107 protein-coding genes, 1 pseudogene and 1 riboswitch (2 of these 109 running past the window's edge) are annotated in these 114,898 nt (G+C 61.7%); of the genes and pseudogenes, 65 read left to right on the top strand and 43 right to left on the bottom strand.

Annotation, left to right across the window (positions count from 1 at the left end):
• Positions 1–935, top strand: partial view of a monovalent cation:proton antiporter-2 (CPA2) family protein gene (locus O6760_RS00795; RefSeq protein WP_269583593.1) — the 3' portion only. Its footprint begins 856 nt before the window's first position; the window shows 935 of its 1,791 coding nt (coding positions 857–1,791); the start codon falls outside the window, past its left edge; its stop codon occupies positions 933–935.
• 74 nt (positions 936–1,009) lie between these two features.
• Here the strand turns inward: O6760_RS00795 and O6760_RS00790 are convergent, their stop codons facing one another.
• Positions 1,010–1,558: an invasion associated locus B family protein gene (locus tag O6760_RS00790; RefSeq protein WP_269586193.1), complete on the bottom strand. Its 549-nt coding sequence runs from the start codon at positions 1,556–1,558 to the stop codon at positions 1,010–1,012.
• Positions 1,559–2,100: 542 nt separating this feature from the next.
• Here O6760_RS00790 and coxB point away from each other — a divergent pair.
• The 8 genes from coxB to O6760_RS00750 all read left to right on the top strand — a co-directional run bounded on the left by coxB (position 2,101) and on the right by O6760_RS00750 (position 8,736).
• Positions 2,101–3,003, top strand: coding sequence for a cytochrome c oxidase subunit II (gene coxB / locus O6760_RS00785; RefSeq protein WP_269586192.1), 903 nt, complete (start codon positions 2,101–2,103; stop codon positions 3,001–3,003).
• Between the two features lie 78 nt (positions 3,004–3,081).
• On the top strand, positions 3,082–4,677 hold the full coding sequence (ctaD, locus tag O6760_RS00780; RefSeq protein ID WP_269583592.1) for a cytochrome c oxidase subunit I: 1,596 nt from the start codon (positions 3,082–3,084) through the stop codon (positions 4,675–4,677).
• Positions 4,678–4,825: 148 nt separating this feature from the next.
• On the top strand, positions 4,826–5,767 hold the full coding sequence (locus O6760_RS00775) for a heme o synthase (RefSeq protein ID WP_269583591.1): 942 nt from the start codon (positions 4,826–4,828) through the stop codon (positions 5,765–5,767).
• On the top strand, positions 5,767–5,928 hold the full coding sequence (locus O6760_RS00770; RefSeq protein ID WP_269583590.1) for a hypothetical protein: 162 nt from the start codon (positions 5,767–5,769) through the stop codon (positions 5,926–5,928). Before O6760_RS00775 ends, O6760_RS00770 begins: the two co-directional genes overlap by 1 nt.
• Before the next feature lie 11 nt (positions 5,929–5,939).
• Positions 5,940–6,545 (top strand): cytochrome c oxidase assembly protein, encoded by a 606-nt coding sequence (locus O6760_RS00765; RefSeq protein ID WP_269583589.1) that lies wholly within the window; start codon positions 5,940–5,942, stop codon positions 6,543–6,545.
• Positions 6,546–6,596: 51 nt separating this feature from the next.
• Entirely contained in the window at positions 6,597–7,469 is an 873-nt protein-coding gene (locus O6760_RS00760) for a cytochrome c oxidase subunit 3 (RefSeq protein WP_269583588.1), read from the top strand.
• 83 nt (positions 7,470–7,552) lie between these two features.
• Positions 7,553–7,954: a DUF983 domain-containing protein gene (locus O6760_RS00755; RefSeq protein WP_269583587.1), complete on the top strand. Its 402-nt coding sequence runs from the start codon at positions 7,553–7,555 to the stop codon at positions 7,952–7,954.
• A gap of 35 nt (positions 7,955–7,989) precedes the next feature.
• On the top strand, positions 7,990–8,736 hold the full coding sequence (locus O6760_RS00750; RefSeq protein WP_269583586.1) for an SURF1 family protein: 747 nt from the start codon (positions 7,990–7,992) through the stop codon (positions 8,734–8,736).
• 89 nt (positions 8,737–8,825) lie between these two features.
• Here the strand turns inward: O6760_RS00750 and O6760_RS00745 are convergent, their stop codons facing one another.
• A complete protein-coding gene (locus O6760_RS00745) occupies positions 8,826–9,314 on the bottom strand; it encodes a peroxiredoxin (RefSeq protein ID WP_269583585.1) in 489 nt (162 codons plus the stop codon).
• Between the two features lie 124 nt (positions 9,315–9,438).
• Complete coding sequence (locus O6760_RS00740) at positions 9,439–10,260, bottom strand: protein-disulfide reductase DsbD domain-containing protein (RefSeq protein WP_269583584.1); 822 nt, start codon at positions 10,258–10,260, stop codon at positions 9,439–9,441.
• Between the two features lie 184 nt (positions 10,261–10,444).
• Between O6760_RS00740 and O6760_RS00735 the strand changes: the two genes are divergently transcribed.
• From O6760_RS00735 to O6760_RS00715, 5 genes are all read left to right on the top strand, one after another.
• Positions 10,445–11,041: a YqgE/AlgH family protein gene (locus O6760_RS00735; RefSeq protein WP_269583583.1), complete on the top strand. Its 597-nt coding sequence runs from the start codon at positions 10,445–10,447 to the stop codon at positions 11,039–11,041.
• 204 nt (positions 11,042–11,245) lie between these two features.
• A complete protein-coding gene (gene thrC, locus O6760_RS00730) occupies positions 11,246–12,652 on the top strand; it encodes a threonine synthase (RefSeq protein WP_269583582.1) in 1,407 nt (468 codons plus the stop codon).
• Between the two features lie 4 nt (positions 12,653–12,656).
• Positions 12,657–13,946, top strand: a complete 1,290-nt coding sequence (locus tag O6760_RS00725) for a M16 family metallopeptidase (RefSeq protein ID WP_269583581.1) — start codon at positions 12,657–12,659, stop codon at positions 13,944–13,946.
• Between the two features lie 49 nt (positions 13,947–13,995).
• A complete protein-coding gene (locus tag O6760_RS00720; RefSeq protein ID WP_269583580.1) occupies positions 13,996–14,634 on the top strand; it encodes a GNAT family N-acetyltransferase in 639 nt (212 codons plus the stop codon).
• Positions 14,635–14,665: 31 nt separating this feature from the next.
• Positions 14,666–17,578 (top strand): EAL domain-containing protein, encoded by a 2,913-nt coding sequence (locus tag O6760_RS00715; protein ID WP_269583579.1) that lies wholly within the window; start codon positions 14,666–14,668, stop codon positions 17,576–17,578.
• A gap of 720 nt (positions 17,579–18,298) precedes the next feature.
• Here the strand turns inward: O6760_RS00715 and O6760_RS00710 are convergent.
• From O6760_RS00710 to ispH, 4 genes are all read right to left on the bottom strand, one after another.
• Positions 18,299–19,198, bottom strand: a complete 900-nt coding sequence (locus O6760_RS00710) for a diacylglycerol/lipid kinase family protein (protein ID WP_269583578.1) — start codon at positions 19,196–19,198, stop codon at positions 18,299–18,301.
• 62 nt (positions 19,199–19,260) lie between these two features.
• Positions 19,261–19,713, bottom strand: a complete 453-nt coding sequence (gene rnhA / locus O6760_RS00705) for a ribonuclease HI (RefSeq protein ID WP_269583577.1) — start codon at positions 19,711–19,713, stop codon at positions 19,261–19,263.
• Complete coding sequence (gene thrB / locus O6760_RS00700; RefSeq protein ID WP_269583576.1) at positions 19,710–20,675, bottom strand: homoserine kinase; 966 nt, start codon at positions 20,673–20,675, stop codon at positions 19,710–19,712. Before thrB ends, rnhA begins: the two co-directional genes overlap by 4 nt.
• Positions 20,676–20,679: 4 nt before the next feature.
• Positions 20,680–21,678, bottom strand: a complete 999-nt coding sequence (gene ispH, locus O6760_RS00695) for a 4-hydroxy-3-methylbut-2-enyl diphosphate reductase (RefSeq protein WP_269583575.1) — start codon at positions 21,676–21,678, stop codon at positions 20,680–20,682.
• A 207-nt stretch (positions 21,679–21,885) separates the two neighbouring features.
• On the opposite strand from ispH, the gene O6760_RS00690 reads away from it, so the two are divergent.
• From O6760_RS00690 to gcvPB, 6 genes are all read left to right on the top strand, one after another.
• The gene (locus O6760_RS00690; RefSeq protein ID WP_269583574.1) at positions 21,886–22,470 is read left to right on the top strand and encodes a hypothetical protein; all 585 of its coding nucleotides are present in this window, start codon (positions 21,886–21,888) and stop codon (positions 22,468–22,470) included.
• 186 nt (positions 22,471–22,656) lie between these two features.
• A riboswitch (glycine riboswitch) is annotated at positions 22,657–22,749 on the top strand.
• A 182-nt stretch (positions 22,750–22,931) separates the two neighbouring features.
• Positions 22,932–24,083 carry a glycine cleavage system aminomethyltransferase GcvT gene (gene gcvT, locus O6760_RS00685; RefSeq protein ID WP_269583573.1) on the top strand — a complete coding sequence of 384 codons (1,152 nt, stop codon included), beginning with the start codon at positions 22,932–22,934 and terminating at the stop codon, positions 24,081–24,083.
• Between the two features lie 27 nt (positions 24,084–24,110).
• Positions 24,111–24,482 (top strand): glycine cleavage system protein GcvH, encoded by a 372-nt coding sequence (gene gcvH / locus O6760_RS00680; protein ID WP_269583572.1) that lies wholly within the window; start codon positions 24,111–24,113, stop codon positions 24,480–24,482.
• 3 nt (positions 24,483–24,485) lie between these two features.
• Positions 24,486–24,971 carry an OsmC family protein gene (locus O6760_RS00675; RefSeq protein ID WP_269583571.1) on the top strand — a complete coding sequence of 162 codons (486 nt, stop codon included), beginning with the start codon at positions 24,486–24,488 and terminating at the stop codon, positions 24,969–24,971.
• A gap of 253 nt (positions 24,972–25,224) precedes the next feature.
• Positions 25,225–26,571, top strand: coding sequence for an aminomethyl-transferring glycine dehydrogenase subunit GcvPA (gcvPA, locus tag O6760_RS00670; RefSeq protein ID WP_269583570.1), 1,347 nt, complete (start codon positions 25,225–25,227; stop codon positions 26,569–26,571).
• Positions 26,568–28,160: an aminomethyl-transferring glycine dehydrogenase subunit GcvPB gene (gene gcvPB, locus O6760_RS00665; protein ID WP_269583569.1), complete on the top strand. Its 1,593-nt coding sequence runs from the start codon at positions 26,568–26,570 to the stop codon at positions 28,158–28,160. Before gcvPA ends, gcvPB begins: the two co-directional genes overlap by 4 nt.
• 69 nt (positions 28,161–28,229) lie before the next feature.
• Here gcvPB and O6760_RS00660 read toward each other — a convergent pair whose 3' ends face one another.
• Positions 28,230–29,045 (bottom strand): class I SAM-dependent methyltransferase, encoded by an 816-nt coding sequence (locus O6760_RS00660; protein WP_269583568.1) that lies wholly within the window; start codon positions 29,043–29,045, stop codon positions 28,230–28,232.
• Positions 29,046–29,202: 157 nt separating this feature from the next.
• Here O6760_RS00660 and O6760_RS00655 point away from each other — a divergent pair, with 157 nt between their 5' ends.
• Positions 29,203–29,670, top strand: a complete 468-nt coding sequence (locus tag O6760_RS00655) for a MarR family winged helix-turn-helix transcriptional regulator (protein WP_269583567.1) — start codon at positions 29,203–29,205, stop codon at positions 29,668–29,670.
• A gap of 47 nt (positions 29,671–29,717) precedes the next feature.
• A complete protein-coding gene (locus tag O6760_RS00650) occupies positions 29,718–30,362 on the top strand; it encodes a cysteine hydrolase family protein (RefSeq protein ID WP_269583566.1) in 645 nt (214 codons plus the stop codon).
• 33 nt (positions 30,363–30,395) lie between these two features.
• On the opposite strand, the gene O6760_RS00645 is transcribed toward O6760_RS00650, so the two are convergent.
• Positions 30,396–31,103, bottom strand: coding sequence for a glutathione S-transferase family protein (locus O6760_RS00645; protein WP_269583565.1), 708 nt, complete (start codon positions 31,101–31,103; stop codon positions 30,396–30,398).
• A 94-nt stretch (positions 31,104–31,197) separates the two neighbouring features.
• On the opposite strand from O6760_RS00645, the gene O6760_RS00640 reads away from it, so the two are divergent.
• From O6760_RS00640 to tyrS, 3 genes are all read left to right on the top strand, one after another.
• The gene (locus O6760_RS00640) at positions 31,198–31,659 is read left to right on the top strand and encodes a MarR family winged helix-turn-helix transcriptional regulator (protein ID WP_269583564.1); all 462 of its coding nucleotides are present in this window, start codon (positions 31,198–31,200) and stop codon (positions 31,657–31,659) included.
• Between the two features lie 77 nt (positions 31,660–31,736).
• Positions 31,737–32,321, top strand: coding sequence for a hemerythrin domain-containing protein (locus tag O6760_RS00635; protein WP_269583563.1), 585 nt, complete (start codon positions 31,737–31,739; stop codon positions 32,319–32,321).
• Positions 32,322–32,830: 509 nt separating this feature from the next.
• Entirely contained in the window at positions 32,831–34,108 is a 1,278-nt protein-coding gene (tyrS, locus tag O6760_RS00630) for a tyrosine--tRNA ligase (RefSeq protein WP_269583562.1), read from the top strand.
• A 5-nt stretch (positions 34,109–34,113) separates the two neighbouring features.
• Here tyrS and O6760_RS00625 read toward each other — a convergent pair whose 3' ends face one another.
• The 5 genes from O6760_RS00625 to O6760_RS00605 form a co-directional block, all read right to left on the bottom strand.
• Complete coding sequence (locus O6760_RS00625; protein ID WP_269583561.1) at positions 34,114–34,710, bottom strand: DUF4166 domain-containing protein; 597 nt, start codon at positions 34,708–34,710, stop codon at positions 34,114–34,116.
• A gap of 223 nt (positions 34,711–34,933) precedes the next feature.
• A complete protein-coding gene (locus O6760_RS00620) occupies positions 34,934–36,316 on the bottom strand; it encodes an amidase family protein (RefSeq protein WP_269583560.1) in 1,383 nt (460 codons plus the stop codon).
• A 4-nt stretch (positions 36,317–36,320) separates the two neighbouring features.
• Positions 36,321–37,319, bottom strand: coding sequence for a taurine ABC transporter substrate-binding protein (locus O6760_RS00615; protein WP_269583559.1), 999 nt, complete (start codon positions 37,317–37,319; stop codon positions 36,321–36,323).
• Between the two features lie 70 nt (positions 37,320–37,389).
• A complete protein-coding gene (locus O6760_RS00610; RefSeq protein WP_269583558.1) occupies positions 37,390–38,208 on the bottom strand; it encodes an ABC transporter permease subunit in 819 nt (272 codons plus the stop codon).
• On the bottom strand, positions 38,205–39,494 hold the full coding sequence (locus O6760_RS00605) for a M20 family metallopeptidase (protein ID WP_269583557.1): 1,290 nt from the start codon (positions 39,492–39,494) through the stop codon (positions 38,205–38,207). Before O6760_RS00605 ends, O6760_RS00610 begins: the two co-directional genes overlap by 4 nt.
• Positions 39,495–39,616: 122 nt before the next feature.
• On the opposite strand from O6760_RS00605, the gene O6760_RS00600 reads away from it, so the two are divergent.
• Complete coding sequence (locus O6760_RS00600; protein ID WP_269583556.1) at positions 39,617–40,519, top strand: LysR family transcriptional regulator; 903 nt, start codon at positions 39,617–39,619, stop codon at positions 40,517–40,519.
• A gap of 86 nt (positions 40,520–40,605) precedes the next feature.
• On the opposite strand, the gene O6760_RS00595 is transcribed toward O6760_RS00600, so the two are convergent.
• From O6760_RS00595 to O6760_RS00585, 3 genes are read right to left on the bottom strand one after another with little or no spacing between them, the layout of a single operon-like run.
• Positions 40,606–40,824 (bottom strand): tautomerase family protein, encoded by a 219-nt coding sequence (locus O6760_RS00595; protein WP_269583555.1) that lies wholly within the window; start codon positions 40,822–40,824, stop codon positions 40,606–40,608.
• 1 nt (position 40,825) lies between these two features.
• Positions 40,826–41,212 (bottom strand): nuclear transport factor 2 family protein, encoded by a 387-nt coding sequence (locus tag O6760_RS00590; protein ID WP_269583554.1) that lies wholly within the window; start codon positions 41,210–41,212, stop codon positions 40,826–40,828.
• Positions 41,209–41,823 (bottom strand): glutathione binding-like protein, encoded by a 615-nt coding sequence (locus O6760_RS00585; RefSeq protein ID WP_269583553.1) that lies wholly within the window; start codon positions 41,821–41,823, stop codon positions 41,209–41,211. Before O6760_RS00585 ends, O6760_RS00590 begins: the two co-directional genes overlap by 4 nt.
• A 475-nt stretch (positions 41,824–42,298) precedes the next feature.
• On the opposite strand from O6760_RS00585, the gene O6760_RS00580 reads away from it, so the two are divergent.
• From O6760_RS00580 to O6760_RS00570, 3 genes are all read left to right on the top strand, one after another.
• Positions 42,299–42,679 carry a winged helix-turn-helix transcriptional regulator gene (locus tag O6760_RS00580; RefSeq protein WP_269583552.1) on the top strand — a complete coding sequence of 127 codons (381 nt, stop codon included), beginning with the start codon at positions 42,299–42,301 and terminating at the stop codon, positions 42,677–42,679.
• A gap of 18 nt (positions 42,680–42,697) precedes the next feature.
• A complete protein-coding gene (locus O6760_RS00575; protein ID WP_269583551.1) occupies positions 42,698–43,414 on the top strand; it encodes an alpha/beta fold hydrolase in 717 nt (238 codons plus the stop codon).
• Positions 43,415–43,552: 138 nt separating this feature from the next.
• Positions 43,553–43,909: a hypothetical protein gene (locus tag O6760_RS00570; RefSeq protein WP_269583550.1), complete on the top strand. Its 357-nt coding sequence runs from the start codon at positions 43,553–43,555 to the stop codon at positions 43,907–43,909.
• Positions 43,910–43,990: 81 nt separating this feature from the next.
• On the opposite strand, the gene O6760_RS00565 is transcribed toward O6760_RS00570, so the two are convergent.
• The 3 genes from O6760_RS00565 to O6760_RS00555 all read right to left on the bottom strand — a co-directional run bounded on the left by O6760_RS00565 (position 43,991) and on the right by O6760_RS00555 (position 48,475).
• Positions 43,991–45,160: an IS4 family transposase gene (locus O6760_RS00565; protein WP_269583549.1), complete on the bottom strand. Its 1,170-nt coding sequence runs from the start codon at positions 45,158–45,160 to the stop codon at positions 43,991–43,993.
• 450 nt (positions 45,161–45,610) lie between these two features.
• Positions 45,611–47,131: an aldehyde dehydrogenase gene (adh, locus tag O6760_RS00560; RefSeq protein ID WP_269583548.1), complete on the bottom strand. Its 1,521-nt coding sequence runs from the start codon at positions 47,129–47,131 to the stop codon at positions 45,611–45,613.
• Positions 47,132–47,530: 399 nt separating this feature from the next.
• A complete protein-coding gene (locus tag O6760_RS00555; RefSeq protein ID WP_269583547.1) occupies positions 47,531–48,475 on the bottom strand; it encodes a helix-turn-helix domain-containing protein in 945 nt (314 codons plus the stop codon).
• Positions 48,476–48,844: 369 nt separating this feature from the next.
• Between O6760_RS00555 and O6760_RS00550 the strand changes: the two genes are divergently transcribed.
• The gene (locus tag O6760_RS00550; RefSeq protein WP_269583546.1) at positions 48,845–49,396 is read left to right on the top strand and encodes a heme NO-binding domain-containing protein; all 552 of its coding nucleotides are present in this window, start codon (positions 48,845–48,847) and stop codon (positions 49,394–49,396) included.
• Positions 49,397–49,427: 31 nt separating this feature from the next.
• Complete coding sequence (locus O6760_RS00545) at positions 49,428–51,236, top strand: putative bifunctional diguanylate cyclase/phosphodiesterase (RefSeq protein ID WP_269583545.1); 1,809 nt, start codon at positions 49,428–49,430, stop codon at positions 51,234–51,236.
• A 136-nt stretch (positions 51,237–51,372) separates the two neighbouring features.
• Here the strand turns inward: O6760_RS00545 and O6760_RS00540 are convergent, their stop codons facing one another.
• The 4 genes from O6760_RS00540 to O6760_RS00525 form a co-directional block, all read right to left on the bottom strand.
• Positions 51,373–52,512, bottom strand: coding sequence for a site-specific DNA-methyltransferase (locus O6760_RS00540; protein WP_269583544.1), 1,140 nt, complete (start codon positions 52,510–52,512; stop codon positions 51,373–51,375).
• 131 nt (positions 52,513–52,643) lie between these two features.
• The gene (locus O6760_RS00535; RefSeq protein WP_269583543.1) at positions 52,644–53,330 is read right to left on the bottom strand and encodes a DNA-3-methyladenine glycosylase I; all 687 of its coding nucleotides are present in this window, start codon (positions 53,328–53,330) and stop codon (positions 52,644–52,646) included.
• An 81-nt stretch (positions 53,331–53,411) separates the two neighbouring features.
• Entirely contained in the window at positions 53,412–54,218 is an 807-nt protein-coding gene (locus O6760_RS00530; protein ID WP_269583542.1) for an amino acid ABC transporter permease, read from the bottom strand.
• Positions 54,219–54,335: 117 nt separating this feature from the next.
• Entirely contained in the window at positions 54,336–55,136 is an 801-nt protein-coding gene (locus O6760_RS00525; RefSeq protein ID WP_442969842.1) for a transporter substrate-binding domain-containing protein, read from the bottom strand.
• Between the two features lie 196 nt (positions 55,137–55,332).
• Here O6760_RS00525 and O6760_RS00520 point away from each other — a divergent pair, with 196 nt between their 5' ends.
• Positions 55,333–56,844, top strand: a complete 1,512-nt coding sequence (locus tag O6760_RS00520) for an AMP nucleosidase (RefSeq protein ID WP_269583541.1) — start codon at positions 55,333–55,335, stop codon at positions 56,842–56,844.
• A 56-nt stretch (positions 56,845–56,900) separates the two neighbouring features.
• Here O6760_RS00520 and bfr read toward each other — a convergent pair whose 3' ends face one another.
• From bfr to mutY, 4 genes are all read right to left on the bottom strand, one after another.
• Positions 56,901–57,386, bottom strand: coding sequence for a bacterioferritin (gene bfr / locus O6760_RS00515; RefSeq protein ID WP_269583540.1), 486 nt, complete (start codon positions 57,384–57,386; stop codon positions 56,901–56,903).
• 280 nt (positions 57,387–57,666) lie between these two features.
• Positions 57,667–58,146 (bottom strand): fasciclin domain-containing protein, encoded by a 480-nt coding sequence (locus O6760_RS00510; protein ID WP_269583539.1) that lies wholly within the window; start codon positions 58,144–58,146, stop codon positions 57,667–57,669.
• 224 nt (positions 58,147–58,370) lie between these two features.
• A complete protein-coding gene (locus O6760_RS00505) occupies positions 58,371–58,919 on the bottom strand; it encodes a 2OG-Fe(II) oxygenase (RefSeq protein ID WP_269583538.1) in 549 nt (182 codons plus the stop codon).
• Between the two features lie 89 nt (positions 58,920–59,008).
• Positions 59,009–60,082 carry an A/G-specific adenine glycosylase gene (gene mutY / locus O6760_RS00500; RefSeq protein WP_269583537.1) on the bottom strand — a complete coding sequence of 358 codons (1,074 nt, stop codon included), beginning with the start codon at positions 60,080–60,082 and terminating at the stop codon, positions 59,009–59,011.
• Positions 60,083–60,306: 224 nt separating this feature from the next.
• On the opposite strand from mutY, the gene O6760_RS00495 reads away from it, so the two are divergent.
• From O6760_RS00495 to O6760_RS00460, 8 genes are all read left to right on the top strand, one after another.
• Entirely contained in the window at positions 60,307–60,816 is a 510-nt protein-coding gene (locus O6760_RS00495) for a DUF721 domain-containing protein (RefSeq protein WP_269583536.1), read from the top strand.
• A gap of 272 nt (positions 60,817–61,088) precedes the next feature.
• Entirely contained in the window at positions 61,089–61,724 is a 636-nt protein-coding gene (locus O6760_RS00490) for a thioredoxin domain-containing protein (RefSeq protein ID WP_269583535.1), read from the top strand.
• A gap of 81 nt (positions 61,725–61,805) precedes the next feature.
• Positions 61,806–65,264, top strand: a complete 3,459-nt coding sequence (gene smc, locus O6760_RS00485; protein WP_269583534.1) for a chromosome segregation protein SMC — start codon at positions 61,806–61,808, stop codon at positions 65,262–65,264.
• A 222-nt stretch (positions 65,265–65,486) separates the two neighbouring features.
• Positions 65,487–65,873 (top strand): AtpZ/AtpI family protein, encoded by a 387-nt coding sequence (locus tag O6760_RS00480; protein WP_269583533.1) that lies wholly within the window; start codon positions 65,487–65,489, stop codon positions 65,871–65,873.
• A gap of 54 nt (positions 65,874–65,927) precedes the next feature.
• Positions 65,928–66,677: a F0F1 ATP synthase subunit A gene (locus O6760_RS00475; RefSeq protein ID WP_269583532.1), complete on the top strand. Its 750-nt coding sequence runs from the start codon at positions 65,928–65,930 to the stop codon at positions 66,675–66,677.
• Positions 66,678–66,750: 73 nt separating this feature from the next.
• Entirely contained in the window at positions 66,751–66,975 is a 225-nt protein-coding gene (locus O6760_RS00470; protein ID WP_006935776.1) for a F0F1 ATP synthase subunit C, read from the top strand.
• Positions 66,976–67,058: 83 nt separating this feature from the next.
• Positions 67,059–67,610: a F0F1 ATP synthase subunit B gene (locus O6760_RS00465; RefSeq protein ID WP_269583531.1), complete on the top strand. Its 552-nt coding sequence runs from the start codon at positions 67,059–67,061 to the stop codon at positions 67,608–67,610.
• A 10-nt stretch (positions 67,611–67,620) separates the two neighbouring features.
• A complete protein-coding gene (locus O6760_RS00460) occupies positions 67,621–68,100 on the top strand; it encodes a F0F1 ATP synthase subunit B (protein WP_269583530.1) in 480 nt (159 codons plus the stop codon).
• 73 nt (positions 68,101–68,173) lie between these two features.
• On the opposite strand, the gene O6760_RS00455 is transcribed toward O6760_RS00460, so the two are convergent.
• From O6760_RS00455 to O6760_RS00435, 5 genes are all read right to left on the bottom strand, one after another.
• On the bottom strand, positions 68,174–68,695 hold the full coding sequence (locus tag O6760_RS00455) for a GNAT family N-acetyltransferase (RefSeq protein ID WP_269583529.1): 522 nt from the start codon (positions 68,693–68,695) through the stop codon (positions 68,174–68,176).
• Between the two features lie 60 nt (positions 68,696–68,755).
• A complete protein-coding gene (locus O6760_RS00450; RefSeq protein ID WP_269583528.1) occupies positions 68,756–69,412 on the bottom strand; it encodes a ribonuclease HII in 657 nt (218 codons plus the stop codon).
• A 44-nt stretch (positions 69,413–69,456) separates the two neighbouring features.
• Entirely contained in the window at positions 69,457–70,560 is a 1,104-nt protein-coding gene (locus O6760_RS00445; protein WP_269586389.1) for a PA0069 family radical SAM protein, read from the bottom strand.
• A gap of 153 nt (positions 70,561–70,713) precedes the next feature.
• On the bottom strand, positions 70,714–71,484 hold the full coding sequence (locus O6760_RS00440; protein ID WP_269583527.1) for a substrate-binding periplasmic protein: 771 nt from the start codon (positions 71,482–71,484) through the stop codon (positions 70,714–70,716).
• Positions 71,485–71,573: 89 nt separating this feature from the next.
• Positions 71,574–71,972, bottom strand: a complete 399-nt coding sequence (locus tag O6760_RS00435; RefSeq protein ID WP_269583526.1) for a hypothetical protein — start codon at positions 71,970–71,972, stop codon at positions 71,574–71,576.
• 15 nt (positions 71,973–71,987) lie between these two features.
• On the opposite strand from O6760_RS00435, the gene O6760_RS00430 reads away from it, so the two are divergent.
• A complete protein-coding gene (locus O6760_RS00430; RefSeq protein ID WP_269583525.1) occupies positions 71,988–72,683 on the top strand; it encodes a glycosyltransferase in 696 nt (231 codons plus the stop codon).
• A 10-nt stretch (positions 72,684–72,693) separates the two neighbouring features.
• Here O6760_RS00430 and O6760_RS00425 read toward each other — a convergent pair whose 3' ends face one another.
• A complete protein-coding gene (locus tag O6760_RS00425) occupies positions 72,694–73,194 on the bottom strand; it encodes a GNAT family N-acetyltransferase (RefSeq protein WP_269583524.1) in 501 nt (166 codons plus the stop codon).
• Positions 73,195–73,199: 5 nt separating this feature from the next.
• Entirely contained in the window at positions 73,200–73,757 is a 558-nt protein-coding gene (gene moaB, locus O6760_RS00420) for a molybdenum cofactor biosynthesis protein B (protein WP_269583523.1), read from the bottom strand.
• Positions 73,758–73,944: 187 nt separating this feature from the next.
• Between moaB and O6760_RS00415 the strand changes: the two genes are divergently transcribed.
• From O6760_RS00415 to O6760_RS00390, 6 genes are all read left to right on the top strand, one after another.
• On the top strand, positions 73,945–75,171 hold the full coding sequence (locus tag O6760_RS00415; protein WP_269583522.1) for an aminotransferase-like domain-containing protein: 1,227 nt from the start codon (positions 73,945–73,947) through the stop codon (positions 75,169–75,171).
• A gap of 39 nt (positions 75,172–75,210) precedes the next feature.
• The gene (locus O6760_RS00410; protein ID WP_269583521.1) at positions 75,211–75,855 is read left to right on the top strand and encodes a ceramidase domain-containing protein; all 645 of its coding nucleotides are present in this window, start codon (positions 75,211–75,213) and stop codon (positions 75,853–75,855) included.
• Between the two features lie 101 nt (positions 75,856–75,956).
• Positions 75,957–78,251 carry an NADP-dependent malic enzyme gene (locus tag O6760_RS00405; RefSeq protein WP_269583520.1) on the top strand — a complete coding sequence of 765 codons (2,295 nt, stop codon included), beginning with the start codon at positions 75,957–75,959 and terminating at the stop codon, positions 78,249–78,251.
• Between the two features lie 79 nt (positions 78,252–78,330).
• Complete coding sequence (locus tag O6760_RS00400) at positions 78,331–78,657, top strand: chorismate mutase (RefSeq protein ID WP_269583519.1); 327 nt, start codon at positions 78,331–78,333, stop codon at positions 78,655–78,657.
• Between the two features lie 92 nt (positions 78,658–78,749).
• Positions 78,750–79,862, top strand: coding sequence for a PQQ-dependent sugar dehydrogenase (locus O6760_RS00395; RefSeq protein ID WP_442969949.1), 1,113 nt, complete (start codon positions 78,750–78,752; stop codon positions 79,860–79,862).
• A gap of 339 nt (positions 79,863–80,201) precedes the next feature.
• Positions 80,202–81,518, top strand: a complete 1,317-nt coding sequence (locus O6760_RS00390; protein ID WP_269583517.1) for a DEAD/DEAH box helicase — start codon at positions 80,202–80,204, stop codon at positions 81,516–81,518.
• Positions 81,519–82,603: 1,085 nt separating this feature from the next.
• On the opposite strand, the gene O6760_RS00385 is transcribed toward O6760_RS00390, so the two are convergent.
• Positions 82,604–84,391, bottom strand: coding sequence for a methyl-accepting chemotaxis protein (locus tag O6760_RS00385; protein ID WP_269583516.1), 1,788 nt, complete (start codon positions 84,389–84,391; stop codon positions 82,604–82,606).
• A gap of 513 nt (positions 84,392–84,904) precedes the next feature.
• Positions 84,905–85,630, bottom strand: coding sequence for a substrate-binding periplasmic protein (locus O6760_RS00380; protein WP_269583515.1), 726 nt, complete (start codon positions 85,628–85,630; stop codon positions 84,905–84,907).
• A 447-nt stretch (positions 85,631–86,077) separates the two neighbouring features.
• Here O6760_RS00380 and O6760_RS00375 point away from each other — a divergent pair, with 447 nt between their 5' ends.
• Positions 86,078–87,232 (top strand): ROK family transcriptional regulator, encoded by a 1,155-nt coding sequence (locus tag O6760_RS00375; protein WP_269586388.1) that lies wholly within the window; start codon positions 86,078–86,080, stop codon positions 87,230–87,232.
• Between the two features lie 592 nt (positions 87,233–87,824).
• Here the strand turns inward: O6760_RS00375 and O6760_RS00370 are convergent.
• Together O6760_RS00370 and O6760_RS00365 are read right to left on the bottom strand one after the other, a co-directional pair.
• On the bottom strand, positions 87,825–88,253 hold the full coding sequence (locus O6760_RS00370) for a hypothetical protein (RefSeq protein WP_269583514.1): 429 nt from the start codon (positions 88,251–88,253) through the stop codon (positions 87,825–87,827).
• 10 nt (positions 88,254–88,263) lie between these two features.
• Complete coding sequence (locus O6760_RS00365) at positions 88,264–89,940, bottom strand: electron transfer flavoprotein-ubiquinone oxidoreductase (protein ID WP_269583513.1); 1,677 nt, start codon at positions 89,938–89,940, stop codon at positions 88,264–88,266.
• A gap of 407 nt (positions 89,941–90,347) precedes the next feature.
• Between O6760_RS00365 and O6760_RS00360 the strand changes: the two genes are divergently transcribed.
• From O6760_RS00360 to O6760_RS00340, 5 genes are all read left to right on the top strand, one after another.
• Positions 90,348–91,247, top strand: a complete 900-nt coding sequence (locus O6760_RS00360) for a uracil-DNA glycosylase (protein WP_269583512.1) — start codon at positions 90,348–90,350, stop codon at positions 91,245–91,247.
• Positions 91,248–91,502: 255 nt separating this feature from the next.
• Positions 91,503–92,126, top strand: coding sequence for a PilZ domain-containing protein (locus O6760_RS00355; protein ID WP_269583511.1), 624 nt, complete (start codon positions 91,503–91,505; stop codon positions 92,124–92,126).
• 148 nt (positions 92,127–92,274) lie between these two features.
• Positions 92,275–92,880: a PilZ domain-containing protein gene (locus O6760_RS00350; protein ID WP_269583510.1), complete on the top strand. Its 606-nt coding sequence runs from the start codon at positions 92,275–92,277 to the stop codon at positions 92,878–92,880.
• Positions 92,881–93,071: 191 nt separating this feature from the next.
• Entirely contained in the window at positions 93,072–93,929 is an 858-nt protein-coding gene (locus O6760_RS00345) for a S49 family peptidase (protein ID WP_269583509.1), read from the top strand.
• 46 nt (positions 93,930–93,975) lie between these two features.
• Positions 93,976–94,161, top strand: a complete 186-nt coding sequence (locus O6760_RS00340; protein ID WP_269583508.1) for a hypothetical protein — start codon at positions 93,976–93,978, stop codon at positions 94,159–94,161.
• A 49-nt stretch (positions 94,162–94,210) separates the two neighbouring features.
• Here O6760_RS00340 and O6760_RS00335 read toward each other — a convergent pair whose 3' ends face one another.
• Positions 94,211–95,602 (bottom strand): MATE family efflux transporter, encoded by a 1,392-nt coding sequence (locus O6760_RS00335; protein ID WP_269583507.1) that lies wholly within the window; start codon positions 95,600–95,602, stop codon positions 94,211–94,213.
• A gap of 558 nt (positions 95,603–96,160) precedes the next feature.
• Between O6760_RS00335 and O6760_RS00330 the strand changes: the two genes are divergently transcribed.
• From O6760_RS00330 to gltS, 4 genes are all read left to right on the top strand, one after another.
• Positions 96,161–97,102: a glycine--tRNA ligase subunit alpha gene (locus tag O6760_RS00330; protein WP_442969948.1), complete on the top strand. Its 942-nt coding sequence runs from the start codon at positions 96,161–96,163 to the stop codon at positions 97,100–97,102.
• A 156-nt stretch (positions 97,103–97,258) separates the two neighbouring features.
• Positions 97,259–97,813 (top strand): LemA family protein, encoded by a 555-nt coding sequence (locus tag O6760_RS00325; protein ID WP_269583505.1) that lies wholly within the window; start codon positions 97,259–97,261, stop codon positions 97,811–97,813.
• Between the two features lie 14 nt (positions 97,814–97,827).
• Positions 97,828–99,768: a DUF2207 domain-containing protein gene (locus tag O6760_RS00320; protein ID WP_269583504.1), complete on the top strand. Its 1,941-nt coding sequence runs from the start codon at positions 97,828–97,830 to the stop codon at positions 99,766–99,768.
• An 81-nt stretch (positions 99,769–99,849) separates the two neighbouring features.
• On the top strand, positions 99,850–101,070 hold the full coding sequence (gltS, locus tag O6760_RS00315; protein WP_269583503.1) for a sodium/glutamate symporter: 1,221 nt from the start codon (positions 99,850–99,852) through the stop codon (positions 101,068–101,070).
• Between the two features lie 22 nt (positions 101,071–101,092).
• Here the strand turns inward: gltS and O6760_RS00310 are convergent, their stop codons facing one another.
• Positions 101,093–102,499, bottom strand: a complete 1,407-nt coding sequence (locus tag O6760_RS00310; RefSeq protein ID WP_269583502.1) for a putative bifunctional diguanylate cyclase/phosphodiesterase — start codon at positions 102,497–102,499, stop codon at positions 101,093–101,095.
• 395 nt (positions 102,500–102,894) lie between these two features.
• Between O6760_RS00310 and glyS the strand changes: the two genes are divergently transcribed.
• A complete protein-coding gene (gene glyS, locus O6760_RS00305; RefSeq protein ID WP_269583501.1) occupies positions 102,895–104,982 on the top strand; it encodes a glycine--tRNA ligase subunit beta in 2,088 nt (695 codons plus the stop codon).
• 83 nt (positions 104,983–105,065) lie between these two features.
• Here the strand turns inward: glyS and O6760_RS00300 are convergent, their stop codons facing one another.
• The gene (locus tag O6760_RS00300; protein ID WP_269583500.1) at positions 105,066–106,301 is read right to left on the bottom strand and encodes an MFS transporter; all 1,236 of its coding nucleotides are present in this window, start codon (positions 106,299–106,301) and stop codon (positions 105,066–105,068) included.
• 376 nt (positions 106,302–106,677) lie between these two features.
• On the opposite strand from O6760_RS00300, the gene nadA reads away from it, so the two are divergent.
• The 4 genes and pseudogenes from nadA to O6760_RS00280 form a co-directional block, all read left to right on the top strand.
• Positions 106,678–107,760: a quinolinate synthase NadA gene (gene nadA, locus O6760_RS00295; protein WP_269583499.1), complete on the top strand. Its 1,083-nt coding sequence runs from the start codon at positions 106,678–106,680 to the stop codon at positions 107,758–107,760.
• Positions 107,761–107,859: 99 nt separating this feature from the next.
• Entirely contained in the window at positions 107,860–109,461 is a 1,602-nt protein-coding gene (locus tag O6760_RS00290) for an L-aspartate oxidase (RefSeq protein WP_269583498.1), read from the top strand.
• An 11-nt stretch (positions 109,462–109,472) separates the two neighbouring features.
• Positions 109,473–110,336: a carboxylating nicotinate-nucleotide diphosphorylase gene (gene nadC, locus O6760_RS00285; protein ID WP_269583497.1), complete on the top strand. Its 864-nt coding sequence runs from the start codon at positions 109,473–109,475 to the stop codon at positions 110,334–110,336.
• A 181-nt stretch (positions 110,337–110,517) separates the two neighbouring features.
• Positions 110,518–110,655 (top strand): annotated as a pseudogene (locus O6760_RS00280) (carboxylating nicotinate-nucleotide diphosphorylase); the annotation flags it as partial.
• A gap of 454 nt (positions 110,656–111,109) precedes the next feature.
• Here the strand turns inward: O6760_RS00280 and O6760_RS00275 are convergent.
• A complete protein-coding gene (locus tag O6760_RS00275) occupies positions 111,110–111,703 on the bottom strand; it encodes a HupE/UreJ family protein (RefSeq protein ID WP_269583496.1) in 594 nt (197 codons plus the stop codon).
• A 277-nt stretch (positions 111,704–111,980) separates the two neighbouring features.
• On the opposite strand from O6760_RS00275, the gene O6760_RS00270 reads away from it, so the two are divergent.
• The 3 genes from O6760_RS00270 to O6760_RS00260 all read left to right on the top strand — a co-directional run.
• Positions 111,981–113,009, top strand: a complete 1,029-nt coding sequence (locus tag O6760_RS00270) for a GlxA family transcriptional regulator (RefSeq protein WP_269583495.1) — start codon at positions 111,981–111,983, stop codon at positions 113,007–113,009.
• A gap of 123 nt (positions 113,010–113,132) precedes the next feature.
• Entirely contained in the window at positions 113,133–114,284 is a 1,152-nt protein-coding gene (locus tag O6760_RS00265; protein WP_269583494.1) for an ABC transporter substrate-binding protein, read from the top strand.
• A 73-nt stretch (positions 114,285–114,357) separates the two neighbouring features.
• Positions 114,358–114,898, top strand: partial view of a FecCD family ABC transporter permease gene (locus O6760_RS00260; RefSeq protein ID WP_269583493.1) — the 5' portion only. It continues 518 nt past the right edge of the window; the window shows 541 of its 1,059 coding nt (coding positions 1–541); its start codon is at positions 114,358–114,360; its stop codon lies beyond the right edge, outside the window.

The following is a 114,898-nucleotide window of genomic DNA, read 5'->3' as shown; positions in this document are numbered from 1 at the left end:
TGTCGCTCAACATCGCGCTGGTGATGGCTCACTGGATGTTCGTTGCCGCCGGCGTGGTGATCGTCATGGTGGTCAAGGGGGGCTTCCTGTGGGCCTTGTCCCGCGGAACGGGGTCGCCGAATTCCGACGCCATGCGTGTGGCGGTGACGCTTCCGCAAGGCGGCGAGTTTGCCTTCGTGCTGTTCACCGCGGCGATCAGCAACAGCCTTCTGAACTATTCGACGGCCAACCTGCTCAACGCCATCGTCATCCTGACCATGCTGCTGACCCCTCTTGCCTGTCTCGGACTGGACTGGCTGGCCGGCCGCGCCAAGGCCAGGGGCGTGGAAAACCCTTCCATCGAGACCTTCGAGGAAGCAACCCCGACCGTGCTTGTCATCGGCTTTGGCCGTTTCGGCATGGTGGTGGCGCAGATCCTGACATCCGAGGGGCTCGAGATCACCGCCATCGACAACCGGCCGGACCGAATCGAATACGCCCGCAAACAGGGCTACAAGGTCTATTACGGTGACGCGACGCGCGCCGACGTGCTCGCGGCGGCGGGAGCCGGAAAGGCGGCGCTCGTGGCCATGTGCATCGAAAACGACAAGGTGATGGGCAAGGCCATCGATCTGATCCGCGAAGGCTTTCCCGACGCACTGATCTTCTGCCGGGCAACGGACCGCGCCCATGTTCTGGACCTCACCAAGCGCGGTGTCGATTTCCAGATCCGCGAGACGTTCGAATCGAGTGTCGTTTTCGGCCGGGCGGCGCTGGAGGCGCTGGGCACGCCGCTTGCCCGGATCGACCAGATCGAGGAGGATGTCCGCTACCGGGACGAGGAGCGCCTGGCCGAGCAATTGACCCAGGGCATGTATGCCGGATCGGACAAGCTGCACAAGGTGACGCCGCGCCGGACGCATTCAAAAGACCGGGAGGATGCTCCGGCCGAGTAGGTAAATCCTCGGGTGGCAAGAAAAAAGGCGCCGGAACGGGCGCCTTTTCAGCTTAAAGCGTCTTTCAGAAACGGTCAGGGCAGGGCGTCGAAACCTGCCGAGAACCCGTTCAGCGAAATCGGAATGCCGATTCCTTCTTCCGGTGTCTGGAAGATGATGAAGGTCGCCTGGCCTCCGGATTGCAGCTTGGTGAGGAGGTCATCCTCCAGAATGACCTCGGCAATGCAGCCGTTGGGCAGGCAGCGGACAAATCCGGCGCGTCCGATATCGGCGTTGTCCACACGCAAGCCGAGGCCTGAGGGCAGCAGGACGCCCAGTGGTGCCAGCACCCGCAGGATGCGGGCCTGCTTGTCGGCCGTTTTCAGGACGATGACGGACAGGCCGACATTTTCACGGTCCGCGGCGGTGACATTCTGGATGAGTGCGCATTGTTCGCCGCTTGCGCCGGGAGGTGTGTCGCAGCGCATCTGCCAGTCACCATGGGCCGAACGCACCTCTCCCTGCGACAGGGCGGGCACGGTTCCCTGGGTAAGGGCACCCAGGACGATCCCGGTAACGGCCGCAGCTCTGGCAAGAAGCGATCCGGAGCGTCCGGTCAGGCAGGCTGAAAAGGACTGCAGCATTTGGGTTGACAAGAAAACCTCCAGTCAAACGTTGTCCGGTCCGCCAGGCCGGCAAAGTCGGCCTATACAGCGAATCAAGGTATGGATCCGGGCAGACATTGACGCATGACGGCGCGTGTTTCCAGTCCGGGCCGGACAAGATCCTCACGATTAGTTGCAATTCTTGTCGAAAATCCGCATGTCCTTGACCCTTGTCAAAAGGTTCCTGCCTGCCGGTGACTGTGAAAAGTTGGAAATTCCGTTGCAGCACGGCGTTTCTTGTGGTTTTTGTGCGGCTCGAAGGTGTCGGTGGGATGATGCGGCACATCGCCGCTCTGCCCGATGGTAGCCATCGCCCTTTATGTGAGTTTGTGGTTATAGTCCGGCATTCTCGTGACCCGGTCCACCGTCAGGACGCAGCAGATTTGGCTTGCGCAGCAGCAACAAGCCCGGTACTGCCGCACCGGATTGGCCCGGATCTGAGTCCGGATTTGATGCATTTGCCGCGACATGCGCGGCTGAGGGAAGGGAGCGCGGACGTGAAGGCAGTCTTCAAGCGTCTCATGACTATGGCCGGAATGGCGGCGACTTTGGCAGGAGCGTCGACGGCGGCCCTGGCGGCTGAGTCCGGCATGAAAGAATGGCAGCTCGGGTTTCAGGACTCCGTCACTGACGTGATGGACGACATCGCCTGGTTCAACGGTTTCACTCTTACGATCATCACCGTCATCACGTTGTTCGTGCTGGCGCTGCTCATCGTCTGCATGACCCGGTTCAGCGCCAAGTCGAATCCGGTACCGTCCCGGACGTCGCACAACACGCTGATCGAGGTGGTCTGGACAGTCGCGCCGATCCTGATCCTGGTCGTGATCGCGATCCCGTCCTTCCGTCTGCTATACAAGCAGCTCGACATTCCCGAATATGAAATGACCATCAAGGCCACCGGTTACCAGTGGTATTGGGGTTACGAATATACCGACGAGGGCATGGGCGATCTCTATTTCGACTCGCTCATGGTGCGTGAGGAGGACCGTCAGGAAGTCGCCGACAGCCGCGGTGTCACGCTGAACGAAGTACCGCGCCTTCTGGCCGTCGACTACGATCTGGTGATCCCGGTCGACACCACCGTGCGCCTGCAGGTGACCTCCGAGGACGTCATTCACTCCTTCGCGATGCCTTCGTTCGGTGTCAAGATCGATGCGATCCCGGGCCGTTTGAACGAGACCTGGTTCCACGCCCGCGAAGAAGGCGTCTACTATGGCCAGTGTTCGGAACTGTGCGGCAAGGACCATGCGTTCATGCCGATCGCCGTCCGTGTCGTTTCCAAGGACCAGTTCCAGACCTGGGTCACCGCGGCCCAGGAAGACCTGGATACGGCGAACGAACAACTCTACGCGTCCCTGGCGACTGCGAAGAAGGTTGCCGCGACCGGCAAGCTGGAACAGATTTCAGTCGCCGCGAAATAACGCGGCGGCGAGCCTGATTGGCGATTGCGCGCGATGACACGCAGCGCCGCTGAAAGAGATTGAAAGAGGGAGCCCCAAATGGCTGCGACCGAAGCACATGCGGCACATGACCATCCGACAGGATGGCGCCGGTGGGTCTATTCGACCAACCACAAAGATATCGGCCTGATGTATCTGATCTTTGCGATTGTCGCCGGGATCATCGGCGGCGCGCTCAGCGTCGCCATGCGGATGGAACTCATGGAACCGGGGATGCAGTACTTCGGCGACCCGCATCTGTTCAACGTGTTCACGACCGCCCACGGTCTGATCATGATCTTCTTCATGGTCATGCCGGCCATGATCGGGGGATATGCCAACTTCTTCGTGCCGATCATGATCGGTGCGCCGGACATGGCGTTCCCGCGGATGAACAACATCTCCTTCTGGCTGCTGCCGCCGGCCTTCGCGCTGCTGCTGCTGTCGCTCTTCGTCGAAGGACCTCCGGGCGGCAACGGCGTCGGTGGTGGCTGGACCATCTATCCGCCGCTGTCCACCTCCGGCCAGCCCGGTCCGGCCATGGATCTGGCGATCCTGTCCCTGCACATTGCAGGTGCCTCGTCGATCCTCGGCGCCATCAACTTCATCACGACCATCTTCAACATGCGCGCGCCTGGCATGACCATGCACAAGATGCCGCTGTTCGCGTGGTCCGTGCTGATCACCGCGTTCCTGCTGCTGCTGTCCCTGCCGGTTCTGGCAGGCGCCATCACCATGCTGCTGACGGACCGCAACTTCGGCACCACGTTCTTCAACCCGGCCGGGGGCGGCGACCCGATCCTGTTCCAGCACCTGTTCTGGTTCTTCGGTCACCCGGAAGTGTACATCCTGATCCTGCCGGGCTTCGGCATCATCAGCCACATCATTTCCACCTTCTCCCGCAAGCCGATCTTCGGTTACCTGGGCATGGCCTACGCCATGGTCGCCATCGGCGTCGTCGGCTTCATCGTGTGGGCACACCACATGTACACGGTCGGCATGTCCTCCGAGACCCAAGCCTACTTCGTGGCGGCCACCATGGTGATCGCGGTTCCCACCGGGGTTAAGATCTTCTCGTGGATCGCGACCATGTGGGGCGGTTCCATCGAGTTCAAGACCCCGATGGTCTGGGCAATCGGCTTCATCTTCCTGTTCACCGTCGGCGGTGTGACGGGTGTGCAGCTGGCCAATGCCGGTCTCGACCGCTCGTTCCACGACACCTATTACGTGGTGGCGCACTTCCATTACGTGCTGTCGCTGGGTGCCGTGTTCGCGATCTTCGCAGCCTGGTACTACTGGTTCCCGAAGATGTTCGGCTACATGTACAACGAGACCATCGGCAAGGCCCATTTCTGGATCACCTTCGTCGGCGTGAACCTCGTGTTCTTCCCGCAGCACTTCCTGGGGCTGAACGGCATGCCGCGCCGCTATGTCGACTACCCGGACGCGCTGGCCGGCTGGAACTTCGTCTCCTCGATCGGTTCGTACATTTCCGCATTCGCGGTCCTGGTGTTCCTCTTCGGTATCTTCGAAGCGTTCTCCAAGAAACGTGCCGTCGGAAACAACCCGTGGGGTGAAGGCGCAACGACGCTGGAGTGGACCCTGACGTCCCCGCCGCCGTTCCACCAGTTCGAAACGCTGCCGCGCATCAAGTAAGTGCGCGGCGGGAAGCCCAGCTTCCCGGACAAATTCAGCCCCGCGCCGGTTCACGGCGCGGGGCAGCCATTACAAAGCCCGCCGGGCGGACCACGCCCGACATCCGGTGCAAGGCCGGAGCGGAAACAAGAATTCGAAGGACGCGCCCATGTCGCTCGTTGAGCGCCAGGATACATTAGGTCAGGACACCGCCGTCTGGGATGGCGGAATGGGATCCGTGAGCGACTACGTGGCGCTCCTGAAGCCCCGTGTCATGTCCCTGGTGATCTTCACCGCCTTTGTCGGCCTGATGCTGGCACCGGGATCGGTGCATCCGGTGCTCGGCGCGGTCGCGATCCTGTGCATTGCCATCGGTGCCGGTGCGTCCGGTGCCTTGAACATGTGGTACGACGCCGACATCGACGAAGTCATGTCGCGTACGCAGAAGCGGCCGATTCCGGCCGGAAAGATCACCCGCGACGAGGCGCTTGCCTTCGGCATCACGCTGTCGATCGGATCCGTGGTGACGCTTGGCCTGCTGGTCAACTGGTTTGCCGGGGCCTTCCTGGCCTTCACGATCTTCTTCTACGTGTTCGTCTACACGATGTGGCTGAAGCGTTCGACACCGCAGAACATCGTTATCGGCGGTGCCGCCGGGGCCTTCCCACCGATGATCGGCTGGGCGTCGGTCACCGGTTCTGTGAGCCTTGAAAGCTTCGTGCTGTTCCTGATCATCTTCATGTGGACGCCGCCCCATTTCTGGGCCCTGGCGCTGGTGAAGAACCGCGACTACACCGCGGCCAAAATCCCGATGCTGCCGGTGGTGGCCGGCGAGACCAGCACACGCCATCATATCCTTGCCTATTCCGTCCTGCTCGCGCCGGTCGGTGTCGCACCTTACCTTCTCGGCTTCGCAGGCCCGGTCTACGGCATTGCGGCAACGGGTCTGAGCCTGACTTTCGTGGCGCTGGCTGCCGACGTCTGGCGCAAGCGTGAAGGCGATGCGGCCAAGGCGGCCTGCTGGCGCCTGTTCAAGTTCTCCATCTTCTATCTGTTCATGCTGTTCGCCCTTCTGCTCGGTGAAAGCCTCGTCGCGGGGGTGCTGGCGTGATGGCGGAAGAGGACAAGGGCGTGATGCTCTCGGACGAACAGAAGAAGAAGCGCCGCTCGCGGTCGATCGCGATCGCGCTTGTGCTGGCCGCACTGGTCGTTCTGTTCTACGTGGTCACCATCATCAAGCTCGGACCGGGCGTGATGGACCGGGCGCTGTGAGGACGACCGGCATGCGCGATACCGATACCAGCAAGGCTCTGTCCCGCCGCAACCGCAAATTCGCGGTCGCGTGTGTCGGCGTTTTTGCCATGATGGTCGGTGCGTCCTACGCCGCGGTGCCTTTGTACAATCTCTTTTGCCGGGTGACCGGTTTCGGCGGCACCACACAGGTGGCCGAGGCGGCCAGCGACGTGGTGATCGACCGGAAGATCACCATACGCTTCGACGGCAACGTCAACCACACGCTGCCGTGGGACTTCAAGCCGATGCAGCGGTCCGTCACCCTGAGAATGGGCGAGACGGCGCAACTGGCCTACGTGGCCACCAATACCGGCAACGCGGCCACCGTGGGCACGTCGACCTTCAATGTGTCGCCGCCGACCGCCGGCGCCTATTTCAACAAGCTGGACTGCTTCTGCTTCACCGAGCAGGCGCTGGAAAGCGGTGAAACCGTAGAAATGCCGGTCGTCTTCTTCGTCGACCCGGAAATGGACAAGGATCCCGAACTGAAGTCGGTGAAGGAAATCACTTTGTCCTATACATTCTTCCCGGTAGAACAACCGGAACGTCCTGTTGCAGCCAAGGCCGGTGCGGCCGAGGCTGAAACGAACCTGTGAGCGATTTGCGCGGCAACGTGCATGATATGACTGTCTTTGGGGAGCTTGCCGATGGCTGAGGCACATACCAATAACCACGACTACCACCTGGTGGATCCGAGCCCGTGGCCGTTCATCGCGTCCATTGGCGCGTTCATCATGGCACTCGGTGCGATCGGCTTCATGAAATACGCGCAGGGCACGGAATTCGTGCTCCTGGGCATGAACCTGACCGGCTGGGGCCTGTTCGCGATCGGTCTGCTGATCGTTCTCTATGTGATGTTCGGCTGGTGGCGCGACACCGTGCGCGAATCCCAGGCAGGCCATCACACCCGGGTCGTGTCCCTTCACCTGCGCTACGGCATGCTGCTGTTCATCGCCTCCGAGGTGATGTTCTTCGTTGCCTGGTTCTGGGCCTATTTCGATGCGTCGCTCTTCACCGGCGAAGCCATCCAGTTTGCCCGCGTCGAGGCAACCGGGGGGCACTGGCCGCCGTCCGGTATCGAGACCTTCGATCCCTGGCACCTGCCGCTGCTGAACACGCTGATCCTTCTGTGCTCAGGCACCACGGTCACCTGGGCGCACCACGCATTGCTGCACAACGACCGGGAAGGTCTGAAATGGGGCCTCACCCTGACGGTGATCCTCGGCGTTCTGTTCACGATCTGCCAGGCCTACGAATATGCCCACGCGGCCTTCGAATTCGGTGGCAACATCTACGGCGCGACCTTCTTCATGGCGACCGGCTTCCACGGGTTCCACGTGATCGTCGGCACCATTTTCCTGGCGGTCTGCCTGATCCGCGCGCTGATGGGGCAGTTCACTCCGGAAAAGCATTTCGGCTTTGAGGCTGCTGCCTGGTACTGGCACTTCGTCGACGTCGTCTGGCTGTTCCTGTTCGTCTCCATCTATATCTGGGGCGCTGGCACACCGGCCGCTCACTAGGCCTGGGCCGAACCGGCATTGACAACGCCCGATCCGGTCCCCGGATCGGGCGTTTTCGTTTCACTGAGCACTCGAGGCTGCATATGGAAGACAAGGCACATTTTCCTCCGGTGAACCCGGTCTCAGCCGGGCTGTCGGGCAAATGTCCGCGATGCGGTCAGGGCAACCTGTTTGACGGGTTCCTGAGTGTGAAAAAATCCTGCATGTCCTGCGGCCTGGACTTTTCCTTCGCCGACAGCGGCGACGGCCCGGCAGTCTTCGTGATCATGCTGGTCGGCTTCGTCATCGTCGGGCTGGTGCTGTTCGTTGAACTGTCCTTCCAGCCGCCGATATGGCTGCACATGGTCCTGTGGCTGCCGTTGACGGTCATACTGGCCGGTGCGGTTCTGAGGCCGCTCAAGGGCCTGATGATCGCGCTGCAGTTCCGGCATCAGGCCGAGGAGGGCCGCCTGGATGACGGCGCCGGTTCCAGCGACGACAATTGACCCCTAACGGACAAGATACGCCCGTCATGGCGCCCATGCGCAAACTACTCGTTCCCACGCTGGCAGCAATTGCCGCGCTTGTCGTTCTGCTCAATCTCGGCTTCTGGCAACTTGATCGCCTGGCCTGGAAGGAGCATCTCATCGAGCAGGTAAGGGCGGGTGTCGCCAGCCAGCCGGTTCCGGCACCGGGGCCCGGGGACTGGTCGGCACTCACCGAGGAGGCGGATTACCGGCATGTCAGTCTGAACGGCCACTTCCTGGAGGGAGCGGTGTTCTATTACATTGCCCTTGAAAAGCCCGTTGGCCGCGTGGGCGGGCCGGGCTTGATGGTTTATGCCCCGTTTGAAACGGATGACGGCTGGGTGGTCCTGGTCAATCGCGGCTTTGTTCCGCAAGGACTGGACCCGGCCGAACGCGAGGCCATTACGACACCGCCGGAAGGTGACTGGCGGTTGACGGGCCTGCTTCGGCTGAGCGAGAAGCCGAACTGGACCACGCCCAAGCCGGACCCGAATGACAGGATCTGGTTCGCGCGCGACACGCATGCAATGGCCGAGCTTCTGGGCGTCTCGGAAAGGTCCGTAGCCCCCTACAGCATTGATCTCGACGCCGAGTTCACGCCAACTTCGGGCTTGCCCCAGGCCGGCGAGACCATTGTCCGGTTCAAGAACGATCACCTGGGCTATGCACTTACCTGGTTCGGCCTGGCGGCCACCTTGATCGGTGTTTACCTGACCTATGCAGCGAGCATCCTCTGGCCGCGCAGGAAGGGCGATGGGTAGAGGTCCCGGTTCCGGGTGAAAAAACTTGTGCCGTGTCATGAAAAAGGGCCCTTTCGGACCCTTCAGCATTTTCGGTCTGCTGGCGATGGTCAGCCAAGCGCTTCCAGGATCGCGGCGGCACCGGTCTTGGTGGCTTCGCCCGGGGTTTCTTCGACTGCCAGGAAAGTGACCTCGCCATCCTTGGCAATCAGCGCGAACCGCTGCGAGCGCAGGTGGCCGAAAATCGGCGCCGGTCCGAGGCCGAGCCCGGCCGCCTCAACGAACTTGGCGGCGGTGTCGGACAGGAAGGTGATGCTGTCACCGGCGCTGGAGGCTTTCTTCCAGGCGTCCATCACGAACACGTCGTTGACGGACACGACGGCGATCGTGTCCACACCCTTGTTCTTCAGCGTCTCCGCGTGTTCGACAAAGCCGGGCAGGTGGTTCATGTGGCAGGTCGGGGTAAAGGCACCGGGAACGCCGAACAGCACCACGGTCTTGCCGGAGGTGAGGTCCGCGACCGTCATCTCGCCGGGACCGTCCGCGGTCATGATATTGAAAGTGGCCTCCGGAAGGCGATCTCCAACCTTAAGTGTCATAGCAACTGTCCCTTGTGTGACCGGCTGCGAAACGGAGCAGCCCGCTGCACAGATAGGGCGTTTGAACGCACGCGTCGAGTGTGATTGCCGCAAAAGCGGTTCGGATGTCGGGCCCGTGGCCTTGCTATTGCGTCCAGCTGGAAGGGATCGGTTCCAGATGCTCGATCGCCTCGCTGCCCGCGGTCAGGACAAGGCGCAGCGTGGTGTCGGTGTCCGTCGTTGAAAGTCCCTTGGTGGACAGGGTCCAGGCCGCCTTGCCCGTTGGGCGGCTCGCCGGTTTGGGCAGGGCTATGTAGGATCCGTCGGGCCCCGCCGCAAAGAGATCCGCCTCCGCGGCTCCGCCGACATCTGCCTCGATAACCAGCGCGTCACCGGTTTCGCCCATCGTGACGGACCGGATCCGCAAGCCGTCCTTGCCGGCCTGTGTGGGGACATTGTCCAGGTCCCGCCGGATCAGCCGTTCGGCAAGTGTGTCCTCGCTTGCGGAAGGGGTCAGTTCGAGCGTCAGCGCCGCATCGCCCGGGACGCAGATATCACTGCAGATGCCGAAAAACAGGTCAAGGGAGAGAGACACCGCCTTGGCGGGATCTTCCGGTGTGACCTTGAGGGGCAGAACGATGCCGTCATGATAGACGATCGATTCCGAAAAGCCGTCGTTGTAACGCTCCGGGACAGGGTAAAGCACGTCCAGAGACCGGACGTTCGTGCTGCCTTCGGTGGCGATCTGTGGCGGTATGCCCGCCTCACCCGGATAGCGCCAGTAGGTGTGCCAGCCCGGCTCCAGCATGAACTCAAGGCCTGCCAGATACTGCCCGTCGTCGATCGGTCCGGACGTGATCAGGCGCACGGCACCTCCATGGACTTCGGTCCAGTCGGTCGTCTCCGCGAGACCGGGAGCGGGCAGAAGCGGAAGAAGCACGGCGAAAAGAGCGGATAGGCGTTTCATGGTCTTTTAGCTACACCAGTTTCGGGCCAGCGTCATCGGTCACAAGACGTCCGGCGGGTCATATCCTCGTGACGGTCTTGTGAGCTCCACGGAGGGCAGGTCGCGCAAACAGACATTAACAAAGCCGGGCAAAGAGGCTATGCTTTCCCGGAGGCGGTGGGCGTCAACCAGGTACGAGGTACGCATGGACGGAACCGAAGCAACAGACACCCTCGAAGGTCAGTTTCTGATTGCGATGCCGAGCATGGCGGACAGCCGGTTCGAACATTCCGTGATATACATGTGTTCACATTCCGAGCAGGGCGCCATGGGGCTGGTGGTCAACCAGGTCGCCCGGCATCTATCCCTCGAGGAACTGCTTATCCAGCTTGATATCCTCAACGACGAGAGCGCGATCCGCCTGCCGCCGAAAATCCGGGACATGAACGTTCACAAGGGCGGACCGGTGGAGGTCGAGCGGGGCTTCGTCCTGCACAGCGACGATTTCATGCTCAACCAGTCCACGCTGACGATCGACAACGGCATCTGCCTGACGGCGACACTCGAAATCCTGCGCGCGCTCGCGCAGGGCGCCGGTCCGAACCAGGCAATGCTCGCACTTGGCTATGCCGGTTGGGGCCCCGGACAGCTGGAAACCGAAATCCAGTCCAATGGCTGGCTGACGGCCGAAGCAGATCCGGACATTCTTTTCGACCCGGATTCCGGCAGCAAGTGGCACCGTGCGCTCGGTTCGCTCGGTATTGATCCGGCCATGCTGTTTTCCGACGCCGGACACGCCTGAGGGCGGGAGCGCCGGCTCTTCTCCGGTCCTCCATGGTCATCATTTTAGCCAAAAGCGACTTGCGCTTGATTGTTCTGGCGCGTAAGTCGCATGAATGGCATGGTTTGTTTCAAATCTGCCGGGTTTCAAGTAGTCTGAATGTCCGGCTCAAAGGGCAGGGGACGGCAAGCGTCCCGCAACGATGACAAAAAGGAAAGTTGCGCGGTGAAATATATCAGCACGCGTGGGGAAGCTCCGGTTCTGGATTTTTCAGATGTCCTGCTGCAGGGGCTCGCACGCGATGGCGGTCTTTATCTTCCTGAAACCTGGCCGCAATTCGATGCGGCGACCATAGCCTCTTTCGCCGGCAAGCCTTATCAGGATGTCGCCCTTGAAGTCATCCGGCCGTTCGTGGGCGAGGCCATTGCCGAAGATGTTCTCAAGGCGATGATCGACGAGGCCTATGCCGGCTTCCGGCACCCGGCGGTGACGCCGCTGGTGCAGACAGGCTCGAACACCTTCATTCTGGAATTGTTCCACGGCCCGACGCTGGCGTTCAAGGATGTCGCCATGCAGCTGCTTGGCCGCATGATGGATCATGTCCTGAGCGAGCGCGGCCTGCGCGCGACCATTGTCGGCGCGACCTCCGGCGACACGGGCGGCGCCGCGATCGAGGCGTTCCGGGGCCGCGACCGGACCGATATCTTTATCCTGTTCCCGGACGGGCGCGTGTCGAACGTGCAACGTCGCCAGATGACGACGCCGGTGGAAGACAACGTCCATGCCCTGGCCCTGACCGGCAACTTCGACGATTGCCAGGCGATCGTGAAGGGCATGTTCAATCATTTCGCCTTCCGTGACCGGGTAATGCTGTCCGGCGTCAACTCGATCAACTGGGCGCGGATCCTGGCGCAAATCGTCTATTATTTCGTCGCCGGTGCCGCACTCGGTGCACCGCACCGGAAGGTCTCCTTCACGGTGCCGACCGGCAATTTCGGCGATATCTTTGCCGGATATGCGGCCATGCAGATGGGCCTGCCGGTGGAAAAACTCATCGTCGCGACCAATGTCAACGACATCCTGGCGCGCACGCTCGAGACGGGCCGCTATGAAAAGCGTGGCGTGACACCGACGATCTCCCCGTCCATGGATATCCAGGTCTCGTCCAACTTCGAACGGCTTCTGGCCGAAGTCAGCGGCCGCGACGGAGATGCCGTGCGGCGCATGATGAACCAGCTTGGCCAGTCGGGCAGTTTCACCATCGAGGCGGAGCCGCTGGAAGCGATGCGCGCGGTGTTCGGCGCCGGCCGCTGTGACGAGGCGGAAACGGCCGCGACAATTGCCGAAACCTGGCAGGAGGCAGGCTACCTCCTTGACCCGCACACCGCGATCGGTGTGCATGTCGCCAAGGCCCACGAGGACGGAACGGTGCCCATGGTGGTACTTGGCACCGCCCATCCTGCCAAATTCCCGGATGCTGTTGAAAAAGCTGCCGGCGTTCGCCCGGATCTTCCGGAAAACCTGAAAAAAATGATGACTGCGGAGGAGCGCCAGCAGGTTCTGGCGGCTGAGCAGGGCGTGGTGGAGCAGTTCATCGAAGAACACGCCCGGGCCGTCACCGCTGGGGTGTAGCTATATGAATGTAAAAACAACTGTGCTCGAAAATGGCATGACGGTCGTGACCGACCAGATGCCGCATCTCAAGACGGCGGCGCTCGGCGTCTGGGTCCGCACCGGGTCACGGGCGGAAACGGTGCACCAGAACGGCATCACCCATCTCCTGGAACACATGGCCTTCAAGGGCACCAAGACGAGAACGGCGCGGGGGATCGCCGAGGAGATCGAGGCGGTCGGCGGGGAGCTCAATGCCTCCACCAGCATTGAACACACCAATTATTACGCCCGCATCCTTGCGGAAGATGCGCCGCTGGCGGTCGATATCCTGGCCGACATTCTCCAGAACTCGACCTTCGACGCCCAGGAACTGGTGCGTGAGCAGCATGTGATCCTGCAGGAGATCGGCGCGGCCAACGATTCCCCCGATGACCAGGCATTCGACCTCTTTCAGGAAACGGCCTGGCCTGACCAGGCGATCGGAAGACCCATCCTGGGCACGCCGGAGACTGTTCAGGGCTTCAACCGCGATGCGCTGAACGCCTATCTCGGCGAACGCTACCGTGCTCCGGACATGGTCCTGTCGGCTGCCGGTGCGGTTGAACACGATGAACTTGTCGCGCTGGCGCGGGAAAAATTCGGCAGCTTCAACAGCGAACCGGCGGCGGCCGAGGCCGATGCCAGCTACCGTGGCGGTGAGACGCTGCGGCCCAAGGAACTCATGGAAGCGCAGGTGCTGATCGGTTTCGAGGGACGGCCGTACAAGTCCGAGGACTATTACGCCATCCAGATCCTCGCATCCATTCTGGGCGGCGGCATGTCCTCGCGGCTGTTCCAGGAAATCCGTGAGAAACACGGTCTGTGTTATGCGATCTACAGCTTCCACTGGGCCTTTTCCGACACAGGCCTGTTCGGGCTGCACGCCGCCACCAGCCAGGAAGACCTCGGCGCCCTGATGCCGATGATCGCCGACGAACTGGTGTCTGCTTCCCAGACCATCACCGATGACGAAGTGGCGCGCTCGCGTGCCCAGATCCGCGCCGGCCTCATGATGGCTCTGGAAAGTCCGGCAGCGCGTGCCGGCCAGATTGCGCGCCAGATTCTGGTGCACGGCCGTGTGCTTCTTCCGGACGAGATTTCGAGCAAGATCGAAGCGGTGACCGCTGCCGACATCCGGCGGGTTGCCCACGAAACCTTTGTCGGCACAGTGCCGACGTTGACCGCAATCGGTCCGGTTGACGGCATCATGAACACGAGCGAGCTCGCAGAAAGGCTCCAGCAGAGCCCGGTTCTGCGTGCGGCATCCATGTGAGGTCCGGTGCGCAGGCGTCGAACCTGAGGAACAAGGCGGAGAGCGGAGCATGGCGCTGCTACGTCCAGGAACATCACCTGATGCCGAACTGCTGATCGAGGCAGGCGGTTATTACCTGCGCCCGCCGATCATGTACGATTTCAAGCCCTGGTCGGTCCTGCGCGAGGAAAGCCGCAGGTTTCTCAAGCCCTGGGAACCGCTCTGGCCCTCCGACGACCTGACAAAGACGGGGTTTCGCAGGCGGCTGCGCCGTTACGCCAGGGACCGCAAGGAAGGCCGCAGCCTGTCGTTTCTCCTGTTCCGTGCAAGGACCGACGAGATACTCGGCGGCCTGACGCTCAGCAACATCCGCCGCGGTGTCAGCCAGACTGCGACACTTGGCTACTGGATGGGCGAGCGCCACGCGGGAAAAGGGCACATGTCGTCTGCCGTCGCCATGATCTTGCCGTTTTGTTTCGACGTTTTGAACCTTCATCGAATAGAAGCGGCCTGTTTGCCGACAAACATGCCGTCCATCCGTTTGCTCGAAAACGCCGGTTTCCAGAGGGAAGGCTACGCACGCAACTATCTGCTGATCAACGGCTCGTGGCAGGATCACCTGCTGTTTGCCTGCCTGGCGGAAGACCATGCGTCGCGGCCTTCAAAAGTGGCCCCGAGCGTTGAGGGTATCTTGAAAGAATTCTTGTGACATGCGCCTCAAACCGGTACTTGTTCGCCCCATGTCGATAATAAGACCGGATATTACCAGTAGCGTGTTGAAAAGCTTCGCCATTGCTTTGACGTTGATTGCGGTGTTGTTCGCGGCCCTGCCCGCGCGGGCGCTGGAACCGATCTCCGTGCCGATCGATATCGGCGCGCTCGATATCACCAACTCCATTGACCTGCACCGCGAGGCGGGAACCCGTTTGCAGGTGTCCACCGCGCCGGGGGCCGACGGCATCGTGCGCCGCATCGAGGTGCCTTCGCGCGACGGTTCGAACACCAACTGGGCGGTGTTCGCGCTCGCCAACACCAGCGACGAGCAGATCGACCGGCTGATCGTCGCGCCGAACTACAAGCTGGTCGGCTCCGACCTGTTCTGGCCGGACCTCGGATCATCACGCATCGCGGCGATCACACCCAGCCAGGGCATTGCGCCGGAACGGCAGAAAAGCCTGGAAGCCGATGTGTTCCTGGTGACGCTGGATCCAGGATCCATCGTCACCTTCGTCGCGGAAATGACGACACCGAACCTGCCGGAAATCCGGATCTGGGAGCCGGATGTCTATGAGGAAACCGTCAACGCCTACACCCTTTACCGCGGGATCATCCTGGGCATTTCAGGTCTTCTGGCCCTGTTCCTGACCATCCTGTTCGTGGTCAAGGGCACGGTCATGTTCCCGGCGACCGCGGCACTGGCATGGTCGGTGCTCGCCTATTTGTGCATCGACTTCGGCTTCTGGGGCATGGTCTTCAACCTGGAGGGCGGTGGCAGCCAGCTGGCGCGGGCCTGCGCGGAAGTGATGCTGGCGGCCAGCCTGATCATCTTCCTCTATGCCTATCTCAACCTGAACCGCTGGAACATCCATTACTCCCACCTGGCACTGACCACGCTGATCCTGATCCTGGGTCTTCTCGGGGTCGCCGTGTGGGATCCGTCCATTGCCGCCGGCGTCGCGCGCCTGGCACTGGCGGTGATCGGCCTTTTGGGCTTCGTCACCATTGCCGTCCTGGCCTTCCAGCATTACGACCGCGCCATCCTGCTGATCCCGACCTGGTGTCTCCTGATCGCCTGGCTCATCGGCGCGGCCATGACCGTGACCGGGTATCTTTCCAACGACATCGTCCAGCCGGCTCTTGGCGGCGGCCTGGTGTTGATCGTGCTGCTGATCGGCTTCACCGTGATGCAACATGCCTTTGCCGGCGGGGCGATCGCCCAGGGGCTGATCTCCGACATCGAGCGCAAGGCACTGGCCCTGACCGGTGCGGGCGACATCATCTGGGACTGGGACATCGACCGGGACCGCATCTACACCGGCAACGAGGTCGAGGATCTTCTCAACCTGAAGCGCGGCACGCTCGAGGGGCCGGCCCGCGACTGGCTGGACATTCTGCATCCCCAGGACCGGGACCGCTTCCGGGCTACGCTCGACGCGGTCATCGACCAGCGCCGCGGCAAGGTGGTGCAGACCTTCCGCCTGCGTTCCGAGGACGGCCACTTCCGCTGGTTCCGCCTGCGCGCCAGGCCGATCATCGGCTCGGACGGCGAGGTCATCCGCTGTGTCGGCACGCTGCTGGACGTCACCGAGGAGCGCACCGCCGAGGAACGGCTCCTGCACGATGCGGTGCATGACAACCTGACCGGGCTGCCCAACCGCGAACTGTTCGTCGACCGGCTGCGCACGAGTGTCGTCCGGGCCAAGGCGGAGGAAACCGGCAAGCCGACCGTGCTGGTGCTCAATCTCGACCGTTTCAAGCAGGTCAATGACAGCATCGGCCTCAGCGCCGGTGACAGCATCCTGCTGACGGTCGCGCGCCGTCTCGGCCGCCTGATCGGCCAGCAGGACACGCTCGGGCGCCTGTCCGGAGACCAGTATGGCCTGGTGCTCCTGTCCGAAAAGGAACCCGACCGGGTGGTCGCCCTGGCCGACGCGCTGCGCAAGGCGGTGCGCGCGCCGATCACCTTCGGCGACCGGGAAATCTTCCTGACCTGTTCCGTCGGCATCTCCTTCTTCGAGGGCGGCAAGCAGGGCGTCGAGGACATGCTCACCAATGCGGAGATTGCCCTCAACCACGCCAAGAGGCTCGGCGGCGACCGCCAGGAAGTGTTCCGGCCGATCCTGCGTCCGCTCGACAAGAACATTGTCGACCTGGAAGCGGATCTGCGCGAGGCGATCAAGAAGGAGACCCTCGGGGTGTTCTTCCAGCCGATCATCCGCCTGGAAGACCAGGGCGTCGCGGGTTTCGAGGTTCTCGCCCGCTGGAGCCATCCCAAGCGCGGCAAGATCTCGCCCTCCGAGTTCATTCCCGTGGCCGAACAGTCCGGACTGATCAACGAACTCGGCATGTACATGCTCGACAAGGGCGCGCAGCAGCTGGCGTTCTGGCAGCGTGAATTCCCGTCGCCGCGCCCCCTGTTCGCCTCCGTCAACCTGTCGTCGCGCCAGCTCCTGAAGCAGGACCTGATCAACGACGTGAAGGCGGTGCTGTCGCGGACGTCCGTCGAACCGGGCACCTTGAAGCTGGAACTGACCGAATCTCTCGTCATGTCCAACCCGGAATATTCCGCCAAGGTGCTGGAACGCCTGCGGGGACTGGGCGCCGGCCTGTCGCTGGATGATTTCGGCACCGGCCACTCCTCGCTGTCCTATCTGCAGCGCTTCCCCTTCGACACGATCAAGATCGACCAGTCCTTCGTGAAGCCGAACGGGACCTCCGCCCGGCCGGTCCTGCTGCGGACCATCGTCGCCATGGGGCACGACCTTGGCATGTCCGTCGTGGCCGAAGGCGCGGAGAGCGAGAACGACGCGCTGGAGCTTTACCAGCTCGGCTGCGAGTATGCCCAGGGCTTCTTCTTCGGCGAAGCCGTGTCCGCCAACGAGGCCACCAGGATCCTGCGCAAGATGCCGGCGGAGACCGCGGAGACGGCTTGATCTGGCAGGGTCAAGCCTGTCCGTGAATTTGCCGCTTCGGCTGTATCTCAAATAGCATACGAACGCTTCATCGTCATGCCATGGCTTGACCCACTGCTGTCCGGTTTAACGCGGCTCAGTTACAACAGGTCATTGATTCATTGTCGATATTTACGCTTCTCCTAGTCCAGGACACGCAGTGCCTTACCACTTGCACCCCTCTCCCCCCTGGAGGGGGAGATGTCCGGGAACCGGACAGAGGGGGGCGCAGCGGTTCCTCGTATTCGGAAAAGGCCTTGTATGCTGAGAGGTTGAGCCCCCCCTCTGTCTCCTTCCGGAGACATCTCCCCCTCCAGGGCAGGGCAATCGCATTTGACTGACGTCCTGTCCGCAGTCGCCAAATATACCTCTCCCACTGGGAGAGGTCGGACCGAAGGTCCGGGTGAGGGGACAGACTTTTCTGCAGGTCTCAGGCGTTTGTTCCCTCACCCCAACCCTCTCCCACAGGGAGAGGGAGCCATGCTCTGCCAAATGCGATTGCCCAGCCCTCCAGGGGGGAGAGGGGCGCAGATGGTAAAGCCCTGCGTGTCCCGGATCGGGAGAAGCATAAATATCGACAATGAAACAATGACCTGTTGAAACTGAGTGGCGTTAAACCGGACACCAGTGGAGCAAGCCCTGCAAGGACGGAGAGAGTGGTCTCGAGCCGGCACAACAAAATCCTGTGAGGCTGACTTTCCCCTATGGCACCAGCACCGGCACCGTCTTGTCGGTCTGGTGGATGTCCAATGGCGTCGCGCCGAAAGGATCGCCGTCGATCTGGGCGGCCACGGGCTCTTCCGCGGTGATCCGCGCGTTCCGAAAGGGCGTGACGGAAGCGCCGCGTGCCTTGTGGATCCGGCCGAAAAGCAGTGCGATGCCATAGCAGAAGGTCGACCAGGGGTCGTCCCGCTCCAGCACCAGCATGTGCAGTCCCGGTTCCGTCGCACCGCTCGGGCAAATTACGAAGGATCCGCCGTAGTGCCTGGCATTGCAGGCAACGGCAAGCTTGCCCGTTGAGCGGACGCCGTCGAGCTCGATGTCCAACCGGGGTGCCTTGCGCTTCAGTCCTTCCCGGATTGCGGTGACGACATAGGCGACCTTGCCCAGGCGCCGCTTCAGGGCCAGCGGCACGGCATGAACGATCTCGGCGTCGAGGCCGGTGGAAGCCATCAGCACGAACGGCCGGCCATTGGCGAGGCCGAAATGCAGCGGTCTGGTGTTGCCGCGGTGGATCATTTCGGCGATGGCCGCGGCCTCGCGCGGCAAGGCAAGCTCCAGGGCGAGCACGTTTGCCGTGCCGAACGGGATCACGGCGAGCTGCGGCGGTTCAGGATGATCCAGGAAACCGGTCAGGGCCTCGTTGATGGAGCCGTCCCCGCCCGCGACCACGATGGTCCTGACGGGCAGAAGCGGATCGGAGCAGATTTCGCCGATCTCGCCTGCATGGCGTGTCAGCCTGATTTCGGTCTTGTTGCCGAGGTCTTCCAGTCGCTTGCGGACATCGTCCAGGAAGTCCGCGTTGTACCCGCCCGATGTCGGGTTGGCCATGATGAGGACCTTGCCCGGTGAATCGGGAACGATCGTATGCGATGGCGCCACCGGGCCGGACCTCCTGGAATTTCTCAAGCGATGGCCTTTGCAGGTAAGACAGGTTTCAGGGGTTATTCGCCGCCCTTGTAAGGGGCCATGCCACCACGTGCCAGCTCATCCGCGCGCTCGTTGTCCGGATGCCCCGCATGCCCCTTGACCCAGTGCCAGTTGACATCGTGACGTTCCCGGGCTGCGTCGAGAGCCTGCCAGAGATCCGCGTTCTTGACCGGCTTGTTCTGTGCCGTCCGCCAGTTCTTTCGTTTCCAGCCGTGGAGCCATTCGCGGATGCCGCTGCGCACATAGGTGCTGTCGGTATAAAGATCGATGGCGCAGGGGCGCTTGAGCGCGTTCAGCGCCTCGATGGCAGCCGTCAGTTCCATGCGGTTGTTGGTGGTTTCCGCCTCGCCGCCCTTCAGCTCCTTCTCGTGGCCGCCGAAGCGCAGAATGGCGCCCCAGCCGCCCGGTCCAGGGTTTCCCGAACAGGCCCCGTCGGTATAGATCGTCACGCGGTTGCCGTCGCTCATCGTTCCAGTCCGTAGGCTTCTGCGGTTTCGACTTTCTGGTGAAACCGGAGCTTTTTCAGATATTCCATCGGGTCCTTGGGGGTTACCAGCGCGCCTTCCGGAACGCTGAGCCAGTCATAGAGCCGGGTCAGCAGGAACCGGAGCGCGGCGCCCCGGCACAAGGTCGGCAGGGCATCGAATTCCGACGGGCCGAGCGGGCGCACTGCGCTGTAGCCCTTCAGCAACGCCTTTGCCTTGGTCACGTTGAACGACAGGTCCAGTTCGAAGCACCATGCGTTCAGGCAGATGGCGATGTCATAGGCAAAGGCATCGTTGCACGCGAAATAGAAGTCGATCAGGCCCGAAAGTTCGTTGCCGAGGAAAAAAACGTTGTCCGGAAAGAGGTCGGCATGGATCACCCCGCTCGGCAGGTTCGCCGGCCAGACGGCCTCCAAATGCGACAGCTCCCGTTCGATCTCGGCGCCGAGGCCGGCCTGCACGGTGTCGCTGCGGTCTTCGCATTGCTGAAACAGCGGCCGCCAGCCGGTGACATCCAGGGCATTCTTGCGGAACCCGTCATAGTCGGCACCGTCAAGGTGCAGCTCGGCCATGGCCTTGCCGAGTTCGGCGCAGTGATCGGCCCGCGGGCGTTTGACCCACATGCCTTCCAGAAAGGTCACGAGCGCCGCCGGACGGCCCGCCAGCGTGCCGAGCAGCGCACCGCTGCGCGATTCCACCGGCGTCGGGCAGGACAGCCCTTTCCCGGCAAGATGTTGCAGTAAATTCAGGAAATAGGGCAGATCATCGGGGTTCACACGCTTTTCGTAAAGCGTCAGGATGAAGGACGCCTTGTCCGTGTGAACGAGAAAATTGCTGTTCTCGACACCTTCTGCGATGCCCTTGTAGGACAGCAGGCGCCCCACGTCATAGGTGTCGATGAAGGCACTCAGTTCCTCATCGCTCACTTCGGTATAAACTGCCATGCTTTTATCCGGTGGCTGCCTGGGACGGGCTGATCGTTTCCCGGAGTTCCCGCGGCAGGTTGAAGGCAATGGTTTCTTCGGCTGTGCGCAGGATTTCGACTGTGACGTCGAACCGTTCGGCGAAGGCGTCGATAATTTCCTCGACCAGGGTTTCGGGTGCCGAAGCGCCCGCTGTCAGGCCCAGGGCGCTCGTTCCTTCGAAGTCCCGCCAGTCGATTTCAGCCGCGCGCTGAAGCAGGACAGCCGTGCGGCAGCCGGCGCGCTCCGCGACCTCGCGCAAGCGCTGGGAATTGGAAGAGTTCGGCGCGCCGACCACGATCATGGCATCGACACGAGGGGCCACGTGTTTGACAGCCTCCTGCCGGTTGGTGGTGGCGTAGCAGATGTCTTCCTTGTGCGGCGCGACGATTTCGGGGAAGCGGTCCTGCAGGGCAGCCACGATTCCGGCCGTGTCGTCGACCGAGAGCGTGGTCTGGGTGATATAGGCCAGCGGCCGGTCCGACTTCGGCTGGAACCGGCGGGCATCGTCCTCTGTCTCGATCAGGGTGACGGTGCCTTCGGGGAGTTGCCCCATCGTGCCGATGACTTCCGGATGACCCGAATGGCCTATCAGCAGAACCTCGCGATCGCGCCGGAAATGGATTTCGGCTTCCTTGTGCACCTTGGAGACGAGCGGGCAGGTGGCGTCGAGATAGAACATCTTGCGCGACTGGGCATCGGCCGGAACGGATTTCGGCACGCCGTGGGCGGAAAAGATCACCGGCCGGTCGGAATGCTGTTCAGGCACTTCCTCCAGTTCCTCGACGAAAATGGCGCCCTTGGCCTTCAGGCCGTCCACAACGTACTTGTTGTGCACGATCTCGTGGCGCACATAGACGGGGCGGCCGTATTTTTCGAGCGCGAGTTCGACGATCTGGATCGCCCGTTCGACACCGGCGCAGAAGCCGCGGGGGGCGCACAGGTAAACGGTCAGCGGTGGTTTTGCATGTTCTGTTTCGGTCATGAGGTGCTTTCGACACTCCTGTCTGCGCGCAATAAGGGCTTGCGGGTCTGCCGTGTCAAGAGAGGTGCGGTGAAGTGCGCACCAATAATCTCCTTTGGCATGAAGCCGCAATGTGCCGGTTCAAGGTTTGCGCGCAACAAGTCTCGCCAAGCATTCCAGCACCTGCTATGAAGCCCGCCAACAAATATGCATGAATATGGACAGAATATGAGCAGTGCGAATCCCGCCGTCACCGGCAGAACCCTGAAGGCAATCGCGACCATCGGTCTCTTCGCGGCAGTTTTGGGCGGTTGCGGTGGCGGGGCGGACAGCGTTGCCGGGAAAATCATCTCCGGCGGCCAGGAACCGATAGAAATTTCGCCGGAAACATTTGCAGCGCCCGTTCCCTGTCCGCCGATGCAGCTGAAATCGAACACCCACCTGATCAGGAAATTTGTCCGCGGCAAGGACGACGATCCGCAGGGGCTGCTCTATCAGGCGACGATCAAGGACTGGGCGAACACCTGCACACAGGAACCGGACGGGTCCCGTCGCATCAAGATGGGTCTGTCGGGTGACGTGACCACGGGGCCCGCCTGGAAAGGCGGCGAGGTGGTTTTGCCGTTGCGGGTCGCCATTCTATCGGGCGAGAGCGGCGACAAGCCGCTTGCCTCCGAACTCCTGACCGTTCCGGTCACGGTCGGGGCCGGTGCGCCGAGTGAAACCTGGACGCTGATCGAGAACAAGTTCACCGTTCCGGCCGGCCGGAGCGCGAAGGTCGTGTTCGGCTTCGACGAGGGCCGGCGCCGATAGCGGCTGCCGCAAGACCCGCCGCTTTGGCTGCAGGCAACAGCGTTGCCTGGCAATCAGTCCGGTATCCAGGATCAGGGACCTGGGCAAAATCGCGTGGCCGCGATGTCGCATATTGACAAGACCATGTCCGGCTCGCACAATCGCGCCGCAATCGGGGTCGTCCCCCGGTTGGCGTGGCAACACGTTCATGTTTGTGCGGGAGAGGCCGGGTGAAAGCATCCCGGCGCCGAAGGAGCAACCGCCCCGGAAACTCTCAGGCTAAAGGACCGCACAGACTCAAACGCTCTGGAAAGCAGTGCTCCGCAGGGTTCCCGCGCGGACTGCTCACCGAAGGAGTAACCGGATGGTGCCACGGCGTCTGAAGGGAAATCTCTCAGGTACTCGGACAGAGGGGGTGCAGACAGACCAGGGCCCGGACGGGCCGGTTTGGGACTGCGCAACCCCGAACACGAGGACCGTACATGGCGGAACCCGTTGCAGAGACTGATCTGAAACAAACGCCTCTTCACGACCTTCATGTCGAACTTGGTGCCCGCATGGTGCCCTTCGCCGGTTATGCCATGCCGGTGCAGTACAAGGCCGGGATCATGGCCGAGCATCTGCAGACCCGCTCGAAGGCGGGCCTGTTCGACGTCTCCCACATGGGCCAGGCCTTTCTGGTCGGCCCGGACCATGAAACGACGGCACGGGCGCTCGAGGCCCTGACCCCCTCCAATTTTGTCGAACTCGGCCTTGGCCGGCAGCGCTACACCGTTCTTCTGAACGACGAGGGCGGCATCATCGACGACCTGATGGTGACCCGGTCGGTGTCCGAAGAGGATGATGGCCGCCTGATGCTGGTCGTCAATGCGGCGCGCAAGGATGTCGACTATGCGCATTTCCGGTCGAGACTGCCTGAAAATGTCCGCCTGGAAGTGGTTGAGGACCGCGCCCTGATCGCGGTTCAGGGGCCGGAGGCGGTCGCAGCGGTTGCCGCCCATGCGCCGAAGGCAGCCGACCTTGCCTTCATGTCGGCGGCCCCGATGGAATTCGACGGCATCGATTGCCATGTCGCCCGCGCCGGCTATACCGGCGAGGACGGCGTGGAAATGTCCGTACCGGCCGGGGCGGCGGAAGCGATCGCAAGAGCGCTGCTGGCGGACGAGCGGGTCGAGCCGATCGGGCTCGGCGCCCGTGACAGCCTGCGCCTCGAGGCGGGGCTGTGCCTTTATGGCCATGACATCGACGAGATGACCTCGCCGGTGGAAGGGGCCATCACCTTCTGCATGCAGAAACGCCGCCGCGAGGAAGGCGGTTTCCCGGGTGCGGAGAGGATCCAGCGCGAGCTGGCCGAGGGGCCGGGACGCGTCCGCGTCGGCCTGCGTTTGGACGGCAAGGCGCCGGCCCGCGAGGGGGCGGAAATCGCGCTGCCCGACGGCGCGGTTGTCGGCACGGTCACCTCGGGCGGTTTCGCGCCGACCGTCGGCGCGCCGATCGCCATGGGCTATGTGCCTGCCGAACATGCCGCAATCGGCACAGCGCTGGAGCTTGTCGTGCGCGGCCGGCGTCTTCCGGCAACCGTGGCCGAGATGCCCTTCGTGCCGAACCGCTATTACCGCAAACCCAAATCATAAAACATTCCAGAGAATGGACCTGAACACATGACAACCTATTATTCCAAGGACCACGAGTGGATTTCCGTCGATGGCGACGTCGCCACGATCGGCATCACCTCCTATGCCCAGGAACAGCTGGGCGACGTGGTCTATGTCGAGCTGCCGGAATCCGGCAAGACGCTGTCCCAGGGCGATGAGGCCGCTGTTGTGGAATCGGTCAAGGCCGCCAGTGAAGTCTATGCCCCGATCGACGGCGAAGTCGTCGAGGCGAATGATGCACTTGCGGACGAGCCGGCGAAGGTCAACGAGGATCCGGAAGGTGCGGCCTGGTTCCTGAAGCTGAAGGTCGGCAACACCGCTCAGCTGTCCGACCTGATGGACGAGGCTGCCTACAAGGCCTACGTGGAGACACTGTAATTCATGGCAGGGCACTACTACACCGCACAGGTAGAATGGGCATGTGACGGCGACTATGCCGGCAATGCCTATTCCCGCGGGCATATCTGGCGCTTTGACGGTGGCCTGGAAATCCCGGCAAGCGCCTCGCCCACTGTGGTGCCCCTGCCATATGCAGTCGAAGCCGCGGTCGATCCGGAAGAGGCTTTCGTCGCCGCGATCTCGTCCTGCCACATGATGTCCTTCCTGGACCTTGCGCGCCGGGCGAATTTCGTCGTGTCCAGCTACCGCGACAACGCACAGGGTGAATTGAGCCGTGTCGCGCGCGCCAAGATGGCCATTACGAAAGTGGTGCTGAAGCCGTCCATCACGCTTGTGGCGGCGGAAGAACCGGATCCGACCTGGCTGACCGACCTGCACGAAAAGGCGCATGAAGTCTGCTTCATCGCCAATTCGGTGAATTGCGAGATCGTGGTGGAGCCCGAACCGCTCCGCCTCGTCGCGCCTTGAAGCAAGCGGAGCGATAGGACCACGGGATGTCCCGTGTCATCCCGGACGACGCGAAGCGGAGATCCGGGGCCTGCTCGCCCATCAACCGGCCGCAGCGGTCGTCGCCTGGAAACGCGAACGCCGCCAGTCCCGGACCAAATGAACCGCTCTGCAAACGAGTGGGTCCCGGCTCTGCGCTGCGCTTGGCCGGGATGCCACCGGTGATAGTCCGGGACTCGTTTGCCAAGCACCTCAAACCCTTGGGAGCTGCCTGATGCGCTACCTGCCTTTGAACGATACCGACCGCAGCGACATGCTCGCACGGATCGGCGTCAACTCGATTGACGACCTGTTTGCGGACATTCCGGAAAATGTCCGCATGAAAGAGCTTCTGGACCTGCCGAAGCGCGCCAGCGAAATGGAAGTGGAACGCAAGCTCTCCGCCATGGCGGCGAAGAATACCTCGGCCGGGTCCGTGCCGTTCTTCGTCGGAGCGGGTGCCTACAAGCACCATGTGCCGGCCACGGTGGATCACCTGATCCAGCGGTCCGAATTCCTGACGTCCTACACGCCCTACCAGCCGGAAATCACGCAGGGCACGCTGCAGTACCTGTTCGAGTTCCAGACCCAGGTCGCGCGCCTGACCGCCATGGATGTCGCCAACGCCTCCATGTATGACGGCTCCACCGGCACCGGCGAGGCCGTCCTGATGGCCCACCGGGTCACCAAGCGCAACAAGGCGGTGCTGTCCGGCGGCCTGCACCCGCAGTACCGGGAAGTGGTCGAGGGCCTCTCCAACATGGCAGGCGACCGGGTCGTCAGCCTGCCGGCCGATCCGACCGGCACGGAAGACATCCTTTCCCAGATCGACGACGAGACTTCCTGCGTGGTGGTTCAGTCGCCGTCCTTCTACGGCCAGATGATCGACCTGAGGCCGATCGCCGAGAAGGCGCACCAGCACAAGGCGCTGCTGATCGCCGTCTTCACCGAAGTGGTGTCGCTTGGCCTGATCGAGCCTCCGGGAACACAAGGAGCGGACATTGTCGTCGGTGAAGGCCAATCTATCGGCAACGGCCTCAATTTCGGCGGGCCTTACGTGGGCCTCTTCGCCACCCGCCAGAAATATGTCCGCCAGATGCCGGGCCGTCTCTGCGGCGAGACCGTCGACGCGGAAGGCAAACGCGGTTACGTGCTCACCCTGTCGACGCGAGAGCAGCATATCCGCCGCGACAAGGCGACCTCGAACATCTGTACCAATTCCGGGCTCTGCTGCCTGGCCTTCACCATTCACATGTCGCTGCTGGGGCAGGCGGGCCTGACGAAACTCGCCCGCATCAACCACGGCAACGCGGTGAAGCTGAAGAAGCTTCTCGCCGGCGTGCCGGGTGTCGAGGTGCTGAATTCCGCCTATTTCAACGAGTTCACCATCGCCCTGCCGAAAGTGGCCGAGGACGTGGTCGAAGAGCTCGCGACACGCGGCATCCTGGCCGGCGTGCCGGTCTCGCGCCTGGAGCCGGGCAACAAGGACCTGGCCAACCTCCTGGTTGTCGCCTCGACCGAAGTGAACACAGACGAGGACCGCGCGGCCTTCGCAGGCGCGCTGAAGGAGGTGCTGGCATGAGCATGAACACGCAAGGCCGCCCGACCAAGCCGGGTGAAGCGGACGGGGCGTTCCATCCGAAAACCTTTACCGGCAACCGCGGTCTCGACATGGAAGAACCGCTGATCTTCGAATTCGGCTCGCTGGAAACCACCGGTGTCGATCTCGACGAGGACGACGGCGCCGAATTTGAACTCGGCGGTTTCGAGCGCACGGCCGAGATCGGCCTGGCGGGTCTCGCCGAACCGGAAGCCATGCGCCATTACGTGCGCCTGTCGCGCAACAACTACGCGATCGACAGCGGGCTCTATCCGCTCGGCTCGTGCACGATGAAGCACAATCCGCGGCTGAACGAGAAGATGGCCCGCCTTCCGGGCTTCGGCGACATCCACCCGCTGCAGCCGGTCTCTTCGGTGCCGGGCGCGCTGGAGCTGATCGACGAGCTGGCCCACTGGCTGATGGTCTCCACCCACATGTCCGCCGTTGCCATGAGCCCGAAAGCCGGTGCCCATGGCGAGCTTTGCGGCATGATGGCGATCAAGGCGGCGCATACGGCGGCCGGCCGCGATCCGAAGATCGTGCTGGTGCCGGAGAGCGCCCACGGCACCAACCCGGCAACGGCCGCGTTGCTCGGATACAAGGTGGTCAACATCGATGCCAAGGACGACGGCACTGTCGATCTTGGTGCGCTGAAGAGCACCATCGCCGAGCATGAGGGCAACATCGCCGGCATCATGCTGACCAACCCGAACACCTGCGGGCTGTTCGAGCGCGAGGTCAAGCAGATCGCCGACCTGATCCATGCCGCGGACGCGTATTTCTACTGCGACGGCGCCAACTTCAACGCCATCGTCGGCAAGGCCCGTCCGGGGGATCTTGGCGTCGACGCGATGCATATCAACCTGCACAAGACCTTCTCCACGCCCCATGGCGGCGGCGGTCCGGGCTCCGGTCCGGTGGTCCTGTCCGAGCGCCTGGCGCCCTATGCGCCGTTGCCGTTCATCCGCCGGACCAATGACGGTCTTGAGCTGGTCGAAACGGATGCGGCAACCCTGGACGGCGAGCAGCCCTTCGGCCGCATGACCGCCTTCCACGGCCAGATGGGCATGTATGTGCGTGCGCTGTCCTACATGATGAGCCACGGCTCGGACGGCCTGAAGCAAGCCTCCGAGGATGCGGTGCTGAATGCCAACTACGTGCGCGTCGGCCTGCAGGACCTGATGAGCCTGCCCTTCGGCGAGCGTCCCTGCATGCACGAGGTGCTGTTCGACGACAGCTTCCTCAAGGACACCGGCGTGACCACGCTCGACTTTGCCAAGGCGATGATCGACGAGGGTTATCACCCGATGACCATGTATTTCCCGCTGGTCGTTCACGGCGCCATGCTGATCGAGCCGACGGAATCGGAAAGCCGGGCCGCTCTCGACCTCATCGTCGCCACCATGCGCGACCTGGTCATGAGTGCCAAGCGCGGCGAGACCGACCGTTTCTCCGGCGCGCCGTATCTTGCCCCGCGCCGCCGCCTTGATGAAACCGGCGCGGCCCGCAAGCCGGTGCTCAAGTGGAGCGAACCGGAACCGGCGGAAGTCACTCCGGCAGCCGCCGAATAAGCGGTCTCGGCATTTGTCGTACAGGATTGGAAAGCCCCGGCTTCGGCCGGGGTTTTTGTTTGTGGTCCCTCAGGCCTGCGCCGTTACCACATTCGATACATGGGGAAAGCGGATGGCCTTGCCGTCGTAGCAGTCGCCGAGTTCGGCCAGGAAGTCGGTGAAACAGGCGCGCCGTTCCTCGTCGGAAAGCAGGGAGAGCTTGTCTCCCGTGTGCATGCCGCCCATCGCTCCCGCGGCATAGGCGTATCCGTCCGGGTGATGCAGCTGGAGGGATACGGTCTCCACACTGACCTCGCGAAATCCGGCCGCATCGAAATTTGCCCGAATTTCCTGCGGATCGGACAACTGGCAGATCGCGCGCACCGCTGCTCCGGCCTCCGGCCCGGCATGTTTTTCAAGCGCCGCCGACTGCGCCCGCAGCAAGGGATTCTCGGACAAATCGCGGGAGACACAGAAGGCCACGCGCGCACCCTCGGCAAGAACCCGGTGCAGTTCACGCAAGGCGCCGACACGATCGGGAAAGAACTGGAGCGCCTGCTGGCAATAGGCAAGATCGAACGTGTCGCCGGCAAAGGGGAGGTTGCCGGCATCGGCTTCGAACCATTCCGCCATGATCCCGGCTTCCCCCGCCTTTGCAGCCGCAACGGCGAGCATGCCGGCGCTCATGTCCACCCCGGCAAGTTTTGCGGGGACGACATCCTGCCGGGCGACCTCGCGTGTCACGGCACCGGTTCCGCAGGCGAGGTCCAGGATCCGGTCTCCCGCTGACGGCGGTTGCCGCCGCAGCATTTCCCTGGCCCAGGGCTGGAAGATCACCGGAACCATGACGCTGTCATAGCGCTCGGCGAAGGTTCCGTTCTGACGGTTGCTTTCATGCGTGGACATGGCTGTCTCCGATCCACAAACCTGAAGCACAGTATAGGCCAAGCCTTCGCAGTGGGCACATTGTCATGTTTGCCCGCCGGACCGAATGCGAAGCAAGTCGGTATATTGACAATCTAATTGTCATTATGACATACATATTGTCGAAAAGAGGTGCCGCTTGAGGAAATCTGTCGAGCTCTACGAGATCATCCGCCTGATCCGGCCGGTGCACCGGCGTCTGGCGCGGGCGGTGGAGGCGAAGCTGGAAGGAACCGGCATCACGGTCGGCATGCGCGCCGTCATGGAGGTGCTGGAGGAGGCGGGAGCGATGTCCGTGCCTGAAATAGGCCGCGTCCTGTTCCTTGCCCGTCAGCAGATCCAGCTGATCGTGAATGCGCTGGAGGAGGGTGAGCTTGTCGAACGCCGGCCGAACCCCGCCCACAAGCGTTCGGCGCTGTTCGTATTGAGCGAACAGGGAGCAACCGTGTTCGGCGAAATCCGCGCGAAGGAAAACGACGAGATAGATGCGGTCTGCGAGCTGTTCTCCGAAGAGGATCTCAACGCCGCCCAGAAGGTGCTTTGCACCATGCTCGATCATTTTGCCGCGTTCGAGGACGACCCGGACCGGCCCCAGTCCCTGGAATAACTCCCTGGAATAACTCCCAGGAACAACTCCCTGAATGGAGGCCTGCCATGACCGGACTATGGACTGCGATCGGACTGGGGGTGCTCTCCCTCGTGGCCTATATCATCCTGTCGCTCGGAAAACTGTCGAGGCCCACGAGAGGTATCTTGATCGACAGGGCGGTGCGGCCCGAAACGGCGCTGGTCGTGATCGACGTCCAGGAGGATTTCACCCGCAACACCGGCAGGCATGCCTTCGATCCGGAAAAACGCGACGCGGCGCTCGGTGCCATCTCGCGGGAAATCGAGACGAGCCGGGCTGCCGGTCACGAGGTCGCCTTCATCCGCAATGTGTTCCGGGACTGGCCGGTGGTCGTCGCCATGAAACTGACCGCGGGTGGTGTCGGAACGCCGGGCCGGGAGGGGCTCAAGTTCGACCGCACGCTCGACGTCGGCGACGCGCCGCAATTTGAAAAATCCATCGGCGACACGTTCAGCTGCCCGGATTTCGAGGCCTGGCTCGCGGAAAAACGCATCGGCCGTCTCATCCTGGTTGGCCTGGATAGCTGTTATTGCGTCCAGCTCACCGCCATGGGCGCGCTCGCCCGCGGCTATGCGGTCGAGATCCGCGAGGATGCGACGCTGACGACGCAGCCGGAGAAATGGGCCGGCCTGAAACAGGACCTCGAAACGGCCGGTGCCGCGCTCGCCTGAGAGCCTGGCCGCGACACCGATCCCGTTGAGGGCTTATGCCTGGACGGCGACGAGATCCTCACGTCGTTCGTGCTGTGCAAGCAGATGGCTCATCCAGCTGTTCCGGTTCCTGACGAAACCGCGCAGCAGATCCGGGTAATCGGCGGACACCGCGTTCTGCACGGAGCTGCGGGCGGCAAGCCGGCGCCGCCAGGTGGCGACCCTTTCAAGACCATCGAGGACGTCGAGCGCGACGAAGGTCTCGAACACGTCGAAATAGCGGAACACCGGCGCGAACGCCGCGTCCACAAGGGAAAAGGACGCACCGGCAAAGAACGGCCCTGCCGCGTCGATGACCGTGTCGAGATGCCGGAAACGGGCCTTCAGCGCGTCCGAGGCTGCCGTGAAACCGGTGTCGTCCCTGGCACTGTAAAGCGCGCCGATCCCGTTCAGGACCTGTGAGGCGAATTCGACATAGGCCCGGTGCCGGGCGCGGTCGACCGGATCCTCGGGATGCAGTTTCGGTGCGTATGTTTCGTCCAGGAATTCCACGATCGGCGCGGATTCGAACAGGTAGCGGTCTTCGCCGACCTTCAGCAGCGGCACCTTGCCGAGCGGCGAGGCGGCCCTGAACCAGTCCGGCTTGTCGGTGAGGTCGATCATGATCCGCTCGAACGGGACATCCTTTTCGGCAAGGGTGATGGCGGCGCGCTGCACATAGGGGCAGAGCGTGTGGCTGATCAGGGTGAGAGGTGTCGGCATGGGAGTCTCCTTTTCATGCAGCTGCATTCAAATAAATGCATTTGCATGAAAATTCAAGATTGATGCACCTGCATAAAGTTTCTAAGTCTTGGGCATGGACAAGAAACCCGAGACATCTGCCGATCCGATCGACGTCTGGGCGCGGCTTCAAAGGGCAAGCGGCGCCGTGCTGGCGCGGGTGGAAAGCCGTCTGAAGGTGGAGGGTTTTCCGCCTCTCGCCTGGTATGACATTCTTCTGGAGCTGCGGCGTGCGGACGGCCAGGCCTTGCGGCCGGTGGAGATCGAAAAGCGTATCCTGCTGGCGCAATACAACGTTTCGCGCCTGATCGATCGGCTGGTTGCCGCCGGTTACGTGGAAAAGCGCAGGAGCAAGGAGGACGGGCGCGGCGTGGTGATCTGCCTTCTGCCGGATGGCGCGGCGCTTCTGGACACCATGTGGCCGTGCTACCGGGACGCGGTGGAAACAGAGTTTGCCGCGCATCTAGAAACAGGCGACGCGGAAACGCTCTGGAAGATCCTTGGACACCTGTTGCCGGGAGACGGGCGTTCGCCTTGAGTGAACACACTGTTTCCGGCAACAGTGGGACCAAGTGCGTATAAGGGCGGAAACCAGGTGACCTGAAAAGGACAGTCATGAGCGACGGCACGCAACTTGATCAACGCACCGGCCTGCCCGAGGAATGGCTGTTTCTCCTGAAGGAGCACCCGCGCGAGGACTGGCCGGGTCATGGCAATCTCGGGCCGCTCACCGAATTCTGGCTGGCGCGCCACAACGGTTTCCGGCAACTGGGAAAGACGCTGGACGAGCTGCTGTCGGAATTCCGGGAGGATCGCATTCCGGTCGACCGCTTCGGCAGGCTGTTCGGGCCGCGCCTGCAACAGTTCCTGTCCGAGCTGCATCACCACCACATGATCGAGGACCACCACTACTTCCCGGTTTTCATGGCGGCGGAAAAACGTCTGGTCTCCGGTTTCGAGCTGCTGGAAGGGGATCACGAACTGATCCACCACCGGATCGAGGCCGCGGTGAAAAGCGCCAACAAGCTGTTTGGCCAGATGGGAACCCGGGACCGCGACGCTATCCGCCGGGCGGCGGACAATTTCGCCGGTGTCAGCGACACCCTGATCTCCGGCCTGATGCGCCATCTCGACGACGAGGAAGACCTGATCGTGCCGCTGATCCTGGATCGCAGCGAGCGCGAGCTGGGGCTGTCGTGAAGGAGCCCCTTTCTGGGTTGCCTCAAGTCTGGATCTGGCACATGCCGGGCCATACCCTCTGTGTCACCCCGGATAAGCGCAGCGCAGATCCGGGGCCCACTCGCAGGCCCATTTGCTGAAGCGGGAGATCTTAAGGGTGAGCTGCCGCAGAACAGGCACGCTCTGGAAATGAGTAGGCCCCGGGTCTCGCGTTGCTCGCCCGGGGCGACTGCGGAGTAATTGAAAGCTCTACATTTCTATTGGCTTTTGCCGTGAGGCTTTTCGGTCACTGGGTTCGTCGGTGCTGATCACCAAAAACACATCAGGCTTGACTCTTGTCCCCGTGTCGCGCACATAAGCTGCCATGACCAAGACGAGCGCATCCTTCGTGTATTTTTATTACGTCACCGACATACCGGCGGCTGCGTAGGATCTTGTTCACCCGATAGACACCTCAAAAGCCGCCGCGTCAGGCGGCTTTTTGGTTTCAGATCCAAGCTTCCTGGCGGGGGAAAACCAGGAAGCGAAAAATGACCAGACACATGATCGAAGCCGGGAAACCGGCCACCAAACTCCGATCCGAAGCGCTCGCCGTGCTTCTGGAGCGCGGGCTCGTGCACCAGTGCACCGATATCGAGGCTCTCGACGAAACCTTGTCGAAGGGGCCGATCACCGCCTACGCCGGGTTCGACGCCACGGCGGCCAGCCTCCATGTCGGCCATCTGATGCCTCTGATGACCATGCGCTGGCTGCAGAAGCTCGGCCACCGGCCCATTGTCGTGCTCGGCGGCGGCACCAGCCAGATCGGCGATCCAAGTTTCCGCAACGATGCGCGTCCGATGCTGGAAGAACGCCAGATCGCCGCCAACATTGCCACCATCCGCCGCTCCGTCGAACGGCTGGTGGACATGGAGGGCGAAGACGGCGCGCTGCTGGTCGACAATGCGGAGTGGCTGAACGAGTTCCGCTTCCTGGAATTCCTCCGCGATTATGGCTCCCAGTTCACCGTCAACCGGATGATGACCTTCGACAGCGTCAAGTCGCGCCTCGAGGCGCAGATGCCGCTGACGGTGCTGGAGTTCTGCTACATGATGCTGCAGGCCGTCGATTTCCTGGAACTCGCCAAGCGGCACGATTGTGCCCTTCAGGTCGGTGGCTCCGACCAGTGGGGCAACATCGTCAACGGGGTCGAACTTGGACGCCGCGACGGCCGCAAGCTGCACGGCCTGACCGTGCCGCTCCTGACCACCGCCAGCGGTGCCAAGATGGGCAAGACCGCCGCCGGCGCCGTCTGGCTGCATCCCGAGCACCTGTCGCCCTTCGGCTTCTGGCAGTTCTGGCGCAACACAGCCGATGCGGATGTGGCGAAGTTCCTGCGGCTCTTCACCGAACTGCCGATGAGCGAGATCGACCGTCTGGCGGAACTGGAAGGCGCGGAGCTGAACGAGGCCAAGAAGATCCTGGCCACCCAGGTGACCGCCATCGTGCATGGCCCGGAAGAAGCCCGCGCTGCCCTGCAGCAGGGCGATGCCCTGTTTTCCGGCGAGGGGGAGATCCTGGAGCCGACCCACTCGCTGCCGCTCGCGCGGCTGGCCGAAGGGCTCGGTCTTCTGGAGCTGGTTGTCGCCGTCGGGTTTGCCGGCTCCAACGGCGAGGCACGGCGTCTGGTGGAAGGCGGCGGTGTGCGTCTCAACAACGCCATCGTCGACGATCCGCGCCGCCGCATCGCCACCGGTGACCTGCAGGCAAACGACCGCCTGTCCGTCTCCGTCGGCCGCCGCCGCAAGGCACTGGTCGGGTTTGAGTAGGTCTCCTAGGATTCCTCTTCCAGCGCGACGGGTTCAAGCCAGCCCTCATAACCGAAGACCTTCCCGATCAGCGGGAAGGTCACTGCCACGGAAAAACGATAGCGTCCGTCACGCACGCGTTCGCGCCCGACCGCCTGGGGAGCGAGTGCGAGTGGTATGGGCAGGGGACCCAGAAACACCTTTTCCGGCGTCAGGTCGATGCCTTTGCCGGATGCGGACACACGCATCTTGAAAAGGAACGGCCCGAGCCGTTCTTCCATGCACGGGAAAGCCTCACCGCTGCCGGCCATCATGTCCGTCCGGAACGGCTGGCCGTCGAAGGATCGCGTCCAGCGTTCGCCGCCGTCGATCGGAGCGAAGCTGGTCTCCACGGCAACGCCTTGTCGGGATTCCGGCAGTTTCGCAACGCGGCAGATCAACCGGGCGCTCCAGCTTTGACCACGGCTGACATCCGCAGTGCCCCGTGCAATGCGGGCAAAACTGTGCATCTCCCGGATTTCCCGGGGCACCTGGTCGAAATCGGAACCGAGGATCGTTTGGTAGAGCGTGCGGGTCATGGGAAGGTGAGAGCTGGTAGGAATGACAATTCTCAGTGTGCGCACCGATCCTCCGGATACACAACCCTGAGAAGTTGACGGAGTTGAGCCACACCGCCAATATCCTTCAATCTCCCGGGCGCCTTCAATTGGCTTTCGTGCCGTCTGCATTGAAAGCCTTGGTGGGCTGGGATCTTGCCTGTCGCCAGGCAGGTGCGGTGCCCGTTCGAAATACAGTCACCAGTGTTACCGCTGGAGTTGCGGATACGCCCGGCCGCGGCAAGTCCGGTCAGCTCTCACTTGCGCTCATGAGATGAGGTTCCGCTGCATGACCACGCTGTTCCAGGCTCGCCGCGACCTGGATCATCGCGGGAACCCTTTCCGGCGGGCTGTACAGGGTTATGCCCCAGGGCACGCCGGCCTCGGAGTGTCCGAAGGGAACCGCTATGGCGGCCAGTCCCAGCGGATTTGCAAAATTCGTGAAGGTCCCGTTCCGGAAATTCGGTCCGAGCGGATCGTCTTCGCACATGGCCAGCGTGATGAAACTGCTCACCGTGGGGGTGATCATGACATCGAACTTCTTCCAGAAACCCGCCGTCTCTCCTTGTGTGTCCCTGATCCTGTAAAGCGCGCGATAGGCATCTGCGGCCGTGAATTTGCGGCTCGACTGCACGAGACTTGCCACGATCGGGTGGCAGGCGTCCGGTTGCGCGTCGATGAACGCGCCGACGGAGACATCCCGCTCGGCCAGCAGAGGGCCGAAGAACATCAGGTCGTTGAGCGCCTGGAACGGTGAAAGGTCGGCCGGTGTGACCGATGGAAACAGGGTTGATATCGCGTCACAGGCTTCCTGGAACAGCCCGAGGATCTCCGGCTCGCACAGGTTCCTGGCAAGATCCGGCTGCAGCACCGCCACGCGCGGCGTACCGTCATCGCTGCGCATGAAGTCCGTTGAATAGGGATCGAGGCCGTCCGGTCCGCGCACGGCGCCGTCGACCGTCAACGCATCCTCCAGCCCGTTGGTAAACACGCTCGGCGTGTCGAAGCTGCGGCAGGCGAAGACGAGACCGTGCCGGCTCCAGTCGCCGGGGGCCGGCTTGAAACCGACCAGGCCGTTGTAGCTGGCGGGTATCCGGCCGGATCCGCCGGTGTCCGTTCCGAAGGCAAAACTCACGACCCCGGTGGCAACCGAAACGGCCGCGCCCGAGGAGGAGCCTCCGGGAATATAGTCCGCGTTGAAGGGGTTTACGGGTATTCCGTATGGCGAGCGGACGCCGACAAGTCCCGTCGCGAACTGGTCGAGATTGGTCTTGCCGACATAGATCGCACCGGCAGCAAGCGCACGTTCGACGACGGTCGCGGAGTGCTCTGCACGATAGGCGAAGCCCGGACAGGCTGCCGTCGTCTCCTCGCCTTCGACATCGATGTTGTCCTTGACCGAGAAGGGGATCCCGTAAAGGGGAAGGTCCCTCCCGCTGTCCGCCAGGCCTTCCAGTTCACGTGCTCTTGCAATCAGCTTGTCTTTCGTGGTGGTCGAAATCCAGACCGCGCTCTGGTCGGCGTCGTCGAGACGGGACAGAATATGTTGCACAAGATCGGAAGGCGTGATCGTGCCCGCCTGATAGGCGCGCCGAAGCGCGCCCATGCGAAGGTCGAATGGTCCACTGGCCATGGTGTTACTCAACGGCCGCTTCAAGATACTCGGGATGCAGGAAGGCCTCGAAGGTCTCCCGCGACGGGGCCTCGGGCAACCGGTCCTGGCTGACCAGGAAGTCGGACGTCGCGACAAGCGTGTCGACGAAACCGCCCCTTGCTTCAGAGGTGCCGATATATTGCGCGGTCAGCTGCTTGTCGCAGGGAACCATTTCGGTGCCGCGCATCATCCGCGTCGCGTCGTCGAGGGAAAGCTCGAGCTCCTCGGCGATGATCTTCGCGGTTTCGGCCGGATTGTTGATCCAGTAGTCGATGCCTTCGCATTCGGCGGCCACGAATTTCTTCACGTAGTCCGGATAGGCTTCCGCGAACTCGTTCATCACCACGCCGACATCCCACGTCGGATAGCCGCGCTTTTCCATGATTCCGGAGGTCATGAAGATGTTGCCGCCATCCTTGACGGCCTTGTCGAGGTTGGGTTCCCAGAACCAGGCCGCATCCAGATCACCCCGTGACCAGGCAACCGCGATGTCGTTGGGGCGCAGGTCCAGGATATCCATCCCGGCCGGGTCGATGCCTTCGTCCGCGAGTGCCTGCAGGAGCAGGTAATGGGTTGTGGACCCGAACGGGGCGGCGATCTTCTTGCCTTCAAGGTCCTTGAACGACTTGATGCCGGCATCGGTGCGCACCACCATCGCCTCGACGAAATCGAGCATGTTCAGGACCATCGTGCCCTGGATGGGCAGGCCGCGTGCGACGCCGATCGCCGTCGGCGGGTTTCCGAGGCCGCCGAAATCGATCTGGTCTGCCGCAATCGCGCGCAGCATGTCTCCGCCGCCACCGACCTTGATATATTCGATTTCCACGTCCGGCATGTGCTTCGCGACCAGTCCGAGATTCTTGGTCACGAGCTGCGCATTGACGAGGTTCAGGTACCCGATCGTGACTTTTTCGGGCTTCTCCGCCGCGCTCGCGGCTGTCGAAAGGGCCAGTCCGGCGGCCAGGGCAAGCAAACGTTTCATGGTGTCAGTCTCCATACTTAGATTTGGCCAAGTTTCTTTCGTCGGCTTGGGTCTGGCCTCCGCCCAGCCGTTATTTCTTCACGACGTTCAGCCAGGGCATCAGGCGTGAGCCGATCGCGCGCATGGTCATGTCCAGGGCAACGCCCGTCAGTCCGAGCACGATCAGGCCCATGATCACGACGTCGCTGAGGAGGAATTTCGCCGCGTCCCAGATCATCCAGCCGACACCGGCGGTCGCGGCGACGATCTCGGCGGCAACCAGGACCGTGTAGACAAAACCGAGGGAAATCCGCATGCCGGCGAGGATCGTCGGCCCGGCCGCAGGCAGGTAGACATTCCACAGGAGGTCGATCTTGCTGGCGCCCAGTCCCCTGGCGGCACGGACATAAAGGGGGTCGATGTGCCAGATGGCCTGTGTGGTCGCGATGATGATGCCCGGCAGCCCGGCAAGAAACAGCAGGGCGAACTTGCTTTCCTCGCCGATGCCCAGCCACATCACCAGCAACGTGTAGAGACCGAGCGGCGGAAGCGGCCTGTAGAACTCGATGACCGGGTTCAGCAGTGCCCGGGCGTTGATGGAAACGCCCATGATGATGCCCAGGGGAATGCCGACGAGTACGGCGGCCGCGAACGCGGTCAGGATCCGCAACAGGCTGATGCCGACATGGGCCTGGAGCGTGTTGCCCTGATATCCCTTGGTTACGGCCTTGACGAAGGCGTTCCAGACGGCATCGGGAGCCGGCAGGAACAGCTTGTTGGCAAGGCCGGTCGCCGTCACGAAATACCAAAGGACGAACATCGCGGCGACGGTCAGCGCGGACAGCAGCGTGCTGCGCTGGAACAGGTACTGCCACAAGCTGTCGAGGATTTTGACGGACCATCGGGTCATCCCGTTGCCCCGAGCAATCTCAGGATGGTGACGGCATAAATGCGGGCGGCTTCCACGGACTTGGGAATGGAAATCCATTCATTGTCCGCCGCCCAGCCGTCTTCACCCGGTCCGAAGGTGATGGCGTTGATGCCGGCTTCCCGAAACCGGATCGTGTCGTTGAAGGCATTCTTGCGGTTCAGTCTCGGCGCTTCGCCGCGCATGTCCTGGTAAACGGACTTCAGGGTCCTGACCGGCTCCTCGGTCTCCTCGACCGGTTCCGTTCCGGCGACAAACAGCGAGCCCGGCACCTGCCGGACCTCCGCGGAAATGCCGTTGCCTCCCTGGAGCGAGGCATGTGCGACCGCCTGGATATCCGCCAGGACGCTTTCCATCGTCATGCCGGGAACGATGCCGACGACGGCGAGGGTGATGACGCACGTGTCCGGCGAAAACTGCATTTCTCCTTCCAGGCCACCACGGATGCGCACCACCGAGACGACCGGAGGCGTGTGGCCCATGAACCTGTGCGGGACATGCGTGAACGTCATCCTGGTCAGGTCGGCCAGCAGGCCGCCGGCTTCCACGATCGGGTTCGAAATGATGTCGGGGCGCCAGATATGGCCCTTGACCCCCTTCAGGACGATTTCCACGAGGCAATGTCCGGAATTGGCGGTCGAGATCGCCATGCCCCACGGGCCCTCCGGTCCGCCCCATGCGGTCGGCTCGGCGGTGATCGAATAATCCGGCCGGAGGCCCAGTTCCTCGGTGACGAAGATCGAACCGTCGGTGCCGTTGCGTTCCTCGTCGACGGTGAAGCAGGCGATCAGTTCACCGCAAAGCTCGGCATCGCTGTCCATGACCGCCTGCAGGGCCAGAAGAGCGCTTGCCATGTTGCCGCGCGTGTCCGACGTGCCGCGTGCATAAAGCAGATTGCCGTGGCGGGTCGCCTTGAACGGGTCGAAATCGGTCATGTCCCACTTGTGGGGCTCGACGACCGGATAGGTGTCCAGGTGGTCGTTGATCATCAGGCTGGGACCGTCCGGCCTGCCCGAATGGCGCCCGACGACATTTGGCCGGCCGTGCCGCTTGACCGGCATCTCGACGGAAAAACCCATTCCCATCAGCTGGCCGGCGACCATATGGGCAACGGCTTCCTCTTCGGCATGCGGCTGATCCGGATCCAGCGGGTTGCTGGATCTCGGCTGGCCGCACCGGATCAGATCCGTCGCGAGCCGAAGCCAGGAATCCTCGGTGATGCGATCGACGACCGACTGTTCAAATGCACTGAGTTCAACTGAAGTCATGGTCCCCGATTGCCGTTTTCTGTTCCGATAGGAAAAACGGTAATCGGTTTTAGTGTTGCGTTCTGCTGCTAAATTCGCTCGGATGTATGACGAAAAACGCAACACAAATCGGGATGCTCAAAGTGCGCAACCTCAAGGTTTATCGATATGTCGACACAATCGCGCGCACCGGTTCCATCCGCAAAGCCGCCGAACTGCTCGCAATCACGCCCTCGGCCCTCAACAGGCGCATCCTGGCGCTCGAGGAAGAGCTCGAGGTGCCCGTGTTCGAGCGCCTGGGACGGGGAGTGCGCCTGAGCACGGCCGGGGAACTGCTGATCGACATGTTCCGCAAGCAGCTCGCCGAAGCCGAGCTGACCAAGTCCCGGATCGCGGATCTGTCGGGATTGCGCCGGGGGCATGTGACCGTCACCTGCAGCCAGGCGGTCCTGCCATATTTCATGCCCGAGCAGATCCGGCGCTTTCAGAAGGACTTTCCGGATGTCACCTTCAGCATTCTCAACCGGGACGGCGAGGAGGCCGAACAATCGCTGCTGAACCACGCGGCCGACCTTGCCATCGTCTTCGAGCCCTTGAAACAAAGCGACTTCCAGACCCTCGTCGCCGTGCCCCAGCCGATTCATGCGGTGATGTCGTCCGACCACCCGCTGTCCGGCGAGACGAGCCTCAAATTCATCGATTGCCTTGCATATCCGCTGGCCTTGCCGACACGGACCTATGCCGTCCGGCAAATCCTCCAGATCTATTCCGACAGGCTCGCGGTCAAGCTGGAGCCGTCCGTGGAGGCCGAGAGCTATATTTTCCTGCGCAACTTCGTTGCCGGAAGCAGTGCGATCGCGTTTGAACTGCAAATCGGCGTGAAAGCCCTGTCGCTTCACAACAACACCACGGCAATTCCGCTGAAGGAAGCATCCGTTTCCTACGGGTCGCTTTATGTCGCGCAGCTCAAGGGCCGGACCCTCCCGGTCGCTTCGGCCCGGTTCGCGCAACAGATCGTGGAAGTGCTCGAGACCGAATGGGGCTGAAACAGCGCGGGTGAGCGCTTCGGCTTCTCCCGGGGCCTGAGTGTTCCCGGGGCGTGTGAGCCGGATTTCTCCGGCTCACATGTGGATCAGCGGCCGGAAGCCGCTGCCTGTCTTGCGCGGAACGTGTCCACGGGCAGGCCGCCGATGCCCCAGTTTTCCAGGGCGACCTCTTCGATCACGACGAAGGTGGTCATCGGATCCTTGCCGAGCACGTCGGCCAGCAGGTCGGTCGTGCCCTTGATCAACCTGGCTTTCTGGTCGGGTGTCACGCCTTCACGGGTGACCTGGATGTTCACGTAGGGCATGTCAGCTGCCTCCTTGTTCACGCGGTTTGATTTCAAAGATCTTGGACATGATCTGCCAGCGTCCCTGGTCCCGGACGAAGGTCAGGAAATCCGTGAAATCCTTGTCGCCGATCGAGCATCGGACACGGGCAAAGGCGGTGTTGGCCCCCGCAAGCTGGATCTCGTCGATCGCATCCTTTCGGGTCTCTCCGCGGGATGCCGGGGACTGGCGCGCGGCGACGACCGGCACGTAGTCCTCCATGGTGCGGTAGAGCAGAGGCGTTTCGTCCGCTGTGGCGTAGATCGCCTTTTCGTGGAACACGGACTGCAATAGCTGTGTGTCGCAATGATAGAGCGCGTCGAAATAGTCCGAGATCACGGCTTCCAGCGCGCCGATTGCGTTGCTCATGCCGCCAGCCCTTCCTCGGTGAGCGTCTTTTGGGTGGCCGGACGGGCACTGATCCGCGCGACATAGGTCTTCACGCGTGGCCAGCCTTCCAGGGAAACGCCGATGAAGTTGGTCCAGTTCAGGATCACGAACGCATAGGCGTCGGCGACCGAGAACGTGTCTCCCAGAAGATAGTCACCGCCTTTTTCAAGCAGCGCATCGAACTGGCCGAACTTGGCGTTCAGCTTGTCCAGATGTTCGGCTTTCTCGGCGTCGGAAAAGTCCTTGCCGGAGAAATACGGACTGAAGGCCTTGTGCAGTTCGGAGGAAAGGAAGCTCAGCAGTTCCAGCAGGCGGAACCGGTCGAGCGGCTGGCCGTCGCTGTTTGAGGCAATCCCAGGGAATTGTTCGCCCAGCCAGTGCAGGATGGCGACGTTTTCCGTCAGGACATCGCCATTGTCGAACTGGAGAGCCGGAACATAGCCGCGCGGATTGGTCGTCGAATAAGACGCGCCGGTCTCGGTCAGGCCGGCTCCGGTGTCGACCTTTTCAAGGCTGTAATCCGCACCGGCCTCGTTGAGCAGGATATGGGCGGCCATGGAACACGCGCCGGGTTTGTAGAACAGTTTCATCGGTAAGCTCCTTCGTGTGGTGTGATGCCCGGAAGGTGCTGATTGAAGTCACCATTGACAAGTAGGTTTCTATTGGTAACTTTCATTATCGGGTTACCGCCGGGATACCTGATGACCGCGATGAAACCGGGGAATGGGTGGTTGATGTGGCATTGTTCCTGGCGAACAAGGGGCCAGGGGAACGTTCAAGGGAAACTGACTTGGGACAAGTTTTCGAAGGCAGTTGCTCTCAACTCCGTGTCACCCCGGGCGACCGGAGGGAGACCCGGGCCCCACTCGTTGCCAGTGCTTTGGCAATTGGGAAATGCAGTGGGTCAGACATGATCTGCTTCAGCAAGGGGCACTGCGAGTAGGCCCCGGATCGCGCTGCGCTTGTCCGGGGTGACACCCAGATACAAACGTGCTGTCGTCCTGGTCGGCAAATGAGAGCCAACGCAAATGGGCGAAGCCAGGACCGAAAAAGAGAAACAGGAAAATGCCTCTCAAGATCCGCAAGAATCGAAGCCCTAAGCCGGTCGGGACCTGCAGCCTGACCCAGTGCATGCAGGTGATCGCGGGCGCCTGGGCACCGAACGTGATCTGGAGCCTGCGTGCGGGACCGCGTCGCTTCAACGAACTGAAGATCGACATTCCGCCGGTCTCCGGCAAGGTCCTGTCCGCCCGCCTGTCGGAGCTGGAACAGCGCGGTGTGCTGCTGCGTCATGTCCGCCCGACCTCGCCGCCCTCGGTCGAATATGAGCTGACCGATCTCGGCCACGACCTGATCCCGGCGCTGGAAGCGATCGTCGAAGTCGGCCACAAGCTGAAACAGCGGCGCGATTTCCAGCAGGCGGCCGGCGCGGAAGCCGCCGAATAGGCCGGACGGGGAGGGGCAATGCCGGGATCGAAATCCTTTGTGCTCGTGCATGGCGTCTGGCATGGAGGCTGGTGCTGGTCACGTGTCGCCGATATCCTGCGCGCGCGCGGTCACCGCGTCACCACGCCGACCCAGACCGGGCTCGGCGAACGCGCGCATCTGATCAACACCGACATCACCATCCAGACCTTTGTCGAGGACATCGTCCGACACCTGGACTGCGAGGATCTGAAAGAGGTCGTCCTGGTTGGCCACAGTTTCGGCGGCATTCCGGTCACCGGTGCCGCCGATGTCATTCCCGAACGGATCGGCAAGCTCGTCTATCTGGACGCGATCATGCTGGAGAGCGGCGAGACCTGGTTCGATCTTCTTCCCCCGGAGCTGGCCGCCGACCGCAAGGCGCTTGCCGAAACGTCGAGCGGCGGCCTCAGCCTGCCACCGGCGCCGCCGGAAAGCTTCGGTGTGACGAGGCCGGAGGACGTCGCCTTTCTGGAACCGCGCCTGACCCCGCATCCGTTCCGGACCTTCACGACCGCACTGGAACTGAAACATCCGCTCGGTAACGGCCTGCCGGTCCATTACATCCAGTGCACCGATCCGCCCTATCCACCTGCCAAGGTCGCGCTCAAACGCGCGCTTCGCCATGGCTGGCCCGTCTCGCAGATCGCCACCGGCCACGACGCCATGGTGACGGAACCCGAAGGGCTGGCGGATCTCCTGGAAGAGATTTCCTGACGGCGTCTCGTTGAACACTCCATCGGTAGTGATCAACTTGTTGCTGAGATCCGTGACTGACCGAATTGGACTCAAGAAAGCATTGAGCCGGTGGAGCTAAATACCTAGTGTTCTCCGAATTTTGGCGAGGTCATTGGTATGCATAAGTTTGATCTGAACGAAATCTATCGGGCAGAAGGCGACGAAACTACCGAAACACGGATCGGTGTAATCTATCACGCCCTTAGAAACAAAATTGGTAGTGGTTCAATCTCAACGCCAATCGCCAGATATTTTGTTTGGCGGCCAAATGACGTCGAAGGTTTCAACCCTCATTGGCGGATTGATTGCTATGCTATGAAGCACAAATTGTCCAGCGATCCGAAAATGTTAGCTAGACTTTTAACTGACAAATTGCGGGAAATCGGGCTTTGCGATTTACCAGTTTGGGTCAGTTGGCACGAAAGTACCGAGCTTGGCGGCGAGAAACTGGGTGACCTGTGGGAAGAAGACTAATCGGCGATTGCGGTCTATGCAGGTTCCTTGGTCCCCGCTTTCGCGCACAGCTGTCCGGGATTTTTGTCGTGCAGTCGGTTTTCATGCGAGTTGCAACTCCAGCTGGGGTTTTGGTGGTCTGAGGCGCGGAGGTCTTGGTTTGGGTTTTTGACGCGCGGAGAGGTCAAGGGGGTTGAAGAGGGCGACTTTCAATCGTGCCATGAGATCCTTGAGGGTGCCTTTGTGTGCCTTGGCACAGGTGTCCTTCAGCAGCCTGAGCAGGAGGAAGGCGATGAGGGCGACATAGAGCTGGATCCTGACGGCATTTTCGGAGCGTCCGAGGAAGGTCTTGATCTTGAGGTTCTGCTTGATCCACTTGAAGAACAGCTCGATCTGCCAGCGCTTCTTGTAGAGTTGGGCGATGTCCTCGGCCGAGCGCTCCATGTCGTTGGTGACCAGCCGCAGAGGCTCCTTGTTCTCGCGCTCGACCAGGATCTCGCGCAAAGTTGTGCCGAAGAGCGGGTTGTCCGCCCCGCCACGGGGCTTCTTGTGACCGACCTTGAGACTGTTGTCGGCGAGGATGGGGGCTTCGAGCTGGTCCGTGTTCGCGCTGACCTCGCGCCGGCGGGCGTTCTTCTTCAGGCGGGTGACGAAGATGGCACCGGCCTGATGGAGGCCAAACCACCAGGAATAGTCGGCAAACCCTTTGTCGAACACATAAGTCGCCCCCGGCGTGATGGTGATGGCGCGGGCAAGGGTCGTGTCACTGACCTTGGGCGAGGTCAGGTCGAAGCAGGTCGGATGCTTCGTCTCGGGGTCATAGTGAACGTAGAGCTTGAGGCCGCGCACCCGGCTGTCGGCCTCCGGCCAAGCGAAGCGGGCATCGCGCAGTGGGATCGGCGAGGCGTCTATCAGCTCGATCAGGCCCTTGCCTTCCTGGCGCAGCCTGCGGGTCACGTCGCTCATCAGGTGGCCGGCCAGATCGCGGAAGACCGCCGCCGGGCGGGCGGCGTTGGCGTCCGACAGCGTCGACTTGCCGGGAACTCTCAGCCCCAGGTGGTAGAGCGCCTCCGGCCGGGCCGCCAGGGCCTGCTCGATCTCGCGCAGGCTGGAAAGGCCGGCCAGTTGGGCGAACAGCAGGGCCTTGAGATGGCGCTGGCAGGTCCAGGCCCCGTCTCCCTCGCCAACACCGTGGTTGCCCTTGTGCTCGCTCACCACACGACGGTCGAGCGGTTCCAAAACGCGGTGAAAGGCGGTACGAATAAACGGCACGGCAGGCCTCCAAAAATCAAGTTTGGCGACAAGATTTTTGACCTCAATCGCAGGAAATGTCTGCCGTGCACTTTGACTCACCCCTAAAATCCCGGACAGCTGTGCGCTTTCGCGGGGATGACAAACGGCAGGAGCAGATCTTCCTTGATAAAAGGCCCACAGCGTCGGCAAGCGGAGTCGCAAGTATGTCCCGGCTCGCACCAAGCTTGGCCTGGATGACAATCAGAAGGGGTAGCGCTCTTCACCGTCATTGAAAAGGCGAGGTTCTGGGACGAGAGCGCACACCACAGTTGATGACGACGGATAATGCATATTGGAAAAAGGGCGGCCTCTTTCGAGACCGCCCTGGCACTGCCCGGGGTCAGATCGGGGACCAGGGGCAGCCGGGACCAGCCTGAGCTCATCGCAGGCACATGGAGGCAGCCAGGCTGGTCGCCGGAAGCGGGGCCTTTAGAAAAAGCCGAGCTTGTTCGGGTTGTAACTGACCAGCATGTTCTTGGTCTGCTGGTAGTGGTCGAGCATCATCTTGTGGGTCTCGCGGCCGATGCCGGACTGCTTGTAGCCGCCGAAGGCGGCGTGGGCCGGATAGGCATGGTAGTTGTTGACCCAGACACGTCCCGCCTCGATCGCACGGCCGAAGCGGTAGCAGGTGTTGGCATCGCGCGACCAGACGCCGGCACCGAGGCCGTACATGGTGTCATTGGCGATGGCGAGGGCTTCCGCTTCGTCCTTGAAGGTGGTCACCGAGACGACCGGGCCGAAGATTTCCTCCTGGAACACCCGCATCTTGTTGTGGCCTTTCAGGATGGTCGGCTGGATGTAGAAACCGCCTTCGAGATCACCCCCGAACCTGGCTTCCGCTCCGCCGCACAGCACTTCCGCACCTTCCTCTGCGCCGATGGTGAGGTAGGACAGGATCTTGTCCTGCTGCTCGCGGCTGGCCTGGGCACCGACCATGGTGTCGAGCAGGCGCGGATCGCCCTGCTTGATCGCCTTGACGCGTGCAATCGCCCGTTCGATGAATGCCTCGTAGATGTCTTCCTGGATCAGCGCCCGGCTCGGACAGGTGCAGACCTCGCCCTGGTTGAAGGCGAACAGCACGAAGCCCTCGATGGCCTTGTCGAGGAACGCATCATCCTCGCGCATGACGTCGGAGAAGAAGATGTTCGGCGACTTGCCGCCAAGCTCCAGCGTGACCGGGATCAGGTTCTCCGTGGCATATTGCATGATCATCCGGCCGGTCTCGGTGGAGCCGGTGAAGGCGATCTTGGCGATGCGGTTCGATTTTGCCAGCGGCGCGCCGACCTCGGCGCCATAGCCGTTGACGATGTTGAGCACGCCGTCCGGCAGCAGGTCTGCGATCAGTTCCGCCAGGACCATGATCGCGGCCGGGGTCTGTTCCGCCGGTTTCAGGACCACGCAGTTGCCGGCGGCGAGCGCCGGAGCCAGTTTCCAGGCGGCCATCAGGATGGAAAAGTTCCACGGAATGATCTGGCCGACAACGCCGAGCGGTTCGTGGAAGTGATAGGCGATCGTGTCCGCGTCGATTTCCGACATGGAGCCTTCCTGGCCGCGCAGCACGCCTGCGAAATAGCGGAAATGGTCGACGGAAAGCGGGATGTCCGCCGCCGTGGTCTCGCGGATCGGCTTGCCGTTGTCCCAGGTCTCGGCCTTGGCCAGAAGATCGAGATTGGCTTCCATCCGGTCGGCGATCTTCAACAGGATATTGGCACGCTCGGCTGCCGGGGTCCGGCCCCAGCCGTCCTTGGCGGCATGGGCCGCGTCGAGCGCGAGTTCGACATCGGCCGCGTCGGAGCGGGCAACGTCACAGACGGCCGCACCGGAGATCGGCGTTATGTTGGAAAAGTACCGGCCGCTCACCGGAGCGACGAATTTGCCGCCAATGAAATTGTCGTAGCGGGCCTTGAACGGCGACGTGGTGTCAGCCGCGATCTGGGTCATCTGGTTCATGGATTTCCTCCTCATGATGTCCCGGTCCTCCACCGGGGATGAGGAGAGAGTGCCGAAGCGCCGGTGTTTGGCACAGAGGGGGAGATAAGCTGACAGGCGCAATGTGTCTCAGGATTGAGACAGGTCCGCGAAAGCTCATACCAACCGCACTTAATAGGAACCCATCTGACCGCGTTTGGAGACTGTTCGGCAAGGAGCAGATTGCAGGGCGATACGGGGTATCGTCCAAAATCTGCGACGCGGCAGAACAGCCTCCAAACGCGGCCTTCGGTGGCCTGTTCCGGCCCGCCGGACGGCGTTGCGCCGCTTGAACGGCCAACCAGGCCGTCCTGCGCAACGCGCCTTGCCGGCAAACCGGAACAACGACATCAGATCGGTTCCTATTAATTGCGGTTGGTATCAGTCGACCCCGAGCCGTTTCATGCGCCTGTAAAGGGTGGCGCGGCCGACGCCGAGGCTTCGGGCGGCCTCGGAGACATTGCCCTTCGCCCGTGTCAGCGCCCTGACGACGGCCGTCCGTTCGGCCTTTTCAAAACCGGTCGGGCCGTCTTCGCGTCCCAGCAAGTCGGAGGCAGGCGTCGGGGCAAGCGGACCGGAGGCGCCGAGGCCAAAGGCCTTGCGCGCTCCCCGGGTCGCCCCGATGACGATGTCATGGGAGTCGACGGCAAGCAGGATGGCCGCTTCGCTGGCATCCTTGTGGGCATAGACGATGCGGCTGTCCGCATAGGCCGCGCGGAACGTGTCGACCTCGATCTGGCGCGCGGTCTGGGCAACCATCGCGGCGATCAGCCGGTTGAAGGCTTCGGTCTGGTCCGATCGTGCCGAGGAGACATCAAGCGCACCGGCAAGATGGCCTTCGGGGCCGAAGATGGGCGCATCCATGCAGCTCAGGCCGGCATTGCGGGCCAGGAAATGCTCGCTCTGGTGCACGATGACCGTGCTTTCCTCGGCAATGCAGGTGCCGACGCCGTTGGTGCCGACGGCGGCCTCGCTCCAGTCGGCGCCGGCCGCCAGGCCCCAGTCCTGAAAATCACCCGCATCCGCATCGGTGCAGCGCTGGTCGAGCACGACGCCTTCCGCGTCCGTCAGGACAACGGCGCATCCGGATTGCCCGACGAGTCCGAACAGCTGGTCCAGTTTCGGGGTCGCGACCTGCAGGAGGGATCCGGTCTTGTCCAGGCGCTGGCGCAGCTGGCTGCCGTCGACACGAACCGGTGCGCTTTTTTCGCCCGGATGCAGACCGTGCCGCTCGATCGACCGGCGCCAGGACGCGGCAATCCGTGAGACGGCCGGGGCCGTTCGCGATTCCACGGTCTTCAGGACGGTTTCCACGTGTTCTTTCATGACGGCGCTCTTCGACCAAAAGGGACGGGCCCTTGATACGCTCCTCCCGCGAACGCTTCAAAGATCCCCCAGAATGACGCTGTATAGAGGCCTGTTCAAGTCCCCGCGCGTCTTCGGAAACCGATGTGTCTCAGATCTGAGACACATGCCCGGCCGTATTTCTTCAACGGGACGGCGGAGAATTTCTGCGGCCATGGATAGCGGGGCCGCACGGGGCCGCTCGGAAGGGGAGACGGGCAAGGTAAAAAGACGCCGCAAAGCCGAGAGAGTGCATGACATCGCACAATAGACCGAATTGCGATGTGCCGGGTTAAGTCTGCTGTAATCAAATTGCAATATTACGTAAGGGAAATTTTTATGAGGCCGGCTATGTACGGAATGGTGAATGAGGGAATTCGGACCTTCATCCTGGACAATCACGGTTCGGAGGCTTGGCGGACGATCTGCGCAAAGGCAGGCGTGGACGAGCTCGAATTCGAACGAATGTCGAGCTACGACGACACGATCACCTACAATCTCGTCGGAGCGATCTGTGACTATACCGGCCTGGCCGCAAGGGATGTTCTTTGCGTGTTCGGCAAATACTGGATCGAATTTGCCGGCGCCTCGACCTTTGGCACGCTGATGCGCCTGTCCGGCGAGTCCTTTGTCGACCAGCTCAAGGGCCTCGACGACATGCATGACCGGATTCTTCTGTCGATGCCCCATCTCAAGCCACCGTCCTTCGAGGTGGACCAGGTCAGCAAGGACACCTGCCTGCTGCACTACTATTCGGACAGGGACGGGCTGGCGCCGATGGTCGAGGGGCTTTTGCATGGTTTGGCAGCGAAGACAGGCGAAAGGATAGAGGTCAGGCAGGTCACGCCCAAGTCGGACACATCCGATCACGACGTGTTCGAGATCAGATTGCTCGACAGATGACCGTGTCACATCCATTGTCCGGGGGCGCCACTTGATCGCGGACGGTTTCCATCTCTCTGCAGACACAAGGGACCTGCTGTTTCCGCTTCATGTCAGCCTGACTGGAGATGGCCGGATTGACGGCGTCGGGCCGACCCTGAAGCGGGTATTGGGGCAGGACTTGCTGCAGCGGGACTTCCTCGACGTGTTCAATGTCGAGCGTCCGCGCAACCTCAAGGATTTTAACGGTATCCGGGAGCGCTTGGGCACCAAGCTGATCATCAGCGCGGCTTCGAGGGACGGCAAGGGGATCCAGTTCCGGGGTGTTGCGATTCCCCTGGAGGGGGCCGGGGGCGCGATCTTTGTCGATCTGTCCTTCGGCCGCCACCTGACCCAGGTGGTGGAGCGGTTCGGCCTGACCGAGGCCGACTTCAAGCCCAATGATTTCTCGATTGACCTGTTTTACTCCTTCGAGGCTCAGCGGACGCTTTTGCAGGACAGCCACAAGATGGCCTCCGCACTCAAGTCGGCGAAGGTGGAGGCGGAACGCAGAGCCTCACAGGACCCGCTGACGGGGATTGCCAACAGGGGGGCCTTGCAGCGCCGGCTGGAGGAAATGCTGCAGGTCCCGGACCAGACCGCCCGCTTTGCCTTGCTGCATATCGATCTGGATGATTTCAAGTCGGTCAACGACAATCTGGGACACTCGGCGGGCGACCGGATCCTCAAACAGACGGCGTCGGTGCTGAAGGAATATGCCGGCTGGAACGATTTGCCCGCGCGCCTTGGGGGAGACGAATTCGCCCTGGTCATGGCCGACCCGCCGAACGAGGAAACCCTGCTCGACCTGGCGCAGGATCTGCTGACCTCGATCGGGCGGCCTATCCGTCTGAACGGCCACCGTTGCGCGGTCAGTGCCAGCATCGGGATAGCCCTGTTCAATGCAGGCGATGTGTCGAGTGCGGACCGGCTGATCGCGAATTCCGATATCGCGCTTTACGACGCCAAGGCCACGAAGTCCGCGGTCAAGCTTCTGTCCGAGGACATGGTCGCCCGTCATGACGAGACAACCAGGCTCATCTCCGAAATCGAGGCCGCCATTCGCGACAGCCAGTTCGTGCCGCATTTCCAACCCCAGATCGATACGGTCGAAGGCTGTTTGTGCGGCCTGGAAGTGCTGGCACGCTGGGAACATCCCGAACACGGCATTCTGGCGCCCGTCCGATTCCTGGAAACCGCCACACGGGCGAATATCATGGTCGACATCGACCGGCTGGTGCGGCGCAAGGCCTTTGCGCAATTCCGCGCCTGGAAGCAGGACGGCCGCGCCGTCGGCAAGCTGTCGCTCAACGTCACGGCCACGAACCTGAGATCCCTGGAATACATTTCCGAACTTCAGTGGGAACTGGCCGAGGCCGGTCTCAGCCCGGCCGACATACAGCTGGAACTGCTGGAGTCGATCCTGTTCGACCAGTCCGACCAGGAGCTCATCGCGCAGTGTCGCGACCTTGAGCAGGCCGGGTTCGCCCTGGCGCTCGACGATTTTGGCACGGGACACTCCTCGATCGCCACCCTGATCGAGACACCCGTCGCCATTCTCAAGATCGACCGGTCGTTCATCACCGGGCTCGACACCAATGCGAAGGTGCAGCGGATCGCCGGCGCCATGCTGGCCATGGCGAACACAATGGGCCTCGACGTCCTCGCCGAGGGGGTCGAAACGCGCCAGGAACTCGATTTCCTGGAAAAGTGCGGCTGCCGGTATTTCCAGGGGTATTACTTTTCCCCCCCGAGGAGCGCCTTCGACATCGAGCTGTGGCTGGACCAGCAGGAGCCCGACCTGCACCGTTCGGTCGGGTAAAAAGCGAATCCGTCGCCATATTGCGACCGTATCCGGACATCGCCGTCAAAAGAAAACCCCGCTTCCTTTTCTGGGAAACGGGGCTGAAGTGTGTTTCGCGGGGAAAGCGAAGGTCGCTTCTCTTTATAGAGCCTGCTTATGACTGCAGGCGGGATCTGATTTCCTTGCGGAGTTCGTCGATGGGCGATTTCTTGCCGCCCTCGTGGATGTGCCAGAAGGTCCAGCCGTTGCAGGCTTCCTGACCCTGTACCAGGGCGCCCACCTTGTGGATCGACCCCGTGTGGTCGCCGGACTTCAGCGAGCCGTCGGCGCGCACGACAGCCTGGTGCTTGCCCTTCGAGCAGGTCAGTTCGGTGCCCGCCTTGAGGAGCCCGCTTTCCAGCAGCGTGCCGAAGGGAATGCGTTTCTGGGCGCGTTTGCCCTGATGCATTTCCAGGGAGCCCGCATCGCCCGGTTCGATCGCTTCGATACGGGCATTGGCGGCATCGATATAGTCCTGCTCGCGTTCCACGCCGACATAGTTCCGGCCCAGTTTTTTCGCGACCGCGCCGGTGGTGCCCGTGCCGAAGAACGGATCCAGCACGACGTCACCCGGTTTGGACGAGGCCGTCAGCACCCGGTAGAGCAACGCTTCCGGTTTCTGGGTCGGATGCACTTTCTGGCCCTGCCTGTCCTTCAGGCGCTCGGCGCCGGTGCACAGGGGCAGGTGCCAGTCGGAACGCATCTGCAGGTCTTCGTTGAAGACTTTCAGGGCGTCGTAGTTGAAGGTCGGCCTGGCGTCCTTGGACTTCGTCGCCCAGATCATGGTCTCGTGGGCATTGGTGAACCGTTTGCCGCGGAAATTCGGCATCGGGTTCGACTTCAGCCAGACGATGTCGTTCATGATCCAGAAGCCGAGATCCTGCAGGATCGCACCGACCCGGAAGATGTTGTGATAGGAGCCGATCACATAAAGCGAGCCGTCAGGCTTCATCACCCGCCGGACTGCCAGCAGCCAGGCCCGGGTGAAGGCATCATAGGCCTCGAAGCTCTCGAACTGGTCCCAGTGATCGTCACAGGCATCCACCTTGGACTGGTCCGGCCGGTGCAGGTCCCCACCCAGCTGGAGATTGTAGGGCGGATCCGCAAAGACCAGATCGACAGACCTGGACGGCAACTTCTCAAGGGCGGCCACGCAGTCGCCCTTCAGGATCGTGTTCAGCCAGGAAGCGGACGCTTCCCGATTTTCGGTTGAACGGGGTGCCGCGAAGGACACCCCGGTACGCAGTACACTCATTGCGACGCAATACCTCACGCAATTTCGAGTGTCATGGTTACCGGGTTTGGTAAATCAGCCGTTAAATGCGGAAAACAAAAATTCCCATTGAATCAATGCTTTGTTTACCATGGTAAAAGCTGAATGAGAGGTTAATGAGGTGTCCCGGTCGAAAAGGCCAGAATTCTGCTGATTTCATTCAGGGGACGACCTGTGGTTGCGCTCCAATCGTTAAAGGCAGCCTGAATTGCGGCCAGATTTTTTTTCGACATGCGATCATTCTCGATGACGTTTTCACGGATAAGGGCATTAACCACGTCGCCGGACAGCACGAAACTCTCCTTTCCCATGAAGCGCAGGGCGATTTGCCCGGTATTGCCGCCCAGGCGGCTGCCGCGCTTCTTCAGGATTTCCATCAGGCCGACCTGGTCCGTCACCGGGTAACGGGCAAAAAACTTCGCCGCGCTGCCGTGTTCGGCCGCCAGATCCTTCAGGAAGATCGCGTTGTCCTGCACGGATTTGATCTTGGCCCCGTTGCGCACGATGCGTGTGTCCTTCAGAAGCGCCTCGAAGGCCTCGTCGGGCAGAAAGGCGAGGCGGGCGACATCGAAGCCTTCGAAAGCCTCCTCGAACCCCGGCCACTTCTGGTCGATGACCTTCCAGCTGAACCCGGCCTGGAACACACAGCGCGTGAACATGGACAGCCAGCGGTCGTCGCCCAGCTTCTCCAGCTCCGCAACGGATTTGGGAGCATTGTGTTCGGCCAGCAGTGCCGCCAGGGCTTCCTGACCGCCCTTCCTGTCGGCGGCGAGGGCTTCGATTTCTTCAAAGGAACGCATGGCGTATCTCCGGTTAACTGGTCGAGGCTCTCTTCGTTTTCGTCCTCAGGATGAGGGGGGAAAAACAAGGCCGGAAAAACCTTAGCGGCCCGGAAGCTGTCTTGTCCGTTCAAATTTGCGCAGGGCCAGCGAAAGCGTGATCGTCATCATGAGGTAGATCAGTGCGACCACATTGTAGGTCTCGAAATAGCGGAAGGAACCGGCCGAAAAGACCTTGCCGAGCTGGGTGATGTCGGCAACACCGAGCACGGAAACGAGTGAACTGTCCTTGATCAGGGCGATGAAATCGTTGCCGAGCGGCGGCAGGATCGTCTTCAGCGCCTGCGGGAAGATGATCAGGCGGAAGCGCAGCCAGCGGTTCATGCCGAGCGCCTCGGCAGCTTCGATCTGGCCGGTGTCCACGGCCTGGATGCCGGCGCGGAAGACTTCGGCGATAAAGGCGGAATATCCGATGGTCAGGGCCAGGACCGCGCGCCACAGCAGCGGAAAGTCACGGGTGCGCACCGTGCCCAGCCCGAGAGGCTCCAGAACGGCATTGAGGCCCGCCACCAGCAGCGGGGTCGCGACAAAGGCGATATAGAGCAGCAGAACGAGGATCGGCATGCCGCGCACGATCTCGATATAGAAGCGCGCGCTCTGGCGCAGCACGAGCGAACCCGACAGGGAGGCCAGCGCCAGCAGAAGGCCAATCAGGGAGGCCAGCAAAAACGCCACCAGAGTGACGAAGATCGTCACCCAGACACCGCGCGACACCGTCGCCATCACCTGGCTGTAGATATCGTTGGTCGCGATCTGGAACAGCAGGAACACCGCAATGCCCACGGCGGCAACCAGCCAGTAGGGAAAATCCTGTTTCGGGGCGCCGGATGTCTTGTTGCGGGTGAACATGGGCTGACTTGAGGCTGGAGGGGAGAACGGGTGAATACAAGTTGGCCGCTATCCGGCCCAATGCCCGGATAGCGGCCAAACTTTTCAAAGTCCAGCGGGCGAAGCCGAAAGGCAGCCTTACTGGCCGGCCTTGTAGTCGAAGAACCATTTCTTGTTGAGCGCATCCAGCGTGCCGTCTGCGCGCAGGCTGGCGATGGCGGCATTGAACGGCGCAACCAGGTCGGAGCCTTTCGGGAAGATGAAACCGAAATCTTCGGAGCCCATCGGCTCTCCGATCAGCTTGAACGTATCCGGATTGGTGGCGACATAGCCCTGGCCGCCGGTGCTGTCGGTCAGCACCAGGTCGACATCGCCGGCCTTCAGGGCCTGAACCGCCGCGCCAAAGGTCTCGAACAGCTTGATACGCGGATTGGCCTCGTCGCCGTCCAGAACCTCATAGACCGTGACATAGAACGGCGTGGTGCCCGGTTGCGCGCCGGCCAGGAAGTCCTCGTTCGCGGCAAAGCCCTTCGGGTCGGTGAACCGGTCCTCGCCGGCCCGCACCAGCATGAACATTTCCGAGCGCATGTAGGGCTCGGAAAAATCGACCTGCTCGGCCCGGTCGGCGCGGATGGTGATGCCGTTCATGGCCAGATCGTATTCGCCCGCGGAGATTGCCGGGATCATCGCGTCCCAGGAAACGTTCTCGTAGGTGATCGTGGCGTTGAGCCGCTTCGCGATTTCCGCGATTGCGTCATATTCCCAGCCGATGGCATCACCTGATTTCGGGTCGACGAATTGCAGGGGGGGATAGGTGTTTTCGGATGCGATCACGATTTCCTTGCCACCAAGATCCGGAAGGTCTTCGGCCAGCGCGGAGAAGCCTGCGCCGATCATGGAGGAAGCGGCGACCGCCAGGGTCAGGAGGATGTTTTTCATGGGGAACTCCAGGTCATATTCCAGGGGACCTTACCGGGACTTCCGCCGGTGGAAAAGGTCACGAGGCAGCAGGACCGGTGCATGAGTGCAGAAATTTTCTCCCGTCGAAAAAAAATTCAAAATCTGCCGCAGGGTCTATTGACCAAAGGGAGACTTGGCGGGACTGTTGGCCCATAACAACAATAAGGAGACATTCATGTCCAAAACCACCGGCAATCCGTTTCAGCAGGCTCCCCGCCGTGTGCGGCTTGCGCCCTCGCATCCTCTGGAAGTGTTTACCGACGCGGAGAAGGCGGTCGACCGGCTGATCGAGATTTTCGAAGCCAACACCGCGTTCCTGCGAGGTCATTTCCAGAATCTTCTGGAAGGCGAGGCACTCGAGGGCCGCTTTCGTGCCTTTTATCCGCAGGTCCAGATCATTACCGACAGCCATGTGCGGCTCGACAGCCGCCTGTCCTATGGCTTTGTCTCCGGGCCGGGGACCCATGCCTCGACGATCACGCGCCCGGACCTCTTTCGCACCTATCTGATCACGCAGCTGTCGCTTCTGATGAAGAACCACGATGTGCCGATCCTGATCGGTGACAGCGACATGCCGATCCCGCTGCATTTCGCTTTCTACGACGGCACACATGTTGAGGGCGGCGCCGCGGCCGCCAATCTGAACCAGCCGCTGGCGGACATGTTCGACCTGCCCGACCTGACGGTGATGGACGACAGCATCGCCAACGGCACCTATGAGCCGGCCGACGGCATCATGCCGCTCGCCTCTTTCACGGCGCCGCGCGTCGACTATTCCCTGCACCGGCTGCAGCATTACACCGCGACGCGCGCCGAGCATTTCCAGAACTACGTGCTTTTCACGAACTACCAGTTCTATATCGACGAATTCTGCCGGATGTCGCACGAGCTGCTGGACGACCCGGAGAGCGGTTACGAGGCCTTCGTATCGCCGGGCAACCTGATCATCGAAGCGGGCAGGAGCGAACCGACTTCGGGTGAGGAGCCGCCCAAGCTGCCGCAGATGCCCGCCTATCACCTGAAGCGGGCCGACGGCAGCGGCATCACCATGGTCAATATCGGCGTCGGCCCGTCCAACGCCAAGACGATCACCGACCATATCGCGGTCTTGCGGCCGCATGTCTGGCTGATGCTGGGCCATTGTGCCGGTCTCAGGAACAGCCAGACCCTGGGCGACTACGTGCTTGCCCACGGCTATGTCCGTGACGACAACGTGCTCAACCAGGACCTGCCGGTATGGGTGCCGATCCCGCCGCTGGCCGAAGTTCAGGTCGCGCTCGAGGACGCAGTTGCCGAAATCACCGGCATCGACGGTTATGAACTCAAGCGTGTCATGCGCACGGGCACGGTGGTCTCGCTCGACAACCGCAACTGGGAGCTTTGGGACCAGCCGGAACTGGTCAAGCGGTTCTCCCAGTCCCGTGCCATCGCGCTCGACATGGAATCGGCGACGATTGCCGCCAACGGTTTCCGCTTCCGCGTGCCCTACGGAACGCTGCTGTGCATTTCGGACAAGCCGCTCCACGGCGAATTGAAACTGCCGGGCATGGCGACGGATTTCTACAAGCGGCAGGTCGCCCAGCATCTCCAGATCGGCATCAGGGCGATGGAGAAGATGCGCGACATGACCGCGGAACGCCTGCATTCACGCAAGCTCCGCAGCTTCGCCGAGACGGCCTTCCAGTAAGACAAACAAAAAGCGCGGCTCCGGGCCGCGCTTTTTTATTTGCCGTACCAGATGCCTTATTCGGCTTCGTCGGCCGGTGCGGCGTTCAGCAGGCCGTAGCGTTCGATGCCGATCTTTTCCAGAAGCTCAAGCTGGGTTTCCAGGAAGTCGATATGGCCTTCCTCGTCGGTCAGCAGTTCCTCGAACAGCGCCATGGAGACATAGTCGCCTTCCTCGCGGCAGATCTCGCGGGACTTCGAATAGGAGGTGCGGGCGTCATATTCTCCGGCCAGGTCTGATTCCAGAACTTCCTTGATGTTCTGGCCGATGCGTAGCGGCGCGACCTTCTGCATGTTCGGGTGGCCTTCGAGGAAAATGATGCGGTCGGTAATCTTGTCCGCGTGCTGCATTTCCTCGATGGATTCCTCGCGTTCCTTCTTGGCAAGGCGCGCAAAGCCCCAGTCGGCAAGGAGGCGATAATGCAGCCAGTACTGGTTGATCGCACCCAACTCGAGGAAGAGGGCTTCGTTCAGACGCTCAATAACTTTTTCGTTGCCTTTCATGGCAAGGCCTCCTTTGCAATTGGATGCGCACTTTAGAACTGTTCTAGTCTGGATGTCCAGTGGTCCGGTCGGATTTCCGGCTGCGATCCAGACCGTTTTCCATTCCCGCCGATTCCGGCAATGGCAAGCCGGAAATGGTCATTCGGACTGTACTTGAAAGCCGGAGCCAAGGAAGCCCGGAAAAGAAGGAATCCCGGAAAAGGAAGAGGCGCGGTCCCGTCTCCGGGACCGCACCGTCGTCGGGCACGATTGAGGGCGCGTGTCACCCCCGCTCGACATGTCAGTTCGGCATGATCACCGTGTCGATGACGTGGATGACGCCATTGGATGCTTCGACATCGGCCGTGACGACCGTTGCATCGTCAACCTTCACGCCATCTGTCGCATCGACGGAGATCTCGCTGCCCTGGACGGAGGCAACCTCGGCCGTCTTGCCGGCGATGTCTGCGGACATCACCTTGCCCGGAACCACATGGTAGGTCAGGACAGCAACCAGCTGGTCCTTGTTCTCGGGCTTCAGCAGGTTTTCCACGGTGCCGTCCGGAAGTTTGGCGAAGGCTTCGTCGGTCGGTGCAAACACCGTGAACGGACCCTCGCCCTTCAGGGTGTCCACAAGCCCGGCAGCCTGCACGGCAGCGACCAGGGTGCTGAAGGACCCGGCGCCGACGGCGGTGTCGACGATGTCCTTCTCCGAGGCCTTGGCCGCGCTGAGCGGCAGGGCGATTGCAAGGGCAAGGACAAGTTTCTGAAGCAGTTTCATTTCTCACTCCCACTCGGTTGACACAGGCAAGGGAAGACGGGCCGGGAAAACGGGTTTCCCGAGCGCCTTCAAAGGGTTGATGAATCGCCTGTGTTGCGGTGCCTACGGCCTGCCGCGCGCCGTGGATGAGGAAAAACTGTTTCCCGATTTTTTCAGGTCAAATGCTGATCCAGCCGTGCCGAAGCTGCGTGGCGCGCGAGTGGAGACCTGATGGCGGCGACCGGTTACCGGAAGCGCGGGCCGTGGCTCCAGCAGGTCAGAGAGAACCGTGCGCCCTTCGACACCGGCACCACCCGGTGCAGCATGAAACTGGCAAAAACCGTGGCACTGCCCTGGTCCCGGGATGCGGTCATCACCGTATGCCCGAGACTGATCTCCAGCGCACCGCCTTCGTAGGCTTCGGCATCGGTCAGCTGCGTGACGATGGTCACCTTGCGGCACTGGGCGATCTGGCCTTCGCCGATATCCGAATGCCAGTCATAGTGGCCTTGCTCGCTTTCGTCATAGACAGCGACCTGCAGCTTTTCCCTGAAGTCGGTGATGTCGAAATCGAACACTTCGCGATTGGCCCTTGCCACCGCGGCCATCACCCGCTCCATAACCCAGGAAGCGGGTCCGTCATCGTCCAGCCAGCTGACCTTGGCACGGCGGATGTCGCGTTGTTGCGTACCGCCGACCAGCCCGCCGCTGTCGCGGTTCTCGGCATGGCTCAGGCGAATGATTTCGTCGCAGTCCTTTTTCGAGAACAACGCGTCAAGCGAGTGTGTGAACATGTGACTTGGAATCCGAAGATTGAATGGTCTCATGAACATCCAAACGGCGGTTTCCGCAACTGTTTTCTTGAGCCGGGACAGGTTTATCTTCAAGCCTGGCCGAACGCCGCGGAAAGCGCCTTGCGCATCACCGTCGGCAGGGCCTCTTCCTGCACGCTCTGCGGGGGGGACCACCAGCCCTTTTCGGACGCTTTCGCGTCTGCTGCCGGCACGTCGGCGCGGTACACGTCAAGCCTCAGATGGAAATGGGTGAAGGTGTGCTTGACTTCGCCGGGAGTTCTTTTCCAGTCGGCCGGAAACGGAGCAAATTCAAGCGCGGTCTCGGAAGCAAAGTCCTCCGACCATTCGGTCCCCGGCACTTCGGTCATGCCACCCAGAAGGCCCTTGGGAGGACGGCGGCGCAGCAGCACGGCCCCCGTCTTTTCATCGACAGCGACAAAGGCGGCGCCGAAGCGCGTCGGCTTCTGCTTCTTGGGCGCTTTTCGCGGCAGGGTCTCGGCAAGGCCAGAGGACTGCACGGCGCAAGTGTCCCGCCACGGACAAAGCGCACAGGCGGGCCGCCTGGGGGTGCAGATGGTGGCCCCCAGATCCATGACGGCCTGCGCGAAATCGCCGGGCCGCGTCTGCGGGGTCAAATCAGCCATCCGTGCCTTGATCTCCGGCTTGGCATCCGGCAGTGGGGTTTCGATCCGGAAAAGCCGGGTCAGCACCCGTTCGACATTGCCGTCGACCACGGCGGCATGGCGATCGAAAGCGATGGTCGCGATGGCTGCGGCAGTGTAGGGGCCGATGCCCGGGAGTTTCCGCAACTCGGTCTCGTCCTCGGGGAACCGGCCATCATGTTCGGCGGCAACCGTTTCGGCACATTTTTTCAGATTGCGCGCCCGCGAATAGTAGCCGAGACCGGCCCAGGCCTTCATCACCTCTTCTTCCTGGGAGGACGCAAGATCCTCGACAGTCGGCCAGATCCGGGTGAACTTCTCGAAATAGTCCCTGACGGCCGTCACGGTCGTCTGTTGAAGCATGATTTCCGACAGCCAGATCCGGTAGGGATCCGGCACTTCGCCGAGTTTCCGGTCTTCGGGCGCAACGCGCCAGGGAAGCTTCCGGGCGTGCCGGTCATACCAGTCGAGCAGCAGGTTGGCGGGAGAAGCAGATACCATGAGATCAGACGGGCTCTATTGGTGTGAACGTATTTCGAAGCCTTGGATAGCCTGGGGACAACTTTGCTGTTAACAGTGTGGCGATCAGGTCGGGACAAGTATTCGTCGTCATTTTGTCGTATTCTATTGCGAGACAACACCTTGATCCGGAAACGGCTCGGCAGGCCGCCGCACCGTTCGGCTGGATGAGGAGGTAGGCCATCAGCGCTCCAAAGGCAAACCCCGTGCACTCGCCAAAAGAGGCGAAGCGGCTTTCCGATCTGGTCGGCAAGGCGATGACACCGGTTTGCCGCAAGCGGGGCTTTGCCTCCGTCGACATCATTGCCTCCTGGGCGGACATTGTCGGCGAGCGTTACGGCACCAGGGTTCAGCCCGAACGCCTGGTCTGGCCGCGCAGGCCGGACCGGACGGATCCCGAGACACCGCCCGAGCCCGCGGTTCTCGTGGTCCACACCGACGGTGCCACGGCGCTGATGCTGTCCCATGACAGCGCCCAGGTGATCGAGCGCATCAACACGTTTTACGGCTGGCGCGCCATTGGCCGCATCAAGATCCTGCAGAAGCCGGTCCAGGTGAAACGGCCCGAACCGAAAAAGTCCCTGCGCCCTTTGACGCGCAGCGAGGAAGAGCGCCTTGAAACCAACCTTGAGGGCGTTGAGAACGACCGCTTGCGCGAGGCCCTGAAAAAGCTCGGTGCCCAGGTGATCGCCCGCAACGGCGACAAGGCCGCGTGAAGCAGGTGGACCTCGTCCAGCGGGGGCCGGGTCAATAACATCACTGTGAACTCGGCCGCCAAATCGTCCTCTCTCCTGCCATATTTGATAAGCTTTGTTGACGCCGGTTGCCTGAAAGGGCACAGAGAGAAACAAGCTGGTTCATCCTGCATTCAGATGAAGGCAGATAGGACGATCCAACGCATGAGTTCGATGTGTCGGCTATCCGCTGAGGTGACCGGCCTTCCGGGCACCGGCGGGTGCCGCTTTAGACTTTTGACAGGACGATCTTTGTGACACAGACCCGTAGACAGTTCCTCAAAACCACCGCCCTGGCGACGGCCGCATTCGGCCTTGTTCCGGCTGTGCCGGCATTCGCCCAATCCGTTGATATGGAAGAATTGCTGATCCCGGGCCCGCTGGGCGACAAGATTCTGGGTGATGAAAACGCGCCGGTCACGATCGTCGAATATGCGTCCATGACCTGCGGGCATTGCGCCAATTTCCACAAGCGCACCTGGCCGGATCTGAAGAAGGACTACATCGAGACCGGCAAGGTCCGCTTCATTTTCCGTGAATACCCGCTGAACAATGAGGCCTATGCCATGTCCATGCTGGCCCGTTGCGCGCCGGCGGACAAGTATTTCGAGATTGTGGACATCATGTTCGAACAGCTGCGCAGCGGCGCACTTTCCGGCGAATTCCTGCCGGCCCTGACGAACTTGTCCAAACAGATCGGATATACACAGGAGTCCTTCAACGAGTGTTTGACAAACCAGGGCATGCTGGATGCACTTGTTGCGGAGCAGAAACGTGCATCTGACGAATTCGGGGTGAATTCGACGCCGACATTCTTTATCAATGGCGAGAAGCACTCGGGGGCGCTTTCGATTGAAGACATGGGCAAGATCATCGAGGAGAATATCTAGGCTGGCGCGCAACGCGCCTGTCCTCGAGATCTGCCTCGATTTCCGGTCCGATTGTCAGGCACCCGCACGGAGCGGGTGCCGATGAGATTTTCCAAACTCCGCATTGTCGGGTTCAAGTCCTTTGTCGAGCCGATGGAATTCATCATCGGCAACGGGCTGACCGGCGTGGTCGGGCCCAACGGCTGCGGCAAGTCCAATCTTGTCGAGGCGCTGCGCTGGGTGATGGGGGAAAACTCCTACAAGAACATGCGCGCGTCCGGCATGGACGACGTGATCTTTTCCGGAAGCCTCAACAGACCCGCCCGTAACACCGCCGAAGTCACGCTGTACCTGGAAAACCAGGACCGGACGGCCCCAGCGGCCTTCAACGATGCCGATGCCCTGGAGGTCAGCCGCCGGATCGAGCGTGAGCAGGGCTCCAACTACAAGATCAACGCGAAGGATGTGCGCGCCCGCGACGTCCAGCTCCTCTTCGCCGATGCCTCGACCGGGGCACGCTCGCCGGCCATGGTGCGCCAGGGCCAGATCGGCGAACTGATCGCCGCCAAACCGACGTCCCGGCGACAGATCCTCGAAGAGGCCGCCGGCATTTCCGGTCTGCATTCGCGCCGCCACGAGGCCGAAATCCGCCTGCGCGCCGCCGAGCAGAACCTGGAACGGCTGGAAGACGTGCTGGTGCAGATCGACGGTCAGCTCGACAACCTGAAGCGCCAGTCGCGCCAGGCAACGCGCTACAGAAACCTTTCCTCCGAGATCCGCGCGGCCGAAGCCTCGATTCTCTATATCCGCTGGACGGAGGCCCGCGATGCGCTGGGCGCCGCCGAGGCCCAGTTCGCGGAAGCCCAGAAACAGGTCAACGAGGCGACGGCGCTGCAGGCCGAGAGCGCGCGGGTGCAGGCGATCGCGGCCCACAAGTTGCCCGAGCTTCGCGACGAGGCCGCCAAGGCCGGCGCGGCGCTGCAACGCCTCGTGATCGCCCGCAACGAGCTCGATGCCGAGGAACGGCGCGTCAAGGAACGGCTCCAGGACCTGGAGCGCCGCATGGTGCAACTGGCGGAGGACATCCGCCGCGAGCAGGCGATGGTCTCGGAAAACGACGAAGTGCTGGAACGCCTGTCGGAGGAACGCGCCGAGCTTCTCGAAGAAAACGAGACCGTGCAGGAGCGCACGGAAGCTGCCCGTGAAAAAGTGGCCGAGGCGGAAGAGAGCGTGCGCGGACTGGAAGCCCGGCTCTCCGACCTGACCGCGGCCGAAGCCAGGGCAACTGCGGAGCGCAGGCAACTGGAACGGGCGGTTGCCGACAGCCGTCAGCGTGCCGACCGGCTGGTGGCACAGGCCCAGGATGCCCAGCAGGTGCTCGCCGAGCTCTCCGCACGGATGGCGGAACACGACGGCGTTTCGGAAAATCGCGAGGCCCTGGAGCTCGCGGAAGAGGCCCTGCTTGAAGCCGAAGCGGCGGTGGAAAACGCCGAAACGGCGACGCGCGAGGCGCGCGAACAGGAGCTGGCCGCCCGCGGCCCCCTTGGCGAGGCGCAGCAGACGCTGCAGGGGCTGGAAACCGAGGCACGCACCCTGGAACAGGTGCTCAACGTTCATTCCGACCAGGACCACACGCCTGTCGTCGAGCAGCTTACGGTCGAGCAGGGCTTTGAAACCGCGCTGGGCGCTGCGCTCGGTGAGGACCTCGATGCCTCGCTCGAAGTCGCGGCCGCCGTCCGCTGGGAAGGCGTTTTGCCCCATGACGGCGACCCGGCGCTGCCCGCCGGTCTCAAATGTCTTTCGGATGTTGTCGAGGCGCCGGGGGAACTCACCCGCCGCCTGCGGCAGATCGGCATTGTCGACCAGGCCGACGGGCCGGGCCTGCGCGGCGCGCTGAAGCCGGGCCAGTGCCTTGTCTCCAGGGAAGGGGACCTCTGGCGCTGGGACGGTTTCGTGGTTGCCGCCAACGCGCCGACGCCGGCGGCCCAGAGGCTCGCCCAGAAAAACCGCCTTGCGGAGCTGGGAGATGAAATAGACACGGCCCGCCGGGCGGTGACGGACCATGCCGAGGCCCTGGAAACCGCTGCCGCCACCGTGCGCCAGGCCGTCGAACTGGAGCAGATTGCGCGCGGCAAGGTCCGGGATGGCCAGCGCCGGGCGTCGGCCGCACGCGAGGCGCTCGCCGCTGCCGAACGGGCCGTCTCCCAGGTCGCGGCCAAGAAAGAAGCCGCCCAGGACCGCGCGCAGAGGCTCGGCGAAGAAGCCGAAATGGCCCGCGAGCAGGTCCTCGAGGCAGAAGGGCAGCTGGAGGAGGCTCCGGATGCCACCAGCTACCAGGACCAGATCGAGGAATTGCGAGGCGAGGTCGCTTCGGCCCGCAGCGCCCTGGCGGAGGCCCGCGCCGTTTCCGAGGGACTTGCACGCGAACAGCAGATGCGCGACCGGCGGCTTGAGGCGATCGCGCGCGAATATGACGGCTGGAAGACCCGCGCCGCCAATGCCGCGCAGCAGATTGGTGTCCTCAAGGAACGCCAGGAAGAAGCCGAAGAGGAACGGGCCGAGCTGATCGAGGCGCCCGAGGACATCGAGATCAAGCGCAGGGAACTCTTCTCCGCCATTGCCAAGGCGGAAGAGGCCAAGAAGGAAAAGGATGACCGTCTGCAGCAGGCCGAGCTTGACCTCGCCGATGTCGACCGGGCGGCCAAGGCCGCGATGGAAGCCATGTCGGGTGCGCGCGAACAGAAGATCCGCGCCGAGGAACGCCTGGAAGCGGCCCGCTCGCGCAAGGCCGACCTGGAGCGGCGCATCGACGAGGATCTGGAAGTTGCTGTCGCGGCGCTGCCGGAAATTGCCGGCCTGAAGGAGGGAGCGCCCTTGCCCGACCCGGAGGCGATGGAGCGCAAGCTGGAGCGCCTCAAGGCCGAGCGCGAACGTCTTGGCGGCGTCAACCTGCGCGCCGAAGAGGAACTGCGCGAGATCGACGAGCAGAAAACCACGCTGACCTCGGAACGCGACGACCTGATCGAGGCGATTCGGCGCCTGCGCACCGGCATATCGAACCTCAACCGCGAGGCGCGCGAGCGTCTGCTGGCCTCCTTCGAGGTGGTCAACGGCCATTTCCAGCGCCTGTTCACGCATCTCTTTGGCGGCGGCACGGCGGAGCTGCAGCTGGTCGATTCCGACGATCCGCTCGACGCCGGTCTCGAGATCATCGCACGGCCTCCCGGCAAGAAGCCTCAGACCATGACGCTGCTGTCGGGCGGAGAACAGGCCCTGACCGCCATGTCGCTGATTTTTGCGGTCTTTTTGACGAATCCGGCGCCGATCTGCGTGCTGGATGAGGTCGACGCGCCGCTCGACGATGCCAATGTCGAGCGCTATTGCGATCTTCTGGACGAGATGGCGGCCAGCACGGAGACCCGCTTTGTGGTCATCACACACAATCCGATCACCATGGCGCGCATGAACCGCCTGTTTGGCGTGACAATGGCCGAACGTGGCGTTTCCCAGCTGGTTTCGGTGGATTTGGAGACGGCTGAACGATTCCGCGAAACCGGTTAGCCGGGGAGCGTGGGTGCATCTGGTGCGGCACTGCCGCGAAAAGCTTATGCAACTTAGGTCTGGCCGAATCCCTGAACGGGCAAATTATCTAATTAATTCAGATAGATAGAGTTTCCCTATGGCTTCTTGACACGGCAGGGGGCGCCGACTATGGTGCGCGCGGCTTACGGGGCTCCCTGTTGTTGGTTCTGTCATGTCGGCGCGGGCTGAGGACTTATGAACATGTCTTCGCAAAACGGCGATGAAGAAGATCGAACGGACGGTTCCCCGAAAGCAGGTCTGTCGGAACGGCGGGCTCAGTTGAACCGGAAGCTTGACGACATTCGGGCGGTGGAAGAAAAAGCCGCGCGCAAGTCTCAAAGCAGCTCATCCGGATATGCGCAGGCAATGAAGCTGTCCTCAGAGTTCATTGCAGGCGTTCTGGTGGGGGCCGGGATTGGTTGGGTTGCCGATCAGTGGTTTGGGACGTCGCCTCTGGGGCTGATCGTTTTCCTTCTGCTGGGCTTCGCGGCTGGTGTCTTGAATGTTCTGCGATCGGCCGGGGTGGTCGAGGATCAGGACGCCAGGATCCAGCGCGAGAAGGACGCTCAGAACGACAGGTCTGACTAGATTTTGTCGCGCCTTCGGGCGCAGTGATTATGAACGAGCGAAGAAGGCTGGCCGGTGGCGAACGATCCGATCCATCAGTTTCAAATCCAGAAGATCTTTCCGATTGAAGTCGGGGGCATGGATTTCTCTTTCACCAACTCTTCGCTGTTCATGGTTTTGACCGTGGCAGCGACATCTGCATTCCTGATCTTCTCGACCAGCGGCCGTGGGCTTGTGCCGACCCGTATCCAGTCGGTCTCGGAAATGATGTACGAGTTTGTTGCAAGCACCTTGCGAAGTGCCGCGGGAACGGACGGGATGCGCTTCTTCCCGCTCGTGTTCTCCCTCTTCATGTTCGTGCTTGTCGCTAACCTTTTCGGGATGTTCCCGTATTTCTTCACGATCACCAGCCATATCATCGTGACCTTCGCACTTGCGATGCTGGTGATCATGACGGTGATCATCTACGGTTTCATGCGCAATGGCATGAAATTCCTGAAGCTTTTCGTCCCCAGCGGTGTGCCGGGTGCGCTGATCCCGCTTGTGACCCTGATCGAGGTGATCTCGTTCCTGTCGCGTCCGATCAGCCTGTCCGTTCGTCTGTTCGCGAACATGCTGGCCGGGCATATCACGCTGAAGGTCTTTTCCGGTTTCGTCGTCAGCCTCAGCGCCATGGGCGCGGTCGGGGTGTTCGGATCCATCCTGCCTCTTGGAATGACGGTCGCCCTGACGGCGCTGGAATTCCTGGTCGCTTTCCTGCAGGCCTATGTCTTCACGGTCCTGACCTGCATGTATCTGAACGACGCCATTCATCCTTCACACTGAGGGTAACCCCAATCACACGGCCGACAAGCGCCGTACGTGAGCAATCTGCAAACACCATCTAGGAGCACGTGTCATGGAAGCAGAAGCAGCAAAATACATCGGTGCCGGTATCGCATGTCTCGGCATGGGCGGCGCAGGCATCGGCCTCGGCAACATCTTCGGTAACTACCTCGCAGGCGCCCTGCGCAACCCGTCCGCAGCTGACGGCCAGTTCGGCCGCCTGATCTTCGGCTTCGCCGTGACGGAAGCTCTGGGCATCTTCTCCCTGCTGGTTGCTCTGATCCTCCTGTTCGCTTAATCGCTCGACAAGCAGCGACTATCGATGCGACTCCGGTGGCGGCGCCCTGACAGCGCCGCCTAGCCGGATTTAGGAGACAGGAAATGGCAGGCGAAACGACCACTGAAGGCCACGCGGCCATCACAGAAGCGGCCGCAGAACACGGCGCGGGCTTCCCGCCGTTCGACGCGACCACTTTTGCGTCCCAGCTGCTGTGGCTCGCCATCACCTTCGGCCTCTTCTACTGGATCATGAAGAACGTGGCGATGCCGCGGATCGCAGGGATCCTGGAAGACCGCAAGGACCGCATCGCCGGTGATCTTTCCGAGGCCAACCGCCTGAAGGAAGAGACCGACGCGGCGATTGCTGCCTACGAGCAGGCGCTGGCCGAAGCCCGCAACAAGGCGCATGGCATTGCCCATGACACGCGGGCCAAGCTCAAGGCCGAGCAGGAAGCTCGCCGTGAGAAGGCGGAAACCGAGCTCGGCGAAAAGCTGAAGGCAGCGGAAGCTCATATTGCCGGCATCAAGAACGAGGCCCTTTCCCAGATCGAGGAAATTGCCGGGGACACCACGTCAGCGCTCGTCGAGCAGCTGATGGGCAAGGCTCCGACCAAGACCGATCTGAGCAAGGCGCTGAAATCGGCGATGAACTGAGGAGACGATCATGGACGCTACATTTTGGGCCACGGTCGGTCTCGTTCTCTTCTTCGTGCTGATCATCTACATCAAGGTTCCGGGCAAGATCGGGGCTTCCCTGGACGACCGCGCCGAAGGCATCCGCAAGGACCTGGAAGAAGCACGCAAGATGCGTGAAGAAGCCCAGGAACTCCTGTCGGAATATCAGCGCAAGCGCCACGAGGCCGAAGGCGAAGCGGAAGGCATCATTGCCGAAGCCACTTCTGAAGCCGAGCGCCTGACGGTTGAAACCAACCAGGCTCTTGAAGAGATGATCGCCCGCCGTACCAAGGCAGCGGAAGACAAGATCGCCCAGGCCGAAAGCCAGGCAATCGCCGAAGTCCGCGCCAAGGCCGCCGACATCGCCGTTGCCGCGGCCGAGCACATCCTGGCCGCAAAGGTCAAGGACAAGGTCGCCGACGACATTCTGGCCAAGAGCATTGCCCAGGTGAAAGAGCGGTTGAACTGAGGTTCAGGCTTCAAGCAAATGAACTGAAAAAGCGGCCTTCCGGGGCCGCTTTTTTGTTGGGAAACGTGTGAGTTTAGGCACCCGTTTCCCGGGTCATGATCAGGTTCGGCACCGCCCCGCCCTCGAACCGGAAGGTCCACGTGCCTTCGCACCGCATGCCTTGCGCCTCGTAAAAGGCAATGGCACGGGCGTTCTTTTCATAAACCGTGAGAAACAGCTTGGGTTGTCCGGCATCGGTGGCCAACTGCATCGCGCGTTCAAACAGCTTTTGTCCAAGCCCCAGCCGCTGGTGATGCCGGCGGACATATAGGGTATTAATCTCGGCGGTACCGGAACTATTCGAAACCGGCTGGGCCCTTAAGTCTAAAAGGGCATATCCGATCAGCCCAACCCTGTTACGGGCGACCAGCAGATGCTTGTGCCGTTCCTTCAGGTTGTCCGCAAATGCGGCTGGCGCATATGTCTCCAGCACGTGAGTTGCGAAACTGTCGGAGACACCCTCAGGTGCGTAAGTGTCAAGCCAGACCTCGATTGATAACGCGGCTAGGCTTCTGGCGTCTGCCAGGGTCGCGGATGTGATTTCGAATGCGGTCACGGCAAACACTCAAGGTCTGGATGATCGGGTAAGGAGGCCGGGTTGGCAGTGAGCCAGGTTTCAGGAAGGCTCTCCCGCCGCCAGCCGCACTGGCCTGAAACTCATCCGGTGATGCGGGGAAGGGCCGAGTTTTTCCAGTGCCGCCTGGTGCTGCGGCACGCCGTAGCCCTTGTGCTGCGCAAAGCCGTAGCCGGGGAAGTCGCGATCCAGGGCCACCAGCATCCGGTCCCGCGTCACCTTGGCGACGATGGAGGCGGCGGCGACGCACAGGCACCGGCCATCCCCTTTCACCAGCGCCTGGCCCGGCTGTTTCAGTCCGGGCGGTACGTCGCGCCCGTCGACGAGAACATAGTCCGGAACGAGCGCCAGGTGATTGACCGCCCGCACCATGGCGGACAGGGTCGCGGTGCGGATGTTGACGCGGTCGATGGTCTCGGGCGACGCGCTGGCAACGGAGACATGCGCGCTCGTCACGATCGCCACGAACAGCTGTTCTCGCTTTGCCTCGGTCAGCTTCTTGGAATCGTTCAGCCCCTCCGGCACCCGGTCATAGTCCAGGATGACAGCTGCCGTGACCACCGGCCCGGCCCACGGGCCTCGGCCGGCCTCGTCGACGCCGCAGAGCCGGCCACCGAAGCTGGCTGCGTGCTTGCTCTCCAGAGAGAGGTCTGGCTGGTCGGGAAAGGGCAGATCGAACAGGGACGGGCTGAATGTCATCTCAGCACCCTGACAATGCCTGCCATAGTCTTCAAGACGGTTCTTCAGAAGAGGTCCAGTTGCACACCGCCTTTTTGCGGCTGAACGAATGCCTCCGTGCTGAGCTTCCGACGCCGCAGATTGAGCCCGAAGCGTTTGGCGGCCAGCGCGAAACGCTTGGCGATCTGGTCGGCATAGGGGCCGCGCCCGCGCATGCGCTCGCCCCATCTGGCGTCATAGTCCTTGCCGCCGCGCATCGACCGGATCAGGTTCATGACATGGCGATAGCGGTCAGGCCGTTCTCGCAAGAGCCAGTCCCGAAAAAGCTCGGACACTTCCAGGGGCAGGCGCAGCAGGATGAAGGCGGCCTCGCTGGCTCCGTGCCCGGCGGCGGCCTCCAGCACGGCCTCGATTTCGCTGTCGGTCAACGCCGGGATGACGGGCGCCATCATCACGGAGGTCGGAATTCCGGCCTCGGACAGGGCCTTGACCGCGGCCAGGCGCTTATGCGGCGCGGAAGCGCGCGGTTCCATGGCGCGGCAGAGCTTTGTGTCGAGCGTTGTCACCGAAAGTGCCACCTTGACCAGGTTTCGCTCCGCCATGCGCGCCAGGATGTCGATGTCCCGTGTGACAAGCGCGGACTTGGTGACGATGGCGACCGGGTGAGAGCAGGTGTCGAGTACCTCCAGGATTTCGCGCATCAGCTTGTAACCGCGTTCCAGTGGCTGGTACGGGTCTGTGTTGGTGCCGATGGCGATGACGCGTGGGCTGTAGCCGGGCCGGGACAGTTCGCGCTCCAGCAACTGCGCGGCATTTGGCTTGGCAAACAGGCGGGTCTCGAAGTCGAGCCCCGGCGAAAGACCCATGAAGGCGTGGCTGGGTCGGGCAAAACAGTAGATGCAGCCATGCTCGCAACCCCGGTAGGGATTGATCGACCGGTCGAAGGACAGGTCCGGCGATTCGTTCCGTGTGATGATGTTGCGGGCGCGTTCCTCCTGGACTTCCGTCTTGAGGGGAGGCAGGTCGTCGAGGCTGTCCCAGCCGTCGTTGAAGCTCTCGCGCGCCAGGGGCTCGAAACGGCCGCTCTTGTTGAGTCCGGCCGCGCGCCCGCGCCGCCTGCTTTCCGCAACCGCGAGATCCTCAGTGGCAATGGCCGCCGGTTCCGCGATGGTGGCTGTCTCGTTGATGGAAGACCTGAACGTCACGCGATGTATCCGAGTCGAAATAAGAACATAACGGGAACATTATCATGACGCGAAGCCAATGCAAGACTCCTTGCGGCGGACGATCGCCGAAAGACGCAGGACTTTAAAAGGGGAGGTTCAGGAACCGCCGCGGATCTTGTTGCCGTGGCGTTTGCCGAGATACTTGACCAGGATGGCATCCAGCGTGCCGTCCGCCTTCATCGCCCGGATCGTTTCATCATAGCGGGCCACAAGCCCTTCGATGTCCGGGTAGTTCGAGGCCTTTGCAAAGGCATTGTAATAGGGCTTGGTGATCAGCGGTTTGGGCAGATAGGACAACTCGTCCAGCCGTCCGGCTTTCTTCTCTTCGTAGAGCGTGCTGATGGTGTTCATCGGAACGGCGTCGATCCTTCTGGCCATCAGCATGCCGATCTGGAGCGTGTTGCGTGGCACGGTCTGGAAGTTCAGGCCGGCACCGAGAAACTCCGGTGTGTAGGAAAAACCTTGCGTAATTCCGATCTGTAGCCCGCCCAGATCCTGGAAGGTCTCGAATTTGACCTTGCCCTCGTCGGCGGCCCGAATGAAGAAATTCCAGCTGATGTCTATGTAGCTTTCCTGCGGATAGTACAGGAACTCCATCCGGTCGGGCTTTTTGGAAAAAAGCAGCAGCATGTCGGCGCGGCCGGACACGGCCTCCTGCTGGATGCGGGCGCCCGACTCGATCAGTTCCACCGTGTAGGACAGGCCCAGACGCCGCATCACCTCGTCGATGACTTCAATGTCGATGCCCTTGTACTCGCCGTTCTCGATGAACTTGTAAGGCTCCTCCGGGGTTGCCAGGATCACCAGGTCACGGGCCTGGGCGCTTCCGACCGCGAGCGAGAGCCCGAGCGCGGATGCGAGCAACATCCTTGTCACAAGAAGAAGGCAGGACCTCACAAGGTCGGCTCCGGCCCGTTTGTGAGCCAGTATATGTGCCCGTATGAGTAGATGGCTTGTCATTTAGCGCGAGGCTCGTGAATTCCGGTTCTGGTGATCAGATCTTCGGGACCTGACGCCGAGAATACACCAGAGCAGACATCTCTGCGCGGGAAACACGCAAAATGGATAACGCCATCGGGACTGCCAGGCCGTGTGGACGAATTGGTTTCGGGCGTGGCGCGTGTCGCATTCGGGTCCTGCAGCGGTTGGAGCGCGGTTCCGTGGCGGAAGTGTCCGTTCGACAAGGTGATGTATTCCCAAGATCTTTTTCTCGAGGCCGCCATTTCGCGCTCCTGGAACTGATTGCAAGGGGCAAGGTTCGAAATCATGACGGACCGATTATTGGATTTCGTTAAGAAAATCGGCAAAAAGTGCATCCATTCCTGCTGTTGAACTCGCACTTTGAAAATTTTCATGTAAAACATGGGGTCATGATCAGTGTCATCATTGCCACGGAAAACTCTGAAACCAACCTGGTGCATGCCCTGTCCGCTCTGGTTCCGGCGGCGGCCGAAGGCATTGTCCGGGAAGTCATCGTCGTTGACGGAGGCTCGACCGACAACACCGACAAGGTCGTCGACGCGGCCGGCTGCCACTGGGCGCTTCTTCGCAACGCCTCGCGCAGCGAGCGGCTGGCGCATGGCGCGTCCCTTGCCAACCGCGGCGACTGGCTGCTGTTTCTACAGCCGGAAACGCTTCTGGAAAGCACCTGGCACCACGAGGCGCAGGCCTTTGTGGAACGGGCGGCACGGGCTCCCAACGGTCTGCGGACGGCGGCCTGTTTCCGGCTGCGCTACGAAGCTTTCGGCATGAGTGCCCGTTTCAGCGAGACTTTCGCGAGTTTGCGCTCGCAACTGCTGGGCATGCCCTACGGCAATCAGGGCCTGCTGATTTCCCGGCAGTTTTACCAGAAACTCGGTGGTCACAGGCCGCTCCCGGACCTGGAAGATCTCGATATCGCCAAGCGTATCGGACGCGGCCGCATGGTGTTCTTGCGCTCGGCGGCGGTGACCTCCGGCGTGCCGGAAAGCGAAGGCGCGCTTGCCCGCTTTCGCCAGGCTCTTGCCCGTTTCTGCGTCGGCGCCCTGCGTATTCCCGCAAGCGTCGCGCTCAAGCTGCACGGCTAGGGTCCATACCCTAAAGATCCCGCACCATCCTGAGCGACGGAAAGACCACGCCTCCCGGCAAGGTCACGTCGTACGGCTCGACCGTGCGGAACCCGCATGCCGCGTAGAAAGCCTCGCCGTTCAAGGTGGAATAACAGTTCAGGTCCGTGAGGCCCGCCGCCTTGGCGTCCTGCAGGCAACGCGCCATGAGGGCGCGGCCGATGCCCTGGCGGGCCTGGTCGGGATCCGTGCCGAAATGGCGGAGGTTTCCGTTGCCGGCGGTGTCGTTCCGGCCTGTCGGCGAATGTCTTGTCCAGCCGCCGGCACCCACGACCGTTCCGTCTTCGCAGCAGGCCACATAATAGGTGCCGGACGTCAGCAGGTCCGGGTTCGCTCTTGTGATCAGCGGCAGCGCCTTCTCCAGGATCTCCGGGTCATAGGCGGGACGCAGCAGGGCCGTGTAGCTCTTCAGGAGCAGCGCCGAGACGGCCTCGCGGTCGTCCGGCCCGGCAACCCGTACCCGGAAGCGCATGGAGATCACGCTTCCTGCAGCTTGCCGCGTTTCAGGTGCTCGTCCAGCCGGGGCATGATCTCGACGAAATTGCAGGGCATGTGGCGGTAGTCGAGCTGCCATTTCAGGATGCCGTCCCAGGCATCCTTGCAGGCACCGGGAGACCCGGGCAGCACGAAGATGTAGGTCGCGCCGGCAACGCCGCCGGTTGCCCTGGACTGGATCGTCGAGGTGCCGATCTTGTCGTAGGAAATCCGGTGAAACACCTCCGAGAATCCGTCCATCCGCTTTTCGAACAGGGGTTCCATCGCTTCCGGCGTCACATCCCGGCCGGTAAATCCGGTGCCGCCGGTGGAGATGATCACGTCGATGTTGCTGTCTGCGATCCAGGCCTTCGCGACCTCCTGGATCGCGGGAACGTCATCGGTCACGATCTTGCGGTCGGCGAGCACATGTCCGGCTGTCTTCAACCGGTCGGCAAGCGTGTTGCCGGAGCGGTCTTCCTCCAGTTTGCGCGTGTCGGACACGGTCAGAACCGCAATACTGAGCGGGATGAAGGGACGGCTTTCGTCAAGGCGGGACATGCGCTTCTCCTTTGCTCCCAACAGATAAGCGATTGCGGTCCGCTCTTCCAGAGCCGCGATCAGGCCCGTGACACTTTGCCAGTGCGAGAAATATAATTACAAAAAATAACAAGATTGGGACACTTGCAAAACAGTTAGGTCAGTATTATTGACTTAAATAATGCAAGCCAAGGACGAAGAGCCAAACATGACCACCTGGGACAGCCTTTACGCCAATCGCGCAAGCCGCATGCGTGCTTCGGAAATCCGTGAATTGTTGAAACTGCTGGACCGGCCGGATGTGATTTCCTTCGCGGGAGGCATTCCCGATCAGGCCCTGTTTCCGGCCGAGGCCTTCAAGGAGGCCTACGAGGAGATCCTTTCCGGGCCGGACGCCGGCCGTGCGCTGCAATACGGCGTCAGCGAAGGCAGCGTAAGGCTGCGGGACTGGATCGTCGGTCACATGCGCGCGCTCGGCATCGCGTGCGGGCCGGAGAACATCCTTGTCACCTCCGGTTCCCAGCAGGGACTCGACTATATCGGCAAGCTGTTTCTGAGCGCCGGCGACACAGCGCTGGTCCAGTGGCCGACCTATCTGGGCGCGCTGCAGGCCTTCAATGCCTATGAACCCGAATATGACCGTCTCGATCCCGGCACCAACCGCGCCGCCGCGGATTACGCTTCGAAAGCCGCAGCAAAGGGCGGGCGGATCAAGTTCGCCTACCTGTCACCGGATTTTGCCAATCCGACCGGCCTGTCGGTGGATCTGGCCGAGCGCAAGCGACTTTTGTCGCTGGCGGGAGACCTCGACTGCGCCGTCATCGAGGATTCGCCCTACGAGGCACTGCGCTATGACGGCGATGCGGTTGACCCGCTCCTGGCCCTCGATTGCGCGGCATCCGGTGGCATCGAGAACACCCGTACGCTCTATTGCGGCAGTTTCTCCAAATCCCTGTCGCCCGGCCTGCGTCTCGGCTGGATCTGCGCGGCTTCACCGGTCATCTCCAGGCTGGTGCTCATCAAGCAGGCCAGCGACCTGAACACGCCGGTGCTGAACCAGGAGGCCATGGCGCGGGTCGCCGAGCGCTGCTTCGACAGCCACACGGCCCGCACCAACGCGATCTACAAGGAACGCCGCGACGCCATGCTGGCGGCGCTTGCGGCGCACATGCCCGAAGGTGTCCGCTGGACCAGGCCGGAGGGCGGCATGTTCATCTGGGTGGAGTTGCCGTCAGGAATGGACGCCGCGGATCTGCTGCAGAAATCCCTTGCAAGTGCCGGTGTCGCTTTTGTCCCGGGCGGTGCCTTCCATCCGGACGGCACCGGTGGGAACACGCTGCGGCTGAGTTTCTCCTGCGCCGACTATCAGAAAATCGAAGAAGGTATTTCAAGGCTCGGTGGCTTGATTGCGCAAACTGTCATGTCCACGCTGTAGGCAGATAGACTTCAGGGGTTTGATTCAGGTGTCTGGCCGATGGCGCTGACCGATCAGGTGGACAATTACTGCGAGCGCGTCGGGCCGGAATTCTGGTCCGAGCCGCTCAACGCGGCAACCAATGCCGCGTTTTTGCTCGCGGCTCTTGCCGCGTTCCTGATCTGGCGGCGCCGGACGCCGGACGACCTGCCGGCGCTTGTCCTGATCGGGATTGTGTTCGCCACCGGCGTCGGCTCGTTCCTGTTTCACACGTTCGCGACCAGATGGGCGGCCCTGACCGATGTCATTCCGATCGCGCTGTTCATCCACGCCTACCTGTTCTTTGCGCTGAAGCGCTTCCTGGGCCTTCCCTGGTGGGTGGCACTTGGCATCGTTATCGCCTTTTTTGCCGCGACGCCCTTTGTCGGGCGGGCTGTCGCGCCCGTCGTCGGCTCCTCCGCGGGATATGTTTCCGCGTTGCTGGCGATTTTCGTGGTTGGGGGCCTGTTCCGGCGAAGGAACGGCCGCCTGGGGGGCCAGGTGCTGCTGACGGGCCTCGTGTTTGCCCTTTCGTTGACATTCCGTACGCTGGACGAGCCTCTGTGCGGCCAGCTTGCAATTGGCACGCATTTCCTGTGGCATATCCTGAACAGCATCGTGCTGTTTTTGCTATTACGGGTTCTCATTTCGCAGCGTGCCGGGTAAATCACAGAGAAATATCGGAAAATCGCGAAGCACTCTCCCGGGCAGGCTCCCGGTCCTTCGCAGAAACAAACAGTGACGTAGGGGCAGGAAAAGGGACCGCCATGAGCGACAGCAAGACAACCGAGAGCGATCTGACCGAAGCCGCGCTGTTCTACCACGAGCATCCGCGCCCCGGTAAACTGGAGATCCAGGCGATCAAGCCGCTCGGCAACCAGCGCGACCTGGCACTGGCCTATTCGCCCGGCGTCGCCGCGCCCTGTCTTGAAATCGCCGACGATCCGTCAAAGGCCGCGCACTACACCTCGCGCGGCAACCTGGTCGCGGTTATCTCCAACGGCACCGCGGTGCTCGGTCTCGGCAATATCGGGCCTTTGGCATCCAAGCCGGTGATGGAGGGCAAGGCGGTCCTCTTCAAGAAATTCGCCGGCATCGACGTCTTCGACATCGAGGTGGCCGAGACCGATGTCGAGAAGTTCGTCAGTGCGGTCTCCGTGCTCGAGCCGACTTTCGGCGGCATCAATCTTGAGGACATCAAGGCGCCGGAATGCTTCATGATCGAGGCGCAGCTGCGCGAGAAGATGAACATCCCGGTGTTCCACGACGACCAGCATGGCACCGCCATCATTGCCGGCGCGGCCGTGCGCAACGGCCTGCAGCTGGCCGGCAAGAAGATCGAGGATGCGAAGATCGTTGCCTCCGGCGCGGGCGCTGCCGCGCTGGCCTGCCTCAACATGCTGATCTCGCTTGGTGCCCGCCGTGAAAACATCTGGGTCACCGACATCGAAGGCGTCGTCTACGAGGGCCGCGAGGCGCTGATGGATGAGTGGAAGGCGGCCTTCGCCCAGAAGACCGACCTGCGCACGCTGGACGAGGTCATCGACGGTGCCGACGTCTTCCTCGGCCTGTCCGCCGGCGGCGTTTTGAAGCCGCACATGGTGGCGAAGATGGGCAAGGGCCCGATGATCCTCGCCCTGGCAAATCCGAACCCGGAAATCATGCCGGAAGAGGCCAAGGCGGTGCGCGACGACGTCGTCATGTGCACGGGCCGCTCCGATTATCCGAACCAGGTCAACAACGTCCTGTGTTTTCCCTATATCTTCCGCGGCGCGCTCGATGTTGGCGCCACCACCATCAACGAGGAGATGAAACGGGCCGCTGTCGAGGCGATCGCCGGCCTTGCCCAGGAAGAACCGTCCGACGTCGCCGCGCGCGCCTATGGCGGCAAGACGGAAACATTCGGGCCGAACTACCTGATCCCGTCGCCCTTCGACCAGCGCCTGATCCTGCGCATTGCCCCGGCAGTTGCCAGGGCGGCGATGGAAACCGGCGTGGCCACGCGCCCGATCGAGGATTTCGATGCCTATCTGGACCGGCTGAACCGTTTCGTGTTCCGGTCGGGCCTGATCATGAAGCCGATCATCCAGAATGCGAGCAAGGACCCGCAGCGGATCATCTACGCCGAGGGCGAGGACGAACGTGTTCTGCGGGCCGCCCAGGTGCTGATCGAGGACAACATCGCCAAGCCGATCCTGGTCGGCCGCCCCGACGTGCTGCAGCAGCGCTGCGAACGGTTCGGGCTCAAGATCCGCCCCGACGTCGATTTCGAATTCATCAACCCGCAGGACGATCCGCGCTACCGCGATTATGCGGAAGAATATTTCGAGTGCGTCGGCCGCAAGGGCATGCCGCCGAACGCGGCGCGCACGGTGGTGCGCACCAACCAGACCGTGATTTCGGCACTGGCCGTGCGCCGTGGCGACGCCGACGCCGTCATTTGCGGGCTGGAAGGCCGGTTCATCCGCCATCTGCGCGATATCAAGCAGGTCATCGGCGTCTGCAAGACCGCCAAGGACCTTTCGGCAATGTCGCTGCTGATCAATTCGCAAGGGGCCATGTTCCTGTCGGACACATTCGTCACCGAAGATCCCTCCGCGGAGGAAATCTCGGAGATGGCAATTCTGGCGGCCGAGGAGATCCGGCGTTTCGGTATCGAGCCGAAGATCGCGCTTTTGTCCTTGTCGAATTTCGGGTCCCGCGACACGGCATCGTCGCGCAAGATGCGTGAGGCGCTGGAATTGATCTGGGCGCGTCACCCGGAGCTGGAGGCCGACGGCGAGATGCACGGCGATTCCGCGCTAAGCGTCAATTTGCGTGAGCGTGTCATGCCGAACAGCAAGCTGACAGGCGAGGCCAATCTGCTCCTGTTCCCGAACCTGGACGCGGCCAACATCGCGCATAACCTGCTGAAAGTGGCGACCCAGGCACTGCATGTCGGGCCGATCCTGCTCGGCGCGGCGAAACCGGCGCATATTCTCACGCCGTCCGTCACCTCGCGTGGCGTCGTCAACATGTCGGCGCTTGCCAGTGTTGAGGCGCAGACCCACTCGGAAGCCTGAACGGGCAGCTTCAAATCGTGCCTCGTCTGAACATTGCGGACCGGTTCTACCGGTCCGCGTTTGAGCCCGGAGCTGTTCCATGTCCAGCCTGAAACCGCCCGCCGAGTGTGCCTCCAAGGCAGACATTCGTGCGGCCATCGATGCCCTGGACGCCGAGCTGTTGCGGATCTTCGCGCAACGGCAGACCTATGTCCGCCGCATGGCAGAGCTCAAGCAGAGCCCGGATGAGGCCTTCGATCACGAACGGATCGAAACGATGGTGGCCTCGCTGACGACCAGGGCGGAGGAGCTCGGTCTTGAGGGAGAACAGGCCGAGGCCGTCTGGCGCACCCTGATCGCGTGGAACGTCGATTTCGAAAAACGCACCATTTCGGCGCGGCTTGCCGGCGGTGCCCGGGACAAATGATCGAAAAGTGAGGTGCGCCGGCTTTTCCGGATCTCGCTGCTCCCTAAGTTATGGGTGTGGACACCCCAGACGTCGGAGCTCCAATGACCTTGATGCCGTTTGCCAATCGTACAATTGCCGTCATTGTCATGACGGCGGCAGTTTCCGTGAATGCTGCATTGGCGCAATCCACCGTTCGGCTGGAAACGGTTGCGGACGGCCTGTCCTACCCCTGGAGCGTCGCCTTCCTGCCTGACGGCGGCTACCTGGTGACGGAGCGCGACGGCGTGCTGAAACGCCTCGATTCCGAGGGAAGGCAACATGTTGTCAAAGACACGCCCGAGGTCTTCGCGCAAGGGCAGGGCGGTTTGCTGGACATTGTGCTCAGCCCGGACTTCGAGACCGACTCCACGGTTTACCTGACATTTTCGCAAGGCTCGCCGGAAGGGGCGGGAACCTCGCTTTACAAGGCCGGTCTCGCCGATACCAGAAATCCTGGAACCGCTCTTGTCGGCGGCGAGACCATCTTCGCCGGAAACAACAAGGCCTATGGCGGCCGGCATTTCGGCTCGAGGCTGGCATTCGCGCCGGACGGCAACCTGTTCATGACCCTCGGCGACCGGGGCGACGGGCCACGGGCCCAGGATCCGTCGGATCACGCCGGCTCCGTGCTGCGCCTGACACCGGACGGGGAGCCGGCGCCCGGGAATCCCTTCCTGGATGTGGAGGGTGTCCAGCCGGAGATCTGGTCGACAGGCCACCGCAACCCGCAGGCGGCGGCGATCAATCCCGCCACGGGCGAACTCTGGACGGTTGAGCACGGCGCCAGGGGCGGGGACGAGATCAATATCCCGAAGGCGGGCAGGAACTATGGCTGGCCTGTGATTTCCTATGGCCGTCACTACTCGGGCGGCAAGATCGGCGAAGGCACCGAAAAGGAGGGCATGGAACAGCCGATCCACTATTGGGACCCGTCCATCGCCCCGTCGGGAATGGCCTTTGTCACCAGTGACAGGTATCCGGACTGGCAGGGTGACCTGCTTGTCGGAGCCCTCCGCGGCCAGCATCTTGCCCGCCTGGAACTGGACGGCGACAGGGTTGTGAGCGAGGAAAAGTTGCTGACCGATCTGGGCGAGCGTATCCGCGATGTTCGCCAGGGTCCGGATGGCTATCTCTATGTCCTCACCGACAGCGACAATGGACGGCTGATCCGGCTGGTGCCCTGAGCCGGCGGCGGAAACGTTTGTCCTTCAAGTGCTTTTCGGAACTGTTCGCTTGACTTTTTGCGCTGCAACGACGATATAGCGGGCTGCAATCGCTGCCGCGTGAGCAGGCTGCGCGCCCATTGGCAAGTGTGTTCCACACGCCCGGGCCGGCGCAAACCGGTTGCCAGACAAAGGGTCCAATGAGGGACCCGACCAGTTCCCATGTCACGCGATGGTCTGGCGGCATAGAGCCCGGAATGCAAAAGGCATCCGGCTGCCGCGCTCCAACTGCGAACCGCAGGATTTTCCTCTTGCGGTTACCCAAGCGTATTGGTTTGCGCTTGTATCAAGGATTATATTTTGACCGACTTTCAAAGCCTGGGACTTTCCGACGGCTTGCTTTCCGCCGTTGTCGACAACGGCTACGACACCCCGACACCCATCCAGCAGAAGGCCATTCCACTGATTCTGGACGGCCGCGACCTGATGGGACTTGCGCAGACCGGCACCGGCAAGACGGCCGCCTTCGGCCTGCCGCTCATTGACCGGCTGCTGGCAGAACAGGAACGGGCCGGCCCGCGCGGCACGCGCGCACTGATCCTGGCGCCGACCCGCGAACTGGTGAACCAGATCGCCAAAAACCTGATCTCGTTCCTGAAACACACACCGCTGCGGGTTGCTTCCGTGGTTGGCGGTGTCTCCATCAACGGGCAGGTCAAGCGCCTGTCCAGGGGAACCGACATCCTGGTGGCAACGCCCGGGCGCCTGCTCGACCTGGTCGACCGCAAGGCGGTCGATCTCGGAACGGCTTCCTATCTCGTGCTCGACGAAGCCGACCAGATGCTCGATCTCGGCTTCATTCACGCGCTCCGGCGCATCGCTGGCCTCGTTGCCAGGGACCGTCAGACGCTGTTGTTCTCGGCGACCATGCCGAAGCAGATCAACGAGCTGGCAAGGTCCTATCTGCGCGATCCGGAACGGGTGGAGGTTTCCCCCACCGGACGCACGGCGGACAAGGTGACCCAGTGCGTGCACTTCATGGATCAGACCCGGAAGGGCGATTTCCTGCTGGACCAGCTGCGGGCGGAGCCGGACGGTCTGTCCCTGGTGTTCTGCCGCACCAAGCATGGCGCCGAACGGCTGATGCGCAAGCTGGCGCAGGCCGGCATCGCGGCGGGCTCCATCCACGGCAACAAGAGCCAGAACCAGCGTGACCGTGCCATTCGCGACCTGCGCGAAGGCAGCATCAATGTGCTGGTGGCAACGGATGTCGCTGCCCGGGGTATCGATATTCCGGGCGTCAGCCACGTCTACAATTTCGAACTGCCGGAAGTCGCGGAAGCCTATGTCCACCGGATCGGCCGCACGGCGCGGGCCGGCGCGGACGGCGATGCGATCGCGCTCTGCGCTCCCGAGGAAATCGGTCTGTTCCGTCAGATCGAAAAGCTGATCGGCATCGAGATCGAAGTGGCCAGCGGCGACGTGCCGCCCATGTCGGCCGCGGCCGGCAGGGCCAAGCGCGGCGGCGGAAATCGTGGCGGTGCCAATCGCGGCGGCGGCAAGCCTGGTGGAAAGAAGCCGTTCCGCAAACAGTCTTCCTCCGGCGACAATGACAACAGGTCGCAGGACAGGCGTCCGCGCCGCCGCCGCCAGGGTGGCCGCAGGGACGCAGCCTGAGGCCCTTGCCTCAAATGACGATGAAAAGAAAATGCACCGGGAAGTGGCCTTCCCGGTGCCGTACCTTGTGGTCGATGGGTCTCAGAAGCGTCAATGACGCCCTGGATGTTTGATTGGAAGATCGACGAACTTGAACCGAAACCGCCGCAGTCCGGTCAAAGCCCTGCTTTCTTCCTGTCCACAAGGTATCCAACCGCATTCGCGGTTCGATATCGTTTTTCATTCGGGAAAATCGCGGGAACTCCGCGAAGACCTTAAGGAGAGCCACCAGGATTCTAGTGGTTCACCGCAAAACCGCCCCGTCAAAAGTAAAAGTAAATTAACTAAGTTGAGTCTGCAAACGTAACCGCTTTGCCGGGTGAAGGCATGTGGATAAGGAGAAAGCTGCATGAATTCAGTGGGTTGGCGGGTGTGTTTATAGCTTTTCCCACATGGGTGCGAGAATATGTGATTGGGCCAAACTTACGGTAGTGCCAAGAAGCCATTATTTTTCAGAGAATTGGCGAGATTATTTTCTTTATTTATTGTGGTATAAAAAAACTTTATGGGCGAATTCCGACGGCAGATTATTTCTATCATATTGGCAAGAAAGCGGAATTCGATAGACGCAGTAATACCGTAAATAGTACGCATGATGTTGGTTTTCTAGTTGGGGCAGCGCTTATACCAACCGCAATTAATAGGAAACCATCTGACCGCGTTTGGAGGCTGTTCGGCAAGGAGCAGATTGCAGGGCGATACGGGGTATCGTCCAAAATCTGCGACGCGGCAGAACAGCCTCCAAACGCGGCCTTCGGTGGCCTGTTCCGGCCCGCCGGACGGCGTTGCGCCGCTTGAACGGCCAACCAGGCCGTCCTGCGCAACGCGCCTTGCCGGCAAACCGGAACAACGACATCAGATCGGTTCCTATTAATTGCGGTTGGTATTAACCGGAGCGTGCTTCGATCAACCTCGGACAATTGAGGGCGTCAAAAGCCACGGTTGGCAAGCCGTGAAAACTTGGCCCGCACGCCGGCACAGATGAGGAAAGCCTCGTACTGTTCCCAGGCAGTTGCACCGGGGGCAAGAAACTGCAACCGGCCTTCTCAAGCAGCCTTCACACCGTCCAGGAATTTGCCTACCGAAGCGCGCAGGCGCTCGGACTGACCGGAAAGCTGTTCGCTTGCGGCCACCACGCGTGTCGCCACCGTACCTGTTTCCACGGCTGCCTCGCTCACCCCGGAAATGTTCCGGGTGGTTTCCCGGGTGCCGGCGGACACATCCTGGATCGACTGGGAGATCTCACCGGTCGCGGCGCCCTGCTGCTCGACCGCCGTTGATATCGAGACAGCAATGCTCTCCAGATCTGTAATGATCTTTGCGACTTCTTCGACACCGCTCACTGCTCCATCGACTTCCGACTGGATCTGGGCGATCTGGTCGGAAATTTCCTCGGCTGCTTTCGCGGATTGACCAGCCAGTTCTTTCACTTCGGATGCAACCACCGCAAAGCCTTTACCGGCTTCGCCGGCGCGGGCGGCTTCAATAGTTGCGTTAAGCGCAAGTAGATTGGTCTGCTCCGCGACAGCCTGAATGAGCGTGATGACTTCGCTGATGCGGGTGGCCGCGGTCTTGAGACCAAGCACCTGCTCGTTGACCCTGGTGGCTCTTTCGCGTCCGCTACTTGTCTGCTTCGAAGACTGGATGGCCTGGCCTCCGATTTCGATGATGGATGTCGACACCTCCTCGATGGCCGATGCAATGGTCTGAACGCTGGCAGCCGACTGTTCGGACGCAGCCGATACAGCCGCGGACTGATTGGTGTTCTCTTCCGCAATGGCACTCATCGACTGGGCTGTCTGGTTGAGTTCATTGCAGGCGTCTCCAACGGATCCAAGAAGCTCGGCCACATCCGTATCGAATTCCGCAGTCAATTGGGAAATAACCTCGGCACGGTGCAATTGAGCGGCCTGGGCCTCCTTCTCGCGTTCCGCTGCGGCGTTGGCCTCGATTGTGCGTTCCCGAAAGATCTCGTAGGCCTCGGTCAGTTTCGCGGCTTCATCGCGCCCGGTGCTTCGAAGTTCAATTGTCGTGTCGCCGTCGCCCAGCCGGTTGAGCGCCGAGACGACAAGACAAATCGGCCTGGAGATCGCCTGTGTCAACGCAAATGCCATTGCTGCGGACAGGAGCGTGGCCAGGATACCCACGATCAGGATCATGATGGTTGCCTGCTGCTCGTGATGCTCGGCATCCCTTGCCGCCTTGAGCGTGAAGTTCATCAGCTCATTTGCCAGGGCTTCCAGTTCGTGGTCCAGCGCATCTTCCTCACTTGCGACACGGTCAATCAGCGCCTGCTCCTCGCTGACCTGATCGCTGCCGGCCGACTGGGCCGCTTTTGCACTTGCTGCAATCTTTTCGATTGCTCTCTCGGCATCGTTCTGGAATTCGCGATGCGCCGCGTCAATATGGCCAAGGGCCTCGAACACGTGTTCCCATTCCGCGCGTTCCTCGGCCTCCGTTGTTTCCGACTTGATCGACTGGACCTGTTGACGTGCCTGAACCAGCTTTTCACTGCCGGCCCGAGCGAGTTCGGAAAATTTCCGGCGCGCGCCGGAAAATCCTTCAAACGCATGCCGGCTGCCATTGGCCGCCTCTTCGCCAAGCCTGATGGCGCGCTCAAAGAGAACCGCCTGTTCCAACTGCATTTCGGACAGGTGGGAAATGGTGTTTGACAGCACCAGATCATGCTCGGCCACGGCTTTCAGCTCATGGCCGATCGTCGACATTGACCTGAGGCTGATCGTTGCCGTGACAAGCAGAAACAGGATCATCAGGACGCTGAATGTTCCCAGCTTAACAGCGAGTGAGAACCGGGACAGGAGGCGGTTGAGCATGAGTGAGGTTCCTTGGGAAATCTTTCACTGCAGTCATTTGCGTAAGAGGAATTACTTTTGGAATTATTCGGATACCAAGATAATCAAGGGTTAAAAGGCGAGAAGGCAAGTTTTTATACGTATATACCGTAGGGTGAATCCGGGAATGTATTGCTAGAAATTCGAATGTTGTTGCAATCTTTTGGTGCGTATACAGATTTCGGGAATTGGTGGATGTGTCGGATCTCGGTTTCGAATCACGACAGTCATGTGTCGCGAGGGCGGCGATTGACCGGGAATTGGTCTCGGCTGACTGGTCCGGAACGTGCCGCAAGTCGAGCATCCGGTGTGGCAAGGTGTGCGACAGTCAGGGATGCGTCCCGTTCAGGCGCGGCGGAAGGTTCTGCCACCGGTGGAAAAATCCGTCACTGAGCCGGTGCCGATCAGGCGCAGGTCCTGCCAACTGCCGGCGGCCGGTAGACCGGCTGAACCATCCTTCGGCAGGGGACGTCGCGGTGCACGCCGACGATGCGGTCAGGTCTTTGACGAACGGAGCGTCCTTGGGCCGTAGCGGGCAATTACCTGCCGGTAGAGGCTGGGGGTGATGTGTTTGCGGATATCCCGGTCGAGGTGCTCGACGATGGCCGGTGCATCCGGAAAAGACTTCCGCAAACCCAGCCGGATCGACACTGGTTGAGCTTGCGCGATATGGCTGCCGGACAGGCTCCGGACCTGCGTTGCCAGCCTCATTTCCCGCAACTTGAAATCCATGACGACAGGGTCGGCAAGAACAAAGTCCGCGTGACCGAACACCATCATGTTGACCATGGTCTCGAATTCCGAAACCAGGGTCCTTTCAGGATGACCGCGCCAGACGGCGTCGGCGCGGTCATCTCCGATGAGACTGACGGTCTTGAACCGGTAAAGATCCTTGATGGAGCCGATTGCGGCCAGAGCGCCGGCGTTAGGGTTGGCTGCGGCAAAGTAGATGTCATCCCGCATCGTTGTCACGATCGGTGTCGGAATGAAGTGGACGTAGGTGCTGCGCCGTGCCGAAACGGGCATGCAGAAGATGTCCGCTACGCCGGCGGATACAAGATTCTGGGCACGTGCCAGAGGATAGCCCTCATGGTCGATCGTGAAGTCGCCGTGATCCGCCAGGACATCCAGCAAGTCAACGAGAATGCCGCGCATCCGGCCGGCATGTCGGTCAAAGAACGCATATGGAGGATTGTCATCGTGATGTGCATGCCTGAACACGCGATTCCAGCAGGGGCCCGCGTTGGCCCCGCTAGCCGCGAGGGTCGCAAGTGAAGCCAGGAAAGAGCGGCGCGTGATCATCACAGTCTGGGCTCTCGAAAAAATGGATTCGCAGGGGCAGATCTGGCCGATGTTTGTGCCTGGGAAGGGCACTGACTGTCCAAACTGCTCCTGCGAAAGGTGTGGTCGATGGGAAACGGCTGCATTTCAACCTTGACCGTTTGTGCCGAAGGACCGGTCCCATGAAGGAGCGGCCGTCGATCTTATTTTTTACACCTAAAGTGTAACATAGATTCCGGGAAATGGAACCGGAATTTCTCACGTACGGGGAGATTTGGCGTTAAAAGCTTGCAAATGAATGGATATTTTTTTGAATTCTGGTAGTCTTCGCCTTCCTGATCCACTTTGTTACGCTTTCATTGTAATAAATTCTCCGAAGTTGACCTTATGGATTATGCACCGGACACGATGATATCGAGCAGGTTTCTGCGTAAGGGCGAAAGCGCGGTGGTGTCGCCGAATGAACGCAGTGTCTTGAGGTTGCTCTGGAACAATCCCGGTACGCCGCGCACCACGCTGAACACGCATCTGGACCTGACGCAGCAATCCATCTACCGGATCGTCGACAATCTCGTGGAGCGCGGCATGGTCCAAATCGGCGCGCCGGTGCCCGGTCAGGGACGGGGGCAGCCGAGCCCCACGCTGCGGTTAAACGGTGACTATGCCTATTCCTGCGGAATTTCGATCAATGCGGACGTCATTCACCTGTACCTCATGGACTTTGCCGGCAAGCTTACCGGGCACGACTCCATACCGCTGCTCGGTCAATCGATGGGCGACGCGCTCCGTGAGGTCGGCGCACGCCTGGCGGGCTTGCGCGACCGGAGTGCACTCAGTGAGGATACGAATCTCGGCATAGGCGTCGGCATGATGGGCTACAATGTGGGCGGAACGCGTTTCAACGGCCCGCTGCCCCTGCACGAATGGTCATTGATCGAACTGGGCCCTTTGCTGACCAGCGAATTTGACAAGCCCGTGTGGATCCACAACAGCGGCCAGATGGCCTCGGTCGCGGAGGCCATGTTCGGTGCGGGGCGGCATGTCCGGCACTTTGCCTATCTCTTCATCGGGTACGGGTTCGGCGGCGGTTTGATCAGCGACGGGGAATTGCTGCTCGGTGGCAACGGCAATGCCGGTGAATTCGCCTGCATCCTCGAACCCGGCGAGATCAACAAGCGGCCGGCGCTGAAATACCTGATCGGAAAATTGGCTTCAAATGGCATCGAGATTTCTTCGATCGATCATTTGCGGCAATCCTTCAAGGCCGACTGGCCAGGGGTCAGCGAATGGCTGGACGATATCACCCCGGCTTACAACCGGCTGATCAACGCGATATGGGGTGTGTTCGGTCCGCAGGCGATCGTTTTCGGCGGACAGGTTCCACCTGCCCTGGCGAACATGTTGATCGAAAGAACGGTGTCTTTCGAGCTTCCCCGCTACGGTGTCCCGCATCCTCCTGCCAAGCTCCTCGTCAGCGAACTGGAAGGGGACGCAACGGCGATGGGAGCCGCGGCGATTCCCTTCAAGAGACTGGTCTTCTGAGTACTTCGGTCCGGGTCAGCGAGGGGTGGGCAGGTGCATGGCGCGTATCATCTGAAGAGCCGGATGACGGGTCCCAATGGGGCCGCCGCCCGTTGCTGGTTGTCACCAGTGGCTCGAGAATTGCGGGGACCTGTGGAAAATTTGACCAATTGGTATAAGTTTGCTTTTTGGAGCCATAGCATCTTCTTATTGCCGGCATTAATGAATTGACCTTACCCTTACGTGAAGTTATCAAGCGTCCAAATCGCTTTGGTTAACAAAATAAAACAATCACAAGCGTAAAAAAACCGGATCGAATTCCGGAAAAAAGTGCACGTTGGCTCCATCGGAACCATCGACCCCAAAAGAATTGTTCGCCTTCGGGCGGACACGATCTTGTGGCGCGGGCGATCGCGCCGCGGCAGCGGATGTGCGACGTCGCTCGTCCGGTGTCCGCGCGATTGACAACCGCAACGGGCCGGACCCCCACAAATGCCGGCCTGATACGACCCATCGGCCGCAAGACTGCGACACCGGAAAGGTTTGCCTTTCCGGTGTCGTTTGTTTTTCAAAAGGGCGGCTGAACGCGGCGCAGGCTCTGCCCGCGATTAGGCTATTTGATTTTCTTGGCAGGCCAGCTCAGACCAACCGTCAGGCAGCATAAGATACTGATCGCCAGCAGCAGCGAAACCGCATAAGGCGTTGTCACGCACCCTTCCATGATGGCGAATGCGAGAACGTCATTCTTTTCTTCGACCAGCCATTCTAGAGCGAGAAACAGCAGCCAGATCGCGGCGAAACCTGACGTCAGCAAACAAAGTATCCTGCTCCGCAACAACAGCGAAACAGCAAGCAAGATCAGGAAAGCGACACCTGGAAAAGAGCCGAAAACAAGCAACACGTCATCAAGTTGGCTGACTTTGCCGTCCGATGGGTTCCAGGCAGGGCGTGACTTGTCACACACTTCGGCGACAGCAGGCACTGCGGAGACAAGAAGAGCGGCCGAAGCCGCTCCCAGATGTCGTTTCAAATGGCCCGGCATCAAGGCCGCATCACATGTTCGGATAGTTCGGGCCGCCGGCGCCTTCGGGCACCGTCCAAGTGATGTTGCCATTCGGATCCTTGATGTCGCAGGTCTTGCAGTGAACGCAGTTCTGCGAATTGATCTGGAATTTCGGCGCGTCTTCGCCTTCCTCGATCCACTCGTAGACACCCGCCGGGCAGTAGCGGTTGGAAGGTCCGGCAAAGACATCGTGCTCGGAGGATTTCTGCAGCGCGTCGTCCTTGACCTTGAGGTGAATCGGCTGATCTTCCTCGTGGTTGGTGTTGGACAGGAACACCGAGGACAGCTTGTCGAAGGAGATGACGCCGTCCGGCTTCGGATAGTCGATCTTCTTGCAATCCTTGGCCGGCTTCAGGGTTTCCGAATCCCGCTTTCCATGCTTCAGCGTGCCGAAGAAGGAGAAGCCGAACAATTCGTTGGTCCACATGTCCATGCCGCCAAGGCCGATGCCGAGCCAGGTGCCGAATTTCGACCAGAGCGGCTTGGCGTTGCGCACCTTCTTCAGGTCCGTGCCGATCGGGCTGTTGCGCCAGGCCGTGTCGTAGTCGGTAAGCTCCGTATGCGCCTCTCCGCGGCCGATCGCTGCCATGACTTCTTCCGCGGCCAGCATGCCGGAGAACATCGCGTTGTGGGAGCCCTTGATGCGCGGCACGTTTACGAGACCCGCGGAGCAGCCCATCAAGAGGCCGCCCGGGAAGGACAGTTTCGGCACCGACTGGTAGCCGCCCTCGGTGATTGCGCGCGCGCCATAGGAGATGCGCTTGCCGCCCTCGAACGTGTCGCGGATCGCCGGATGGGTCTTGAAACGCTGGAACTCGTCGAAGGGGGACAGCCACGGGTTCTCGTAGTTGAGATGGACCACGAAGCCGACGGCCACCTGGTTGTCCTCAAGGTGGTAGAGGAACGAGCCGCCACCGGTCTTGCCGTCGAGCGGCCAGCCGAAGGAGTGCTGTACCAGGCCCGGCTTGTGTTTCTCCGGATCGACCTGCCACAATTCCTTGATGCCGATGCCGAATTTCGGCACGTCGCTGTCCTTATCGAGGTCGAACTTGTCGATCAACTGCTTGGCCAGCGAGCCGCGTGCGCCTTCGCCGATCAGCGTGTACTTGCCGCGCAGTTCCATGCCGCGGGTGAACATGGCGTTCGGTTTTCCGTCGCGGCCGATGCCCATGTCGCCGGTGGCGACGCCGGCGACGTTGCCACTGTCGTCATATAGCAATTCGGCGGCGGCAAACCCGGGATAGATCTCGACGCCGAGGGTTTCGGCCTTTTCTGCCAGCCAGCGGCAGACATTGCCCAGAGAGACGATGTAATTGCCGTGATTGTTCATCAGCTTGGGCAGGAACATGTTCGGCAGGCGCATGGAGCCCGCGGGGCCCAGCACAAGGAAATGGTCGGCCGTCACCGGCGTCTTGAGAGGCGTGTCTTCCTCGCGCCATTCCGGCAGCAGCTGGTCCAGCGCGATCGGATCGATCACGGCGCCGGACAGGATATGGGCTCCGACTTCCGAGCCCTTTTCCAGGACAACGACGCTCAGCTCTTCGCCCTTGTCGGCGGCGATCTGTTTCAGCCGGATCGCCGCGGCAAGGCCGGCTGGGCCTGCGCCGACAATCACGACATCCACATCCATGCTTTCGCGTTCGCCAAGCGCTTCTTGTTCGCTCATCTAAATCTCCCTCCGCCCAAAGGGGCCTGCCCGGATCTGCGGACCGGGACCGAAATCGGTCACCTTTCCGCAAACTGCCGCTCTGTCGCCAGAGCGGGACATTGTCCAACAGGCCGCTGGTTGCTCAAGCCGTAGCGCCTATGTGCCCCATTTTGCAGCGCAAAACACGACATTTTTCATCGTCAATTGCGAAATCGGCGACCGTTGACAAAGTTTGGCCCAGATAGAGCAAAGCAGACGGAGGGCGTCAAGAGGATACTTAACGTTTACGTAAGCGTAATTTGTGGCGCGCGTGGGTTGGCGAATGTGAACAGGTGCTGGATAACCCTGGTGCACGTGCAATCGCCAAAGCCGCCGCGCTTGTACTCTGGCACTGGCTGGGTAAACTCCGCGCCGGAGGTCCTTTCTTGCAGCATTTTCCAGACGACCCGCGCCAGATCGAAGCCCTGCTGGATTTCTATGCCAGTGCGGGCGTGGACTGTTTTCCGGGCGAAGACCCAGTCGACTGGTTCGCGCTCACCCGGCAGCAGGCCGAACAGCGCAACCAGGCACGGATGCAGGCAACTTCGCCCGCAGCTCCTATCGCGGTGTCTCCGGGTCCGGGCGCGGTCCGGTCGCAGCCTGTTCCGGGCCTGCCTCCGGCTGCGCCTCATTCCCCGGCATCCGATAGCAGTCACCCGGCTGTCCTGCCGGACGGAGAGGCCATCGCCATGGCCCGCGACCTTGCGGCACGCGCGGCGTCGCTTGACGACTTGCAGGCCTGCCTGGCGGCCTTCGAGGGCTGCAATCTCAAGCTGACGGCCAAGAAACTGGTCTTTGCCGACGGCAATCCGGAAGCCCGGCTGATGTTTGTCGGCGAGGCACCGGGACGGGACGAGGACCTGCAGGGCAAACCTTTTGTCGGCCGGTCCGGACAGCTGCTCGACCGGATGCTTGGCGCGATCGGCCTCGACCGGTCGTCGGCCTATATCGCCAATGTGGTGCCCTGGCGTCCGCCGGGAAACAGGACACCGACGCCGCAGGAAACCGAAATCTGCAAGCCTTTCATCGTCAGGCAGATCGAACTGGTCAATCCGGATGTCCTGGTGTTCCTGGGGGCGGCCTCTGCGAAGACCCTGCTCGGGGTGCAGGACGGCATTCGCAAGATGCGCGGGCGCTGGATGACGTATCCGGGCGGCGGCAAGGAAATTGCGGCCATTGCGACCTATCATCCGGCTTATCTCCTGCGCAGTCCGCTGGAGAAACGCCTGTCCTGGCGCGACTTTCTCAGCATCCGGAACAGGCTCGCCGACAAAACCCTTGATTGAGATTCGGGTTGTAATTTTACCTATTGTTGCGAATTGTTGTTAACATAGTTCATGAAAAAGTTTCATTATTTCTTCTCGGGCGTTTTGTATTGGGGAGAAATCGACCTTCGTTTAACTTGTTTTGACCCTGTGCTGTCGATAATTTGATTTGCATTGATTTAGGCGTGGTCTATCGCAAGCGCACGAATTCGGATTTCGTCGCCATGGAGGAGTGCCACGCCGAGCGTCGGGGGGCGCGACTTGACCGAACCGGAAATGAAAATCCCAGAAGGTGCCGTGTTGCACATCCTGGTCCTGGACTTCGACACACTGGCCTGCGAGGAGACGTCCGCCTCGGAGTTCAGTCAGACCGGCTGCCGAATTCAGTCCACCAGGCACAAGGAAATCGGAAAGACGCTCGGTCTGCGGATCGCCGGTTTCGAGCAGATGGTCAAGGCACGCATATCCGGGATCGGTGCCGGTGACATTGCCGTGCACTACGAGTTTGCCGACAGCGAGACGAGTGAAAAGCGGAGCGAACGGCGTCGCAAGGTGTCCATTCCGGCTTTTGTGAGCGGCAAGACGAGCCAGGAAGGGTTCAGCTGCGAAATCATAGATGCAAGTCCGTCCGGATGCCGGCTTTCAAGTCTGAAGCTTCAGGGCTTGCCGGCCGATATTCAACTCCAGATCCCGGGGCTGGATCTTCCGGTGAACGGCAGGATTGTCTGGCGCGCCGAAGGATTGGCCGGCGTCAGGCTCTTGTGGCAGTTCGCACGCGGCGCTCGAAAGGGGCAGGAGCGTATCCGGCCACCCGGCCTCGCCGAAAAAGCCGGTGCCAAGTCAGGGCGCAAGGCGGACTCCTCGGGATTTGGCGTCAGGCGCAACCGGGACACCGGCTGAGGCGCGATCTTCCCGCAAGCGTGGTATGACCGCCCAGTCCAGCCCGGCGCAGGTGAAGAGGAGAGGGCGCCGTGGCTTAACCGGGATTTCAGAATCCGGTCGTAAGATCCGTTTCAGGACTTTTGGGAACGACGCGAGCACTTGTGTCATGGCTATAGACACGGACAACAGCATTGCGGCGCTGGTCGTCGATCTGGCGGACATGTCTTGTTTCGAGGCTGTTGTCTACGACCTGACCGAAGAAGGGTGCTGGATCGCTTCCGACAAGGTTGACCTGCTCAAGGAGGAGGTCGGGCTCAGGATTGCCGGTTTCAACAAGCTCATTCGCGGAACGGTGGTCGCCTATGGAGACCAGGAAGCGCAGCTGTCGTTTCAGTTCAAGCGGGAAGAGCCGGGCGAAAAGCGTGAGGAGATCCGCCGTCCGGTCTGGATCACGGCGGTCATCTGCGGCAAGACGCACCCGATAACGATGAAGTGCCGTGTCGTCGATGCCAGCAAGTCCGGTTGCCGCCTCGAAGGCGATGCGCTCGAACGTCTGCCGAATGAGATCGAGATCTCCATTCCCGGCCTCGATCTGCCGATCAACGGTACGATCGTCTGGCGCAGGCAGGGCCAGGCCGGTGTGCGGCTGCAATGGCCGTTCGAGCCCGAACCGGAGCCGAAGACGGAACAGCTGCTGAAGGCTCTGGAAGAGGAAACCAGGGCGAAACCCAAGCGCGGCCCCAAAAAGAAGATCAGCGCCTTCGGCTCCTGAAGTCCGGCGTGGCATGGCCTCGTTTCAATCGCTGTCCATGCCCGGTTGTCCGGCCGGTCGGGAACGGCGGACGGCAGCTGGCGCGCGGGCTGTGAAACGCTTTGCCAAAAGTCTTGGGTCGGAGCCTTTCAAATCCGGGCCGCGATACATATATCGAACCGAGATTGTAAACTCTTTCAGGGCTTTTCCGCGTGCTTTCCACTCTTCGCAGCTATCTTCCCAAACCGTTTCGCAACGACAAGACCATCATTCCGGTCGTGCGGCTGCAAGGCGCTATCGGCGGTGGGGGCCCAATCAAGTCGGCTCTGTCCCTGTCCACCGCGGCCATTCCTCTCGAAAAGGCCTTCTCGGTAAAAAAAGCGCCGGCCGTCGCGCTGATCATCAATTCGCCCGGCGGGTCGCCCGTCCAGTCGCGACTGATCTTCAAGCGTATCCGTGATCTTGCAAAAGAGAAGGAAAAGGACGTTCTCGTCTTTGTCGAGGATGTCGCCGCCAGCGGCGGCTACATGATCGCGGTTGCCGGTGACGAGATCTTTGTCGATCCGTCCTCTATCGTCGGCTCCATCGGCGTGGTCGCGGCCGGTTTCGGCTTCACGGAGATGATCAAGAAGATCGGTGTCGACCGCCGGGTCTACACGGCAGGTGAGAAGAAGGTCATTCTCGATCCGTTCCAGCCGGAAGTGGAAGAGGACATCGAATACCTGAAAGGTCTCCAGCAGGACATTCACGAGACCTTCATCGATCTGGTGAAATCCCGCCGCGGCGACGTGCTTGCCGAGGACCCGGACCTGTTTACAGGCAAGTTCTGGACGGGCCGGACCGCGATCCAGCTGGGCCTGGTGGATGCCATCGGCGATCTGCGTGGTGTCCTGAAGGAGCGCTATGGCGAAAAGACCGAGCCGAAACTGATTTCCGCGCCGCGCGGCCTGTTCGGCCGCAAGGGTGGGGTCGGGGTCGGTCTGGACCATGGCAGACTGGTCGAGGGACTTGGCGGCGAGCTGATATCGTCGGTGGAGGAGCGGGCATTGTGGGCGCGCTACGGCCTTTAAAAAGGCATATTGCCCGTGTGACAATCGGGCAGTGAAGGGGAAGAACATGACCGAACTGATAGGCATGGCCGCGCTGGCCGTTGGAGGCTACTGGATCGTGCGCCGTGTCAAGCGCAAGATGGCCGAGGTCGAGAACCGGATATCCAGGGCCGCTGCCAATGCCGACCCGAATGGCCGGGGCCCGAAACTGGTTCTGGATCCGGACACCGGCAAATACCGCCCGCAGGCCTGATACCTCTTGAAAGGGGCGGGAAGGGTGTCCCGCCCGCCACATTTCCTCATCAGGCCGAGACTTGCGCCCGGAACAGGCCCCAGCGTGCCGACCCGCTCCGCGCGGCTCCCGCCAACACGGCAGCGGTCAACAGGACAAGCAGGCCTTCCGCCACGGGACCGGACAGCCAGATACCCGGTTCACCGAAGCCGAGCGGCAACACGAACAGCAACGGCAGGAAGAACGCATAGGGCTTCACCAGGCTGAGCAGCGCCGCACGGCGGGCGTCCCCGAGCGCCTGGAAATAGGTCGCCACCACCATGAGCGGCCCTGCGGCGAAATACATCGCCACCATCACCGGCAGGATACGGCCGATCTCGCCGATGACCACGGGGTCATCGACAAAGGCGCGGCCGATCCATGGCGCGGCGAATGTCAGCCCGGCTTCCAGCGCAAGGCAGTAGAGAAAGGCGAGCCCGAGTCCGAGGCGAAGCGTGGCATCCGAGCGCTGCCACAACAATGCGCCTGCATTGTTGCCGACCATCGTCTGGAAAGCCATGGAAAGACCGAGCAGCGGCAGATAGGCAAAGGTCATGATCCTTGTGGTCACGCCGAAGGCGGCCACCGTGGTCTCGTAACCTTCGGCGCCGAACCGTTGCAGAACGGTGATGGTTGCCGATGCCCCGAGCGCGATGCCGATGAAACTCAGGCTCTGCGGCGCGCCGAGTGACAGGATGCCGGGCCAGTCCGATGTCAGCGGCTGTGCAAAAACATCCCTCGGGCCGATTGTCGTGCGGCCACTCAGCCGGTAGCCGACAACAAAGACAAGCGCGAGCGCCTGCGCCAGCACCGTCCCGAGCGCACTGCCGGCCACGCCGAGATCGAGAAGGACGATCAGCACGTAGTTCAGCGCCAGGTTGGCCAGCGACACGGACAGGCTGAGCCCGGCCATCATCATGACATGGCCTTCGTTGCGAAGGGCGTCGGAATTGACCGCCAGCACGAACATCAGGGGCGAGAATCCGATGGTGATTGCCAGGTAGACGTAACTCATGGCGGCGATCTCGGCCGATCCGTCGGCCGCCACCTGTGTTGCCGTCCGGCCAATGCCGAGCAGAAGCACGATCAGGAGGATACCGGCGGTCAGTGCCAGTCCGTGAGCTCCGGCAAAGACCGCGCGGGCCTCGTCCATGCGGCCACCGCCCAGGTGCCGGGCGAGCAGGCTCGACATGCCGCTGGAAACCAGCGTCGCCAGGGCGGCCAGAAGCATGTAGGCGGGAAACATGAGAGTGACCGCGCTGAGTGCGTCCGGGCCGACATAGATCCCGAGAAAGACGGCGTCGGCGACCGTGAGAAGTCCGTTCATGCTCATGACAAGCACGATCGGCAGGGCGGTCTTCAAAAGGGTCGGACCGATTGGTCCATGGGTGAAGGAATTCGCCCGGGAGGTGTCCTTGGACATTCTGCGCTCCAGATGGGCATTTCGATTTTGAGGAGGGGCTCGCATTGCCACCAGCGCGAAATGCGTCGGGGAAACAGAAAGTCGTTTCAGCCGGACTTTCACCAGGACGGTAGCGTCTGCGAGCGGCGGGCAATCCGGGGCCGGGGAATTTGGTATCCGGAACGGGCAGGCTCGTCAATGCAAATGCTAGGACCGGATTTGTTGAAAGTGTCTCCCTCGTCATCGAAGGCAGTGCACCTGCAGTGGGCAAAGCTTTTCTCCCTCTCCCGTTGGGAGAGGGCTGGGGTGAGGGGGCAAACGCTTTAAGGATACGGAAAGCTTTGCCCCCTCACCCGGACCTTCGGTCCGACCTCTCCCCAAGGGAGAGGTAACTTTGCTGTCTGAAAGTGGGGTGCCGGACAAATGCGATTGCTTTGTGACGAAAAATGACGAGGGAGCAGTCGAAAGACATTTCCCACCCGCCACCTTGACCTTCCCTCCGCATCGTGGCACCTGTCGCCGCCGGAACCAGCCATTTTCGCGGAACACCCCATGTCGACTGAAACCCTGCCGGCGCATATGCGTCCGGAAAACTCCTTTCAAGGCCTGATCCTGACCCTGCAGCGCTTCTGGGCGGACCAGGGCTGCGTGGTTCTGCAGCCCTATGACATGGAAGTCGGCGCAGGCACCTTTCACCCGGCGACGACCTTGCGCTCCCTCGGGCCGCGCCCGTGGAAGGCCGCCTATGTGCAGCCGTCCCGCCGCCCGACAGACGGCCGCTACGGCGAGAATCCGAACCGGCTGCAGCACTATTACCAGTTCCAGGTGATCCTGAAGCCGTCTCCGGCGAACCTGCAGGAGCTGTACCTGAACTCGCTCTACGCCATCGGCCTCGACCCGAAGGTGCATGACATCCGCTTTGTCGAGGATGACTGGGAAAGCCCGACGCTGGGCGCCTGGGGCCTTGGCTGGGAATGCTGGTGCGACGGCATGGAAGTGTCCCAGTTCACATACTTTCAGCAGGTGGCCGGGTTCGAATGTTCGCCGGTCTCCGGGGAACTGACCTACGGCCTGGAACGGCTGGCCATGTATATCCAGGGCGTCGATAACGTTTATGACCTGAACTACAACGGCATGGACGGGGCCGACAAGGTCACCTATGGCGACGTCTTCCTGCAGGCAGAGCAGGAATATTCCAGGCACAATTTCGAGCACGCGGACACGGACATGCTGTTCCGTCACTTCAAGGATGCCGAGGCCGAATGCCGGTCGCTTCTGGAGGCCGGTGCCAGGGCGCGGGACGACAACGGCGCCAATGTGCACCAGGTGGTGCTGCCGGCCTATGACCAGTGCATCAAGGCCAGCCACGCGTTCAACCTGCTTGATGCCCGCGGCGTGATTTCGGTCACCGAGCGCCAGAGCTACATTCTGCGCGTGCGCGAGCTGGCCAAAGCCTGCGGCGCAGCCTTCCTGGAGACCGAGGCCGGCGGCGTCGGCTACCACAACCAGGCAGCGGAATGATATCCACGCTTCCTGGAACTGCCGGCACAAAAATGTGTTCTGCGGCACAGAATGGCGTTTGATACAGACCTGATACGTTTGAGACGGTTTCGGCGGGATGACAATCGCGCTCCCGGCGGCTAGCTTCCAGAGCCTGATTTCTTGGAGGTTTCCCCGATGGCCTGGTTTTTTCTCGCGCTCCTGATCGCGCTCAGCGTCTTTGCGATCATTCTCTACAATGCTCTCGTCAGGAAACGGCAGATGGTCGAGGAGGGCTGGAGCGGCATCGATGTCCAGCTGAAGCGCCGGGCCAACCTGATCCCGAACCTGGTCGAAACCGTCAAGGGCTACACCTCCCACGAAAACGAGACGCTGAAATCGGTCACCGAGCTTCGGGCGGAAGTCGGTGCCCTGCCTCAGGACGATGTCGCCGGCCGTGCCAGGGTGGAAGGCATGCTGTCGCAGGCGCTGGGCCGGCTGTTCGCCGTTGCCGAGGACTATCCGGACCTGAAAGCCAGCCAGAACTTCTCCGACCTGCACCAGTCCCTCGACGAGATCGAAAACGCCATCCAGATGGCCCGCCGGTATTACAACGGCGCGGTGCGCAACCTGAACGTTGCGGTCGAGAGTTTCCCCTCCAACCTGATTGCCAGCCAGTTCAAGTTCGAGAAAGCGGAATATTTCGAGATCGAGGACGAGGCCGACCGGGCCGTGCCGAACGTGAAATTCTGAGGGAGACCGACGGGATGCTCAAACAGTTCGCATCAGCCTGCCTTGCCGCTCTTTTTCTGGTGTTCGCAGGACTGGGTGTCCAGGCCGACGAACGGATCCTTTCCTTTGCGTCCGATATCGATGTCGACAGCAACGGAACACTGACCGTGACGGAAACGATCCGGGTGCGCGCGGAAGGAGCCCAGATCAAGCGCGGCATCTTCCGGGACATCCCGCTGACGGCGGAAGGCGCGAACGGCCGGGTTTACCGGGTCGGTTTCGAGCTGCTGTCGGTCCTGCAGGACGGGCAGCCGGCACCCAACTTTGCCCGGCAGAACGGTGCCGGCATCCGGATCTACATCGGTGAGGAAAGCGTCTTCCTGCAGCCCGGCGTCTACACCTACACCATCAAGTACCGGACGGACCGGCAGGTAAGGTTCTTTGACGATCACGACGAGGTCTATTGGAACGTCACCGGCAACGAGTGGAACTTTCCGATCGACGAGGCTGTCGCACGGGTGAGGTTGCCGGAGGGCGTAAAGGCAACGGAGTGGTCGGCCTATACCGGTCCCTTCGGAGCGACCGGCCAGAACTACACCGCCAAGGCGGAAAACGGCGGGTCCGAAGTGGTTTTCGCCACCACGCACCCCTTGTCGGTCCGGGAAGGGCTGACGGTTGTCGTCAGCATGCCTGTCGGCGCCGTCTCCAGGCCCTCAAGCGCGCAGCAGATGCAATACTTCCTGAGCGACTACAGGTCCGAACTCATTGGCGGCGGCGGCCTGCTTCTGGTGGCGCTCTATTATCTGTTCGCCTGGTTCAAGGTGGGCAGGGACCCGGCGAAAGGCGTCATCTTTCCGCGGTTCAAGCCGCCAGCGCGCATTTCGCCGGCGCTTTCCCGGTACATCGTCAACCGCGGTTTCGGCGACGGCGGCTGGGTGGCCCTGTCGGCGGCATGCCTCAATCTTGCGGTCAAGAGACGGCTGCGGCTGGAAGACAATGACGGCGACATGATGTTGACGCTCGACCGGGAAGGCCGGGAAGACCACGTGCCGGGATTCGGTCTGCCGAAAGGGGAAGCCGCGCTGGAAACCTGGCTGATGGCGCGGGGCAGTCCGCTGACGCTGAACAAGGCGAACGGCATGTCGATCAAGTCCCTCGGCAGCAGGTTCACGGGCGCGATCGAGCAGGAAAACCGCAACGTGTTCTTCAAGAGCAACTGGACCTACCTGCCGGCCGGGGTCCTGATGAGCCTGGCAACGCTTGTCGCCCTCTTCTTTCTGGTGCCGACGTCCAAGGGCGAGCAGGAATTCATGATCCTGTTCCTGTTCCTGTCGGTGTTCGCAACGGTGTTCCCGACGGCCTTCGGGCTGGCTTTCATCCCGATCGGCAATCTGAAACTGCGCATCGGTGTTGTGTTTGCGGTCGTCGGGCTTGCAATGTTTGGCGCTGCCCAGCTGGCCGGGCTGGCCACCGGCGGCCTGGAGACGCTCCCGGCCGTGCCGGTGATCGTTGTCGGGCTGGTTGCCGCGAATCTTCTGGCCTTCATGTTCATCGGTGCGCCGACGGCCCTCGGCCGTGAGGCGATGGACGAGATCGAGGGTCTGAAGCTCTACCTGTCCGTTGCCGAGAAGGACCGGCTCAACATGACGGAAGCGCCGGACATGAGCACGCAGCACTTCGAGGAATTGCTGCCCTATGCGGTCGCCCTGGATGTTGAAAAGCCCTGGGCCAAGGCCTTCGAAGGCTGGTTGGCAACCGCGGCCGGAGCCGCGGCGGCGGCAAGTTACCATCCGAACTGGTATTCCAACCGCAGTTTCGATGCCCGGCACGTGTCGGACAGCCTTGGGAAAACCGCCAGTGCAATGGCCGGGTCGTTCCAGTCGTCCGTTCCGATCCCGAAATCCTCCAGTTCCGGGTCCTCCGGAGGCGGCTCGTCCGGTGGCGGTGGTGGCGGCGGCGGCGGTGGCGGCTGGTAGTTTCGCTTGCGTTGGAAACGGTCAGGAGCTTCTATGGGGCATAGTTTTTTGCCTTAACTCCGGACGGCTTCAAGTACCCACATGACCGGTGACGCGCTGTCATTCAATGAATTTGCGAGCTTCAACCTGGCGATCCTGGTCTATTTCCTGGGCGTCAGGCTGAACAAGAAGATCGCGTTTCTGCGGCATTACAACATTCCAGAGCCGGTCTCTGGCGGTTTGCTGGTCGCGCTCGTGGCACTGATTGTCTATCTCGGCCTTGGCAAGGAAATCGGCTTTTCGCTGAATTCCCGCGACTATCTGCTCTACTGCTTTTTCACGGCCATCGGCCTGAATGCGCGTTTCTCGGATCTGGTGAAAGGTGGCAAGCCGCTCCTGATTCTGCTGTTCCTGACCGTTGGCTACATGCTGGTACAGAATGTCGTCGGCACAGGGGTGGCTGTCGCGCTGGGGTTCCCGACCGGTTTCGGATTGCTCGGCGGCACCATTTCTCTCGTGGGGGGGCACGGCACCGCGATCGCGTGGGGCCCGAAACTGGTCAATAACTATGGCGTCGTGGGCGCCGTCGAGATCGGCGCGGCCACCGCGACGCTCGGCCTCATTGCCGCCAGCCTGCTCGGTGGCCCCGTCGGCAATTACCTGATCGAACGCCGAGGCGCAAAACCGGATCCGGACCGTCCGGAAGAAGCGCCGATGATCGGCATCGAAAGCAATCGGGAAGCCGACACCAGCGTGACGCATACCGGCCTGATGCGTTCGCTCCTGGTGCTCAACATTGCCATCGGGCTTGGCGTCGGTTTGCAGGAAGCGCTGGTGGCAGGTGTCGGACTGGATCTGCCGGTGTTTGTCTGCTGCCTGTTCTGCGGCATTGTCCTGTCCAACACGGTGCCGGTGATCTTCAGGAAGATGACCTGGCCGGCCCGGTCCAGGTCCCTGGCGGTGCTGTCCGACCTTGCGCTCGGCATTTTTCTGACCATGTCGCTGATGAGCCTGCAGCTGTGGACCCTGGCCGGACTTGCCGGGCCGATGCTGCTGATCCTGTTCCTGCAGATTGTCGTCGCCGGTCTGTTTATCATCCTGGCGGTGTTTCCACTGATGGGACGCGACTACAACGCGGCCGTGCTCGGTGCGGGCTTTGCCGGGTTCGCCCTCGGGGCAACACCGACGGCGATAGCCAACATGACGGCAGTCACCAAGCGCTACGGCCCGGCGACGCAGGCATTCCTGATCCTGCCCCTGGTGTCCGCCTTCTTTGTCGATCTCGCCAACGCAGCCATCATCCTGCTGTTCCTGGGGGGCTGACGGCGGTTCTTGCGAACCGGCCTCAGGCCGCGTTGGTCTTTTCGGAAAACGGCAGCCGGCCGTCGGTCTGGGATGCCAGCAGCTCCGAGGTATCCTCGGCGGACACGGCGGCGGCATACAGGAACCCCTGGCCATAGTGGCAGCCATGCGCGTTGAGCGCGGCGTGGACATCGTTTTCCTCGACACCTTCGGCAACCGCGTCGATATCGAGTCCCCTGGAAAGAACGAGGATGGCTTCGACAATGGCCGCGCATTGCTTGTCGGTGAGCATGCGTTCGGTGAAGGACCGGTCGATCTTGACCTTGTGGATCGGGAAGTCCCGCAGATAGCTCAGGCTCGAGTGGCCTGCACCGAAGTCATCAAGGGCGATCGAAATGCCGAGTTCGGTGAGTTCGGAAAGGATGCGTTTGGCGGATTCGGGGTTCTTGACCAGCGACGTTTCGGTAATTTCAAGGACCAGACGCTGCGGCGCCAATCCGTGTTCGGCCAGGATTGTGCTGACCTGCTCCGGCAGCGACGGATCCTGTAGTTGCACGGGCGAAAGGTTGAAGGACAGGTAGAGGTCCTCGGGCCAGGACGTGGCCACCATGCAGGCGTCGGCCAGAAGATGCCGGGTCAGCTCCGAGATGATGCCGCAATCTTCGGCAATCGGGATGAACTGCAGCGGCGGGACCTTGCCGAAATCGCTGTCCGTCCACCGGGCAAGCGCCTCGAAGCCGGCAATCCGCCCGGAATCCATGTCCAGGATGGGCTGGTAATAGGCCTTGACTTCGTGTTCGGAAATGGCGCGGCGCAGGCGCTGTTCCAAAAGGGTCCGGTGCAGGATGGAGGCGTCCATGTCGACTTCGAAGAAGCGGTAGGTCGACCGTCCGGAGGATTTCGCACGGTAAAGCGCGATGTCCGCACGGCGCAGCAGTTCGGTAATGGCATGCCCGTCATGCGGATACATCGCGATGCCGATGCCCGAACCGATCGAAATCTGCCGGTCACCGAATTCGAAGCGGTCGTTGATCCGGGTCAGCAACCGTCTGGCAAACCCGGCGGCCTCCGACTTTTCCTTGAAAACGGGAGAAACGATCGCGAATTCGTCGCCGCCAAGACGGGCAACAATGCCTTCCTTGCCCAGCGTCTCCGCCAGACGTTCGGCGAAACTGCGCAGGAGATTGTCGCCGAATGCATGGCCGTAGACATCGTTGATCGGTTTGAAGCCGTCGAGATCAAGCATCATCACGGCACGGAAACAGTCAGGTTTCACATCGCGAATGAGATCGGAAAACGCTTCCAGGAGGCGTCTGCGGTTGGGAAGGCCGGTCAGGGGGTCGTGCTGTGCCAGGGCAAGCGCCTCGGAATGCGCGGAGGATCTGACCTTCAGTTCCTTGCGCAGACGCTTTGTAACCCATATCCCATAGGCCAGGCCGAAGACCGACAAGACCAGCAGGGCGCTGGTCAGGATCTCATACCTGAGGTGGCCATGGTCATCTTGCGAGGAAGGCAGAAGAACCGGGTATAATTTCAGAGTGGTAAAAATGACAATAACTATAGCCAGAAGTGCAACTATAGATCGTGTCAGATATCGACTGTTTGCAACTTCCCGGTTTATCACGCGATAAGTCCCAATACGCTCACTCTTCTCTCGAAAACGAGTATCACAGGCATTTCTTGAAGAAGAGTGAAGTCCAACTGCCAATCCATTCCCAATTTCCGGGCATGCCGGGGCCTAGCGCCGGGGCGATAAGGGGGTGACAAGTCGCCGTCGACTTGGTAACGGACGCGCATTCCATCCGGGTGACGCCCGTCCCATCAAGGCCAAAGGTCAATTCATTCATGCCCGATCTTCTGCTTGAGCTTTTCAGCGAAGAAATTCCGGCCCGCATGCAGCGCAAGGCGGCCGAGGATCTGAAATCTCTCGTAACCAACGCGTTGGTGGAGGCCGGCCTGCCTTACGAGGGGGCGAAGGCCTTCGCGACACCCCGTCGACTGGCGCTTCATGTCGCCGGTGTTCCGGCCGGCTCGGCGGCAACGCGCGATGAGCGCAAGGGGCCGCGGGTCGGTGCGCCTGAAAAGGCCGTGGAAGGGTTCCTGCGGGGCGCAGGGCTGGCTTCGATCGACGAGGCACAGATCCAGAGCGATCCCAAGAAGGGTGATTTCTACGTCGCGGTCATCGAAAAGCCCGGCCGCTCGGCCATCGACATCATCGCCGATTTCATGCCGGGTATCCTGCGTGGGTTCCCGTGGCCGAAATCCATGCGCTGGGGCACGACCAGCACGCGCTGGGTCCGTCCGCTGCATTCTATCGTCGCCAGCTTCGGTCCCGAGACCGAGGAGCCCGAGGTCGTGCCTTTCGAATTCGACGGCATCCGGTCGGGCAAGACCACGCGCGGACACCGTTTCCTTGCGGACGAGGCGTTCGACGTGCGCCGCTTCGACGACTACGCGATGGGGCTGGAGAAGCACAAGGTCGTGCTCGACGCCGACCGGCGCAAGGACATCATCCTGAACGACGCCAAGGACCAGGCACTGGCGCTTGGCCTGGAACTGGTCGAGGACCCGGGACTTCTGGAAGAGGTTGCCGGCCTGGTCGAATGGCCGGTGGTCCTGACAGGAAGCTTCGACGAGGACTTTCTTGCCATTCCGGACGAGTGCATTCAGTTGACCATCAGGGCCAACCAGAAATGCTTCGTCTTGAAGAACCCGTCCTCGGGACGGCTCGCCAACCGTTTCGTGCTGACTTCCAATACCATTGCCGAGGATGGCGGCAAGCTGATCGTCGCGGGCAACGAGAAGGTGATCCGCGCCCGCCTGTCCGACGCCCGTTTTTTCTGGGACACCGACCTGAAAACAAAGCTTTCGGACAACCTGCCGAAGCTTGGAGAGGTCAAGTTTCACGAAAAACTCGGCAGCGTCGGCGAGCGGGTCAAGCGTCTCATGGCGCTTGCCGCCGAACTGGCACCGGTTGTCGGCGCCGACGAGGCGAAGGCAAAGCGCGCCGCGGAACTTGCCAAGGCAGACCTGGTCTCGCAGATGGTGTTCGAGTTCCCCGAGCTGCAGGGGCTGATGGGCCGCTACTACGCGTCCGCCCAGGGCGAGGACGCGTCTGTCGCGATCGCGATTGAAGAACATTACAAGCCGCAGGGCCCCAGCGACAGCGTGCCGACCGACCCGGTCGCCGTTGCCGTCGCGCTGGCCGAGAAGCTCGATCTGCTGGCCGGTTTCTGGGCCATTGACGAGAAACCAACCGGCTCGAAGGACCCGTACGCGCTGCGCCGCGCCGCGCTCGGCGTGATCCGGATCGTGCTGGAGAACAATTTGCGGCTGCGCCTGGGCGCCGCCCTTCGCTCCGCGCTAGAGCTGCAGTCGGCCGATGTCTCCGATCCCTCCACCATCGTCTCCGATCTGCTTGCGTTCCTGGGCGACCGCCTGAAGGTCCACCTCAGGGACGAGGGCGCCCGTCACGACCTGATCGATGCCGTGTTCGCACTGGAAGGCCAGGACGACCTGCTCATGGTCGTTCGGCGGGTCGAGGCGCTCGGGACATTCATTTCGTCCGATGACGGCACCAATCTGCTGGCCGGCTACAAGCGCGCGGTCAACATCCTGAAGGCGGAAGAGAAGAAGGACGGCGCGCCAGTCACCGGCAAGCCGCACGCGGATCACCTGCAGGAACAGGCCGAGATCGACCTGGCCGCCGCCATCGATACCGCCCGGGCGGATGCGGCGGACGCGGTCGGTGCCGAGAACTTTGAAGGTGCCATGGAAGCGCTTTCGAGGCTACGCGCACCGGTGGACAGGTTTTTCGACGACATCCTGGTCAACGCAGGCGACCAGGCCTTGCGCCTCAACCGCCTGCAGCTCCTCGCCGAGATCCGGGATGCCACTCACGTGGTGGCGGACTTCTCGAAGGTGGCCGGGTGATCAGAGCACATCTGTTTGCATGAAAACGGCGGGCTTTGCGGCCCGCCTTTTTTATTCCTGGTGCCGGGGCCGGCGTTAGAACCTCACTCGGCCGCTTCCTGCGCCAGGCGCGGGACCGGCTTTTCCTCGATCGGCCAGTGGATGACCGCCGCGGCGATGCCGAGAACGATGCCAAGCCACCAGATGGCGTCATAGGAACCGGTCTGGTCATAAAGGCGGCCCCCCAGCCAGACGCCGAGAAAGGCGCCGATCTGGTGGGACAGGAAGACGAAACCGAACAGGGTTGCCATGTAGCGCGGGCCGAACATCACGGCGACGAGCCCGGAAGTCGGCGGCACCGTGGACAGCCACAGAAGGCCCATGACGCCGGAGAAGATCAGCACGGAGGCAGGCGTGACGGGCAGCATGATGAAAGCGAAGATCGCAACCGCGCGGGAGATGTAGATCAGCGACAGGAAGATCGGCTTGGAAAAGCGCCCGCCGATGTAGCCGGAGGCAAGCGAGCCGACCACATTGCACAGTCCGATCAGTGCGATCGCCCAGCCACCCCATCGCGGGTCGAGCCCGACATCGGCGATGAAGGGCGGCAAGTGAACGGTGATGAAGGCCACGTGAAATCCGCAAACGAAGAAGCCGATGGTGAGCAGGACGAAACCGCGGGTACCGAAGGCTTCCGACATGGCGCCCATCAGGTTCTGGCTGTTGGCCGGGTTGCCTTGACCGGCGGCTTCCGGCTTGCCCCGAAGCGCGATGGCCAGAAGCGGGATCAGCGCGACCAGGCCGGTGAAAACGATCAAGGTGTCCTGCCAGCCGATGTTTTCGATCAAGGTGGCGCCGAGCGGGGCGAACAGGAACTGGCCGAGCGAGCCCGACGCGGTGCCGATGCCGAAGGCAAGCGAGCGCTGCGCCGGCGTGACGGTCCGGCCGAAGGCTGCCAGCACCAGGGAAAACGAGGAAAACGCAATGCCGAGGCCGATCAGGACGCCGGCGGAAACATGCAGGGCAACCGCGCTTTGCGCATCGATCATGAGGATCAGGCCGATTGCATAGAGCAGGGTGCCGAACGTCATGGCTTTCCAGGTGCCGAAGCGGTCGGCTACCATGCCGGCGATCGGCTGGCCGATCCCCCACATCAGGTTCTGGATGGCCAGCGCGAGAGCAAAAATTTCCCGGCTCCAGTCACGTGCGTCGGTCATCGGCTGGAAGAACAGCCCCATGGCGGAGCGCGGTCCGAAGGAAATCAGGGCGACCAGGCAGCCGCAGGCGATCACCAGTGGAATGTTCGGACCGGTCCGGCCGACGGTAGAGGCAGTGGTCATCAGCTAACTTTCATCGTGAAATTACGATCAGAATAGGCTGAATGCACAGGGCGGCAAAACGCTTATTTTTGATGGATCGATCAAAATGCAGAATGAATACTTACCTATTTTGGCATCGCATGTGTCCTGGTTAGCCAGCTAGGGTGTCATCAGGTGTTCAACGTTAGAATATTGAATTCCATGCGTAATTTCAGAACAGGACAAATTTCTGAGAAAAGTGTTGGATTTTCCGTCCGTCAGCGCCTATATAAACTCTGAAAGAGCAAAAGGTGGGCCTGAGCGCCCGTTTTCTTTTGTCTCCAATATGCTCAAGTTGAGTATAAAGAATTTGCAGGCCATGGCGAAGCCGTCGGACTGCTCAATAAGGGAGGTCGTCATGACCATTGCCCAGACCACGACGCCTGTTGGTGAACCGATTTCAACCGGAATGACGGCGCTTGAACGCTTCGGCAGGATGGAGCGCCCTGATCTGCGTTATACACCTGAGGTCGCCGAGGCGACGGCGCCGATCTTCGAGAAGGTCAAGCACATCATCCCGGCCATCGAATGGCCGGCCCTGGCGCCGACGATCCATGCCATCAATGAGCTGAAGAAACAGCGCAACGCCGTTATCCTGGCGCATAACTACATGACGCCTGATATCTATCACGGTGTGGCGGATATCGTCGGCGACAGCCTGCAGCTGGCCATCGAGGCAACGCGGACCGATGCCGAGGTGATCGTCCAGTGCGGCGTGCATTTCATGGCCGAGACCTCGAAGATCCTGAGCCCGGAAAAGACGGTGCTGATTCCGGACATGCGGGCGGGCTGCTCCCTGGCCGAATCCATCACCGGTGCCGACGTGCGCGGTCTGCGCGAGCGCAATCCCGGCGTTCCGATCATCACCTATGTCAACACGTCTGCCGATGTGAAGGCGGAGTGCGACATCTGCTGCACCTCGTCCAACGCACTGCAGGTTGTCGAGAGCTTCGGCGTCGACAAGGTGTTCCTGATCCCGGACAAGTATCTGGCCGCCAATGTCGGCAACAAGACCGACGTGGAAGTGCTGATCTGGGACGGTGCCTGCGAAGTGCATGAGCGCTTCACAGCGGAAGAACTGCGCGACTACCGCAAGATCGAGCCGGACGTGAAGATCATCGCTCATCCGGAATGCCCGCCGGACGTGGTCGCTGAGGCCGATTTTGCCGGATCGACCGCGCACATGATCGATTGGGTCAAGACGAAGCGGCCGGAAAAGGTGATGATGGTCACCGAGTGCTCCATGGCCGACAATGTGGCCAGCGAGACGCCGGGCGTCGACTATATCCGCCCGTGCAACCTGTGCCCGCACATGAAGCGGATCACGCTGAACAAGATCCTCGACTCGCTTCTTGAGATGAAAGAGGAAGTGGTTGTCGATCCGGCGGTCGCCGAAAAGGCCCGCATCGCGGTCGAGCGGATGATCAACTTGAAAATCTGACCGTCTTCGGTCTAAACCGCTTCAAGCGTCTTCTCCGGGCCGGCCTTCGGCCCGGAGCACCTTCTAGGGCATTGCCCCGTCTGTTCCAGGAAGTTTCCCATGGCCGTGTCGGTTGAGGATTTTGCACCTGCCCATAGTGGCAAGGATGTCGATGACGTCGTCATTCTTGGAGGAGGCCTCGCGGGCCTTTTCTGTGCACTGAAACTCAGTCCCCGGCCGGTCACCGTGATCACCAATGCACCGATCGGGCAGGGGGCGTCCTCCGCCTGGGCGCAGGGCGGCATTGCCGCGGCGATCTCCGAACAGGATTCCGTTGAAAAGCACCGGGACGATACGCTGGCCGCCGGTTGCGGCATCTGCGAGGAGAAGATCGTCGAGCAGATGACCCGGGAGGGCAGCGACCGGGTGCACGATCTCCTGTCCTACGGCGTTCCCTTCGACCAGGACCTGGAGGGCCGTCTCAAATTCTCCCGCGAAGCAGCTCATTCCCAGAGCCGGGTGGTGCGCGTGCGCGGTGACATGGCCGGGCGCGCCATCATGGACGCGCTGATCGCCGCTGTCCGCAGGACCCCCTCCATCCGCATTCTGGAAGGCTATCTCGGGGAAAGCTTTCTCGGAGAAGGCCGCTATGTCACCGGCGTGCTTGCGCGTAAGCGCGGCGGTCTCGAACGCCTGGCCTTCCCGGCAAAGGCGGTCGTGCTTGCGTCCGGCGGGGTCGGCCATCTCTACGGCATGACAACCAATCCGCATGAAACCAATGGCCATGGTCTTGCCATGGCGGCGCGCGCCGGCGCCGTGATTGCCGATGCCGAATTCGTGCAGTTCCACCCGACCGCACTGGATCTCGGCAAGGACCCGGCGCCACTGGCGACCGAGGCCCTGCGCGGTGAAGGCGCGACCCTGGTGAACAGCGCCGGCGAGCGCTTCATGGAGAGCGTGCATCCGGACCTTGAACTGGCGCCGCGCGACATCGTCGCCCGGGCGATCCACAAGGAGGTTTCGGAGGGGCGGGGGGCCTTCCTGGATTGCCGGACGGCAATCGGTGCGCGTTTCAAGGACGATTTCCCGACGGTCTTTGCCGCCGCCCAGTCCGCGGGACTGGACCCGTCCAGGGACCTGCTGCCGGTCGCCCCAGCAGAGCATTATCATATGGGCGGCGTCCTGACCGACGCCAATGGCCGCACCTCGCTGGACGGGCTCTGGGCCGCGGGCGAGGTTGCCTCCACCGGTGCCCATGGCGCCAACCGGCTGGCATCGAACTCGCTGCTGGAGGCGGTGGTCTTTGCCGCCCGCATCGCCGAGGATATCCAGGGCCTGATGCCGACGCCGCGCAGCGCCTACTGGAACGAGATGGACGATGCTCCGGGCCTGCCGAGCCAGCGAAACGTCGAAGAGCGTGACGGTATTTCCGTTCTTCGCAAGACGCTGGCAAAGAATGTCGGCGTGCTGCGCGACGCGGCCGGACTGAAGCAGGCGCTCGCTGACATAACCGAGGTCGAAAAGGTCTGCGTCCGTCAGTCGATCAAGAACATGATGATCGCGGGCAAGATCATCGCCGCTGCGGCCCTCAAGCGCGAGGAAAGCCGCGGCGGCCACTTCCGCAGGGACTTCCCGGAGGAAAACCCGGCGATGGCAACCCGCTCCTACACCACCTTGAAAGAGGTTCAGGCGGTCACCGCCGAGGCCCTGGAAACCGCTTGAAGGATGTTCGCATGAGCCGCAACTTTCTGCCGGAGCTGCCGCGCCTGATGGTCGACGAGGCCGTCAAGTCCGCGCTGCTGGAGGATTGGGGGCGGGCAGGCGATGTCACCAGTCAGGCCACCCTGCCGCCCGAGGCCCGCGCGACAGCCGTTATCGCGGCCCGCAAACCGGGCGTGCTTGCCGGACTGGCCCTTGCCGAGAGTGCCTTTCGCCAGACCGACGCCGCGCTGACCTTCGACCCTGTCCTGAAGGACGGCGACCGCCTGTCCCCGAAGGACGTCGTCGCCCGGATCGAGGGCCCGGCGCGGGCCCTGCTGGCGGCCGAACGGGTGGCGCTCAACTATCTCGGCCATCTCTGCGGCATTGCCACGGCCACGGCCGCCTTTGCCGACCTGATCGCCCATACAAAGGCGGATATCGTGTGCACCCGCAAGACGACGCCGGGCCTGCGGGCGTTTGAAAAATACGCGGTCAAATGCGGCGGTGGCAGCAATCACCGTTTCGGCCTCGACGACGCCATCCTGATCAAGGACAACCACATCGCGGTGGCCGGTGGTGTGACACAGGCAATTGAAGCGGCCAAGGCCTTCGCCGGGCATCTCGTCAAGATCGAGGTGGAAGTCGACACGCTGGAACAGCTGGAAGAGGCGCTTGCCGCGGGACCCGACGTGGTCATGCTCGACAACATGCCACCGGAAACACTGAAAGAGGCCGTTGCCATCGCCGGTGGCAAGGTGCTCCTGGAAGCTTCCGGTGGCATCGAACTCGACACGGTCAAGGCCGTGGCCGAAGCCGGGGTCGACCTGATTTCTTCGGGCTGGATCACCCACTCGGCGCCGGTTCTGGATCTCGGACTCGACATCGAGATGAGCTGAGCCGTTTCTTTATTTCCAACAGCGACAGCTACACAAAAAACGTCATCCTGAGGAGGACCGTCAGGTCCGTCTCGAAGGAGCGGCCACTTGTTCCGGTGCGTGCAGCGGATCCTTCGAGACGCGCGCAAGCGCGCTCCTCAGGATGACGATGGTATTTGCGGAGATCTCAAGGGGCAAGCAACTCCAGGAAGCTTCCGGTGGCATCGAACTCGACACGGTCAGGGCCGTGGCCGAAGCCGGGGTCGACCTGATTTCTTCGGGCTGGATCACCCACTCGGCGCCGGTTCTGGATCTCGGGCTCGATATCGAGATGAGCTGAGCCTGGCCCGACCTTTCTTTTCGCAGCGCTCGCCACACAATAAATCTGAGCTTGCAACACCCGGAAACCGAGCGAGCAACACCCAAAAAACGTCATCCTGAGGAAGCGCTTTAGCGCTGTCTCGAAGGATGGGCCACTTGCTCTGGAGCTTGTAGCGGATCCTTCGAGACGGCGCTGGCGCGCCTCCTCGGTGTCTGGCCCGAAAGTGATGGCCGGGGCGAATCTTTCACTCACATTTGTCATTCCCGCGAAAGCGGGAAACCAGGACCCCGTGAGGTAAGGTCTAAATTTATAGAGCGGTTTCATGAGGTTACTGGGTCTCCGCTTTCGCGGGGATGACAACAGGGAGGGGGCGAGTTCGTGACAGGAACGATGAAAACTGCGTCCTGGTTCACTTTCGGGCCAGGCACTCAGGATGACGGGTGTAATTGTGGTGAGGTTGCTTGGCTGTTGCTCAGCCCGCAGCCAGGTAAACACCGCCGAGCGCTGTCACCACACCCAGGGCGCGGATGATCCGGCTGGCCCATTGCGGGTCATTGCGCGTTGCAATGTTGGCGCCGTAGCCGATCAGGAGGCCGGCCGCGTGCAGCAGGGCGGTCGCGAGCACGAAGCCGGCCGCATAGCCGAGTTCGCCGGCAGATCCGATCTCGCCGCCATGGGCGTGCCCGTGACAGATGCCGAAGGTCGCAACAAGGGCGGCGGACAGGCCGAGCGGCAGGCGCAGGGCCAGGGCGACGACCACGCCGAGGATCACAACCGAGGCCAGGATGAACGGCTCGACATAGGGCAAGGGCATGCCGGCGAGCGACAGTGCGAAACCGGCAAGCATGGCGCCGACAAAAGCCGTCGGAAGGGCCCAGACGGCACGGCCGCCCAGAAGCGCCGCCCACAGGCCAACGGCAATCATCGCCAGCACATGGTCCGTGCCGAACAACGGATGGGTGAAGCCGGCGGCAAAGGAACCGTGGTCGGCGGGATCCAGATGGGCAAGAGCGGGGGACGCGGTGAGGGCCATGGCAATGGCCGCAAGGCCAAAACGGGTAATCATGAAAACGATCCTTCGGTTGGTCACTCCGGCGCCCCGGTATGGGTCGCGCCGATCACGAATGTCTTCTTGGGACAGGAAAGCCCTATCACCGATTCCCGACCCCTGTAAATTATGCGCATGATTTGCCCGCGCAGCGCCCGGCTGTGTCGCAGACAGGCCATTCGGTGTGACATGACCGCCATTGAAAGGCTCCGATCGGCGTAGACTTTGATAGACGTGCCGGTGGAAAAAGGGTCTCGCCGGACGGGAAGGGGAACGAGAGGAAGGCTCGCAACTGGTGACCGACACAACGCGCGCGACTCGGGACTTGGCCGGACAGAAGGGCAAAGCGGTCCAGGACACCGTCGAGATCTGCTTCCTGCTGCTGAAGAATTTTTCCCTGCTGTCCTTTGCCTCGGCAATCGAGCCCCTGCGTATCGCCAACAAGGTGTTGAAGCGCAAGGCTTTCATCTACAGCTGCCGGACACTTAACGGGGAGGATGCGGTTGCAAGCAACGGCGGAACCGTGCGCACCGACGGCGCGCTCGATGAGGCCTGCCGTCCGGATCTGCTGGCCGTGTGCAGCAGTGACGACGTCGAGCGGGTCGCAGTGACCCCGGCGCAAAAGGCCTTGATGCGGAAGGTCGCCAAGCAGTCCGGCAGCGTCGCGGGGATCTGCACCGGCGCTTATGTGCTGGCGGAACTCGGCATGCTCGACAATCGAAACTGCACCATCCACTGGGAATATGCCGACCTGTTCAGGGAGCTTTATCCGAAGGCGCAGCTGGTCGACAGCCTTATCCAGACGGACGGCAAGTATCTGACCTGCGCGGGAGGAACCGCGGCACTGGACCTGATGATCGGCTTCATCGCAAAGGTGCATGGCGGGGCCGTCGCGTGCGATGTCGCCGAAATCGCGCTGCATCACGACAGGCGCACCGGCAGTGAGCGCCAGCATACGCTGCTGCGCGAAGATCTCGACATGGTGCCGCTGCGGGTGCGCAGTTCGATCGCGCTGATGACGGAAAATGTCAGCGAACCGCTGTCCCTGCAGCGGATTGCGGAGATGTTGAACGTCAGTCCGCGGCAATTGCAGCGGGACTTCCAGAAATACCTGCACTGCTCGCCGCAGGAGCATTACAACAAGATTCGAATCGATATTGCCCGCCAGCTCGTGTGTCGCACCTCGATGCGCATGATCGACATTGCCGTTGCCTGCGGCTTTGCAAGCGCCTCCCACTTCTCCAACCGCTATCGCGCGGCGCATGGCAACAGCCCGGCCTGGGACCGGCAGACCAGAGGGCGGACAAGGAACGTCAAGGTGTAGGCGGCACGATCCCCCAACCTGGAACCGAATGACGGTCCCGTTATAACTTGACTTTAAAACTCATGTTAAATACGGTCCCGCCACCCAGGGATACCCAATCCCTGTGCAGACCAGGAGAACCCTATGTCCCTCATGAAAGTGACCCGGGGTTTCTGCCTTGCACTCGCAGCCAGCGCAGTTTTCGCGTCAGCCCCGTCCGCACTTGCAGAAACTATTACTGTAACCGACATCGCCGGCCGGACCGTCGAGGTCGAGAAAGACCCGTCCGCCATCGTGCTCGGCGAAGGCCGGATGATTTATTCCCTCGCGCTTCTGGATCGCGACAATCCGTTTGAACGGGTCGTGGGCTGGAAGGACGACATGATCCTTTACGATCCGGATGCCTGGCGCAAATACGAGGAAGTCTTTCCCGGTGCCAATGACATCCAGCGCCTCGGAAGTCCCTATTCCGACGAGTGGAACCTGGAAGCCGTCATTTCTTCGGGGACCGAAGTGGTCTTCATGAATCTCGGCAACCTGTTGAAGGCCCAGGAAAGCGGCATCATCGAGAAACTCGAGGCAGCCGGTGTCGCCACGATCTTTGTCGATTTCCGCCAGGACCCGACCCAGAACACCGTGCCGTCCATCCAGCTGCTCGGCCGTATTCTGGATGAACGCGACAATGCCGACGCGTTCACCGACTTCTACAACGCGCAGATGAAACGCATCTATGCCAAGGTGGACCGGATCCCGGTGGAAGACCGCCCGGTCGTCTTCATCGAGCGGGCGGCCGGGTACAATCCCAACAAGTGCTGCGGCACCTTCGGATCGGCCAATCTCGGCCGTCTCGTCGAGCTGGCGGGCGGCCTCAACTGGGGCTCCAGGAAGTTCCCGGGCTTTGGCGGCAATGTCAGCCTCGAGGCCGTCTTCGCCGACGATCCGGCGGTGATCATCGGTACCGGCGCCAACTGGGCGGAAGCCAATCCGGAAACCACGGCCGTGCTGTTCGGCTATGAAGCCACCGAGGAAGCCGTGCAGCAGCGCCTGTCCGCGCTGGCGGAACGGGAAGGTTGGCCGGAATTGCAGGCCGTGAAGAACGGCCGTTTCCACAGCATCTATCACCAGTTCTACAACAGCCCGTATCACTTCGTGGCGATGCAGGCCTTTGCCAAATGGCTGCATCCGGACCTGTTTGAGGATCTCGATCCGGACGCGACCATGCACGAACTGCACGAGCGCTTCCTGCCGATCGGCTATTCCGGCGTCTTCTGGGGCAGCCTGAACAAGGGCAGCTGAGCCGGATCACGCTGGCGCGGTCCGGTGTCCGGGCCGCGCATTTCCTTTTCCCGAATTTCGATTGGCAGTTCGAATGAGTGAGTTGACTGCGGACACCCCGCAGGCCGGTTATGCCAGCCGCTCCTATCGCCGTATGGCCATTCTCGTGGGCGTGGGCGTTCTGCTGCTGGCGAGTTTCGTGTTCGATTGCGCCACCGGTCCCGGAGGTTATTCGCTTCGCACGGTCGCCGAGGTTCTTGCAGACCCGTTCGTTCACGGCGCGCGGCTCAAGGTCATCGTCTGGGACTACCGCATTCCGGTGGCGCTGACCGCGGTTCTGGTCGGGGCCATGCTGGCGACCGCCGGCGCGCAGATGCAGACCATTCTCAACAATCCGCTCGCCGAGCCGTTCACGCTGGGCGTTTCGGCAGCCGCGAGCTTCGGTGCGTCGCTCGCCATCGTGCTGGGCATCTCGATCCTTCCGGCCGTCGGCGGTCTGCTGGTGACGCTGAATTCCTTCCTGTTCGCGCTTGGCACCTGCGCGATCATCCTCACGGCAACGCGGCTGAAGGGCGTGGGATCGGAAACGATGATCCTGTTCGGCATCGCGATCTTCTTCACCTTTTCCGCGCTGC

The sequence above is a fragment of the Roseibium sp. Sym1 genome (genome assembly GCF_027359675.1).
Classification (GTDB): domain Bacteria; phylum Pseudomonadota; class Alphaproteobacteria; order Rhizobiales; family Stappiaceae; genus Roseibium.
Note: the sequence above shows the minus strand (reverse complement) of the source record. Positions and strands in the feature narration are given on the sequence as shown.

Coding starts and splice junctions, on each gene's coding strand:
- O6760_RS00790 (WP_269586193.1), bottom strand. CDS start 1,558: ATGCTGCAGTCCTTTTCAGCCTGCCTGACCGGACGCTCCGGATCGCTT.
- coxB (WP_269586192.1), top strand. CDS start 2,101: ATGACTATGGCCGGAATGGCGGCGACTTTGGCAGGAGCGTCGACGGCG.
- ctaD (WP_269583592.1), top strand. CDS start 3,082: ATGGCTGCGACCGAAGCACATGCGGCACATGACCATCCGACAGGATGG.
- O6760_RS00775 (WP_269583591.1), top strand. CDS start 4,826: ATGTCGCTCGTTGAGCGCCAGGATACATTAGGTCAGGACACCGCCGTC.
- O6760_RS00770 (WP_269583590.1), top strand. CDS start 5,767: ATGGCGGAAGAGGACAAGGGCGTGATGCTCTCGGACGAACAGAAGAAG.
- O6760_RS00765 (WP_269583589.1), top strand. CDS start 5,940: ATGCGCGATACCGATACCAGCAAGGCTCTGTCCCGCCGCAACCGCAAA.
- O6760_RS00760 (WP_269583588.1), top strand. CDS start 6,597: ATGGCTGAGGCACATACCAATAACCACGACTACCACCTGGTGGATCCG.
- O6760_RS00755 (WP_269583587.1), top strand. CDS start 7,553: ATGGAAGACAAGGCACATTTTCCTCCGGTGAACCCGGTCTCAGCCGGG.
- O6760_RS00750 (WP_269583586.1), top strand. CDS start 7,990: ATGCGCAAACTACTCGTTCCCACGCTGGCAGCAATTGCCGCGCTTGTC.
- O6760_RS00745 (WP_269583585.1), bottom strand. CDS start 9,314: ATGACACTTAAGGTTGGAGATCGCCTTCCGGAGGCCACTTTCAATATC.
- O6760_RS00740 (WP_269583584.1), bottom strand. CDS start 10,260: ATGAAACGCCTATCCGCTCTTTTCGCCGTGCTTCTTCCGCTTCTGCCC.
- O6760_RS00735 (WP_269583583.1), top strand. CDS start 10,445: ATGGACGGAACCGAAGCAACAGACACCCTCGAAGGTCAGTTTCTGATT.
- O6760_RS00725 (WP_269583581.1), top strand. CDS start 12,657: ATGAATGTAAAAACAACTGTGCTCGAAAATGGCATGACGGTCGTGACC.
- O6760_RS00720 (WP_269583580.1), top strand. CDS start 13,996: ATGGCGCTGCTACGTCCAGGAACATCACCTGATGCCGAACTGCTGATC.
- O6760_RS00715 (WP_269583579.1), top strand. CDS start 14,666: ATGTCGATAATAAGACCGGATATTACCAGTAGCGTGTTGAAAAGCTTC.
- rnhA (WP_269583577.1), bottom strand. CDS start 19,713: ATGAGCGACGGCAACCGCGTGACGATCTATACCGACGGGGCCTGTTCG.
- thrB (WP_269583576.1), bottom strand. CDS start 20,675: ATGGCAGTTTATACCGAAGTGAGCGATGAGGAACTGAGTGCCTTCATC.
- ispH (WP_269583575.1), bottom strand. CDS start 21,678: ATGACCGAAACAGAACATGCAAAACCACCGCTGACCGTTTACCTGTGC.
- O6760_RS00690 (WP_269583574.1), top strand. CDS start 21,886: ATGAGCAGTGCGAATCCCGCCGTCACCGGCAGAACCCTGAAGGCAATC.
- gcvT (WP_269583573.1), top strand. CDS start 22,932: ATGGCGGAACCCGTTGCAGAGACTGATCTGAAACAAACGCCTCTTCAC.
- gcvH (WP_269583572.1), top strand. CDS start 24,111: ATGACAACCTATTATTCCAAGGACCACGAGTGGATTTCCGTCGATGGC.
- O6760_RS00675 (WP_269583571.1), top strand. CDS start 24,486: ATGGCAGGGCACTACTACACCGCACAGGTAGAATGGGCATGTGACGGC.
- gcvPA (WP_269583570.1), top strand. CDS start 25,225: ATGCGCTACCTGCCTTTGAACGATACCGACCGCAGCGACATGCTCGCA.
- gcvPB (WP_269583569.1), top strand. CDS start 26,568: ATGAGCATGAACACGCAAGGCCGCCCGACCAAGCCGGGTGAAGCGGAC.
- O6760_RS00660 (WP_269583568.1), bottom strand. CDS start 29,045: ATGTCCACGCATGAAAGCAACCGTCAGAACGGAACCTTCGCCGAGCGC.
- O6760_RS00650 (WP_269583566.1), top strand. CDS start 29,718: ATGACCGGACTATGGACTGCGATCGGACTGGGGGTGCTCTCCCTCGTG.
- O6760_RS00645 (WP_269583565.1), bottom strand. CDS start 31,103: ATGCCGACACCTCTCACCCTGATCAGCCACACGCTCTGCCCCTATGTG.
- O6760_RS00640 (WP_269583564.1), top strand. CDS start 31,198: ATGGACAAGAAACCCGAGACATCTGCCGATCCGATCGACGTCTGGGCG.
- O6760_RS00635 (WP_269583563.1), top strand. CDS start 31,737: ATGAGCGACGGCACGCAACTTGATCAACGCACCGGCCTGCCCGAGGAA.
- tyrS (WP_269583562.1), top strand. CDS start 32,831: ATGACCAGACACATGATCGAAGCCGGGAAACCGGCCACCAAACTCCGA.
- O6760_RS00620 (WP_269583560.1), bottom strand. CDS start 36,316: ATGGCCAGTGGACCATTCGACCTTCGCATGGGCGCGCTTCGGCGCGCC.
- O6760_RS00615 (WP_269583559.1), bottom strand. CDS start 37,319: ATGAAACGTTTGCTTGCCCTGGCCGCCGGACTGGCCCTTTCGACAGCC.
- O6760_RS00610 (WP_269583558.1), bottom strand. CDS start 38,208: ATGACCCGATGGTCCGTCAAAATCCTCGACAGCTTGTGGCAGTACCTG.
- O6760_RS00605 (WP_269583557.1), bottom strand. CDS start 39,494: ATGACTTCAGTTGAACTCAGTGCATTTGAACAGTCGGTCGTCGATCGC.
- O6760_RS00595 (WP_269583555.1), bottom strand. CDS start 40,824: ATGCCCTACGTGAACATCCAGGTCACCCGTGAAGGCGTGACACCCGAC.
- O6760_RS00590 (WP_269583554.1), bottom strand. CDS start 41,212: ATGAGCAACGCAATCGGCGCGCTGGAAGCCGTGATCTCGGACTATTTC.
- O6760_RS00585 (WP_269583553.1), bottom strand. CDS start 41,823: ATGAAACTGTTCTACAAACCCGGCGCGTGTTCCATGGCCGCCCATATC.
- O6760_RS00580 (WP_269583552.1), top strand. CDS start 42,299: ATGCCTCTCAAGATCCGCAAGAATCGAAGCCCTAAGCCGGTCGGGACC.
- O6760_RS00575 (WP_269583551.1), top strand. CDS start 42,698: ATGCCGGGATCGAAATCCTTTGTGCTCGTGCATGGCGTCTGGCATGGA.
- O6760_RS00570 (WP_269583550.1), top strand. CDS start 43,553: ATGCATAAGTTTGATCTGAACGAAATCTATCGGGCAGAAGGCGACGAA.
- adh (WP_269583548.1), bottom strand. CDS start 47,131: ATGAACCAGATGACCCAGATCGCGGCTGACACCACGTCGCCGTTCAAG.
- O6760_RS00555 (WP_269583547.1), bottom strand. CDS start 48,475: ATGAAAGAACACGTGGAAACCGTCCTGAAGACCGTGGAATCGCGAACG.
- O6760_RS00550 (WP_269583546.1), top strand. CDS start 48,845: ATGTACGGAATGGTGAATGAGGGAATTCGGACCTTCATCCTGGACAAT.
- O6760_RS00540 (WP_269583544.1), bottom strand. CDS start 52,512: ATGAGTGTACTGCGTACCGGGGTGTCCTTCGCGGCACCCCGTTCAACC.
- O6760_RS00535 (WP_269583543.1), bottom strand. CDS start 53,330: ATGCGTTCCTTTGAAGAAATCGAAGCCCTCGCCGCCGACAGGAAGGGC.
- O6760_RS00530 (WP_269583542.1), bottom strand. CDS start 54,218: ATGTTCACCCGCAACAAGACATCCGGCGCCCCGAAACAGGATTTTCCC.
- O6760_RS00525 (WP_442969842.1), bottom strand. CDS start 55,136: ATGAAAAACATCCTCCTGACCCTGGCGGTCGCCGCTTCCTCCATGATC.
- O6760_RS00520 (WP_269583541.1), top strand. CDS start 55,333: ATGTCCAAAACCACCGGCAATCCGTTTCAGCAGGCTCCCCGCCGTGTG.
- bfr (WP_269583540.1), bottom strand. CDS start 57,386: ATGAAAGGCAACGAAAAAGTTATTGAGCGTCTGAACGAAGCCCTCTTC.
- O6760_RS00510 (WP_269583539.1), bottom strand. CDS start 58,146: ATGAAACTGCTTCAGAAACTTGTCCTTGCCCTTGCAATCGCCCTGCCG.
- O6760_RS00505 (WP_269583538.1), bottom strand. CDS start 58,919: ATGTTCACACACTCGCTTGACGCGTTGTTCTCGAAAAAGGACTGCGAC.
- mutY (WP_269583537.1), bottom strand. CDS start 60,082: ATGGTATCTGCTTCTCCCGCCAACCTGCTGCTCGACTGGTATGACCGG.
- smc (WP_269583534.1), top strand. CDS start 61,806: ATGAGATTTTCCAAACTCCGCATTGTCGGGTTCAAGTCCTTTGTCGAG.
- O6760_RS00480 (WP_269583533.1), top strand. CDS start 65,487: ATGTCTTCGCAAAACGGCGATGAAGAAGATCGAACGGACGGTTCCCCG.
- O6760_RS00470 (WP_006935776.1), top strand. CDS start 66,751: ATGGAAGCAGAAGCAGCAAAATACATCGGTGCCGGTATCGCATGTCTC.
- O6760_RS00465 (WP_269583531.1), top strand. CDS start 67,059: ATGGCAGGCGAAACGACCACTGAAGGCCACGCGGCCATCACAGAAGCG.
- O6760_RS00460 (WP_269583530.1), top strand. CDS start 67,621: ATGGACGCTACATTTTGGGCCACGGTCGGTCTCGTTCTCTTCTTCGTG.
- O6760_RS00450 (WP_269583528.1), bottom strand. CDS start 69,412: ATGACATTCAGCCCGTCCCTGTTCGATCTGCCCTTTCCCGACCAGCCA.
- O6760_RS00440 (WP_269583527.1), bottom strand. CDS start 71,484: ATGTTGCTCGCATCCGCGCTCGGGCTCTCGCTCGCGGTCGGAAGCGCC.
- O6760_RS00435 (WP_269583526.1), bottom strand. CDS start 71,972: ATGAAAATTTTCAAAGTGCGAGTTCAACAGCAGGAATGGATGCACTTT.
- O6760_RS00430 (WP_269583525.1), top strand. CDS start 71,988: ATGATCAGTGTCATCATTGCCACGGAAAACTCTGAAACCAACCTGGTG.
- O6760_RS00425 (WP_269583524.1), bottom strand. CDS start 73,194: ATGCGCTTCCGGGTACGGGTTGCCGGGCCGGACGACCGCGAGGCCGTC.
- moaB (WP_269583523.1), bottom strand. CDS start 73,757: ATGTCCCGCCTTGACGAAAGCCGTCCCTTCATCCCGCTCAGTATTGCG.
- O6760_RS00415 (WP_269583522.1), top strand. CDS start 73,945: ATGACCACCTGGGACAGCCTTTACGCCAATCGCGCAAGCCGCATGCGT.
- O6760_RS00410 (WP_269583521.1), top strand. CDS start 75,211: ATGGCGCTGACCGATCAGGTGGACAATTACTGCGAGCGCGTCGGGCCG.
- O6760_RS00405 (WP_269583520.1), top strand. CDS start 75,957: ATGAGCGACAGCAAGACAACCGAGAGCGATCTGACCGAAGCCGCGCTG.
- O6760_RS00400 (WP_269583519.1), top strand. CDS start 78,331: ATGTCCAGCCTGAAACCGCCCGCCGAGTGTGCCTCCAAGGCAGACATT.
- O6760_RS00395 (WP_442969949.1), top strand. CDS start 78,750: ATGCCGTTTGCCAATCGTACAATTGCCGTCATTGTCATGACGGCGGCA.
- O6760_RS00385 (WP_269583516.1), bottom strand. CDS start 84,391: ATGCTCAACCGCCTCCTGTCCCGGTTCTCACTCGCTGTTAAGCTGGGA.
- O6760_RS00375 (WP_269586388.1), top strand. CDS start 86,078: ATGGATTATGCACCGGACACGATGATATCGAGCAGGTTTCTGCGTAAG.
- O6760_RS00370 (WP_269583514.1), bottom strand. CDS start 88,253: ATGCCGGGCCATTTGAAACGACATCTGGGAGCGGCTTCGGCCGCTCTT.
- O6760_RS00365 (WP_269583513.1), bottom strand. CDS start 89,940: ATGAGCGAACAAGAAGCGCTTGGCGAACGCGAAAGCATGGATGTGGAT.
- O6760_RS00355 (WP_269583511.1), top strand. CDS start 91,503: ATGAAAATCCCAGAAGGTGCCGTGTTGCACATCCTGGTCCTGGACTTC.
- O6760_RS00350 (WP_269583510.1), top strand. CDS start 92,275: ATGGCTATAGACACGGACAACAGCATTGCGGCGCTGGTCGTCGATCTG.
- O6760_RS00340 (WP_269583508.1), top strand. CDS start 93,976: ATGACCGAACTGATAGGCATGGCCGCGCTGGCCGTTGGAGGCTACTGG.
- O6760_RS00335 (WP_269583507.1), bottom strand. CDS start 95,602: ATGTCCAAGGACACCTCCCGGGCGAATTCCTTCACCCATGGACCAATC.
- O6760_RS00330 (WP_442969948.1), top strand. CDS start 96,161: ATGCGTCCGGAAAACTCCTTTCAAGGCCTGATCCTGACCCTGCAGCGC.
- O6760_RS00325 (WP_269583505.1), top strand. CDS start 97,259: ATGGCCTGGTTTTTTCTCGCGCTCCTGATCGCGCTCAGCGTCTTTGCG.
- O6760_RS00320 (WP_269583504.1), top strand. CDS start 97,828: ATGCTCAAACAGTTCGCATCAGCCTGCCTTGCCGCTCTTTTTCTGGTG.
- gltS (WP_269583503.1), top strand. CDS start 99,850: ATGACCGGTGACGCGCTGTCATTCAATGAATTTGCGAGCTTCAACCTG.
- glyS (WP_269583501.1), top strand. CDS start 102,895: ATGCCCGATCTTCTGCTTGAGCTTTTCAGCGAAGAAATTCCGGCCCGC.
- O6760_RS00300 (WP_269583500.1), bottom strand. CDS start 106,301: ATGACCACTGCCTCTACCGTCGGCCGGACCGGTCCGAACATTCCACTG.
- nadA (WP_269583499.1), top strand. CDS start 106,678: ATGACCATTGCCCAGACCACGACGCCTGTTGGTGAACCGATTTCAACC.
- O6760_RS00290 (WP_269583498.1), top strand. CDS start 107,860: ATGGCCGTGTCGGTTGAGGATTTTGCACCTGCCCATAGTGGCAAGGAT.
- nadC (WP_269583497.1), top strand. CDS start 109,473: ATGAGCCGCAACTTTCTGCCGGAGCTGCCGCGCCTGATGGTCGACGAG.
- O6760_RS00275 (WP_269583496.1), bottom strand. CDS start 111,703: ATGATTACCCGTTTTGGCCTTGCGGCCATTGCCATGGCCCTCACCGCG.
- O6760_RS00265 (WP_269583494.1), top strand. CDS start 113,133: ATGTCCCTCATGAAAGTGACCCGGGGTTTCTGCCTTGCACTCGCAGCC.